This is a genomic window from Mesorhizobium sp. B2-7-2 (genome assembly GCF_006440775.1).
Taxonomy (GTDB): domain Bacteria; phylum Pseudomonadota; class Alphaproteobacteria; order Rhizobiales; family Rhizobiaceae; genus Mesorhizobium.
The window spans coordinates 170,388-264,841 of record NZ_VFTZ01000009.1 but is presented as its reverse complement, the minus strand read 5'-3'; the positions used below and the strand labels follow the sequence as shown (position 1 = coordinate 264,841).

Sequence of the window (94,454 nt, the reverse complement as noted above, 5' to 3'; positions counted from 1 at the left end):
ATCTCGCCGAGCAACCCGCCCCATGGCGGGTTGCTCGGCGAGATTGTCCGCACAGGAAACGATACGGGCAACCACTCGTGCCGCGGCCGTTGGATTGTCCTTTTCGATGAAAGCGCCAATCTGGTCGAGACGACGCACGGCGCGCTGGGTCCAGCGGATCCGCTTCATCGTTCGGACTTAACGTATTTCGCTATGACGCTGGCCAAGTCCTTCTCGCTTGCGAATTCTCCTCGATCGGCTTCGTCAAGGCCGGCCTCGATCTCGGCAAGCTGCCATTCTTCCCTGGCGACATAGTCTTCGATCGCTTGAGCCGCGACGTAGGAACGAGAGCGATCCACCTTTTCGGCCAGTTGGTCCAGCTTGGCCACAGTCTCATCCGGAAGCCGCACGGTGAAGGCGCTCATCATCCTGTCTCCATTCTGGTTCATTGTGAATGTGGTGGAACCAAAGTGGTTCGTCAATTCCGCGTGTCCTGAGGCAGAGCGCGATTCCGGACGCTGGAATTGCTCTAACCGGGCATGGAAGCCGCACGTTACCTATCTCGTCGAATGGCGGTGCCTCGCCTTACCTCCGGGCTTCCACAAGCGATGCTGCAATTGCCGCGATCGAGCGAAACAGGACGAGCGGATCGTCTCTCGTCGGGAGAAATCCCCGGCGCTGCCAGAATTGCGCCGCTTCCGCATCGACCGCGTTGACCATCAGCGCGCGCCCTCCGATCAGTTCGGCCGCCTGAACACAGCGCTGAAGTGCATGCTTCACCAAGGCCGTGCCGATGCCGTGCCCGGCCCATTCGACGTCGGTCGCAAGCTGACCGAGGAGAAGACACGGAACCGGATCGGGCGGTTGTCCCGTACGGATCGAACGAGGCAGGATCGACGGCAAGACGGCCGTCGGCGCCAGGCCGTAATATCCGACCACGCGGCCGGCTTCATGAACAACGAGAACGGCCGTGAAGCCCTTCCCCTGATTGGAAAGCGCGCGGGTTTTCAGCCAGTGATCAAGCGCAGGCTTCCCGCAGGAAAATTTGGACACGTCGTGAAATGCCGCAAGCGGTTCGGGAGCCGATAAGGCCACTGGTCAGCGTTTCGTCGTATAAGCAGCTTCCCAGGGCGCCGACCGCTTTGCCAATTCCACCATGTCGGGAACGGGCGCGGCCGGGGCCGACAAAACCTCCATGAACTCCGCGAACCCTTCCGGGCTCATGCGGACAAGACGGTTGTCCATCAGCACATCCTCGGCCGCGCGCACGGCGGCATCGCGGACGAAATCCGTGCGGGATCGGCCGCGCAGACTGGCGGCACGATCAATCATCGCCACGTCCGCTTCCGGCAGGCGCATAGAGATCGGATGTTCCTTACGTTCGACAGTGGCGGCCATAACGGTCTCCTTACCGGCAATGTAGCGATTTGTAGTGCTAAATGCAATACAAAGACAGGACGGCCTATTTTCGTATGAAGGTCAGGTAAGCAGGCCGCCGCCCTTCGCGGATGGCCTTGGCCTCGTAGCGGGTGCCGGGCCAGCCCTCATAGGGCCGGTGCCAGCCGGCAGCGTCCTCGGCCTGCCATGCGAAGGCGCCGTGATCCCGGCAGGCAAGCAATGTCCAGTTCACATAGCTGTCGATATCGGAGGCGAAGCGGAACCTGCCGCCGGATTTCAGCACCCGGGCAAAGCGGCCGAGATTGGCGGCGCCGACGAAACGCCGCTTCCAGTGCTTCTTCTTCGGCCACGGATCGGGATAAAGCAGGTCGATGCCGTCGAGCGAGCCAGACGGCAGCCAGTCGAGCAGGCGCGTGGCGTCGTCGTCATAGACCCTGAGATTGGCAAGCGGCGCCTTGCCGAGCGCCGTCATCATCTTGGCCATGCCGTTGACGAAGGGCTCGACGCCGATGAAACCGGTTCCCGGCGCTTCCGTCGCGCGATGCAGGAGATGCTCGCCGCCACCGAAACCGATTTCCAGCTGGAGCGCCGAGACCTGTGCCTTGAACAAGGTCCTGAGATCGGCCGGCGCTTGCGCCGTCAGGTCGACCCGGTATTGGCGCAGGCCGCCTTCGAGGGCGATCGCCTGCTGCGGGCGTATAGTCTTGCCGTGCCGGCGACCGAAAAAGCCTTCGGTCGCCCGTCTCGGCCTATCCTTTGCGTCCGCTGGCGTCAGGCGGCAACGGCGTCCTTGAGCGCCTTGGCAAGATCGGTCTTCTCCCAGGAGAAGGAGCCGTCGCGACCGGCCTTGCGGCCGAAATGGCCGTAGGACGAGGTCTTTGCATAGATCGGCTTGTTGAGGTCGAGATGACGGCGAATGCCCGACGGCGACAGGTCCATCACCTTGCGCAGCGCATCCTCGAGCTTCGATTCGTCTACCTTGCCGGTGCCGTGCAGGTCGACATAGACCGACAGCGGCTGGGCGACGCCGATGGCGTAGGAGAGCTGGATGGTGCAGCGGTCGGCAAGCTTGGCCGCAACCACGTTCTTGGCAAGGTAGCGCGCCGCATAGGCGGCCGAACGGTCGACCTTGGTGGTGTCCTTGCCCGAGAAGGCGCCGCCGCCGTGGGGGGCTGCGCCACCATAGGTGTCGACGATGATCTTGCGGCCGGTGAGGCCGGCATCGCCGTCAGGCCCGCCGATGACGAACTTGCCGGTCGGGTTGATGTACCAGTTGCAGTCCTCGGCGATCTTCAAGTCGCCAAGCGCCTCGCGGATATAGGGCTCGACCACCTTGCGGACCTTCTTGGAGTCCCAGTTCGCATCGAGATGCTGGGTGGAGAGCACGATCTGCGTGACTTCCGCCGCCTTGCCGTCGGCATAGCGCACGGTGACCTGGCTCTTGGCGTCCGGGCCGAGCTTGCCGGCGTCGCCATTGCCTTCATGACGCGCCGCTGCCAGCAGTTCGAGAATCTTGTGGCTGTAATAGATCGGCGCCGGCATCAAGTCGGGCGTCTCGCGGCAGGCGTAGCCGAACATGATGCCCTGGTCGCCGGCCCCTTCCTCGCCCTGGCGGTCGGCGGCATTGTCGACGCCCTGGCCGATGTCGGGCGACTGGCCATGCAGCAGCACGTCGATCTTGGCGGTCTTCCAGTGGAAGCCGGACTGCTCGTAACCGATCTCGCGGATCGCCTTGCGGGCAACCGACTTGAACTTGGCCGGGTTGACCACAGGGTGGCCGGACGCATCCTTGAGGACGTTGCCCGCCTTGTCTTTCTTCAAAAGCGTGTCGGGGACGCGGACCTCGCCGGCGATGACGACGCGGTTGGTGGTGGCCAGCGTCTCGCAGGCAACGCGCACCTTCCACGGATCCATGCCCGTCTTCTTGGCTTCGCGATAGACCAGATCGACGATCTCGTCGGAGATACGGTCACAGACTTTGTCGGGATGGCCCTCGGAGACGGATTCCGAGGTGAAGAGATAATTCTGCCGCGTCACGGGTGTCCCCTCTTGAAAAGATCGGCAAGCTGCCGATTTTGGCGCGCCACGTGTTAGCGGTGCCGGGCGCCGCTCGTCAAGCGGCGCGACGGATCTGGCATGAATGTAGGCAAGGTCGGCTATGCCACCGGCGATGCGACATCGCCGGCGGCATTTGACAAATCAATCGGCGTCCTCGGCGGAGAGCGCCTTCACCAGATCGATGATCCTGCGGCGCACCTTGACGTCGCCGATCTTGACGAAAGCCCGGTTGAGCTGGAGCCCTTCGGGACTGCCGCAGAATTCAATGGCGAACGCCATCGAGGAGTCTTCGGCAAATCCCCTGGTGCCGCCGGCGGGCTCCTCGCCCGGGGCATCCTCGAAGAAGAAGGCGACAGGAACGCTCAGGATGGAGGCGATCGCCTGCAGGCGGCTGGCGCCAACCCTGTTTGTGCCCTTCTCGTACTTCTGGATCTGCTGAAAGGTGATGCCGAGATTTTCACCCAGCTTTTCCTGGCTCATTCCAAGCATATTGCGACGCAGCCGGATGCGGCTCCCGACATGGATGTCGATCGGATTCGGCTTCTTCTTGTTCTCTTCTGTCATTTTTTCCTCGCCGAATTTTTCCGGCTTTTTCTATTTGTTCCGCCCATATGAAGCCGGAGCCACCTGCCCCAACAGAACCCTCCAACCGACTTCGAGAAAATTTTAGGCGTTACAGTATGAGTTTCTAATGTGCCGACTGTCAATTCACCCGTAGCCGCTGCCTTACATTCAATGTGAAGGCAATCAGCGCAAACAGCAACATGATCAGCAATCCGTTAATGCGTCGCTGTTCGGCGGACAGAAGGGAGCGCCCGGAAACCGGCACATGCGCGTCGATGGCGCCCCGCGCGTCGACGGCAAGCGCATCGACAATGCGCCCGCGCGAATCAACGACGGCCGATATGCCATTGTTAGCCGCGCGCAACAAAGGCATTCCATTCTCCGCTGCGCGAATCTGGGCCTGCCTGAAGTGCTGATACGGGCCTGGCGTGTCGCCAAACCATGCGTCGTTGGTGACGTTCACAATCAAGTCGGCGGACACAGCGTCAGCAGCAACGAGATCGGGAAAAATCACCTCGTAGCAGATGAACGGAGCGGCACGCAGGCCGCCCGGCACGCCGATCGGATGGCGTTCGTTGCCGGCGGCGAAATTCATCGGCCCGGCAACGAGCTGGCCTATGCCCAAGCGTTCGAACAGGTCGGCGAAGGGCAGATATTCGCCGAAGGGCACCAGATGCACCTTGTCGACGGCATCGACAATCTCGCCCTTGTTGTTGATTGCCACGACGGAATTGTAATAGCGGCTGCCGGCATTGGCCGATCCGCCCTCTTCCCGCACGACGCCGGCTATCAGCATCTGGCCGTCGGCCAGCATGTCGCCCAGCGCCGTCAGCGCGTCCGGACGCTCGGTGAAGAGGAACGGCACCGATGTCTCCGGCCACAGGATAAGCTGCGGCTTGGCATGGCCCTGTTCCGGCGCTTTCCCCGATATCCCCAGCAAAGTCGCGAAGATGCGATCACGCACCGAGGCATCCCACTTCTCGCTGAGATCGACAGCGGGCTGGACGATGCGGACATCGATCGCGCGGCTCGATTCGACCGGTGCCGCAAGCCTGACATAGCCGAAGCCGACATGGGCGGCGACGAGGATGACAAACAAGGCGAGGCCGAGCTTGAGATGGCGGCGCGCGGCGATGAGCGCCGGAAGCGAAAAGACAAAGACCGCGAGCGCATTCATGCCGATCATGCCGGTCACCGATACGCTCTGCATCAGGAGCGGCACCGGCATTGCGGCATAGCCGACGGCATTCCACGGGAAGCCGGTGAAGAGAAAATCGCGCAGCCATTCCGCGAGCCCGAAGCCGAAGGCTAACGCTGCGATACGACCAATGTCGCTGCTCCAGAACAGCCGCGCCACGACCGTGGCGAAACCATAGAAGAAGGCCAGCGCGAAGGGGATGCCGACAACGGCGAAGGGCAAGGCCCAGGCGAACGTATCGGCCTCGACCAGCAATGCCTGACCGATCCACCAGAGACCGGCCAGGAAATAGCCGAAGCCGAACCACCAGCCGGCGGCGAAGGCCGGCCTCAGGCGCCTCAACCAGCCATCCGATGCCTCGCCGGTGGCGCCGTCGAGCAGCCAGACAAGGACCGGGAACGAAACGAAGCAGACGGCAAAGAAATCGTAAGGCGCCTGGGCAAGCACCGCTAGCGCTCCGGCGGCAAACGCCACCAGCGCCCGCCGCCACCCCCACAGCAGAATTATCCGGCCGGCAAAGCGCTGCATCAAGCTTCCCAAGTCGCGCGAATCAGGGAGCTAGAGGTTTAACAGGCTGCGCCGCCCGATCCAAACCCAGATAAGCGCAGCCCGATAGACCGTCGCGCTATAGCGGGAACTAATATCCCGCCATAGCTCTTTGCCTTAGCCGCATTTCTGCCACGCCAAGCGATTCCTCTTGGCTGCAAAATGCTCAACTGTGCCAGCCCTCGATCCGCAGGCCGCTCAGCCGCTCGGCCTCGTCCTTCGGGACAACGCGCACGGTCTGGCTGAACGTCCAGACATGGCCCTCGGGATCGCGGGCGCGGTATTGGCGCTCGCCGTAGAAATGATCCGTCGGTTCCTGAAGAATTTCCGCGCCGGCCGCACGTGCCTTTTCGCAATGAGCGTCGATATCTTGCCGCAGCCGGATATAAACGGCCTGGGTGTTCTTGCCGCCGACCGAGGCCGGGCTGGCGACATGCTCGGCCCATTCGCAATCGACGATGATGTAGCCGTCGCCGAAACGCATTTCGGCATGGACAAGCCGGCCGTCGGCGTCGCTCACCACCATGCTCGGCTCGAAGCCGAAGGCCGCCTGCAGCCAGGTCAATGCCGCGCGCGGATCTTTATAGAAAACGCCTGAGCCGAGAACGGGATGCTTGAATGGATCGTCGACGGGCATGTCGCGACGGTGTCAGGCTTGCTCGGTGCGCGCGGCACGGCGGCGACGCTCGCCTTTCTGGCTCTGCACGATGCGAACGCGCTTGACGCGGCGCGGGTCGGCGTCGAGCACGTGGAACTCGAAACCTGGGATGGCCTGCACCACTTCGCCGCGAGCGGGGACGCGGCCGAGCGTGTTGAAGATCATGCCGCCGATGGTGTCGACATATTCGCCATGCTCGCCGGCGGCGAAATCCTCGCCGATCATCTTGGCGACCTCGTCGATCTCGGCCTTGCCGTCGACGACGAAGACGCCGTCGCCGGTCTGCGTGATCATCGGCTCGTCGTCGTCATGCTCGTCCTCGATGTCGCCGACCACCATCTCGACGATGTCCTCAAGCGAGGCGAGGCCGTCGGTGCCGCCATACTCGTCGATGACCAACGCCATCTGCGTGCGGTTCGTCTGCATGCGCCCCATCAGGTCGGAGGCAAGCATCGAAGGCGGCACGAACAGAACCGGGCGGATCAGGCTGAGATCGCCGATGGTGCGCGCAAGGTCGACCTGGGCAAGGTCGAGCGCGGTCGACACCGGCGTCTTCGCTCTGCTGCGGCCCTTCTTGACGCGGGCGAGCTTGGTGATGTGGGCGAGCACGTCGCGGATGTGAACCATGCCGCGCGGATCGTCCAATGTCTCGGAATAGACAGGCATGCGCGAATGGCCGGACTGCTCGAACAGCCCAAGCAGATCGCCAAGAGTCGTGTTGATCTCGACCGCCTCGATGTCGGCGCGCGGCACCATGACATCCTCGACCCGGACTTCGCGCAGGCGCAGGATGTTGTTGAGCATGGCGCGTTCGCCAGGCGAGAAGGCGCCGGCATCGGTGGCCGTTTCGGCAAGCGCGCCGGCGATTTCCTCGCGCAGGCTGGTGCCATTGCGGTGCCGGAACAGGCCAAGCACGCGGTCGACAAGGGAAGGACCGGCATGCGTCGGCTCAGCGGCCGCGCTGCCGGTCGGAATACTCGGACTTGAGCCCTCTTCCGTCTTTTCGGAAGACTTGGCAGCACTGCCGGCGTCCGGACGGGCGGCAGTTTCTGGTGTGTCGTTCATCGCCATCGGGTCAATTGAGCTTTTTTGTTACGCGTAGGGATCGGGAATGGCAAGTCTCGCAAGCGCCGCGCGCTCGATCGCTTCCATCTCCTCGGCCTCGGCGTCGGTCTCATGATCATGGCCCAAAAGATGCAGCAGGCCATGGATAACAAGATGGGTGATATGGTTCGCAACCGGCTTGTCTTCCAGTGCCGCCTCGCGAGACACCGTCTCGGAAGCCAGCACGATATCGCCCAGCATCGGCGGCAGCTTCCCGCCTTTCGAAAACGAAAAAGCCGGGAAAGACAAGACGTTGGTGGGCTTGTCCTTGCCGCGCCATTCGGCATTGAGCGCCTGGATATGGGCATCGTCGGAAAAAACGACGCTGAGCTCGGAAGCGCCGCCCGCGCCGGTCTCGGCAAAAGCGGCTGCAACGGCGCGCTCGACCAGACGCGTCAACTCGGCTTCCGCGGGCCAAGCGCCGGCCTCGACGAAAATATCGACGTCGACCGGGGTTCCGGCAGAGGATTTGTTGTCTGCAGCCATGCGGCCTTTGATCAGCTTTCGGCGCCGAGGCCTCGCGCCAGCTTGCCGTCGCGGTCATAAGCCTTGACGATCTCGGCGACCAGCGGGTGGCGCACCACGTCGCCTTCGTTGAAGCGGACCGTGACGATGCCCGGCACGCCGTCGAGGATGCGCAGCGCCTCGACCAATCCCGACTTGGTGTTGGGCGGCAGGTCGATCTGGGTTGGATCGCCGGTGACGATCATGCGCGAGTTCTCGCCGAGGCGGGTCAGGAACATCTTCATCTGCATCGGTGTGGTGTTCTGCGCCTCGTCGAGGATCACCGCCGCATGCGCCAGCGTGCGGCCGCGCATGAAGGCCAAGGGCGCGATCTCGATCACCTCGGCCGCGATCGCCCGCTCGACCTTGTCGGCCGGCATCATGTCGTAAAGCGCGTCATAGAGTGGTCTGAGATAGGGGTCGACCTTCTCCTTCATGTCGCCGGGTAGGAAGCCCAGCCGCTCGCCGGCCTCGACGGCGGGGCGTGACAGCACGATGCGCTCGACCATGCCGCGTTCGAGCAGCATGGCCGCATGCGCGACCGCCAGATAGGTCTTGCCGGTACCGGCTGGGCCGATGCCGAAGACCATTTCCGAGCGCTCCAGCGCCCGCATATAGGCGTCCTGGGTCAGCGATCGGGCATAGATCGTCTTCTTGCGCGTCGCGATCTGGGCGGCCGAAACCTTGCCCTTGCGCTCCAACGTGGGCAGCGTCAGCTGGTCGTCGGCGGCAATTGCCATGCGCACGGCGCCGTCGACATCCGACTGGCCGATGTCGACGCCCTTCTGCAGGATGCCGTAGAGCGTATCCAGCGCCCGGCGCGCCTGCTCGGCGGCCGGAGCCGAGCCTTTGATCGCAAGCTGATTGCCGCGCGAACGGATATCCACGCCGAGCTTCTGCTCGAGCCGGGCCAAATTCTCGTCGAACTGACCGTAAAGGGCGCTGGCAAGCTTGTTGTTGTCGAAGGTCAGTACGATGTGCGCCATGTCGGAAGCCCCGGACGCCTGGTTCGGGGGCGGATTCTTCAGTTCAGCAGCGCTCAACCGTCTCTCCTCATCTGCCGAGGCCCGTCAGGCCAGTTCGGCGAACAGGCTATTGTAGCCGGTCCTTGTGATTCGTACGTCGATAATGTCACCGATTCCGCCGGCCTTGTCGTCAACAATAACGGGCTGCAGCCAGGGCGAACGGCCAACTTTCTGCCCGGCCTGCCGGCCAGGCTTCTCGATCAGCGTGCCGATGGTCCTGCCGACCAGGCTCAAGCCGAAATCCTGCTGCTGCCTGAGAAGCAGAGCCTGCAGAGCCTGCAGACGCTCGTCCTTCACCGCTTCCGAGACATGGCCATCCATTTCGGCGCCCGGTGTGCCGGGGCGCGGCGAATATTTGAAAGAGAAGGCCGAGGCATAGTTCACCTCGCGCACCAATTTCAATGTCGCTTCGAAATCCTCATCCGTCTCGCCGGGGAAGCCGACGATGAAGTCGCCGGAGATGGCGATATCGGCGCGGGCGGCGCGAATGCGCTCGATGAGCGCCAGATAGTCGCGCGCCGTATGGCGCCGGTTCATCGCCTTCAAAATCCGGTCGGAGCCCGACTGTACCGGCAGATGCAGATAGGGCATCAGCGCCGGCAGGTCCCGATGCGCGGCGATCAATTCGTCGTCCATGTCGCGCGGATGGCTGGTGGTGTAGCGCAGCCGCGCCAGGCCGGGGATTTCCGCCAGACGAAACAGCAGCCGGCCAAGACCCCATTCCTCGCCATTTTCGCCGACACCGTGCCAGGCATTGACGTTCTGGCCGAGCAGGGTCACCTCGCGCACGCCGGCCTCGGCCAGGCGCTCGGCCTCGGCGACGATCTGCGCCACCGGGCGCGAAACCTCGGAGCCGCGCGTGTAAGGCACCACGCAGAAGGTGCAGAACTTGTCGCAACCTTCCTGCACCGTCAGGAAAGCGGTGACGCCGCGCCTGGCAAGCTCGGCGCGCTTCGGCTGCGGCAGATGCTCGAACTTGTCCTCGACGGCGTATTCGGTCTCGACGATCTTTTCGCCGCCACGGACCCTCGCCAGCACGTCGGGCAGCCGGTGATAGGTCTGCGGGCCGATGACCAGATCGACCGCTGGCGAGCGGCGGATAATCTCGGCGCCCTCGGCTTGCGCCACGCAGCCGGCGACGCCGATCAGCAATTCGCGGCCGGCCTCGGCGCGTTCAGCCTTCATGTCGCGAATGCGGCCAAGCTCGGAATAGACCTTTTCCGCCGCCTTTTCGCGGATATGGCAGGTGTTGAGCAGCACCAGATCCGCATCTTCGACGGCGTCGGTGGCGATATAGCCGTCCGCAGCCAGCGCATCGGTCATGCGCTGGGAATCGTAGACATTCATCTGGCAGCCATAGGTCTTGACGAAGACCTTTTTCGCCGTCCGGTCCGTGCCGGCCGAGTGCTCGGCGGCAGCGCCGATGTCCTGGCTTTCAATCGTGTTCAATTCCATCGGGCGGCTTCTAGCGCCTTTCCGTGACAAAAAACAGACGAATCTGCCTGAAGCAGGTCGTCCCGACAGGACGCGCTTCAGGTCTCTTTCTATCCATGTATGTCGTTATCCCAAAACCGCTACGCACTTTAGGCGAAATGCATCGGCTACCGGCTCTTGGCCGGGTCGGCGAGGACGGCCTGCATCATCTCGCGCACCCTGGCTTCCATCAGCCTTGCGGTTTCCTTGCGGTTCGAGCCCTTGGAGAACGGCACCGGCTCGCCGAAATGCACCTCGGCATCGATCGCGCCCTCGGCAAGCAGGGTTTTCAGGTGCGGCATCAAATCCTGGTCACCGATCCAGGCGGACATCGGCCGATGGCGGCGGCCCATCGGCATGCCATGCAGGCGCGTATAGGCGATCGCCACGGGCTGGATGAAGACCTGGTCCGCCGCACCTTCCGAAATCGCCATCGACGCGGCGCCGAAGAGGGTGCTCTTGAACGGCAGCACAAGGTTGCCGTCACCGGTCGAACCTTCGGCGAACAGCACCATGGCATCGCCCTTGGCCATGCGCCTGGCGATCTCGCTCGCCTGGTCGCCGGAGGTGCGCTTGCGCTCGCGCTCGATGTAGACGGTGCGCTGCAGCTTGGACAGCATGCCGATCATCGGCCAGCCTTCCACGTCGGCCCTGGCGATGAACTTCACATCGACAAAGGAGCCGAGCACCATGATGTCGGTCCAGGAAATGTGGTTGGCCGCCACCAGCACTGGACGTTCCCTGGCAAGCGCGCCTTTCACATGCACCCGCATGCCCAACGCCTTGAGGATCATGCCGTGCCAGATCTTCAGGATGAACGTTTCGGGCCACAGCCCCGTCTTCATCGACAGAATCTGCAGCGGCACCAGCACCAGCGAACAGACGACGATATAGAAGAGCGCCAGGAAAATCCGCAATTTCTTGATCATTCGCTCCGGCCCCAACATTACAGCGCCGCGCGCCTTAGGGCGCGCAAAGGACGCTGTAACACTCCCGCTTGGCGCATGATCCTTTCCGAAAATCAGAGCCGATTTTCGGGGTCATGCGCGACTGTGGCTAGCGAAGATCGCGGCGCATGACAAGCGCGCCGGTCGGGCCGTGCTCGGTCGAGCGATAGTAGTTGGGCCGATGACCGACCTGGATGAAGCCGAGCCTGCGATAAAGCGCGATCGCCGGCGCATTGGTCTCGTCGACCTCGAGGAAGAGCGCTTCGGCGCGCTGCGCATGAAGCTCGCGCAGCACCGCATCCATCAATTGCCAGCCAAGGCCCTGTCGGCGATGCGTGCGGGCGACGGCCACGGTCAGGATCTCGCCCTCGCCGGCCGCGAGCCGCGCCAGCACGAAACCGACAGGAGGTTTCGATCCCTGCCCTGTCTCGCGCGCGGCGTAGCCGAACACCGTATCCTGCTCGAGCAGTGCTGCGAACTCGCCGTCGGTCCAGGGCCGCACGAAATCCTCTCGATGCAGCTCCGAGACGGCGGCGCTGTCGGCAACCGTCAGCGGCTCCAGCGCATAGTCCCTGCGGCGCGGCTGAAAAAACGGGATGCGCATCAGGCGTCGCTTCCTTTTGGACCACGACCTTCCCCCAAAACCGCCTCCTGCTTCTTGGAATCACGGTCTCCCTTTGGACCATTGTCCTGTCTTGGAAGAATGAAGCCCGCCTGCGGCTTGGCGTCGGCGCCGCGCAGATAGAGCGGCTTGGGTTTTTCGCCCGGCCCTCTGGCCGAGGCCAGCCTGGCATAGGTTGCGATGTCGGCGGTGGCGGCAACCGGGCCGGTGTCGAAGGCCCGTCCCGCCGCCGCGGCAATCTGCGGCGCGGCGGTGCCGACAAGGACGGCATCGGCGCCGTTGGCCATGGTCGCCGCCCCGGAAAGCGTGATTACGGAAGGTCCGTAAGTTTCAGCTAACGCTTTATCATAGAGCGCCGCGTGGATTTCCTCGCGGCCGGCATCGAGCACGGCAAGCACCGCGCGCCCGGGAAAAGTCTTCGCACCCTCCGCCGCCAGGGCTTCCAGCGTCGTCACGCCGATGGCCGGGATTTTCAACGCCAGCGCCAGGCCGCGCGCGGTCGAGACGCCGACGCGCAGGCCGGTGAACGAGCCGGGTCCGATCGAGACGGCGACGGCGTTGAGGTCAGGGTAGCCGATGCCGCCCGCTTTCAAGGCAGTCTCGATGACGGCCATCAGATGCTCGGCATGCCCCTTGCCGAGGTCGCGCACTTCGCGGCCAAGCTCCTTCCCCGCGCCCGCGTCATAGACGCAGGCGGCGCAGAGATTGGCGGCGCAGTCGATGGCAAGCAGCTTCATAGGGGCAGCTTCATAGGCCGGTTAACGAACTGGATCGAAACACAATTCCCTCTGCCCGGCATAGGCCGCCGCCGCAAGGGCCAGGGCGGAGAAATGTTAAGCGGCTTCGGTTCGGCGCGCGGCGATCACGCCGTCGCGACAATGCGCAGCATGTGGTTGTCCCAGACATAGTCCGGCTCGGAACGCGTGGCGCCGGCGCCGACGACGATCTCGCCGGCGCCGGTCGTCGCCATGAAACCGGCGCCGTCGGGCGCGAGGCCGCAGACCTCGACCAGCGCTCTTGTCGTGACCACGCGTCCGCTGGCGGCATCGATGACCGCCAGCGAATTGCCCTCCGGCGAGGTGACGGCGACTGCGCCCGTCGCGGCATTGGCGGCGACCGAGCCGATATAATTGCGGAAGCCGGAGAGCACGTCCTGCGGCATCTCCAGGAGCTCGAGCTCCTTGCCGCGCGCGGCGCGGCCGACCAATGCCGGGCGGTCGGTCGCCGGCCCGCGATATTGGCAGCCGAACCAGACGGTGCCCGCTTGGTCGCGATCCATGTGGCGGATCGAAAGCTGATGCAGCGCCGGCGGCAGTTCGTGCTTTTCGATGAGGTCGCCGGTGACGCGATCGACCAGCGTGTAGGACGGTTTCATCGTCGCGATGTTGAGCTCGGCGCGGCCATAATCGGGATGGGTTTCGATGCCGCCATTGGCGATGGCTAAAGTGCGGCCATCGCCAAGCAGGAGCAGTTCATGCGGGCCCATGCCGTAGGTCGGGAACTCGCCGACGCGATTGAATTTCGCCCGCGCATCGTACACGCCCACGACACCTGCCGCGTTGTCGAAGTCGTTCTCTGTAGCATAGAGCAAGGCGCCGTCGGGCGAGAACACGCCATGGCCGAAGAAATGCCGGCCGGCGATGCTGGCGATGGTCAACGGCTTGTCGCGGCCGGCATGGTCGAAGACCACGGCAAAGGTGCCGGGCTGGCGGGCGAAGACCACCGAGCGCTTCGACACCGGATCGAAAGTGACGTCGTGGCCGCGGTCGGGCAGATCGACGGTGTGCAGGATTTTTCCCGACTCGGAGAGCACGGCGGCGCCGAAGCTGCCGTCGCGCTTGACGAAAGCCGTGGCGAACACCGCGTCCGCGGCAAGCGTGTCGGCCCAGGCGCGCGGGGCCATGGCGGCGGCGAAGCCGGCGCCCGCGGCGCGCAGGAAATCGCGGCGGTCGATGAGGGCGGCTCTCACGGCATCAATCCCCATCCAGCGAGGAGAAGCCAGCGGTCAGGCCGAACTCGGCGGTCAACCTGGTGCCGATCAAGGTCGACAGGCTGGAGGTGATCAGCGCGAAATGCTCGAGCTTGTCGCGCAGCGCTCGGTCGGCGAGCGCCTTGTCGATCGGACCGGCAACGGATTTCGCTGTTGTCACGCCGTTGCTGAGCTGGATGTGGATGGACTCTGCCATCCATTGCGCATCGGCGGGCAGCGCGTCGCCGAGCCTGGAGGCCTGGAACAGCTGGTCGATGCCGGACAGGTTTGCGGCCAGTGAGGCCGTCGTGTTCTGCGAGCGCCAGTAGATCGCCTGCTTCGGCTTGTCGGCATCGGGTTTCGCGCCGAGAAAGCCCTTGAGCCGCACGTCGCGGATCATGTCCAGCTCGTTGATGAAGACGCCGACCAGTTCCGTCACCGCTTCGTTGCCATCGCGGTAGAGCGGGTTCTTCGGCCCCGGATTGGCCCAGAGCGACGCGAAGCCGTCGGGCTTTTGCCAGCCATCACGCACCTCGCCTGCCATCGCTTCGATATTGCCGGCAATCCCCGCGCCATAGGCGCAGCGGTAGGGATCGTCTTTCCCGGCAAGGGTTTCGGCGCCGTCGCCGTAAAGCACATATTCGAGGGCGCCTAGGCCCTGCATGGCGACGCTCTTTTGCGCCAGTTGCGCCGGATCGGCGGCGGACGGGTCCTTGGATGCGAGCGTTGCCTGCACTTGCCTCAGGCCGATGCTCTTGCGGTCCGGCCAATAGAGCATGCGCTCCAGCCGGTTGTTCTCCTTGATCGGTCCGAAGGCGATGATCTCGGCCACCGACCAGGCCTCGACCGTGCCGGAAAACGCCGCGCGCGCCGCTTCGAGATTTTGCCCGGACGGCGCTTCGCAAAGCTGGTGCATCGCCGTGGTCAGGCCCCCCGCATGCTCGTCGAGGCTGGCATAGGCGGGGCGGACGAAGCCGTCGATCGCGCGGCCGATGACATCGGAAGCCTTGACCGCGGCCGATGCCGATGCCGATGCCGGAAGAACGGCGGCCAGAAAGAACGGAAGAGCAAGGGCCATGCGTTTCGACATCAGAGCGACGCGTTTCATCATCATAGGGACTCCAGGAATTTGATCAGCGCCTCGCGATCGACCGCGGCGGCGCCGGCGAAGCGGTCGCGCGCCTTCTGGCCCTCGCCGCCATGCCACAGGATCGCCTCGGCAAGTGTGCGAGCGCGGCCGTCATGCAGGTAAAAGGCATTGCCGTTGACCGTCGCGGTGAGCCCAATACCCCAGAGCGGCGGGGTGCGCCACTCGCTGCCGCTCGCTTGGCCGACGCGTTGCCCATCGGCGAGGCCCTCACCCATGTCGTGCAGCAGGAAGTCGGAATAGGGCCAGATCAGTTGGAAGGCCTGCGCCTTGTTGGGCGTGCCGCGCATGGTGACGAATTTCGGTGTGTGGCAGGCAATGCAGCCCATCTCGTAGAACTGCTTTTTGCCGGCAAGCACATCAGGCTTGCCGATATCGCGCCGCGCCGGCACGGCCAGATTTTGCGAATAGAAGGCGACGAGGTCCATCACCGGCGGCGGCGCCTCGGCCGTGCCGAGGCGTTGCTGCACCCCGTTTGGCATGGCAAGGCAATCCTGCTGCGCCGCGGTGCAATCGCCCCAGGGTTTCCGCACTTCGGGCGTCGAGATGCCGATGTCGCCGGCAAAGGCATCGGCCGCTTGCTGGCGGATCGACGCGGTCTGGGCCTTCCAGCCGAAGCGGCCCAGGATCACCTGGCCGTTCAGCTCGTTGCGCACGATGTTCGGCCGGCCCGAAATGCCGTCACTGTTGCGATCGTCCGGATCGGCGTTGACGAGGATATCGGCCGGCGCGATCTGCTCGATCAGGCCCAGCCCGATCATCGGCGGCGTCAGGCGCGGCGACAGCGTGGTGCGCGGATCGAGCGGACCGTAGCCGAGATTTTCGATCGTATAGCTCGGCTTGCGCAGTGAAACGACGGCGCCGTCGCCGAGCGTCACTTTTTGCTCTTGATAATCGACGCGCATCCGGCCCTCACCCCTGAGCCCGGGAACCGCCAGATCCTGTAGTTGCGCGCCATAGACGGGATCGGGAAAGTTCAGCAGCTTATGATCGGTGAGCGCCGTCTTTTCCTCGGCGTTGCCGGCGTCGCGCGCCAGCCTCAGAAACATCGATGTCGATCCGGCATCGCCTTCCGGCGGACGGCCGCGGCCATCCTTCAAATGGCAGTTCTGGCAGGCGCGTTCGTTGAAGAGCGGGCCAAGACCATCCGAAGCCTGGGTCGAGGACGGCGACGACACCCAGTTCTTGCGGAACAGCGCGTTGCCGAGCTTGAAGATCCCTTCTTCCTCGAAGGTGATATTGGCGGAGGATTGCGAGAAGGCATCGCGGTTGACGTCCTTGCGCGACGTGCCGGCGCCACCCTGCATCAGCTCGAACGGCTCGGGCCTGGTGAAATCGGTCGTCGGCCTGGTGACCGCCAGAACCCGTGCCTGGTCCTTCGGCGTCAGGTCGGTGCGGCTCGTCGGCAGAGCGGCGGGCTGATCGGCTAAGGCGGATGCGGAAAGCATGATCGCCAGCAAAAGCGACGCCCCGCGACCGATCCGATATCGCGGGGTCTTCCGAAGCGGCAGGGCGTCGACTGCGGCCCGCCACGCGCGGCACGAAAAGTCTACGGGGCGCCGCATTCCCGCATGTCCTTACCCCGCCTCGTTGGCCGAATCGGCATTGAGCTGGCCGTATTTTTCCTCACCGATCGAGGCAAGCAGGTCGAGCTGCGTTTCCAGGAAATCGATATGTCCTTCTTCGTCGGTCAAAAGATCCTCGAACAGCTTCATCGAAACGAAATCGCCTTCGTCCTGGCAGATCTCGCGCGAGCGCTTGTAGGCGGTGCGCGCGTCATATTCGCCGGCCAGATCGGATTCGAGCACCTCCTTGACGTTCTGGCCGATGCGCAACGGCGCGACGGACTGCAGGTTGGGATGGCCTTCGAGGAAGATGATGCGCGCGATCAGCCGGTCGGCGTGATGCATTTCCTCGATCGATTCCGCCCGCTCCTTCTTGGCCAGCTTGGTGTAGCCCCAATCCTCGAGCAGACGATAATGCACCCAGTACTGGTTGACGGCTCCAAGCTCGAGAAACAGAGCGTCATTAAGCCGCTCGATGACCTGCGGTTCGCCTTTCATGGCTTCTGCTCCCGTATTGGACGCGCAAGCCTCGCACGCGATCCAGGTGTGAAACGATGTCCGCGCCCTCCGTCTCCGAGCGGGCGTGGTAATTCTCGGTGACCCGAATGATCGTTTCCACCACATTTGGGAAACAGCCGCAACAGCGGCCCCGCTTGTGCATCGCATGATAGACCTTCGCGGGCACGATCAGCTGCCACGGATCCTCATCCAGCAGGCCGACGATCGTCTGCTCGATCTCCTTTTCGGTGATGATGTTGCAATGGCAGATCAGCATCTACTTGCTCTGGCTGACGACGCCTTCCGGCGCCGCTTGGCTGGTTTCTCAATTGGGCACGATCTTGTCCAAAGACCGGTTATTGGGACCATTCCCGATCTTACTTGAACACCTTGTCGGGCGCGTCGAGGCTGTCAGAGCCCTCGAAAGCAATCTCGTTCAGCTTGAGCGAGCCCACGGCGCGCTCGATCGACTTGGTCTGGTCGATCAGGGCGTCGATCGCCGCCTGCACCGTGGCGTTACCTTCCGTGTTGCCCTCGGCGATCTGCTGGTCATATGCCTCGCCGGCAAGGGCACGCGCCTGGATGGCCTCCATCTTGGCGACGGTGGTGTCGAGCTTGCTCGACAGCTCCTTGTCGATCGCCGGATCGGCGGCCTTCACCATGTCGGACACCGACGGACCCGAGACCACGGAGCCGTCGAGCCGCTTGTAGCTGGCATGGTAGGCGTCGCGGATGCCGACCGCGTCATAGAGATGCGAGATGGAGGTGTTGTCGGAGAAGCAGTCGTGCTCCTCTTCCGGGTCGTGCAGCAACAGGCCGAGCTTCATGCGCTCGCCGGCAAGCTCGCCATAGGAGAGCGAGCCCATGCCGGTGAAGATGGTGGAGATGGCGGTATTCGCATCGCCCTCGGTGAGGTTCTTGCGCGCGGCGCCGTCTTCCTTCCAGTTGCCGACCATTTCCTGCAGGTCTGACACCAGAAGATCGGTCGCCGATCTCAGATATTCGGCGCGACGATCGCAATTGCCATTGCTGCAATTCTTGAGGTCGTAGTCGGTAAAGGGCCGCTCGCCGGCGCCCGGCCCTGTGCCATGCAGGTCCTGGCCCCAGAGCAGGAATTCGATGGCGTGATAGCCGGTCGCGACATTGGCTTCGACGCCGCCGGCCTCCTGCAGCGTGCCGGACAGGAACTCGGGCGTCAGCTTCGAGGCATCGGCCTTCTTGCCGTTGATCTCGATTTCCTTGTTGGCGATAACGTTGGCCGTATAGAGCGCGTTTTCGTCCGATTCGGTGCCATAGCTCTTGGCGACATAGTCGATCAGGCCCTCATCCAGCGGCCAGGAATTCACCTTGCCTTCCCAGTCGTCGACGATCTTGTTGCCGAAGCGGTAGACTTCGGTCTGCTGGTAAGGAATGCGCGCCGCCCTCCAGGCCTCGCGCGCGGCGTTCAACGTGTCGGCCGAGGGGCTGGCAATGAGCGCATCCACCGCCTTGTCCAGCGCCTGAGCGGTTGTCAGCGAATCCTCGTATTTGGCTAAAGCGATGTCGGCATAGGTCTTGATCACCGCCTTGGCGTCCGTCTCGGCTTTCGCCGGCAACACGAACACCGCCGCCGTCAGCGCAGCCGTGGCGCAGATCGCAGCCAGCCTGCCGCCATTACGTGCCGTCATCATCCTTCTCCAGTTCTTTGGAAATTCAACAAAAGGCGCCCACCCGCGCCGAGGCATAAGCATGCCGGGAAAAATGGTGGCCGCGTCGATGCGCGGTTCGCGATAAAAAGACACCCACGTGCCTCCAATGGAAAGGGTTCAAGGCCCAGACATCAAAGGGATGCGCTTTGCGCGCAGCTCTCCATAAAGCGACGGAGAGGCTGGGAGTCAACTGGCGCGATAGAAAATATTCAATTGAAACAACAGTTTAGAATTATTCTAAACTACAAATGTCAACTTTAAGCCCGGTACTGCCTCGCTGGGCCCGATTGACAGACAGCCGTTCTGGGTGCGACCCGGTGCGCGGCTCTTGCGGCGGTGACGGACAATCGCCACCTGGCGCAAGAGCCTAAATTTGTTGACCAAAAGGATTGCGATGACGAACGGGGTTGTGATTGTCGGTGCGGGCCATGCCGGCGTGCAGGCAGCCGCCAGCCTGCGCGAAGAGGGCTATGAAGGACCCGTCGTCTTGGTCGGCGACGAGAAGGAACTGCCCTATCACAAGCCGCCGCTCTCCAAGACCTTCATCAAGGACGCCGAGGCCAAGCCGCAGCCGCTGCGGGGCGAAGCCTTCTACACCGGCAACAACATCGACTACCGGCCGGGCGTGCGCATCGACAGCATCGATGTCGGCGCGGGCCGGCTGAATGTCGCAGGCGGTGGTACGCTTGCCTTCGACCGGCTGGTGCTCGCGACCGGCTCGCGGCCGCGTCTGCTCAAGCTTGACGGCGCCAGCCTTGCCGGCGTGGTCTCCCTGCGCTCGCTGGCCGATGCGCGCCTGATCCGCGAGCTCAGCGCGCAAACCGAAGACGTGGTCATTCTCGGCGGCGGCTTCATCGGGCTGGAGATCGCGGCGACGCTGAGAGCGGCCGGCCGCAACGTCACCGTCGTCGAGGCGGTCGACCGGCTGCTCGGCCGCGCTGTGGCGCCGGTCATCGCCGCGCATGTGCGCCAGCGCCTGGAAGCGATCGGCGTGCGCATCCTGACCGGCACCACCATTGCCCGCCTCGAGGGCGAAGGCGGCCGCGTCTCGGCCGCGATCACGTCGGGCGGCGAACGCCTGCCGGCGCAGATGGTGATCATCGGCATCGGCGTGGTGCCCAATGTCGGACTGGCTGAAGCCGCCGGCTTAACTATCGGCAACGGCATCCGCGTCGACCAGCATATGCAGAGCTCTGTTCCCGAAATCCTCGCCATCGGCGACGCGGCCTCCTACCGGCACTGGTTCACCGGCGGCGACGTGCGGCTGGAATCGGTGCAGAACGCCACCGACCAGGCCAGGCTTGCCGCACGCACCGTCCTCGGCCATGGCGAGCCCTTCTCGGCCGTGCCGTGGTTCTGGTCGGATATCGGCGACATGAAGCTGCAGATGGTGGGCCTGACCCAAGGCGGCGATCACCATGTAGTGCTGGGCGATCTCGCCGAGAACAGGTTCTCGATCTACCACTATGCGGGCAACCGGCTGCTCGGTATCGAATCCGTCAACCGCCCGGCCGACCACATGCTTGGCCGCAAGATGTTCGGCGCCGGCTTCTCGCCGACGCCGCAAACGGTGGCAGGCGGGCCGGATGCGCTGAAAGCCGCGCTTGCGGCCTTCAGCGAGCCGGCAAGAGCCGCGGGTTAAGCGGCCCGCGACTCGCGGATCGAGGTTTCCAGGATATCCAGCGCCTCGGTCATGACGCCGTCCTGGATGGTGATCGGCGAAAGGAAGCGGATGACGTTGCCGTAGACGCCGCAGGTGAGCAGGATGAGGCCCTTGTCCAGCGCCTTCAGCCTGACCGCGTTGGCGAACTCCGCTGACGGAAGCCCCTTCTTAACGTCGTTGAACTCGACCGCGTTCATGAAGCCCGGACCGCGGATGTCGACGATCTCCGGCACGTCCTCGCGGATCGAAACCAGCCGCTGCTTCAGCCGCGCGCCCAGCGCATTGGCGCGGTCGCAGAGTTTTTCCTCCTCGATGACGTCGAGCACGGCGTGCGCGGCGGCAACGCCGATCGGGCTGCCGCCATAAGTGCCGCCGAGCCCGCCGGGGCCGGGCGCGTCCATGATCTCGGCGCGGCCGGTGACGGCCGACAGCGGGAAGCCGCCGGCGAGGCTCTTGGCCATGGTGGTGAGATCGGGCGCCACGTCGTGATGATCCATGGCGAACATCCTGCCGGTACGGGCAAAGCCGGTCTGCACTTCGTCGGCGACCAGCAGGATGCCATGCTGGTCGCAGATCTTGCGCAGTGCTGGCATGAAATCGCGCGGCGCCTGGTAGAAGCCGCCCTCGCCCTGAACCGGTTCGACGATGATGGCGGCAACGCGGCCCGGATCGACATCAGCTTTGAACAGCTTGTCGAGCGCGGCAAGCGAATCGGCGACCGAGACACCATGCAGCGCGACCGGGAACGGCGCGTGGAAGACATCGGCGGGCATGGCGCCGAAGCCGACCTTGTAGGGCACGACCTTGCCGGTCAGCGCCATGCCCATGAAGGTGCGGCCATGAAAGCCGCCTGAAAAGGCGATGACCGCCTGACGGCCGGTGGCGTTGCGGGCGATCTTGATGGCGTTCTCGACCGCCTCGGCGCCGGTGGTGACGAAGACGGTCTTCTTGTCGAACTTGCCCGGCAGCAAGCCGTTCAGCCGCTCGGCGAGATGCACGTAGCTCTCATAAGGCACGACCTGGTGGCAGGTGTGGGTGAAGCGGTCGAGCTGCGCCTTGACCGCCTCGATCACCTTCGGGTGGCGGTGGCCGGTGTTGACGACGGCGATGCCGGACGAGAAGTCGATGTAGCGGCGGCCCTCGACGTCCCAGATTTCCGAATTCTCGGCGCGATCGGCGTAGATCTGCGTCGTCATGCCGACGCCGCGCGAGATCGACTGGTTCTTGCGTTCGGAAATGGCTGAATTCTTCATATCGTCCCTCAATCGGGGCCATCCTTCATCGAGACTGGGCCCGTTCTCGTTTGATGCCGTTGAAATCCTTCTGACCTTATTTCACGTTTTGCTCAAGTCGGCACGTGATCCAGTCAATTGGGCCTGCCCCAGATAAAGTCATCCCTGGTACACCTGGGCAGGGACGCGGCTTGGCAATTGTGAGCTAAACCCTCACAAATCCTTCGCTGGCCCTCAACAGATTGCGCGTATAGTCCTCGCTGACGCGATGGCCGATCAGCTGGCTCGCGGTCAGCGTCTCCACCGCCTCGCCATTCTGCATCACCATGAGCCGCTCGCACATATGGGTGATGATGGCGAGGTCGTGGCTGACCATCAGGAAGGTGAGCTTGCGGCGGCGCCGCACCTCTTCGAGCAGGTTCAGCACTTCCGCCTGCACCGAGGCATCGAGCGCCGAAGTCGGCTCGTCAAGCAGCAGGATCGAAGGTTCAAGGATCAACGCACGAGCAATCGCGACGCGCTGGCGCTGGCCGCCGGAGAGCTGGTGCGCATAACGGAAGCGGAAGCCCTTGCCAAGCCCAACCTCGTCCAGCGCGCGCTCGATGCGCTTCTCGCCCTCGGCAATGCCATGGATCGCCAGGGGCTCCTGCAGCAGGCGGTCGACCGTCTGGCGCGGATGCAGCGAGCCGTAAGGATCCTGAAAGACCATCTGCACCTCGCGATAGAACGCCTTGTCGCGGGTTTTGCCGAGCGTCTTGCCGTTGACGGTGATGGTGCCGGAAGAAGCCGGCGCGAGGCCGGTGATGGCTCTCAGCAGCGTCGACTTGCCGGAACCGCTTTCGCCGACGAGGCCGTAGGATTCGCCTTCCCTGAGTTCGAGGCTGACGCCCTTCAGCGCGCGAAACCGGTCGAAGACCACTTCCAGCCCTTCGACGGTGATGGAAACCGTCATGCCGCCCACTCCGGCTTGCGGTCGAGAACCGGCAGCGGATGGCGCTCGAAGCCGATCTTCGGCATGCAATTGAGCAGGCCGCGCGTGTAAGGGTGCTGAGCATCGCGCAGTTCGGAAGCCTTGATCTGCTCGACGACTTTGCCGGCATACATGACGACGACGCGGTCGCAGAAGGACGACACCAGGCGCAGGTCGTGCGAGATGAAGATCAGCCCCATGCCGCGCTCGGCGACGAGCTTGTCGAGGATATTGAGCACGTCGAGCTGCACGGTGACGTCGAGCGCCGAAGTCGGCTCGTCGGCGATCATCAATTCGGGTCCGGTGACCAGCATCATGGCGATCATGGCGCGCTGGCCCATGCCGCCCGAGACCTCGTGCGGGTAAAGGTCGAAGACGCGGGCCGGGTCGCGGATCTGCACCGCCTGCAGCATCGCCAGCGCCCGTTCGCGCGCTTCGGTCTTTCCGACCTTCTCATGCGTGCGCAGCGTCTCGACGATCTGGCGGCCGATGGTCATCACCGGGTCGAGCGAGTATTTTGGATCCTGCAGGATCATGGCGATGCGGTTTCCCCGCAGCGCCCGGCGCTCACGCGGCGATATGGAAAGCAAGTCCATGCCGTCGAAGGCGAGCTTCTTCGCCGAGACCTCGGCCTGCGGCGGGGTCAGCCCCATGATGGCGCGACCGGTCTGCGACTTGCCGGAGCCGCTTTCGCCGACGATGCCCAGCCGCTCCCGGCCGAGCGAGAAGGAGACGCCGCGCACGGCCTGCACGAGGCCGGTGCGGGTCGGGAAGGTGATGCGCAAGTCGTCGACATCAAGAAGCGTGTCGCTCATTGGTCGCCGCTCATTGGTCGCCACTCCGGGGATCGAGCGCATCGCGCAGGCCGTCGCCGAGCAGGTTGAAGCCGAGGCTGACAATGAGGATGGCGGCACCAGGTGCCGCTGCCACCCACCACTGGTCGAGGATGAAGCGGCGACCGGACGCGATCATCGCGCCCCACTCGGGCAATGGCGGCTGCGCGCCGAGACCAAGGAAACCCAGGCCCGCGGCGGTCAGGATGATGCCGGCCATGTCGAGCGTGACGCGGATGATCAGCGATGAGATGCAGAGCGGCATGATGTGGCGCAGCACGATGCGGAATGGCGAGGCGCCCATCAGTTGCACCGCCTTGATGTAGTCGGAATTGCGCACCGTCAGCGTCTCGGCGCGGGCGATGCGCGCGTAAGGCGGCCATGAGGTGACGGCGATCGCCAGCACGGCGTTCTCGATGCCGGGGCCGAGCGCGGCAACGAAAGCCAGCGCCAGAACCAGCTTCGGAAAGGCGAGGAAGATGTCGGTGATGCGCATCAGGATTGTGTCGGTCCAGCCGCCGGCATAACCGGCGATCGTGCCGACCAGAAGGCCGATGGGCGCGGCGATGATGGCGACGAGGATCACCACATAAAGCGTCCAGCGCGAGCCATAGACGATGCGTGAATAGATGTCGCGGCCGAGATCGTCGGTGCCGAACCAGTGCGCGGCGCTTGGCGCCAGCAGTCGGGCATTTTTCAGATCGCCGATGGTCGGCGAATACGGCGCCAGCACATCGGCAAGGGCGGCGACCACCAGCAGCGCGATGATGATCAGCAGGCCGATCAACGCCAAACGGTTGGCGGAAAAGCGACGCCAGGCGACATAAGCGCGGCCGAGCCTCGCCTGCAGGCGCGAGGCAGGCCGGTCGCTCAGCAGCCATGCGCGCCGGGATTGGATCGTTGCCACGCTCATCCGGTCTTCGTCCTTGGATCAAGTAGCCGATAGAGCAGATCGGAGAAAAGGTTGATGGCGATGAAGACCGAGCCGATGGCGATGGTGCCGCCGAGCACGGCGTTCATGTCGGCGTTCTGCAGCGAGTTGGTGATGTAGAGGCCGATGCCCGGCCAGGAGAAGACGGTCTCGGTCAGCACCGAGCCTTCGAGGAGGTTGGCGTAGGAAAGCGCGATCACCGTCACCATCGGCACGGCGGCGTTGCGCAGTGCGTGGCCCCAGATTATGCGCGTCTCCGAGAGGCCTTTCGCACGGGCGGCGACGATATACTCCTGCGCCAGCTCGTTCAGCATGAAGGAACGCGTCATGCGGCTGATATAGGCGAGCGACAGGTAGCCGAGCAGCGCTGCCGGCAGGACGATGTGGCGCCAGGCGTCGTAGAAGACGTCCCACTGCCCCTGGATCGCGGCATCGAGCAGGTAGAAGCCGGTGATCGGCGTGAACGTGTATTCGTAGACGACATCGAGCCGCGCCGGAAATGCGATCCACTGCAGCTTGGCGTAGAACAGCACCAGCCCGAGCAGACCCAGCCAGAAGATCGGCACCGAATAGCCGATGAGGCCGACGATGCGGGCGATCTGGTCGATGAGGCTGCCGCGCTTGACGGCGGCCAGCACGCCGAGCGGCACGCCGATGACGGCGCCGGTGATCGTGCCCAGCGTCGCGAGCTCGATGGTCGCCGGGAAGACGCGGCGGATATCGGTCATCACCGGATTGGTGGTCAGCACCGACGTGCCGAAGTCGCCGCTCAGCGCACTTTTGACATAGAGATAGAACTGCTCGATCCAGGGCAGGTCGAGGCCCATCTCGCGGCGCGTGCGCTCGACGACGGCGATAGGGGCGCGGTCGCCGAGCACGGCCAGAACCGGATCGATCGGGATGACGCGGCCGATGAAGAAGGTCACCGCGAGCAGGCCGAGATAGGTTGTCACCGCTATGACCAGGAAGCGGCCGAGCGACGACAGGACGGCGACGGCGCGGACGCTGCCGCGCCCCGCCGCCGCCTGGTTTTCAGCTACGCTCACGCGGCGCGTCCGAGGACACTATTGCTTGGAGACCGCACCGACGAAGTTGGTGTCGAAGCTCGGGCCGAGCGCAAAGCCCTTGAGGTTCTTGCGCAAGCCGGCCACTTCGAGCTGCTGGTGGATGATGACGAAGGGGCTGGTGTCGAGGATCTTCTTCTGCAGATCCTTGTACATGTCGGCGCGCTTGGCGGCGTCCTTCTCCAGAAGCGCTGCTTCCGTTTCCTTGGTCAGATCCGGAATGTCCCACGAATTGCGCCAGGCGAGCGTGTGGGACTTGCCGGCATCCGAATTGTCGGGATTCGAGGCGAAGGTCTGGGCGTTGGAGTTCGGGTCGAAATAGTCCTGGCCCCAGTTGCCGATGTAGATGTCATGGTTGCGGGCGCGGTATTTGGTCAACGTCTGCTTACCGTCTCCCGGAATGATCTCCAGCTTGATGCCGGCCTGGCCAAGCGTCTGCTGGATCGATTCCGCCATGCCGGTGGTCGGCTGTCCAGTGCGCACGTCCATGGTGACGCTGAAGCCGTCCGGCAGGCCGGCCTTGGCGAGCAATTCCTTGGCCTTGGCGACGTCGAGCTTGAACGGGTTGTCGTCGATGGCGCCGAGATCGCCCTTGGGCAGGAAGGACTGGTGGATTTCGCCGATGCCCTTGAGGATGGTGGTGCTGAGCGCGTCGTAGTCGACCAGATATTTGAATGCCTGCCGAACCTCGGGTTTGGCGAGGGTCGGGTTCTTCTGGTTGAGGCTGATGTAATAGACCGTGCCCTTCGGCGCGCTGGTGGTGGTGAGATCGGCGTTCTTGGCGATGGCATCGAGGTCGTTCGGCTCGAGGTTGCGGGCGACGTCGATATCGCCGGCTTCGAGCGCCAGGCGTTGCGCCGAGCTTTCCTTCATGTTGCGGTAGATGACGCGGGCGAGCTTTGCCTTCTCGCCGTTATAGTTGTCGTTGCGTTCCAGGACGACGGCCTCGTTGGCGCGCCATTCGCGCAGCTTGAACTGACCGGAGCCGGCATAGCCGGTCTTCAGCCAGGCATTGCCGAAGTCATTGTCCCATTTGTAGTCGGCACTCGGTGTCGCCGCTGCAACATGTTCCTTGACCAGCTTGGCGTCCACGACCGAAGCGACGGTGGCCGACAGGCAGTTGAGCACGAAGCTTGGCGCATAGGCCTTGTCGACGACGAACTGGAAGGTGGTGTCGTCGACGGCCTTGGCCTTTTCGGTGACGTTGTCGCCGGTAATGCCGAACTGGTTGATGATGAAGGCCGGGCTCTTGTCGAGCTTGATGGCGCGTTCGAAGGAGTAGGCGACGTCGGCGGCGGTGATGGGATTGCCGGAGGCGAATTTCATGCCGGGCTTCAGCTTGAACGTATAAGTCAGGCCATCATCGGAAACGGTCCAGCTCTCGGCGAGGTCGGGCTTGACCTTGGAGGTGTCGCTGAGATCGAGGCGGACCAGGAGATCATAGGTGTTGCCGGTGACCTCGGCCGTCGACAGCTCGAACGCTTCGCCCGGATCCATCGAGATGATGTCGTCGATGGCAAAGCCCTCGACCAGCGTATCGGCGGGCGTGACCGCGAAAGCGGGCGCGACGAGCAGCGCGGACAGCGCGGCGCCCGCAAGCAAGGCGCGCGAGCGGAGAGCAAACTTTTCCAGCATCATGGTGATCGTTCCCTGTTTTGTTGACCTGAGTTCCCGGCTCAGGGCTGTATTGTTCTTTGCAAGGCCGGCTGCGGCTTTGACTGCTTACCGTCGTGTTTTTTGTCCAGTTGGTCAACACCCTATTCAGCGGTTCTCGAACCGGCAACGGACATTTTGCGAGACGCCATATCGGGGGACCGGACGAGCCGCATGAGTCAACCCATGCGCCGGCTAATTGAAGCCGCCAATCCGCAAAAAGTTATCAGCTTCGTCCCTTGGGAGGCAGCCGCTATTTCAGCTGCGCGACCAGGCCCGCATCGGGAAAGCAGGTGGCGGGCTTGCCGTTCTTTGCCTGCCAGATGCCGATGGAGCGGCGGGTCTTGAAGCCGGGCAGGCCGTCGGCGCTGCCGACATCGTAACCCTTGGCTTCAAGCGCCCGCTGCAGGGCGGCGATATCGGAGCGGTGGAGATCGCCGACCGCGCCCCAGCCGCCGACAAAGGCGGCGTCGCCCTTGGCGATGCGATCGGCGGCATGACCGATGAACAGGCCGTAGAGATCGCTGTTGTTGTATTGCTTCAGCACATAGAAATTCGGCGTCACGACGAATGCCGGGCCGCTGCGCCCGGCCGGCATCAGCAGCAAGCCCTCGGCCTTCAATTCGCTCGCCGCAAACGCCTTGCCGTCGACGCGCCTGATGCCCATCGCCACCCAATCGGAGATCCTCTTGCCCCGGTCGGGTCCTTCAAGCGAGCACGACACATTTGCCGGCACCGTCACCTCGGCCCCCCAGCCGCGCCCCCTCACCCAGCCATAGTGGACGAGGTAGTTGGCGATCGAGGCGAGCACATCGGGCGTCGAATTCCATATATCGGGCCGGCCGTCGCCGTCGAAATCGACGGCGTGCTTCAAGAACGAGGTCGGCATGAATTGCGGCTGGCCGAGCGCGCCGGCCCAGGACGACTTCATCGCATTGACCGGCGCCAGCCCGCGCTCGACGATTTCGAGCGCCGCCAGCACCTCGGTGCGGAAGAAGTCTTTCTTGGTCGACATGAACGCCTTGGTGCCCAGCACCTCGAAGGCATCGTAAGGCATCTTGGCGGCACCGAAGCCGGTTTCGCGGCCCCAGATCGCCAGCACGATCTCGCCCGGAACGCCATAGCGCTTCTCGATCAGCCCGAGCGTCCGGGCATTGGCGCTCTCGCGCGTCTTTCCGCCCGAGGTGACGGCCCGAACGACCTTCTCGGCGAAGTAGTTGGCCGGCGGGCCGAACTCGGCCTGATGCTGCTTCTCAGGCGTCGTCGGCTGCTCGCCGGGCAGGACGAGATCGGGCAGTTTCAGGTTCGGCTTCACGCCGAGGAATGCGGCGTCGAAGGTCTTCTTGGAGATGCCTTTGGACTTGGCTTCGGGCCAGAGGTCGGTCTGCAGCCAGGCCTGGAACTGGTCGTCGATGGGGGCGGCATGGGTGGGGGCGGTAATGAAGAGAGCGATCAACGCCGCCAGAAAGGAAAGGACGACCAATCTGGAAGGCTGGCGTTCTGTCGCGCCCCCCTCTGTCCTGCCGGACATCTCCCCCACAAGCGGGGAGATTGGCAGCTTCGGCGCCTTGCTCAATCCTGCGACGTTGGAGATTGGCGAAAGCCGGCGTGAAGCCTGATCTCCCCCCTCGTGGGGGAGATGTCCGGCAGGACAGAGGGGGGCGCGAAGGAATGCTGTCATTTCCAAAGCCCCGCCAACTTCAAAACGCCGTCCTCGATCGCAGCGCCGCGGCCAGCGTGCCTTCGTCCAGGTAATCGAGCTCGCCGCCGACCGGCACGCCATGCGCGAGCCGCGTCACCTTCACATCGAAGCCCGACAACTGATCGGTCAAATAATGCGCGGTCGTCTGCCCCTCGACGGTGGCATTGACGGCGAGGATGACTTCCTTCACCTCGCCGCCGGCAACGCGGTCGACCAGCGAGCGGATGTTGAGCTGATCCGGACCGATACCGTCGAGCGGCGACAGCGTGCCGCCGAGCACGTGGTAGCGCACGTTCATCGCCGCCGCGCGCTCCAGCGCCCAAAGGTCCGAGACGTCTTCGACGACGATCAGCGTGCCGGCGTCGCGGCGTGGGTCGGTGCAGATCATGCAAGGATCGGCAGTATCGACATTGCCGCAGGTCGAGCAGATGCGCACCTTCTCGACCGCTTCGCTCATGGCGGCAGCCAGGGGCTCGAGCAGCTGTTCCTTCTTCTTGATGAGATGAAGCGCTGCGCGCCTGGCCGAGCGCGGCCCTAGCCCCGGCACCTTGGCCAAGAGTTGGATCAGGCGTTCGATTTCCGGACCGGCGATTCTCTTCGACATCGCCTTGATCTAGAGCAATTCCAGGAAAAGTGCGAAGCGGTTTTCCGTCCGGAATTGCGCGCAAGCAAAAAGATGGATCGGTTCGCCGCTTCTTGAAACGGTGGACTGATCCAGGATTTTTCAGAGCGGTTTGGAACAGCCAGCAAGGGCACAGGGCCCGCCATGCTGCCATGGCGGGCCCTGTATTGGATGAAATCGGGCTTAGTTGGTTTCGAGCGGCCGATCCTGGCTGGCGATCATCGCGCCGATGGCGTCGGTATTCTCGGGCGTCGACTGGAAGCCCATCGACGCTTCCTGCGGCGCGCTGGGCACCGAAGAGACGTAGCGGCCCTTGAGCGTGCCGCCGAAACGCGAGGCGTCCGGCTCGGCCATCGGCTCCTGCATCGCCACGACCGTCGGCTTCTGCGCCAGACGGCCGGACTTGGCAGAAGGTGCAACGGAAGCCGTTACATAGGTCTGTTCGGCGGAAGCGTCTTCGGTCCGCGCGGCCGCAGCCAAGACGGCCTGCTTCGCCGGGTCCGGACGGACGATCGTCCTGACGATCGGCTCGGCGGAAGCCACGAGCACCGGAGCGGCGGCCGCGGGCTGCTGCCGGCCAGACTTCTGCTGGTCGCCCACGTTCATGGCGACCATCGGCTCGTCCGGCAGCGGCTGCCAGTTGCGGCCGCGCTTCTCATAGAAGGCGTTGCCGCCGGCAACCATGGTGTAATGCATGTTCTTGTAGGGGAAACGCAGGCCGGCGGTGTGGAAATACATCGTGTTCTTGAGCTTGGCCTTGCGTTCGCCCCTCAGCACCGCATCGGCCGCCTCCTCGACATCCGGCAGGGCCTTCGAGTTCATCGGCCGAGTCATGACGCCCGGAGCAAACTGGCCCGGCTCGCCGACAACCTGACAGATGGTGTTGCCGTGCTGGCCCGAGCGAAGCCGGTTCATGACGACCGTGCCGACCGCGATCATGCCGTCGCGGCTCGACCTGTTGGACTCGAAGAACATTGCCCTTTGCAAGCATTCCTTGTCCTTCAGCGAGTGGCCGGAGGAACGCGTGAGGAAGCTCGGCGTAAGGGCATCGGTCAGACCCGACACCGACATGCCATGGGAGGAAGTGGTCTGGCTGCAACCGGCCAGGAGCAAGGGGGAAGTGACGATGCCGATAAGCAGCAGCGGCGTCTTCCATCGCGTCGCGATCACCAAAAAAGCCTCATGTCCAGATGCCAGCCCGCCCCGAGATGTGGCAAGAATGAGACTCTTTCAGGCAAAAAGATGGCTAGAGGGTTAGCAACTTCTGGACTTGGGTAAAACTTTATGAATGCCGCGAAATGTGCCCGTGAGCATTGCCGGCAAAATAGTTAATATTGCAGCCAGGACTCAATTTCCATTCATAATCAATTAACTGGCGGACACCGCCTCAGAACGGCAATTTCATTCCGGGCGGAATCGGCAGACCCGCCGTCAACGCCTTGGTCTTCTCCTGCATGATCTGCTCGACCTTATTTTTGGCGTCATTGTGGGCGGCCAGAATGAGGTCCTCCAGGATCTCTGCTTCGTCCGCCTTGATCAAAGACGGATCGATCTTCAGCGTCTTCATTTCGAACTTGCCGGTCAGAGTGATGCTGACCAGACCGCCGCCGGCCTGGCCGGTGGCTTCAAGCGTGGCGATCTCGTCCTGCATGGCCTGGAACTTGGCCTGCATTTCCTTCGCCTTGCCCATCAGGCCGAGAAGATCTTTCATCGGTTGGTCCTCTAAAAATGTTTCAGGTCTCGTCGTCATCGGCCGCCGGCTCGACCGGCAGGTCGGCCTCGGCCTCTTCCACGTCCGGCACGTCCGGGATGCGCACGTCAATGATCTTGGCGCCAGGAAAACGGGCGAGAATGGCCGCGACGGTGGGATCGCTCTTGGCGTCGGAGAAGGCGTTCTCGCGCTTCGTCGTCTCCATCTCGGCCAATGTCTGGCCGCCCTCCTCCTTCGACAGCGACACAAGCCAGTTGCGGCCGGTCCAGGCGCGCAGCTTGGCGGTGAGGTCGTTGAGCAGCATCTTGGGCGCGTCGTCGGTCAAGGTGACGTCGAGCCGGCCGGGCTCGATGCGAACCGGCCGCACGCAGCGTTTGAGCAGCACCTTGAAGGCCATGTCGCGATTGGCGTCGGCCAGCGCAACGATGTCGGCCAGTGTCTTCACCGGAACGACAGGCGCCTCGGCGACCGGCTCCGGCGCAGGAACGAAGGTCTCCGGCACAGGCTGCGCCTCGACCAGCCGCATCGTCTGCGCGCCGCCGGGGGAAGCTGGCATCCGCGCCTGCGCCACGGCGCTTGCGCCGCCGCCATTGCCGGGCCCCGCGGGTGCTCCGTTGACGCGCGGCGCGGCATTCGACTGCGGGGCCGCGCCTTCCAGCGATTTCAGCGCCTCGTCCAGCGTCGGCAGGTCGGCGGCATGCGCCAGGCGGATCAACACCATCTCGCCGGCGCTGACCGGGCGGTTGGAGGACTGCACCTCGGGAATACCCTTGAGCAGCATCTGCCAGGCCCGCGACAGCACGCGCACCGAAAGCGTGCAGGCGAATTCGGCGCCGCGCCGGCGCTCGTCCTCGGAAAGCGAAGCATCGTCGGCTGCCGCCGGCACGAAGCGCAGCCGGGTGACGAGGTGGTTGAACTCGGCAAGATCGGTAAGCACGGCGGCCGGATCGGCGCCGGTGTCGTATTGCGCGCGGAATTCGGCCAAGGCCGCCGCGACATCGCCCTTCATGACGTGCTCGAACAGATCGATGATGCGGGCGCGGTCGGCAAGGCCGAGCATGGCTCGCACCGCCTCGGCGCTGACCGTGCCGCTGCCATGGGCGATCGCCTGGTCGAGGATGGAGAGCGAATCGCGCGCCGAGCCTTCGGCGGCCCGCGCGATCATTGCCAGGGCCTCGTCGTCGACGGTAATGCCTTCCTTGGCCGCGATCGAGGACAGATGCCCGACAAGCGCGCCGGCATCGATGCGACGGAGATCGAAGCGCTGGCAACGCGACAGGACCGTGATCGGAACCTTGCGTATCTCGGTGGTGGCGAAGATGAATTTGACGTGCGGCGGCGGCTCTTCCAGCGTCTTCAGCAGGCCGTTGAAGGCCTGGTTGGAGAGCATGTGCACTTCGTCGATGATGTAGACCTTGTAGCGCGCCGAGACCGGCGCGTAGCGCACGCGGTCGATGATGTCCCTGATGTCATCGATGCCGGTATGGGAGGCGGCGTCCATCTCGATGACGTCGACATGGCGGCCTTCCATGATCGCCTGGCAATGCTCGCCGAGGATCGAAAGGTCGACGGAGGGCTGGTCGACGGTCGCGGTTTTGTAGTTCAGGGCCCGCGCCAGGATGCGCGCGGTCGTCGTCTTGCCGACACCGCGCACGCCGGTCAGCATCCAGGCCTGGGCGATGCGGCCGGTGGCAAAGGCGTTGGTCAGCGTGCGAACCATCGGCTCCTGGCCGATCAGCTCGGAGAAATTCGAAGGGCGATATTTGCGCGCCAGGACGCGATAAGCAGCGGCCTTGCCAGTCTCCAGGCTTTGTGGCCCCAAATTTCCGGCTTCGCTCATTCGCCGTCAAAAGCTCCCAGGACCGCGACGGAAGGCGGCCGATTCCTGCGCATAGTCTCACCCGCACGGCTTGGCGCCGTCAATGTCGCGGGAGAAAGGCGAAGAGGTGGGAGGCTGGAACAATGACCCGTTCCGGGCTCGTTAGGGCTGCTTCCTTCCGGACCTGACCCGGTTGGCGAGTGGATCGTCCACCACCAACCTCCCGCGCTCCATATCGGCAATTCGGCAGCGAAATGCAAGGGCCGAGCCGGAACCCGCAACCGCATCGAAGGCGGAAAGTCCTTCAAATCGATAATGGGGGTCAATGAATCCCTTGCAGCCACCCTGCCGCCGCTCTAGCGTTCCTGGTTTGGAAAATGCTTACAACAAAGCGAAGGAAACGCTCATGCTGCCGGGCCTCGAGGCCGGATTCACGCTGGACGCCCGGCTGGAGGCGGACAGCGAGCAGCTTATGTGGCTTGGCCTTTGCGAGCTCAGGCTGATGAACGACCGCCGCTGGCCATGGCTGGTTCTGGTGCCGCAGCGGCCGGGCGTGGAGGAAATTCACGACCTGACGCCGCTCGACCAGGCGATGCTGACCTTCGAGACCAATATGGTGGCGCAGGCGCTGAAGCGGGTGACCGGATGCACCAAGATCAACACCGGCGCCTTAGGCAATATCGTGCGTCAGCTGCATGTCCACGTCGTCGCCCGCTCGGAGGGCGATCCCGGCTGGCCGGGGCCGGTCTGGGGCTATGGCATACGCGAGCCTTACCAGCGCTCCGACATCAGGCGGTTTGCTGAAACGATCAAGGCGGCGCTATAAGCTGACCAGTGTCCATTCCGCACATCGAGCCCACCCGAGTCTCCATGAGCTTTCGCCTGTTCGACGCGCCCTTGCGCGAGCCCAGCCAATTCGTCGGTTTCGCCGGCAACCGGATCGATCGGCAGTCCGAGAACCGCGCCGATGATGCGGTCGAAAAAGCGCTGGCCGACCAGGCCGCGCGACTGATGTTGATGCATGCCGGCCGGCTCTATCTCAAGCTCGAGGACGGCACGTTCGACCCCTGGTTCAGGACGGATGAGAGTGGAGCTTTCGAAGCCGCACTCGATCGCGGCGTGCTGCTCGGCTTCTCCGACAGCGGGCCGGTGCTGGCCGTGCCCGCCGGCATCGAGCCGGAAAAGCTGCCCGGGACGATCAAGGCGATCGACTATCGTTCCGTCTATATGCAAGGGCTGGTCGACGAGGCGGCGGCCGGCGCGCTGGCGCAAGGCGCGGCGCTGCTTGCCTGGCACGTAAGCCATGCCTTCTGCTCGAAATGCGGCAGCCGCTCGGAGATGCGCGCCGGCGGCTACCGGCGCCATTGCCCTGCCTGCGGCACCGACCATTTCCCGCGCACCGACCCGGTGGCAATCATGCTGACGGCGACGCGCGAAAAATGCATCCTGGGGCGAGGCAAGCATTTCGCGCCCGGCATGTATTCGGCACTTGCCGGCTTCATCGAGCCGGGCGAGACAATCGAGGCGGCGGTACGGCGCGAGACCCTCGAAGAGGCCGGCATCCGGCTCGGCCGCGTCGTCTACCATGCCAGCCAACCTTGGCCGTTCCCTTATTCGCTGATGATCGGCTGCTTCGGCGAGCCGCTCAACGAGGATATCCAGGCCGACCTCAACGAGCTTGAGGATTGCCGCTGGTTCTTCCGCGACGAGGTGCGCACCATGCTGGACAGGCAGCATGCCGACGGCCTGATTACACCGCCGAAAGGGGCAATCGCCCATCACCTCATCCGCGCCTGGGTCGACAGCGAATAGGAGACGAGACATGATCCGCCATACCGTCGTGTTCACGCTGAAACATCCGCCGCAATCGCTGGAGACAAAGCGCTTCCTGCACGATGCGAAGAAGATCCTGACCGGGATCAAGGGCGTCTCGCATTTCGAGCAGTTGCGGCAGGTGAGCCCGAAGAACGACTACCAGTTCGGCTTCTCGATGGAATTCGCCGACCAGGCGGCCTACACGCGCTACAACGAGCATCCCGACCATGTCGCGTTCGTGCGCGACCGCTGGGTGCCCGAGGTCGAGAAGTTCATGGAGATCGACTACGTGCCATTGAGTGCGGTAATCTAAGCGCAGCCGTGGTAAACAAGGTGAGCCGCCTGGCGCACTCCTCTAGCACGGGACACAACCAATCACGCACTTGCGATGGGTTTGCCATCCGTTCGTCCACCTTGCAATTTCTGCTCAAACGCATTAGATGTGGTTACGTAACCACATCTGGCGAAATTGATATGATCACCACCCTTTCGGGTCGCGAACTCAATCAGGATCTTGGCCGCGCAAAACGCGCTGCCAAGAACGGTCCGGTGATCATCACCGACAGAGGGCGGCCAGTGCATGTCCTCATGTCGTTCGATGAATATAAGCGGCTCACCGGCAAAACGCGGTCGCTCGGTGACATGCTGGCTGCCCCGGGGGCAGGTGACTTTGACCTGCCGCTGCCGCCTCGCACGGAACGCGCCCAGCCGGTAGACCTTTCCTAATGCTGTTGCTCGATACCAATGTCGTATCCGAATTGCGAAAAGTATCGAGCGGAAGGGCGCATCCCAATGTCGTGCTCTGGAACGAAACCGTCGATCCTGCCGAAACCTTCATTTCGGCCGTGGTTCTGCACGAGCTGGAGATTGGCGTAAGACTGGTGGAACGCCATGATGCCGTTGCTGGCAAAGCATTGCGCAATTGGTTGGAAAATGCGGTTCTCACAACATTCTCCGGTCGAATCCTGCCGCTGGACGAGGCAGCCGCCGTTCAGGCGGCACAATGGCATGTGCCCAATCCCAAACCGATCAATGACGCCTATATCGCGGCCACGGCCTTCACCCAGCGGATGACGCTGGTGACGCGCAACATTGGCGATTTCGAGGGAATGGGAGTAACGCTGGTAAATCCATGGGACGACCAAGCGTAGGCCTCAACTCATCGTTTCGTGCATGTCTTTGCCCCGACAGGGGGACACGCCTTAATCCGCTACCTTCCACTGCTCGCGCGAGGCGCTGGCCGGATAGACGCCGAGGATGCGCATCTCGCGCGAGAAGAAGCGCAGCTCGTCGAGCGCCAGCTTGACCAGCGGGTCGTCCGGATGGCCCTCGATGTCGGCGTAGAACAGCGTCGCGGTGAAGGCCCCTAGCTGGTAGCTCTCGAGCTTGGTCATGTTGATGCCGTTGGTGGCGAAGCCGCCCATAGCCTTATAGAGCGCGGCCGGGACGTTGCGGACACGGAAGATGAAGGTGGTCATCATCTTGGCGTCTGGCGCGGGGCGCTCCACCCATTGCTTGTTCTTGGTCAGCACGACGAAGCGGGTGACGTTGGAATCGGTGTCCTCGACATTCTTCTCGATGATGTCGAGCCCATAGAGCTCGGCCGCTAGAGCCGGCGCCAGCGAGGCCATGGTGCGGTCCTTCACCTCCGATATCATCTTGGCCGAACCCGCCGTGTCGCCCGCGATCACCGGCTTCCAGCCGTTCTTGCGGATATATTTGCGGCACTGGCCGAGCGCGTGGATATGGCTGTGGACGGTCTTGATCTCGTCGCGCTTCACGCCCGGCAGCACCATCAGCTGGAAGTGGATCGGCAGGAAATATTCGCCGACGATGTGTAGCTTCGATTCCGGCAAGAGGTGGTGGATGTCGGCGACGCGGCCGGCGATCGTGTTCTCGATCGGAATCATGGCGAGCTCGGCCTTGCCAGTCTCGACCGCGTTGAAGGCATCCTCGAAGGTCGGGCACGGCAACGGCTCCATCGACGGGAACATGTTGCGGCAGGCCGTGTCGGAATTGGCGCCGGGCTCGCCCTGAAAGGAAATTCTGTTGGTCTTGTCAGCCATGCCGATATCTCAATTTGAAAGGATCTGTCTTGCCCGCTCGAGATCATGCGGCGTATCGACGCCGAGCGGCACGGAATGGACGATCTCGACGTCGATGCGCATGCCGGCTTCCAGCGCACGCAGCTGCTCCAGCCGCTCGCGACGCTCCAGCGGCGACGGCTTCAGCGCGACGAAGCGTTCCAGCGCGGCGCGGCGATAGGCATAGAGGCCGATATGATGGTAGAGCGGCCCCTCGCCCCAGGGCGCGGTGGCGCGGGTGAAATAGAGCGCTTTCAGCCGTGTCGACGACAGCGGCGAGCCGACGATCTTGACGACATTGGGATTGGTCTTTTCCTCGTCGCGCACGATCTCGACGCCGAGCGTGGCGATATCGACCGATTTGTCCTCAAACGGCCGCAGCGACGCGCCGATGATCTCGGGGTCGATGGTCGGCAGGTCGCCCTGGACGTTGACGATCGTTTCCACCTGCTTTTCGGGGTCGAGGGCCGTCAGCGCCTCGAAGATGCGGTCGGAGCCCGATTCGTGATCCGTGCGGGTCATGACAGCCTCGAAACCATGCGCCCGGACGGCCTGCGCGACCGCTTCCGTGTCGGTCGCCACGACCACGCGGCCAAGCCCGGCCTCGGCTCCGCGCCGGGCGACATGGACGATCATCGGCACGCCCGCAATATCGGCCAGCGGCTTGCCCGGCAGGCGCGTCGAGGCCATGCGGGCGGGGATCAGGATCAAGGTTGACATCGGATTTCAGGGCGGCCGAAAAAAGCGGATGGAAAGTGGCAAAAGGTCTCACTGGAAGCGCCCTTATAGGTGTTGCAACGCCAGAGCAAAAGACCTAGTTTCCGCGCGGTTTGACTGGCCTTTCGGGGCAGTTCGCGATACCGACGGACGGAGTGGACGGGACGGTCCGCCGGAAAAGGGAGCAAGGGGCGCATGGATTCCAACGAAGTCAACAAGCTGCTCGGCGGATTTCTTGGAACCTGCTTCATCGTCTTTTCCATAGGCCTCGTCTCGGACGGGCTGTTCGCCTCGCCGACACCCGAAAAGCCCGGCTTCGCCATCGAAGCGCAGGAACCGACCGAAGGCGGTCCGGCTGCTCCCGCGGCGGAAGCCAAGCCGATCGCCGACCTGCTCGCCACCGCCAATGCAGAGGCGGGCGCCGCGATCTTCAAGAAATGCCAGGCCTGCCATTCCGGCGAGAAGGGCGGCCCGAACAAGGTCGGTCCGGATCTTTGGGACATCGTCGACCGTCCCGTCGCCGAGCATGAGGGCTTCGCCTATTCGGCCGGCATGAAGGATTTCTCCAAGGGCGGCCAGGAGCACTGGACGTACGACAATCTCAACCACTTCATCACGTCGCCGAAGAAGTTCGTGAAGGGCACGGCGATGGGCTTCGCCGGCCTGCCGAAGGATGAAGACCGCGCCAATGTGATCGCGTATCTGCGCACGCTGTCGGACAATCCGAAGCCGCTGCCGCAGCCGGGTGCTTCGGCAGAAGCTAAGCCCGCCGAAGGCGCCAACCCGGCGGAAGGTGCCGCACCCGCGAAGCCCGCGGAAGGTGCTGCGCCGGCCAAGCCGGCCGAGGGAACCGCTCCGGCCAAGCCCGCCGCGCCCGCTCAATAAACAATTTGTCATAGAGACTTCCTTGGAAAAGCCGGGTTCGTCCCGGCTTTTCTGTTAGGAAAGCTGCATGGACCGCGACAAAGGCGGCACTTGCGGTTTCCACCCGCGTCAAATGATCTAGATTGCGGGTGGGCAGCGCAATTCCAGGACAGCGGGAACCGGGTTTTCCGTGCGGAATTGCGTCGAAACAAAGCGATAGGGCGGTTGTCGTTTCCGGGAAACGATGAACCGCTCTGGAGTTCGCGACGAGGAGAACGCATGAAGGTTGGCCGCTTCCGCACGCTTTTCGCATCGGCGCTCGCTTTCGCCTTCGCCGCCAGCCTGCAGGCCGGCTTCGCCGATGAATGGCACACGACCTCCTCGCTGGTCGGACCTTCAAAATACGGCGACAATTTCCAGCGCTACGACTACGTCAATCCGGATGCACCAAAGGGCGGGACCTACAACTCCGTGGTTACCGGCACCTTCGACAGCTTCAATCCCTACATCGTGCAAGGATCGCCGGCCTCCGGCTTCGCGCAGTTCGGCGGCGGCCTGCTTTACGACACGCTGATGGAGCAGGCTACCGACGAGGGCGACACTTACCACGCGCTGATCGCGGAGGCCTATAAATACCCGTCGGACTATTCGTCGGTCACTTACCGGCTCAACCCTCACGCGAAATGGCATGACGGCCAGCCTATCACCGTCGACGACGTGGTCTGGTCGTTCCAGGTGCTCAAGACAAACAGCCCTATGTACAACCGCTATTTTGAGAACGTGACCGAGGCGGTCGCGGTCTCGAACCGTGAGGTTGAGTTCCATTTCAACCAGAAGGGCAACCGCGAATTGCCCAAGATCATCGGCGACCTCGTCGTGCTGCCGAAGCACTGGTGGGAAGGCACCGATGCCAGCGGCAAGAAGCGCGACATCACCAGACCGACGCTGGAGCCGCCGCTGGGCTCTGCCGCCTACAAGATCGCCAGCTTCAAGCCGGGAACCGAGATCGTCTGGCAGCGCGTGCCCGATTATTGGGGCGCCAAGCTGCCTGTGAAGATGGGCCGCGAGAATTTCGATACCCAACGCTTCACCTATATCCTCGACGACAACGCCTCCTGGCAGGCCTTCACCAAGGGCGGGCTCGACGACATCAAGCCGGAAAACAGCTCGCGGCGCTGGGCGACGGCCTACAACTTCCCGGCGGTCAGCGCCGGCGACGTGGTCAAGAAGGAATTCAAGACGACGTCACCCGAGCCGATGCAGGCTTTCGTGCTCAACCAACGACGGCCGCTGTTCCAGGACCGGCTGGTACGTGCCGCGCTGACCTATCCCTTCGACTTCGAAACGATGAACCGCACGCTGTTCTACAATTCGAACACGCGCACCCATAGCTATTTCCAGGGCACGGAGTTGGCGTCGAGCGGACTGCCGCAGGGCAAGGAGCTGGAAATCCTGGAAAAATACCGCGACAAGCTCCCGCCCGAGTTGTTCACGCAAGAGTTCAAGCTGCCGGTCTACGATTCGCCGCAGGCGGAACGGAAATATCTGAAGCAGGCGGTCGACCTGTTCGCCCAAGCTGGCTGGGTGATCAAGGGCGGCAAAATGGTGAACGCCAAGACCGGCGCGCCCTTCAAATTCGAGATCCTCGGCTGGAACGACACCGACCAGGTCATCGCTAGCCCCTGGATAGCCAATCTGCGCAAGATCGGCGTCGATGCGACGCTGCGGATCATCGACCAGACGCAGTACATCAACCGCGTCAACATTTTCGATTACGACGTCGTCACCAGCATACTCCAGCAATCCGGATCGCCTGGGAACGAGCAGCGCGACTTCTGGAGCTCGAAGGCGGCGGATACGCCGGGATCGCGCAACTATGCCGGCATCAAGAACCCGGTCATCGACGCGCTGGTTGACCGCATCATCTTCGCAACCGACCGCGATGATCTCGTCGCCACTACCCACGCGCTCGATCGGGTGCTGCTGTGGAATTACTATACCGTGCCGCAATACTACCGCGCGGTGGTTTGGCTCGCCTACTGGAACAAATTCGGCATGCCGGATAAGCAGCCCAGCTACCGGGGCGCCGATATCGATTCCTGGTGGATCGACACGGCAAAAGAAAAGGCGCTGGCTGCCAAGTACAAGGGCCTCAATTGATGGAGCGGCGGACTTTGCTTCCTCGCCGCGACTTCCTGGCGCTCAGTGCCGCAGCCACGGCCGCCGCGTTGCTGCCCGGCCGAGCCTTTGCCGACACCCCGACCGGCGTCAAGCTGCATGGCCTGTCGGCCTTCGGCGACCTGAAATACAAGCCCGACTTCACGCATTTTGACTATGTCAATGTCGATGCGCCGCAAGGCGGCACCTTCAACTTCTCGCCGCCCAACTGGGGCGCCAACCAGAGCCCGCAGACCTTCAACACACTGAATTCATTCGTCCCCAAGGGCGATTCCCCGCAGCGCATGGAAATGTGCTTCGATTCCTTGATGGTGCGGGCGCTCGACGAGCCGGACACGGTCTATGGACTGATCGCCGACGGTGTCACGATTTCCGACGACCGCAACACCTTCACCTTCTCGCTGCGCCCGCAGGCGCGCTTCCATGACGGCACGCCGCTCACCGCCGACGATGTTGCCTTCACCTTCAAGCTCCTGAAAGACAAAGGGCATCCGGATTACGCGTTGTCACTGACGCATCTGGAAGATGCCGTGGCGAGGGACACCCACACGGTCGAGCTCAAATTCTCCGGCAAGCAGTCGGCCCGCACCATCCTCAACGTCGTCGGATTCCCTATCCTTTCGAAGGCCTTCTTTACGGCCAACCCGTTCGATTCCTCGCAGCTCAATCCACCGCTCGGCTCAAGCGCCTACAAGGTCGGGCGTTGGTCGGCGGGCGCCTGGATTGAATATGAGCGGGTGACCGACTATTGGGGCAACGACCTGCCGGTCAACCGCGGCCTGAACAATTTCGGGCGCATCCGCATCGAATTCTACCAGGATCGCACGGCCGGGTTCGAGGCCTTCAAGAAGGGCGAGATCCTCTACCGCGAGGAATTCACGTCGCGCGTCTGGGCGACGGCCTACGATTTTCCGGCCTTCACCGCCGGCAAGGTGATCAAGCATGAGTTCCCGGCTGAAACCACGCCTTCCATGCAGGCCACCGCGGTCAACCAGCGGCGTGAGCAGTTCAAGGATCCACGCGTGCGGCAAGCGATCGCGCTCTGCTTCGATTTCGAATGGACACGGCGCAACTTCTTTTATGGTTCCTATGAGCGTTCGCAATCCTGCTTCGAGAAATCCGACTTCCGCGCCGCGGGCACGCCGACGCCGCAGGAACTGGCGCTGCTCGAGCCGCTGCGCGACCAGCTGCCGGCGGAGACATTCGGCGAAGCGGTGACGCAACCGCCGTCGGACGGGTCCGGGCGGGACCGCAAGCAACTGAGCGCGGCACTGAAATTGCTCGCTCAGGCCGGCTGGAAACGCTCCGGCGACTTCGTGGTCAACGACAAGGGCGGGCGGCTGGCCGCCGAATTCCTGGTCGACGACGAGACCTTCGTGCAGGTCTATTCGCCCTGGGTCGCCAACATGAAGGCCATCGGCATCGATGCCTCGATCCGCCTGGTGGATTCGGCGCAGTACCAGCTCAGGCAATCGACATTCGATTTCGACCTGCTCTCGGCCGCCTTCAATTTCAGCGCCACGCCGACCCGCGACGATCTGGAAATTTTCTTTCACTCGCGCAGCGCCGCCGTATCGGGCTCGCGCAACCTGTCGGGCGTTGCAAGCCCCGCAGTCGATGCGTTGATCGATGCCGTCGGCGCCGCCAAGGATCGTGAAAGCCTGACCACCGCCATGCGCGCGTTGGACCGGGCCTTGCGTGCGCGGCGCGATTGGATTCCAAGTTGGTATCTGGCGAATCACCGAAGCGCCTATTGGGACATGTTCGGTTTTCCGGAACAGAAACCCGATTTCGGCTTTCCGGTCGAGGCGCTGTGGTGGTTCGACAAGGGCAAGGCGGCAAAAATTGGCAAAGCCTGACATCACTGTTCGTGCGGGGCCCGTCGCCTGATGGGCGCCTATATCCTGCGCCGCATTCTTCTGATGATCCCGACGCTGTTCGGCATCATGGCGATCTCCTTCGCGGTCATCCAGTTCGCGCCGGGCGGCCCGGTCGAGCAGGTGATCGCCCGGCTGACCAACCAGGGCGGCAACGACCGCCTCGGCAGCGGTGGCGGCGACGCCGGCGGCGGCAATTTCGACGTGGCCGGCGATGTCGGCTCGAAATATCGCGGCGCGCAAGGGCTCGATCCCGAATTCATCAAGAAGCTGGAAAAGCAGTTCGGCTTTGACAAGCCGCCGCTCGAGCGCTTCGGCATGATGCTGTGGAACTATAGCCGCTTCGATTTCGGCGACAGCTATTTCCGCGATATCTCGGTGCTGAACCTGATCCTGGAGAAGATGCCAGTCTCCATCTCCATCGGCCTATGGATCACGCTTCTGTCGTACCTGATCTCGATCCCGCTCGGCATCCGCAAGGCGGTGAAGGACGGCTCGACGTTCGACGTGTGGACCAGCGGCGTCGTCATCGTCGGCTACGCCATTCCCGGCTTCCTGTTCGGCATCATGCTCATGGTGCTGTTCGCAGGCGGTTCGTTCTGGGACTGGTTTCCGCTGCGCGGCATCGTTTCGGACAATTGGGATCAGCTGTCCTGGCCGGGCAAGATCGCCGATTATTTCTGGCACATGACGCTACCGCTGACGGCGCTCGTGCTGTCGGCTTTCGCGACGACCACCCTGCTCACCAAGAACTCCTTCCTCGAAGAAATCCGCAAGCAATATGTGGTGACGGCGCGCGCCAAGGGGCTGTCGGAGCACAAGGTGCTCTACGGCCACGTCTTCCGCAATGCCATGCTGATCGTCATCGCCGGTTTTCCCGGCGCCTTCATCTCGGCCTTCTTCACCGGCTCGCTGCTGATCGAGAACATCTTCTCGCTCGACGGCCTCGGCCTGCTCGGCTTCAAGTCGGTGATCGACCGCGACTATCCGGTGGTGTTCGCCACGCTTTACATCTTCTCGCTGCTTGGCCTGTTTGTCGGTCTTCTGTCCGATCTGATCTACACCTGGGTCGATCCGCGCATCGACTTCGAGCGGAGAGACATCTGATGGCCGAGGCCGCGATCGAAAGCGCGCCGACGCGGCCTCGCAGGCCATTTCTGTCGCCGCTCAACCAGCGGCGGTTGCAGAATTTCAAGGCCAACCGGCGCGGCTACTGGTCGCTCTGGATCTTCCTGTTGCTGTTCGTGCTGTCGCTGTTTTCCGAGCTGATCGCCAACGACAAGCCGATCGTCGCCTCCTACAAGGGCGAGATCCTGTTTCCGGTTCTGGTCGCCTATCCGGAGGAGAAGTTCGGCGGTTTCTACGCCGTCACCGACTATCGCGATCCGGTGATCCAGGACGAGATCAATTCCAACGGCTGGATGATCTGGCCGCCGGTCCGCTACTCCTACCAGACGGTCAACAACGCCATTCCGGAACCGGCGCCGGCAAAGCCGTCCTGGCTTTACGACAAGAAGACGCGCTGCAGCCAGTATCCGCAAGGCGAGGCCGACGCCAACTGCACCGTCGGCAACTGGAACTGGCTGGGCACGGACGACCAGGCCCGCGACGTGCTGGCGCGCGTGCTCTACGGCTTCCGCATCTCGGTTCTGTTCGGCCTGATCCTGACGCTCGGGTCATCGCTGATCGGCGTCGCGGCCGGCGCGGTGCAAGGCTATTTCGGCGGTTGGACCGACCTTCTCTTCCAGCGTTTCATCGAGATCTGGTCGGCGATCCCGGTGCTCTATCTGCTGCTCATCATCTCGGCCATCCTGCCGCCCGGCTTCTTCATCCTGCTCGGCCTGATGCTGCTGTTTTCATGGGTGGCGCTGGTCGGCGTGGTGCGGGCCGAATTCCTACGCGCCCGCAACTTCGAATATGTCAACGCGGCGCGCGCGCTGGGCGTGCCAAACCTCACCATCATGTTCCGCCACCTGCTGCCGAACGCCATGGTGGCGACGCTGACCTTCCTGCCCTTCCTGCTCTCCGGTTCCATCTCGACGCTGACCTCGCTCGACTATCTCGGCTTCGGCCTGCCGCCGGGCTCGGCCTCGCTCGGCGAATTGCTGAAGCAGGCGCAGCGAAACCTCAACGCCCCCTGGCTCGGCATCTCCGGCTTCATCGTGATCTCGCTGATGCTGTCCCTGCTGGTCTTCATCGGCGAGGCGACGCGCGATGCCTTCGATCCGCGCAAGACGTTCAAATGAGCCAAGCCCTCCTTTCCGTCCAAGACCTGAGCGTCGCCTTCGCGCAAGGCGGCAACCAGTCCGTGGCCGTCGATCACATCTCATTCGACATCGCCAAGGGCGAGACGCTCGCCCTGGTGGGCGAATCCGGCTCGGGCAAATCGGTCTCGGCGCTGTCGGTGCTGAAGCTCCTGCCCTATCCGGCCGCCAGCCATCCGTCGGGCAGGATCCTGTTCAGCGGGGCCAACTTGCTCGCCATGGACGAGAAGGCGTTGCGCGGGGTGCGCGGCAACAAGATCACCATGATCTTCCAGGAGCCGATGACCTCGCTCAACCCGCTGCACACGATCGAGCAGCAGATCGTCGAGGTGCTGCAACTGCATCAGGGCCTGCGCGACGCCCCGGCGCGCGCCCGCACGCTGGAACTACTCACCGAGGTCGGCATCCGCGATCCGCAGAAACGCCTCGACGCCTATCCGCACCAGCTCTCCGGCGGCCAGCGCCAGCGCGTCATGATCGCCATGGCCTTGGCCAACGAGCCGGAGCTTTTGATCGCCGACGAGCCGACGACCGCGCTCGACGTCACAGTGCAGGCGCAGATTCTGGAACTGCTGGCGGAGCTCAAAGCCCGCAAGGGCATGTCGCTCCTGTTCATCACGCATGATCTGGGCATCGTGCGCAGGATCGCCGACCGCGTCTGCGTCATGACGAAGGGCAAGATCGTGGAGAGCGGCCCGACCAGGGAAATCTTCGCCAATCCGCGGCATGACTATACAAAGCATCTGCTCGCGGCCGAGCCGAAGGGAAAGCCGCCCACAACCGACCCGGGCGCCAAATCCGTCATGACCGGCAAGGACGTCAAGGTCTGGTTCCCGATCAAGAAAGGCTTCTTCCGGACCACGGTCGACCATGTGAAGGCCGTGGACGGCATCGACGTCACGGTGCGGGCCGGCCAGACCCTTGGCGTCGTCGGCGAATCCGGCTCGGGCAAGACGACGCTGGGCCTGGCGCTCGCCCGGATGATCTCCTCGACCGGCACGATCAATTTCAACGGACGCGACATCAACCAGCTCTCCTTCGGCGCCATGCGGCCGCTGCGGCGCGAATTGCAGATCGTCTTCCAGGATCCGTTCGGATCGCTCAGCCCGCGCCTGTCGGTCTCCGAAATCATCGAGGAAGGATTGAAGATCCACGAGCCGAAACTCTCGGCCGACCAGCGCGACGACAAGGTGGTCGCCGTGCTGAAGGAGGTCGGCCTTGATCCCGAAACGCGCCACCGCTATCCGCACGAGTTTTCCGGGGGCCAGCGCCAGCGCGTCGCCATCGCCCGCGCCATGGTGCTCAACCCGCGCTTCGTCATGCTCGACGAGCCGACCTCCGCGCTCGACATGAGCGTGCAGGCGCAGGTGGTCGACCTTTTGCGCAGCCTGCAGGCCAAGCACAATCTCGCTTATCTCTTCATCAGCCACGACCTTAAGGTCGTCCGCGCCCTTGCCAATGACGTCATCGTCATGCGCAATGGCCGGATCGTCGAGGCGGGACCTTCCGAGCAGATTTTCAGCAGCCCGCAAACCGACTATACGCGAGCGCTGATGGCAGCGGCCTTCAAGATCGAGACCGCACCGACCGGCGTGGTCAGCGAGTAGCCGGTTCCGCATCGGCGAAACAGGGAAGAAAAATCCGAGAATGGAAAAAGGCAAAATCCTGCTTGCCCTCACCGGCATCCACCCGCAGCGCTGGCATGAGCTGCTCTCGGCCGAGCGCGAGGTCGTGCTGGAGCCGAACGGCGCCGACGATCCGTCGATCACCTATGCGGTGGTGTGGAAGCAGAAGCCCAACCTTCTCAAATCGCTGCCCAATCTGCGCGCCATCTTTTCGATCGGCGCCGGTGTCGACCATGTCTTTGCCGATCCCGGCCTGCCCGACGTTCCGATCGTCAAGATCGTCGCCGACAATCTTACCCAGCACATGGTCGAATATGTTGTCTGGCGCGTGCTCGACCACCATCGCCAGGCCTCGCTTTACCGGGCCCAGCAGCACAAGAAGATCTGGCACGAGCCGCCGCAACGGGTGGCCGGCGATGTCTCCGTCGGCATCATGGGGCTTGGCAGTCTTGGCCGCGCCGCGGCTTCGGCGTTGTTGTCTCTCGGCTTCGCCGTCAACGGATGGTCGCGCAGCGAGCGGCCGATGACGGGCGTTTCGACCTATGCCGGCGAGGCGGGGCTGATCCCCTTCCTCAATGCCACTGACATCCTCGTCGTGCTCTTGCCGCTCACGCCGCAGACCCAGGGCATCGTCAATTACGGACTGCTCAAGGAATTGCGCCGGCGCAACGGGCTTGGCGGCGCGGTGCTGATCAATGCCGGGCGCGGACGGCTGCAGAAGGACGCCGACATTTTGCGCGCGCTGGACGACGGCACGCTGAAGGAAGCGAGCCTCGATGTATTCGAGGTCGAACCGCTGCCGAAGACCAGTCCATTATGGAGCCATCCGAAAGTGTTCGTCACGCCGCATGCGGCGGCGACGTCGGACCCGGCGCATCTGGTGCCGATCATGCTTCGCCAGATGGCCGCCTTCGAGCGCGGCGAGAGGCTCGAGAACCTCGTCGACCGCAAGGCCGGGTATTAGTCAATAGACAAACCCCAGTCGCGGAAGCGCTGCTTGATCGCCCGCAGCGAAGACAGCTGCAGCTTCGGCAGATCGAGCGCGTCGAACATCGCCCGGTATTTCCTGCGGTTTCGCGGCGTGGTGACCGCGATGTGGTGGATCATGTCCCATTTGATGCTGTCGCGCCCGCCTTCCAGAGCGCCGAGCCTGTCCTTTTCGAACAGTGTTCGCCTGAAATAGCGCAGAAGACTCGCGGCCGTGGAGATATCCAGCAGAATCAAGCCTGTCGCACGCCGAAGGCGCTGCGGCATGCAAACCGAATAGTTCCCGTCCATCACCCAGCCCTCGCCGGCTATCGCGGCATCATGCAAGGCAATGAATTCGGCCCTCGGACGCTGCTCCCAATCCGTATTGGGCAGATGAAAGAGCTGATCGAGGTGAACGGCTTCCAGGCCGCGCTTGCGCGCTATAGCGTCGGCAAGGGTGGACTTGCCGCTGTTGGACGGGCCCAGGATGCAGATGCGGTCGCCGAGGTCTGAGAGGTTCATCGGGCGGTCTCTCAAGCGCGATCAAACGCTCGTCGGTCCAGCCGAGCGTTAAACAGAATATTGGATACTCAGGAAGGCTTCGAGCCGGGCAGCCCGAGCGTCTCCTTCTTCTTCGGCTTGCCGCAGTCGCGACGTTCGATCGAGCGGTTCATGGCGTCGATCTCGCCGCTCGCCTTGTTGCTGGCGCGCTGCGCCTTGGAGCGCACATCCGGCATGAACGGGCCGAAGCCCATCGCCGGATTGGAGAAGCCCGGCTTGGCCGTGACGGGCAGATTGTTCTGCCGCGCCAGTTGATTGCGCTGCGCCAGCAACTGATCGCAAGGCACATCGTCATATTGCAATGAGGATTGGACATCCTCGTCCTGACGCTCGGCCATCGACGTGCCGCCGACACAGCCGGCGACCGTCAGGCAAGACGCCAACGCAACCATGGTCCAGCGCATGGATATCTCCCTAGGGCAATTCCAGGAAAAGTGCGTCGTGGTTTTCCGTCCGGAATTGCGCAAAACAAAAGACTCGGTATCCGCCCCGCGCAACCCGGACCATGCCATTCAGGCTTTTTCGCAGCAAGGTCGACCTCATGCCGTTGCCGGATTTCCCACCTCGGCGGCTGCAGCGAGAAACCCAGCCACGATGGCCAGGCCTTCGACGGGATCCCGCCGGTCGTGCCGGATAACCACGCTTTCCAGCGACAGGACCGCAAGCCCGTTGGCGCGAAGCACGCGCCACGCATAGGCCTCGGAATGGGCATAGCGCCGCGACGGCAAAAGGGCGAAATCGCCGCCACCGGCAAGCGTCTCGAGCGAAAAGGCGAACAGGCCGCCATCGGCAAGCATGTTCGCAACCGCGCCAACGATGCGTTCGAGCGCGCCCAGATAGATGAACACGTCGGCCGCGACCACGAGGTCGGCCTTGGCGCCTGTGCAAGAGAAATGCTGGAGGTCGACCTTGGCGAGCCGGTCGTAGATACCCTTGGCCTTCGCCTTGTTCAGCATGCCGGCCGAGATGTCGTAGCCCTCCAGCCGGTCGGCGAAAGGGCGCAGCCTCTCGCCCATCAGGCCGGTGCCGCAGCCGAGGTCGAGGGCCAGCCCAAACCGGCCGGGCCTTGCCTTGCCGATGGCGCGCCCGAGAAAATCCGGCAGCCCGTAGCCGAGCTTGCCGACAAGCGAGTCCTCGAAACTGTCGGCATAGTGATCGAACAACGTCTCGACAAAGGCGCTGGGTGGCGCCGCGGCGGCCGGCGCCTTGCCGATAAGCTCGAGCTTGAGCGCCGCGCCAAGGCGATCCGCGGGCTCCAGCTTCAGCGCCATCACCCAGGCTCGCGCGGCTTGGTCGAGCAGGCCGGCAGCTTCCTGCATCTCGCCGAGGCGAAACCAGCCGGCCGCCCATTGCGGCGCCAGCTCCAGCGCGCCAAGCAGAAGCTCGGCCGCCTGCGCCGGCTCGCCCGAGGCGAGCAGCATCTCGGCGAAATCGGCGCGACGGTCGGCGTTCAAATCGCCCGACGAGGCCTGGAACGGTTTCATCTTTTGAAGAATCCCACCGGCGAGGCGGAGCCGGCAAGGGGCTGTAGGACGAGTCAGCAGTCTCTTGCAACAGGCTTCCCGAGGCAAATTTAGCCACTATGTTCAAAGCCATGCGCGCCAGCGACCTGCTCAAGCCCCGGCCGGAGGGCCTCTACTGCCCGCCCGGCGATTTCTTCATCGATCCGGTGCGGCCCGTCGGGCGGGCGCTGATCACGCATGGCCATTCCGACCATGCGCGCTCCGGCCACCGCTCGGTGCTGGCCACGCAAGAGACGCTCGACATCATGGGGCTGCGTTATGGCGAGGATTTCGCCGGAACCACGCAGGCGGCTGCTTTCGGCCAGACAATCGACATCAACGGCGTCGCCGTCACCTTCCATCCGGCGGGGCATGTGCTGGGCTCGGCGCAGATCTGCGTCGAGCATGGGGGCAAGCGCATCGTCGCCTCCGGCGACTACAAGCGGCAGAAGGACGCCACCTGCCTGCCGTTCGAGCCTATCCGATGCGATGTCTTCATCACCGAGGCGACCTTCGGCCTGCCGGTGTTTCGCCATCCGCCGGACCAGGACGAGATCGCGCGCGTACTCAAATCGGCGGCGCAATTTCCCGAACGCTCGCATCTGATCGGCGCCTATGCGCTCGGCAAGGCGCAGCGCGTGATGCGGCTGTTGCGCGACGCCGGCTACGACAGGCCGATCTATATCCATGGCGCGCTGGCGAAGCTCAGCGAATATTATCAGAGCCAAGGCATCGATCTCGGCAAGCTCGAGCCGGGGACGGTGGAAAGCCGCGGCAAGGCCGATTTCGCCGGCGCGATCGTCGTCGGCCCGCCGTCGGCCTTCGCCGACCGCTGGGCGCGGCGTTTTCCCGACCCGATCTCCTGCTTCGCCTCGGGCTGGATGCGCATCCGCCAGCGCGCCAAGCAAGGCGGCGTCGAGCTGCCGCTGATCATCTCCGACCACGCCGATTGGGACGAGCTGATCATCACGATCAAGGAAACCGGCGCGGAGGAAATCTGGGTCACGCATGGTCGCGAGGAGGCGCTGGTGCGCTGGTGCGAGCTGGAGGGCATCGCAGCGCGGCCGCTGCATCTCGTGGGCTATGAGGACGAGGGCGATTGATGGAACATCGTTCGCTAATCGCCATGGCAGCGCTCTACGGCCCCCCTCTCTGTCCTGCCGGACATCTCCCCCTCAAGGGGGGAGATCAGACGTCAAGTCGACTTTCGCCAATCTCCGACGCTCCTGGGGAAGAGCCGGCCGCGCAACTGCTGATCTCCCCCCTAGAGGGGGAGATGGCCGGCAGGCCAGAGGGGCGCGCCTCGCGCCGGCTTTCGCTATTGGCATGGCGCCCATGAACCGCTTCGCCGAGCTTCTCGACCGTCTCGTGCTGACGCCGTCGCGCAACGGCAAGCTGACGCTGCTGACGGACTATTTCCGCAGCGTCGAGGATCCCGATCGCGGGCTGGCGCTCGCCGCCATCACAGGCGATCTCTCGATCGCGGCGGTGAAGCCGGCGATGCTGCGCGCGCTGGTGGTCGAGCGCATGGATCCGGTGCTGTTCGGCTATTCCTACGACTATGTCGGCGACCTCGCCGAGACCGTGTCGCTGGTCTGGCCGCAACCACAAGGGCACATCCCCAATCATGCGCCGACGCTTGCCGAGGTGGTCGGCAGACTGCAGGCGGCGAGCCGTTCCGACGGGCCGAAGGTTCTGTCACGGCTGCTCGACGACGCCAGCATCTCGGCGCGCTTCGCCATCATCAAGCTGGTCACCGGAGGCTTGCGCATCGGCGTGTCGGCGCGGCTTGCCAAGCAGGCGCTGGCCGACCTCGGCCAAGTCGACGTCGCCGAGATCGAGGAGCTCTGGCATGGGCTGGCGCCGCCTTACACCGAGCTGTTCGCTTGGCTCGAGGGCCGGGCAGAGAAACCGACCAGTGCCGCGCTCGCCCTGTTCCGGCCGGTGATGCTGTCCAATGCCGTCGACGACGGCGACCTCGAAAAGCTCGACCCGGCCGATTATGCGGCGGAATGGAAGTGGGACGGCATCCGCGTGCAGGCGGTGTGCGAAGGCGGTGTGCGCCGGCTCTATTCGCGCACCGGCGACGACGTGTCGGGCGCCTTCCCGGACCTTGCCGCGGCGATGAACTTCGAAGCGACGCTCGACGGCGAGCTTTTGGTCGGGGATCCGCGCGAGGCGACCGGAACCTTTTCCGACCTGCAGCAGCGGCTGAACCGCAAGAGCGTGTCGCCAAAGATCCAGCAGCAATATCCGGCCTTCATGCGCTGCTACGACGCGCTGCAGATCGACGGCGATGACCTGCGCGCGCTGCCCTTCGCCGAGCGCCGCAAGCGGCTCGAGGCTTTCGTCAAAACTCTCGACCCGAGCCGCTTCGATCTCTCGCCGCTGGTCGCGTTTTCCGACTGGGAGACGCTGGAGCGGCTGCGCCAGGCGCCGCCGCATCCGATCATCGAAGGGGTGATGCTGAAGCGCTGGGATTCGCCCTATCTTGCAGGCCGGCCGAAAGGCCCGTGGTTCAAGTGGAAGCGCGACCCGCACACCATCGACGCGGTGCTGATGTATGCGCAGCGCGGCCATGGCAAGCGTTCCAGCTTCTATTCCGACTATACGTTCGGCGTCTGGTCCGGGCCCGAGGGATCGGAAGAGCTGGTGCCGGTCGGCAAAGCCTATTTCGGCTTCACCGACGAGGAGCTGAGAGAAATCGACAAATATGTGCGCGACAACACGATCGAGCGTTTCGGGCCGGTGCGCTCGGTGCGCGCCGACCGCAGGAACGGCCTGGTGCTGGAGGTGGCGTTCGAAGGCCTCAACCGCTCGACCCGCCACAAATCGGGCGTCGCGATGCGCTTTCCCCGCATCTCACGGCTGCGTTGGGACAAGCCGGCGGCGGAAGCCGACCGAATCGAGACGCTGCAGGCATTGCTGGACGGCTAGTTCCCTGACATTTTGAACGATTGCCGTTTTGTCTTGGTGCAAGATGTCCGTGAAATCAGCGCAAACGCCGGAGATTTGGTTGAAGCCGCCCCAACGTCGTCATTCTATGGCGGAGCAAGGAGCGAAGCTACGCGGCGCAGACGATAGAATCCTGTGACTTCGATGCGTTGCTGCGGTGCAGAATTTTGCTCCGTTGCACGCCCTGGCGAAGGTAACGGCATGGATTCCAGGGTCTCCGCGACGGAGCTTCGCTCCTGCTTCGCCCTAGAATGACGATCGCGATGGGCGTTTCGGCCAATCTCCAAGGCATGCCCACCTGCCAACGCAAACAGAGCCGCCGGTCGAAATCCCTGTGCAGTGGCACTAGAGACCCCAGTCGGCCCAAAGCACCGGGTGGTGCCGCGTCTGCGTAGATAGAGCGACGCGATCACTGCGCAATCGAGACGCGGATCTCGTAAATATCCACCGACTTGCCCTTCTGGTCGAAATCGGAATTGACCGCGATGGTGCCGGCGGCGCCCGGATGCTTGTTCGGGAACTGCACGTCGAACAGATATTCGTTGCGCTCGTGGCCGACCGCGTAGCGCTTGCGGCCGCAATCGCCGAGATCGCCGAAATTGCAGTCGATCGAGATCTGCGTCTCCTTGCCTTCTTCCGAACGGGCGACGATGTCGAACATGGCATGCTTGCCGGCAAGCTTCTCCAGCACGCCCTGGCCGACATCGAAGGCAATGGCCGAACCCGACGCGCCCGAGCGGATGCGCAGGAACTGGCCGGTGTCGTCCTTCATCACCTCGGCGGCGGCGTCGGACGGCGCGCTGACATGGGTCGGGTCGGCGGGCGAGAAGACGTTGATCCAGTTCTTCGACTGGTCGGCCTCACCCGGTTTCTGCGGCGAGCCTGGCTCGGTCGGCTGCGAGGAGTCCTCGTCGTCCAGCGTCGGCGCCGGCTCCGGCGGGCCGGTGTTGAGCTCGGCCGCCGTCTTGAAGACACCGGTCTGCTTGGCGAAGTAGAGGCCGATGCCGGCGGCGGCGAGCAATGTCGCGACGACGAAGATCGCGGTGAGCGGCAAGCGCCGGCCCCTGATGCGCCGCTCGTCGCGGTCGGGCGCGACCTGCGCGCCGTTGCCGACGGGAGCACCCGGCGAATCATCGAGCGAAGGCGCATCGGGAAGCGCTGTCTCATCCGGCATGATGTCGGGCACGCGCGGCAGCACACGCGCACGCGGCCGGTCCGACGCATCGGGCTGGATCGGGCCGTCGACGGTGATCGAGGGCGAGGGCGCGGTTTGCGACGGCGGCAGCGGCGCGTCGACAGACGGCGCGGCCGATATTGCCGGTGCGTCGACGCGGGGATCCGGCGCGCCATTGCCGGCAGGCGCGACGTTTTCCGGCGGCAGTGTCACCTCCGGCACGGCCGGCAGGAACTCTGATTCGATCTCGGTGATCTTGGCCTGGACTGCCTTGCGGCGACCGATGGCGGCCTCCACCGTGACGTTCGGATTGGCCTGCAGGACGCGGTCGAGCGCGGCAAAGGCCGATCGATAGACCTTCTCGCGGAACGCCCGGTCCTCGGCATTGCCTTTCTCGAAGGCATTGCGGATCGCTTTCTCGATGGGGTCCAAGCGAGCTCCCTCTGCGCGTTCGCTCCCGGTTGTCTGGTCGTCGGCCGCAGACGACCAATCGATCAACGGCGAGCGGCTGCCTTGCCGGCCAAAGCCATTTCGGCATTTTTTGTTGAAGAATCAACATTTTTCGTCACCGCGGCTGCAGCCGCGCCGGCCAGCCGGATGCGAAGGACCGCTTACCCGCACGCCGCCTTGGGCCGCGCCGGCGCCCGTCGCGCGGTAACCGTAGATCGGAATTGCCGCCGGCGGGGCCGGAATTCACTGCTGCCCATCTTGAATTAGCGAGCGGTTGAGTCTATCACCCAGCCCATTCTGGAAGCTCAGCGCTTCCCGGGCCGCTTTAGCTCAGTTGGTAGAGCACATCATTCGTAATGATGGGGTCGCGTGTTCGAGTCACGCAAGCGGCACCAAAATTTCTCCACGAGAACCAAACAATTAGCGGAGGCCAGGCGGTGAGCGGTCTGCCGTGAACCATGGGCCATGGGCGGGTGACAAAGATCATCGGCGCGGGCAACCTGCCCCAACGGAATAAGGGGCTATATCTTTAGTCCTTTCGGACCAATGCGCTCGGCAGGATGGACCTCGGTCGATTGTGGGCTGGCGGGCAAATCAGACAGTCTCGCGATCGCACCGGCTGATAACCCCAAGCCCCCCGCCCTATCGGTCGGTGCATGCCCGGCTTGCGGACCTCAAAATCCTAACCACAAAAAGCGAGCCGGGCTTCCATCCGCGTGCCCATGCCGAGGCGTAATTTGTCGGAAATGCAATGAGGAGTTGGACGGTCTATCACGTCGATTTCAGAGCAGGGGGCAGCAGACCGCTTCTAACTGAAATCGGAAGCGTTGAAGCAGACAATCTTTTGGCAGCGGTGACGAAGGCACAAGCATTGTGGCCCGATGAAAGGTCCATGACCGTCCGCCCGGCCGCAGAAGACAGCCAATCGGCACAGCCGCCGCACCCACAGCGCGACACCGATTGAACCCAAGGAGTGATCGGGCCGCTCGCTTCGGCCCCAAAGCACCGACATGATCCGGCCACGCCTACCGAGCTGCCCGGCGTGTCCACAAGCGGCATCATTTTCACGCCTCCCCTGCACCACGTGATCGGCGCATCTCGGCCATTGTCGGGAGCAGTTGTTGGTGGGAAACTCCCTTTGTCAGCATGGGAGGTCGAAATGCCCAATAGTTTCAAGACCGGAGACGTCGTCAGGCTGAAATCCGGAGGCCCGGAAATGACCGTCAGCGACGGGGCGGCGTCCGGCACGTATCTGTGCCACTGGTTCAACCGCGAGGGCGACGTCTGGACGCCGCAGCATGCTGGTTTCAAGCAGGACCAGTTGGTGGCCGTCGACCAGCCGAGATAGCCGTCGCCCTCCTGCCCTTAGGAATGCTTCGGTCCGGCTGTGCCGGATCCGGTAGGTTTGTTGTCCGGTCGAAAAGGACCGACGGATTTTGCTCTGTCTCGCGTTCAACGGTTGAAGCGTGGCCGCCAATGGCCGCGCCCAACCGGAGACGAGAGCATGATCCGCCCCACCATATTCGTCGTTGCCCTTGGCTTGCAGACCGCGTTCGCGGTCGCCCAGACAAGGACGCCTGCCCCCGCGCCGGCCCAGACGGCGCCGAGCAGCTCGGCTCCGGCCGCCAAGTCTGACCAACCCAAATCCGGCCTGACGCTAGAAAAGTTCGAGGCGCGCCGGGAGAAGGCGTTCATCCGGGCCGACAACGACAATGACGGCAAGGTCAGCCTCGCCGAATGGACCGCTTTCCAGACCGAGCGCAAGGCCAAGGGCGATCCGGCCAAATCCTTCGCGCGCATGGACACCAGCAAGGACGGCTTCGTCGACAGGGGCGAGCTCGACGCCTTCCTCGCCAAGCGCTTCGCCAGGCTCGACGAGAATAGCGACGGCGTGCTCGGCGCCGACGAGAGGCCGGGCCATAAAACCGCTCCCAATCAGGAGCAATGACCAAGAGGCTATGCCGCACAATGACAGCCGCGAGCGTCCCGATTGATGGGCGCCGATCCGGACGAGGAACTGGTACGCCGCATCGGCGCCGGCGACCCCGCCGCGGTGCAGGCGATGGTGGCGCGCAAGCTGCCGCGCATTCTGGCCCTGGCCGCCAGGATGCTTGGCGACCCGGCGGAAGCAGAGGACGTCGCCCAGGAGACTTTCGTGCGCATCTGGCGCCACGCTTCGGGCTGGCGGCGGGGCCACGCACGCTTCGACACCTGGATCCACCGCGTCGCGCTCAACCTCTGCTACGACCGGCTGCGGCGCCGGCGCGAATGGACGACGGACGAGCTGCCGGAGGTGGCCGATGAAACGCCGCTTCCCGATGCCTTGCCGGGCGACGACGAGCGCAGGGTCAACCAAGCGCTGCAGCGCATCGCGCCGCGCCAGCGCGAGGCGATCGTGCTGGTGTATTATCAGGAGCTTTCCAACATCGAGGCCGCCGGCGCCATGCAGGTCAGCGTCGATGCGCTGGAAAGCCTGCTCGCGCGAGGCCGTCGCGCTTTGCAGGCCATGCTCGTTGGAGACGATGGCGATGACTGAGACAGCAAAGGCATTGCCGGCTTTGCGAGCAAGGACGTGGGGGGCCATGTCGGAACGGCGGAAGGGGGAACGAGATGGCTGAGAGGACCGCAGACGGGCCAATGGATGCCGGGCGCTTCGCTGCGCTGGCGGATGCCTATGGCAGCGCCTTGCACCGCTGGCCGCCGGGCGAACAGGCGGCCGCGATACTGTTTGCCGACACCAAGGAGGGTCGAGCCATCCTGGCGCGCGCCGGCAGGCTCGACGCCATCCTCGACCGGCATCGCGTCGAAATACCCAGCCCGGCACTGCATCGCATGATCGTCGCCCGCGCCGCGACCGAGATCAGGCAGGAGCGCCGCCGGCGGTTCTGGTGGCTGGGCTTCGGGCTTGCCGGCGCCGGGCTGGCCGGTGCCGTGGCGGGGCTGGCGCTGGTGACCGTCGTCAGCCCGGACATCCAGCCCGATCATTATGTGATGGACGCCAATGCGACGTCTTTCGGCGACGCCGGCCCCGATGCCGACCAAACCGAGGAGGATCTATGAACCCCCGTCTTGTCGCGGCCTCCCTGGTGCTCAACGTCTTTCTGATCGGCGCGCTCGCGGGCGGCGCCGGCTGGCTGATCGGCAGGTCCAATCCGGGCTATTCGCTGGAATCGGTCGGCGGCAGGCTGCCTGCCGCCGACCGCAAGATCTTCCGCCAGGCGTTGCGCGAGGTTCGCCGCGAGTCCCGCGATGTTATCCTCGACGGCCGGGCCGCAAGGCGCGAGGCGGCGAACCTTCTGCAACAGCCGATCCTCGACACCAACGCGCTTGCCGCCGCCCTGGAGCGTGCGCGCAATGCCGATGTCACTGTGCGCACCAGGCTCGAGCAACGCATCATCGAGTTCGCCGCATCGGGCTCGCCGGAAGACCGCCGGCTGCTGGCCGACGCCCTGCTTCGGCGTGCCGGCAGGCAGCCACCCGCAAAAAAATCGCCATAGGCAGCGACGGAAAGGGCGACCGCGCTCCGTTCAAGGAAAAGAGGGACAGGCCTGCGACCGCCTTGGCGGCAGGTTCTCTTCAACCTCGAAACTTTCGGGAGTATCCCATGAACAGTCTGACGAAATATTCGATCGCGGCCGCGCTCGCCATCGGCGGAACGGCGGCCGCAAGCGCCGCCTCGGCGATGCCGATCGCACCGGTTGCGCCCTCACCGGCGCTTGTCGAGCACGTCGCCTGGGGCTGCGGTCCGGGCTGGCATCCCAACCACTGGGGCCGCTGCGTGCCCAATCGCCGCGTGATCTATCCCGGCTATTACTATTGGGGCGGACCGCGCGTCTATATCGGCCCGGTCTGGCATCCCTACCATCGCTGGCACCACTGGCGCCGCTGGTAACAACCCTTCACGATGCCGGTGCTGCGGCCGGCATCGTGAGTATCCCCGATAATCCATGAAACCGACGCGATCTGCGCCGGCTTCAACGGAGGCTTTGTTGGCCGCACCATTTGCAAATTCCGTTTCGCCGGATCCCGCCCTAGTGGCGCTCAACCGCTTCGGCCTCGGCGCGAAACCCGGCGCCGAGTTTGGCAAGATCGCCGCCGATCCGCGCGGCTACCTCGAGGCCGAGCTCAAGCAGCAGGACATCGCGCTCATTTCCCCCGACGACCCGCGGAATGCCGGGCTGCTGGACAGCACCGCGGCGATCCAGGCCAGCATGGCGGCGGCCATGGAGCGCAAGGCGGCGCGGGATAAGAAGGCGGCGGCCGCCATGCAGCCGATGGCGGCGGATGATCCAGCCGGCCCGGCAGCGACACAAGCCAAACCCGCGGTGCCACGTGTCGAGGCCGATATCTATCGCGACGAGGCGCAGGCCCGGTTCGACAAGGCGCTCACTACGGCGCCCGGCTTCGTGGAGCGCCTGGTCGGCTTCTGGTCGAACCATTTCTGCGTCTCCGTCGCCAAGGCGCCGGTCGTGCGGGCATGCGCCGGCGCCTTCGAACGCGAGGCGATCCGCCCCTTCGTGCTCGGCCGCTTCGCCGACATGCTTTTGGCGGTCGAGCACCATCCGGCCATGCTGTTCTATCTCGACAACCGGCAGTCCATCGGCCCTGATTCCCGCGCCGGCAAGCGACGCGGACGCGGCCTCAACGAGAACCTCGCCCGCGAGATCCTGGAATTGCACACGATGGGCGTCGGCAGCGGCTATGCCCAGGCCGACGTCACCAGTTTCGCGAACATGCTGACCGGCTGGACGATGGCCGGACGGGAGGGGCGGCTGCGAGAGCCGGGAAGCTTCGTCTTCAACGCCAATGCGCATCAGCCGGGCCAGGCCGTGCTGCTCGGCAAGACCTATCCTGACGGAGGCATGGGCCAGGCGGAGGCGGCGCTCAACGACATTGCCCGTCACCCGGCCACCGCGCAGCACATCGCCACCAAGCTTGCTCGCCATTTCATCGCGGACGATCCGCCCGAAGCGGCGGTCGCCCGCCTGGTCACGGTCTTCACCAAGACCGACGGCGACCTGCGAGCGATCGCGTTGACGCTGATCGACATGCCCGAAGCCTGGTCGACGCCGCTCACGAAGCTGCGCTCGCCCTTGGACTTTGTCGTGGCGTTGCGCCGGGCGGCGGGCGCCACCGCCGGCAATGAACCGCAACGATCGCTTCGCTGGCTGAGCGTGCTCGGCGAACCCTTGTGGCGACCGCCGGGGCCGAACGGCTTTTCCGACCGGACGGACGCATGGGCTTCCGCCGAGGGCCTCAAGACGCGGCTGGACATTGCCTGGCAGGCGGCGAAGCAGGCGGACGATATCGGCGATCCCGAGGAGATGCTGGCGTCGCTGATCGGCACCTCCGTCTCGACCGAGACACGCCAGGCGATTTCGCGCGCGGAGTCCCGGCAGCAAGGCCTGGCGCTGCTGTTGATGGCGCCGGAATTCCAGCGCCGGTAATTCCAGCGGCGGTAACAATGATGGAGATGCGGCCATGAGCCTTCTTTGCGAAACCCCCAGCCTGTCCCGCCGCGCGGTGCTGATGACCGGCGGCGCGCTGTTTGCCTGGGCCTATCTGCCGCGCTTTGCCCGCGCAGCCGACAAGCGCGACCCACGCCTGATCGTCATCGTGCTGCGCGGCGCGCTGGACGGGCTGTCGACCGTCGGGCCGGTGGGCGATCCGGACTATGCCGGCCTGCACGGCGATATCGCGCTTTCGCTCTCGGGCGCCAACCCGGCATTGCCGCTTGACGGTTTCTTCGCCGTCAACCCGGCGATGCCGGTGTTCGCGCGCCTGTTCAAGGCAGGCCGGGCGGCGGTCGTGCACGCGGCCGCGACCGGCTACCGCGAGCGCTCGCATTTCGATGGCCAGGACGTGCTGGAAAGCGGCCTGCCGGGCCCCGGCAACGCGACCACCGGCTGGCTCAACCGAGCGTTGGCCAGCCTGCCGGCGGGCGAGCGCGTGGCGAGGCTCGGCGGGCTGGCGGTCGGGCCGTCGACGCCGCTGGTGATCCGCGGTGGCGCCCCGGTACTCGGTTGGGCGCCGCAGGCGCTGCCGACGCCCGGCGATGCGCTGGCGGAGCGTGTGCTCGATCTCTACAACCATCGCGATCCGGTGCTGGCGGCCGTGCTTCAAAAAGGGCTCGACGCCGATCGCATGGCGCTGAGCGACCAACTCGACGGCAAGACGATGAAGCCTAGGAGCGGCCTCGACAATGCCGCCGGCATGCGGCAGTCGGCGCAAGGCGCGGCGAGGCTGATGGCGGCCGATGATGGGCCGCGCATCGCAGCACTCGCCTTCGACGGCTGGGACACGCATGTCAACGAAGGCGGCGCCACAGGGCGGCTCGCCAATCTGCTCGGCGGCCTCGACGGGGCATTCGAGGAGCTCGAGAAGGGGCTTGGCGAGCGTTGGCGCGACACCGCGGTCGTCGCCATCACCGAGTTCGGCCGCACGGCCCGCATCAACGGCACTGTCGGCACCGACCACGGCACCGGCACCGTGGTGCTGCTCGCCGGCGGCGCGATCAAGGGCGGCCGCGTCATCGCTGATTGGCCGGGGCTGAAGGCGGCGCAGCTCTACGAACAGCGCGACCTCGCGCCGACCAGCGATGTGCGCGCGGTGCTGAAGGGGCTGCTGGCCGATCAGTTCGGACTGTCGCCGGCGGTGCTTGGCGACAAGGTGTTTCCGGAGTCGGCGGCGGTGAAGCCGATGCGGGACCTGGTGGCTTGAGTCGTGGGGTTTGCGTTCAGCGATAGGCTGGCGGCGCCAGTCAGTTCGTCATCCACGGGCGGAGCGGGAGCGAAGCGGACGCGGAGACCCGAGGATCCTGTGTGAGTGACTTTGATCGTAGCGTGCTGCGGAGCAGAATTCTGAACCGTGGCAACGCCTCAACGTCACGGAATGGATCCTCGGGTCTGCGCTGCGTCGCTTCGCTCCTTGCTCCGCCCGTGGATGACGAGGCTGAGGGGCTCGGCCAATCACGATTGCTGGCGCGGAGGCCCACCGAATGAACCCCTGCATGGCGAAGCTCGACAAAAGCCCGCTCCGTTTCCGGAGCGGGCGTCTGTCCCAAAAGGCGATCATCAGCTCCAATAGCCGGGGTGCCAGCGGCCGTGATACCAGAAGCCGGGATGCCAATGGCGCACCGGCCGGATGAACCGGCGGCCGTTGGGCACGCATCTGCCCCAACGGTTCACGTGCCAGCCGGGACCGCAGCGCCAGCCGACGGCTTCGATGGGCAGCGGCGAAGCAGCTGGCTTGGCCATCGGCATAGCCTCAGAGCCGGCGCCGGAAAGCATCAAGGTGCCGACGGCCAAGGCGATGGGCAGAACGTATTTTGCGAGCATGCGTTGTCTCCGTAATTATCCCTACCGCCGTGAAACGGAGGACAGGGCCGAATTCCGTCGGAGCGGTTTGGATCACATCTTCGTTAGACCAATTCGCCACGCAGTTTCGGTCGGTGCGGCTCTGCAGGGCATGGTTGGCCTCAGCCTTTGCCCATAACGAATTGATTCATATCAACGCGCCAGGACGTGTCCTGCGCTAGCGTTGGAAGCACCGACCGACAAAAATTCTCGAGGCCGAAGGCCGGCTGAAAACGGGAGATCATGCCGATGATGATCCGCACACTCTCCGCCCTGGAATGCACGAAAATGCTGATGGCCAACCGCACCGGACATCTGGCCTGCGCGAAGGATGGGCAGCCCTATCTGGTGCCCTTCAACTACGCCTATGCCGACAGCCACCTCTATGCCTTCTCCCTGCTGGGCAAGAAGATCGACTGGATGCGGGAGAACCCCCTGGTGTGCGCGCAGGTTCAAGAGCACACGCAAGGGCGCGGCTGGCGAAGCGTGATCGTCGAAGGCCGCTATGAGGAACTGCCGGACCGGGTCGGCCACAAGGTCCAGCGCGATCATGCTTGGGCGGTGCTGAGCAAGCACACCGCTTGGTGGGAGCCCGGCGCACTCAAGCCCGTCGCGCCTCCAGTCTCGGACAGCCTGCCGCACGTCTTCTTCAGGATCCTTGTCGAACAGGTCTCTGGACGGGAAGCGAGCGAATAGGCTCGCTCGACGGTTATTAAGCCGGCTATCCGCCAAGCGTCGCCACGGTCTTAAGCGCGCCGTCCAGCATGTCGCCCTTCTCGTCCTTCAGCGCTGCTTCGCGCAGGCGGCGGATCCAGTCGGCGGCGTCTTCGCGGCCCTCGAGCATGGGAAGCGCCGAGAGCACGCGGTCGAATTTCGACCGGGCGCGGGCATGGGTGTCGCTGTAGCCCTTGATCAGCCGGCGGCAGTTCAGGATTTCGGTGGCAAGCGCATAATCCTGCCGCACATAGCCGAGCGCCAGGTCGTACCAGCGCTCCAGATGCGCGACCTCTATCCGATGGCGCAGCAGGCGGCGGCGCCAGCGGCGCAGGCCGCCGATGAACCACAGCATGGCGAAGCCGGTGAAGCTGTCGGTGCGGATGTGGCGGCCGCGATTGATGCGGCGGTCGAGGAAAGCGGCGAGCTTGGGCCGGTTCTCGATGTAACTGCCGAGCCCCGCCGGCAGCGTGCCGCAGAATTCCTCGATGCGCGGATGGAAATATTCGGTGACCTGCAGGACCGAGCCTTCCCTGACGCCAACCTCCTTGCGCACCCGCCTGTCGCGGGTCGAGCGCGTCTTCAGATCGGCGACGCGGATCATGTCGTCATAGCACATCGCGTTGGCCAGATGCTTTGCCGCGGCGATCGACAGCGCGTAGCCGCGCTCCGCATTGTCCTGCGCCACCGCCTTGTCCAGCCGGTCCAGATACTCGCCGCTATAGGCGATGTCCTGGTAATCGACGACCTTCTTCAGGCCGCGCTCGGCCATGTCACGCAGCGGTTCCGGCAGCAGCACGACGCGAGCGACAAGCTCCTGCCAGCCCTTGAGCAGGGTTTCCGGTCCGCTGACCTTCGCCGTCGACTTCGGTTCGGCAGCAGCAGGCTTTGCTGTCGTATCGTTTGCCGGCGCTGCCGCGATCCCGCGCGCGCGATCGTAAGCCGCGCCGAAGGCGGCGAGGCTTGGCTTGACGCCACGGCCGCCGGCGCCGATCGCCTGCTCATAGCTTTCGCGGGTGAAGGGCAGCGCGTCGGAGCCGGCCAGCGCGCCGAGCAAGCTGGCCGAGATCATGGTGCCGTTGTCGGCGGCGATCTTTTCCATGTCGAAGGCGATGAAGCGCCTGGCCGCCGCTTGCGCCGTCGCGTGGACCTTTTCCGACGAAGCGCGGCCGTCGCCCGGCTCGATCTTTTCCGAGACGGCGGCGATGCGGTGCGAAGAGGTGATCAGCGTAGTGCGTTCGGGCGTGACGAAACCGCGGATGATGGCACGGCCGGCTTCCATCAGCTCGGCCGCGATCAATATGTCGACATCGCCCTGCGACGGCGACAGCGCGAAGACCGGCAGCCGGCCGGTGTCGCGGGCCATCTCGATGTAATAGATCGTGGCGCCGGTGCGCTGGGCGACGCCGGCCACGGAGGTCGATTGGGCGATATAGCCGTTGCGCTCGGCGACGTCGGTGATCCAGTCGGCGAGCACGCCGCCGCCCTGGCCGCCGACCGCAAGCACGGCGAGTTTTATCACCCGCTCGTCGTTTGAGGCGCCCGTCTTCGGGCGCAGCGCTGCGCTGGGATCAAGCATCGGCGAACATCAGGCGGCGGCTCTCCCGGCGGCGCTGCAACAGGCCGATCGCGGCGCGGCGCACGCCTTCCAGGAAACGGTCCCAGCGGCCGGGGTTATGCACGACATCGGCACGGTAGAAGGACGGGCAAAGCACGGCGGCGTCCGCCACCTCGCCGCAATTGCCGCAGCCGACGCAATTCTGGTCGATAGAGGCGACCGGATCGTCGCGCAGCGGATCGTCGAGCGATTTCACCGACAATGACGGGCAGCCGGACAGCCGCATGCAGGCGTGGTCGCCGGTGCAGATGTCCTCGTCTACGCCGAATTTCGGTTTGACCACGCGCTCGCCGCCCTTGATCGCCTTGTCGACCAGCGGCTTCTCGCGGCGCTGGCGGTTGAGCATGCATTCCGACGAGGCGACGATGACCTTCGGCCCCTTCTCCTCGGTGGTCAGCGCATCGCGCAACGCGGCTTGCATCTTGCCGACATCATAGGTGCGGTCGATATGGCGCAGCCATTTGACGCCCATGCCCTTCACCGCTTCATCGATCGGATGCTTGGTCGACTTGGTGCGGTTGTTGGCGCGCGAGGACAGGATGTCCTGGCCGCCGGTGGCAGCCGAGTAGAAATTGTCGACGATGACGATGACGCCGTCATTCTTGTTGAACACCGCATTGCCGATCGAGGAGGTCAGGCCGTTGTGCCAGAAGCCGCCATCGCCGACGAAGGAGATCGAGCGGCGTTTGGCGTCGGGCGAGTTGAAGGCGGAGGCCGAGGCCGGTCCCAGCCCATAGCCCATGGTGGTGGCGCCGAGCTCGAATGGCGGCATGATCGAGAACAGATGGCAGCCGATATCGGAGGCGATGTGATGCTTGCCGAACTCATGCTCGACCAGCTTCGTCGCCGCGAAGATCGGCCGTTCGGGACAGCCGATGCAGAAGCCCGGCGGACGGCCGGGAACGACATTGATGAGATCGGCCGTGTCGACGCCCTCGCCCAGCTTGTTCGGCGCGCGCACCTCGCCCGGCAGTAGATGCGGCGCGTGCGCCCGCAGAAAGGAGCCGAGGCCGTCGAGCATCACCTGCCCGGTATATTCGCCGGCCATCGGCAGATGCTCCTTGCCGACCAGCTTGGTGCCGCGCCCGGCCTTGTGCAGCATCGCGGCAAAGGCCTGCTCGATATAGTTGGGCTGGCCCTCCTCGACGACCAGCACCGCCTGCTTACCCTCGCAGAAGGCGAGGAACTCATCGTCGACCAGCGGGTAGACGGCGTTGAGCACATAAAGCGGCACGTCGGTCTCGCCGTAAGTGTCGGCAAGGCCGAGCCGCTGCAGCGCGCGGATGACGGAATTATACATGCCACCCTGCATGACGATGCCGACCGAGCCGTGATCCGAGCCGAAGATCTCGTTGATCTTGCGGTTCTTGATGAAATCGACCGCCGCCGGCCAGCGCTTGGCGACCTTTTCCTTCTCATGCAGGAAAGAGGCGGGCGGCAGCACGATGCGGCCGGTGTCGCGGCGCGGCGCCGACAGCGCATCCGCGACCGACATCGGCGGCCGCTTGTTGTCCTTGGCGATGAAGTGGCCGTGCACATGGCAGCAGCGGATTCGCACCTGCAGCATCACCGGCGTGTTCGACACCTCCGACAGCTCGAAGCCGTCCTCGACCGCCTTGACGATCGACGGCAGGTTCGGGCGCGGGTCGAGCAGCCAGACCTGGCTCTTCATGGCGAAGGCATGGCTGCGCTCCTGCATGATCGAGGAGCCCTCGCCATAGTCCTCGCCGACGATGATCAGCGCGCCGCCGGTGACGCCGCCGGACGCCAGATTGGCGAGCGCGTCGGAAGCGACGTTGGTGCCGACCGTCGACTTGAAGGTGGCGGCGCCGCGGATCGGATAATGCACGGAGGCGGCGAGCATGGCGGTGGCGGTCGCTTCGGAAGCGCTCGCCTCGAAATGCACGCCGAGTTCGCCCAGAATATCCTGCGCGTCGGCCAGCACGTCCATCAGATGGCTGATCGGCGCGCCCTGATAGCCGCCGACATAGCCGACGCCGCATTGCAAGAGCGCCTTGGTGATCGCGAGGATGCCCTCGCCGGCGAATTCCTCGCCTGCGCCAAGCCTCAGCTTTTCGACTTCCTTGGCAAAAGACCGTTCGGCCATCTCCGCCTCCTTCCGTTGCCGCCTCCCATGGGGCGGCGCGTGCATCTAGATCTCGTGCTTGCGGATGTTCTTCAGCATTTTTTGCAGCGTCGCGATCAGCGCGGCGTATTCGGCATCGTCGATACCGTCGAACATGGCTTCGAAAGCGTCATGCATTGCGGGCCAGGCGCGGGTGAACAGCGCTCGCCCGTCATCGGTCAAGAAAACATGGCGGATGCGGCTGTCGGTGACGCCCTGCTCGCGCCGCACCAGGCCCTGGCCTTCCAGCGTATCGAGCGTGCGGCTCAAGGTCGACTGCTCGATGACCGTGTAGACCGAGAGATCGTTGACGGTGACGCCGTCGGCGACCGACAGCACGGCGAGCGTGCGCACCTGCGGGATGGTGAGGCCCTGCTTGCGGAAGTCGTCGCGCAAAGTGGCGTTGTAGCGGCCCATGATGCGGTTCATCAGATAGGGCGCGAATTGCTGCAGGCCGATCTGGCCGAGGGTCGAGATGCGCTGGCGCTTTTCGGCGAGCTTCTGTTCCATCACAGCCTCCCCGCCAGCAGAAAACCGGAGCCGCCGCCGAGGCCGGCGCCTGGATGCGTGGACGCGCCGATATGATAGAGACCCTTGATGCCGGTCTCGTGGTTGCGGCTGGCCTTGAACGGCCGCCATAGGAAGGACTGGTCGATGGTCGACGAGCCGCCATAGGGATCGCCGCCGACAAGGTTGACGTTCATGGCTTCGAGATCGGCCGGCGAATAGGCGCGGCGGGCAATGACCGTCTCGCGGAAACCGTCGATGTGGTTGGCGAGGATCGCCTCGACGCGATCAGCATAGGCTTCGCGCAGCGCGTCGGTCCAGCGGCCGTCTACCGGCGCTTCAAGCTTGCCGGCGGCATCGCCCTTGAGGTGGCGCGGCGCCTCCGGCAGTTGCAGCCACAGGATTGCCTTGCCCTGAGGGCAACGCGACGGGTCGAGCGCGTGCGGCTGGCCGACGCAGATGGTCGGCACCTCCGGCAGCAGGCCGCGCACCGCCTCGTTGCAGGCTTTCGAGACGCCATCCAAACCCGGCGTCAGATGCAGTAGCGCGACCTTGTCGAGGCCCTCGCCGCGCCAGGCCGGCGGCTTGTCCAGCGCATAGTGGATCTGGAAGTTGCCTTTGCCGTAGCGATAAACGCGCGTCGCTTCGACGTCGCGCTTTGGAGCCGTGTCGCCGAGCAGGCGGCTATAGAGCTGCGTCGGCGTGACCGAGCAGATGACGCTTTTCGCCGCTGTCAGCATCTCGCCGGAGGCGAGCCGGACGCCGCTGGCGCGTCCGCCGGTCTGGACGATCGAGGCGACGTCGGCGTTGACGCGGATCTCGCCGCCGCGTTCCCTGATCAGCGCCTCGAAGGCGGCGAGCAGGTTTTTCGCGCCGCCCTTGACGATCGGCGCGCCGGCCGCCTCCAGCGCGAAGGCGATGACCTTGGCGATCTGACCTGAGAAGGCGTCTTCCGGCCCAAGCCCGGCATGCAACACCCAGGGCGCCCAGAGCGCGCGGATAAGGTCGGAAGTGTAGGTCGTTTCCAGCCAGCCGCGCGCAGGCACCAGCGCCTCGCCCATGAAGGCGGCAAGGTTGCGCGGGCCGCGCCGCCAGGCCTCGCCGGCGATGAGCTTGGTCGTCGGATAGGACCAGAGCGCGCCGCCGAGCAGGCCGAACAGCAGCCCGGCATTGCGCTCGATGCCGCCTACATCGGTGCCGTGGCGGTCGCCATCGCCGGAGGCGATCCGGTTCAGCGCCGCGATGTTGGCGGCACGGTCGGTGGTGAGCACAGCATGGCTGCCGTCGGGCGTGAGCACGCCTGTCGGCGTGCTGGTGTGGCAGAACTCCAGCCCATGCCGCGCGAGGTCCTTGCCGAGCGCGGCAAAGGCCGGCGAGGTGATGAACAGCACGAAGGTCGTGGCCATCACGTCATGGACGAAGCCCGGGGCCGTCGCCTCCTCGGTGCGCATGCAGCCGCCGATGCGGTCGTTGCGCTCGAGCACGAGCACGCTCGCGCCCTTGGCACCAAGCATCGCCGCGCAGACCAGGGCATTGATACCGCTGCCGACGATGATGTGATCGGGGGCGGTCATTGGAGGCTCGCAGGTGTTGGGAAGCCAATTGGGCTAAGCCGCGTTCCTTCGCGCCCCCCTCTGTCCTGCCGGACATCTCCCCCACGAGGGGGGAGATCAGCCGTCATCGCGGCTTTCGCCAATTGTCCACGTCGCAGGATCGAGCTAGGCGCCGAAACTGCCAATCTCCCCCCTTGTGGGGGAGATGTCCGGCAGGACAGAGGGGGGCGCCGTGGAGCGCTAGCGCTACAAGGCCACCCTCCCCGCCTCATCATCACTCCATCACCCGCAAGCATGATCTTCTCCCGAAGACCGTCGCCTCGCCTATTTGCCCGGCACCAGCGCCAAGGCGCGAATCGGGCTGCCGGTGCCGTGCTCGATCTTGAGCGGCGCAGCGATCAGGATCGCGCCCTTCGGCGGCAGCTGGTCGAGATTGCAGAGGCTGGCGAGCCCGTAACGGTTGGCCTTGTGCATCAGCGTGTGGGCCGGGAATGGCGGCTCCATGCCGCCGGCCTTGCCGGCATCGGTGCCGATCGTCTCCGAGCCCCAGCCCTTGATGTCCTTGCCGATCAGGAACTGGATCGCTTCGGCCGTCGGGCCGGGCGTGTGCGGACCGGTCTCGTTGGCGTTGAGGAACTCGGCCTCGGAGCCGTTGCGCTTGTACCAGTCGGTGCGCATCACCACCCACTCGCCGGGGTTGATGGCGCCGTGCCTGGCTTCCCAGGCCTTGATGTGGTCGACGGTGAGCAGGAAATCGTGGTCGGCGGCGGATTCTTTCGAGCAGTCGATGACATTGACCGGGCCGATGAAGTTCTGCGCCGGAATGGTGTCGGTGGCGCCGTCCGGATAGTCCTTGCCGGTGATCCAGTGCTGCGGCGCGTCGAAATGCGTGCCCGAATGCTCGCCGAGCTTCAGCCAGTTCCAGGCCCACCACGGGCCGTTCTTGTCGTATTTGGAGATCTCGTGGATCTCGACCTTCGGCGTGTCGACGGCGAGTTCCGGCGGCAGCTTGATCAGCGGCGTGTTCGGCCCGAGCGGCGCGGTCAGGTCGACCACCTTGATGGCGCCCGAAAGCAGCTGGCCGGCGACCTCGCCGAGGAGTTTCTGCGTGTCCATGGTCTTTTGTTCCCTCTTGTTCGTGACCTTCAAGGCTCGTTGCGGCCCTTAATATACCTACTAGACGAAAACATATGCATCTGCAATTATCTTTAAGCATAAAGCATTTTTGGGGCGGGGCGTGAGCGAGTTCGACGCCATCTTTGTCGGGGCAGGCCACAATAGTCTGGCATGCGCCGCGCATCTGGCGCTCAAAGGCTGGAAAATAGCGGTTTTCGAACGCAGCGAGGCGATCGGCGGCGCGATACGGACCGCCGAATACACGCTTCCCGGCTTCCGGCACGATTTCGGCGCGATGAATTTGAGCCTCTTCGCCGGCTCGGCCTTCCACCGGAAATATGCAAATGAATTGAAAAGCCACAGACTGGAATTCGCGCCCGTGGCCGATTGCTTCGCCAGCGCCTTCCCGGACAGGACATGGTTCGGCGTCAGCAGTGATCTCGAAAAGACGGCGTCGCGACTGGCCGCTTTCTCGGCCGCGGACGCGGCCACATGGCGCCGGCTGGTCGGCGCCTTTCCGGGTGAAGCCGAGCATCTGTTCCGCCTACTGGGCTCGCCGATGAGCGCAAGAGCGCTGGCCGGCAGCGCGTGGAGTATCTGGCGCAAAAAGGGCCTGGCCGGCGCGCTCGATACGGCTCGATTGCTGTTGTCATCGCCGCGCGCGTGGCTGGAGGAGAATTTCGAAACGCCGTATGTGCGCACGACACTCGCGGCCTGGGGCATGCATCTCGATTTCGCTCCCGACATCGCCGGCGGCGCCGTGTTCCCTTATCTGGAATCGATGGCCAACCAGAGTTTCGGCATGGTGCTCGGCAAAGGCGGCGCCGATACGATCATCCGCGCGCTGGCCGGCATGGTGACCGCCGCCGGAGGCAGGATCGTCACTGGAGCGGAGGTCGCCGAGATCACGGTGGCCGGCGGCGAGGCGACCGGCGTGCGGCTGGTATCCGGCGAAACCCATATCGCGACCAAGGCCGTCATTGCCGGTGTCGCTCCGAACGCGCTGCCGGGCAAGCTACTACCCAATGGTTCGGGCGATGCCGGCTTCGACGCGGCGATGAGGAAATTCCGCCACGCGCCGGGAACGATGATGATCCATCTGGCGCTGGACGACCTGCCCGACTGGAGCGCCGGCGCCGAGCTTCGCCAGTTCGCCTATGTGCACCTGGCGCCGTCGCTCGACGCCATGTCGCACGTCTACCAGCAGGCGATCGCCGGCCTGCTGCCTGAGCAGCCGGTGCTGGTCGTCGGCCAGCCGACGGCCGTCGATCCGTCGCGCGCGCCGCCAGGCAAGCATGTGCTGTGGGTGCAGGTGCGCATGCTGCCGGCGGAGATCCTTGGCGATGCGGCCGGCAAGATTGCGCCCGCGCACTGGGACGCGGTCAAGGACGCCTATGCCGAGCGCGTGCTCGACATCCTAGAGAGCTATGCGCCGGGATTGCGCAAAAAGATCCTTGGCCGCGCGATCTTCTCGCCGCTCGACCTCGAGCGCGAAAACCCGAACCTCGTCGGCGGCGACCAGATCTGCGGCAGCCATCACCTGGCGCAGAATTTCCTCTTCCGCCCGGCGCGCGGCTTCGCGCGCTGGAACACGCCGGTCTCGAACCTCTACCTCACCGGCGCGGCGACATGGCCCGGTGCCGGCACGGGCGCAGGCTCCGGCTTCATGCTCGCCCAACAGCTGGGAGGGAACTAGACTTACAGGGACTGCACGTTCGAAGATGGGCAAAGCGCGGTTGTCCGGAAGCCGATCTACCGATCGAAGAATAAAACCGCGCAGACAAAGACAATCAACAAGGGGAACGACCATGACCATCAACAGACGCGACCTTCTCGGATATAGCGCCGCAGCGATCGGCGCCGCCACGCTCGGCCTGCCGAAGGCGGCAAAGGCGGCGGACGAGCTCACCATCGCCTACAACGTCAACCTGCCTTCATGGGACCCGACGACCGGACCCTCGGCCGTCAACCCGACCATCCAGGGACTCTATCAGTCGGTGTTCGACCAGATCATCGGGCAGAAGCCGGACCTTTCCTTCACGCCCGGGCTGCTCACCGAATGGGGCTGGAACGACGACCGCACCAAGGTGATGATGACGGTGCGCGACGGCGTGAAATGGCATGACGGCTCGCCCTTCACGGCCGAAGACGTGGTGTGGTCGCTGCAGCGGGCCGGCGAGGAGAAGACCGGCAATCCGATCCAGTTCGTCTGGAAGAACGTCAACAACTTCAAGATCGACGGCAACAAGATCACCGGCGACGTCGTGCAATTCGACCCGGTCTATTTCAAGTGGATGTCGTTCCTGACCGGCTACTTCCTGCCCAAAGCCTATTACGAGAGGGTCGGCGCGGAAGGCTTCGAGAAGGCGCCGATCGGCACCGGTCCCTATATGGTCGACAAGTTCGAGCGCAATGCGTTCCTGCGGCTGAAGGCCAATCCGCATTATTGGGGCACCAAGCCCGCTTTCGAGAACGTGACGATCAAATTCGTCACCGACGCGGCGAGCCGCGTCGCCGAGATCGAATCCGGCTCCTCGCAGGTGACGCTCGAAATCCCCTATGAGGAATATGACCGGCTGATCGCCAAGGACGGACTTGCCGGCTCGGTCAAGAACGTTTCCGACATCGGCATGATCTTCTTCAACGACATCGAGGCGATGCTGGACAAGAACGTCCGCCAGGCGGCCGTCATGGCAGTCGACAAGGAGCTTCTGGTCAAGCGGCTGCTGCGCGGCTACGGCCAGCCGATCGCGACGCTGGAGACACCGGAATACACGGCCTTCGATCCATCGATCAAGGTTGAGCACAATCCGGAAAAGGCCAAGGAGCTGCTCGCCGCCTCCGGCTATTCGCCCAAGAAGCCGGTCAAGTTCACCATCCAGACGACCAAGGGCTTCAAGCCCAAGGACTACGAGATGATCCAGGCGATCGTCGGCATGTGGCGCAAGGTCGGCATCGAGGCCAATATCGAGGTCTACGAGATCGCCAAGCATTACGAGCTGCGCGCCGCCGACAAGCTGGCGCCGGCTGCTTTCTACAACTGGGGCAATTCGATCGGCGATCCGACCACCTCGACCGGCTTTGCCATGTATGGCCCGAGCCCGCATTCGGTGTGGGACAGCCAGGACCTGATCGACATGATCAACCCGCTATGGGGCGAGAAGGACGAGGCCAAGCGCATCGCCGGCTGGAAGGCTGTCGACAAATACATCGCCGAGCAGGCCTATGTGCTGCCGCTGATCCAATATGCGCAGCCGATCGTGCATTCGAAGAAGGTCAATGTCGTGCAGCACGTGTCCGGCGCTCTGCTGCCGGCGCTGATGACCCCGGCCTGATTATCGGCCTTATGCCTGCCGGGTCTTCGCCCGGCAGGCCCCTCATCCGGCCCTTCGGGCCACCTTCTCCCCGGAGGGGAGAAGAGGTCGCCGGCGGCTGAGCCAGCCTCTTCTCCCCACCGGGGAGAAGGTGGCCGCGAAGCGGCCGGATGAGGGGGAGTCCGTTCAGAGTGATTAGGCTCGCATGCTGCTGCAAAGATTCCTCGTTCGTCTGCTGACGATGCTGGTGACGCTTTTCGGCGTCGCCATCGTCGTCTTCGTCGTCATCCGCGTCGCGCCCGGTGACCCTATCGCCATGATGCTGCCGCCCGGCGCCAGCGATGACGACATTGCGCGGCTGCGCGCGCTCTATGGGCTGGATAAGTCGATCGTGCAGCAATTCTTCATCTGGCTCGGCGGCGTGCTGCATGGGAATTTCGGCACGTCGATATCATTGCGCCAGGACGTGCTAGGGCTGGTGTTCAACCGGCTGCCGGCGACGCTGGAGCTTGCGACGGTCGCGCTGCTGATGGCGATCGCGATCGGCACTACCGCCGCGATCCTCGGCGCGCGCTCACGCGGCACGGCGATAGAGGCCGGCATCGACGTCGCCAGCGGCGCGACGCTTTCCATTCCCGATTTCCTGTGGGGCCTGGTGCTGATCCTGCTGTTCGGCGTGCTGGTGCCGGTGTTCGACATTTCGGGCCGGGTGTCGCCGCAGCTCGATCTGCCCTTCGCCACCCAGTTCTATCTGGTCGAGAGCATTCTAAGGCTTCGTTTCGACCTGACCTGGGACCTGTTGAAACACATGCTGATGCCGGCCGTGGCATTGGCGCTGCCGCTGGCGGCGATCATCGCTCAATTGCTCAAACAGTCGCTGAAGGAAGTGCTCGACCTCGACTATGTGGTGCTGGCGCGCGTGAAGGGGTTTTCCGAGACGCAGGTGATCCTGCGCGAGGCGCTGAAGAACGCGGCGTTGCCGACGCTGACGCTGGTCGGCGTGCAGTTCACCTTCCTCATCGGCGGCACCGTCATCGTCGAGCGGCTGTTTTCCTATGAAGGCCTCGGCAACATGGCGATCGACGCCGTCATCAACCGCGACCTGCCGCTGATCCAGGGCATCGTGCTGGTCTTCGCGCTGCTTTTCGTGCTGATCAACCTCGCCGTCGACATGATGTATGCGCTGCTCAACCCGAGGCTGCGCCATGGATGAGGCAAGTGTCGCCAGGGGCGGTTTGGCTCCGAGGCTGTGGCTGGCCGGCGGCTGGCTTCTGCTGGCGCTGGTGGCGGCGATCTTCGCGCCATTGATCGCGCCGCAGGACCCGCTGGCGCAGGATTTGATGCTGGAACGCCTGCCGCCCTTCTGGCTTGACGGCGCCGAGCCCGGCTATTGGCTAGGCACCGACAGCCTGGGACGCGATCTGTTGTCGCGGCTGATCTTCGGCGGCCGCATCGCCTTCATCGTCGCCTTCGCGGCGGCGACGTCCGCCTGCCTGCTCGGCTCCGCGCTAGGGTTGATCGCCGGCTATTTCGGCGGCTGGCCCGACCGCATCATCTCGCGCATCGTCGATGTCTGGATGGCCTTCCCGCCGGTGCTGTTCGCCATCCTGCTGGTGGCGGTGCTGGGCACCGGCCTGAGCTCCGTCATCCTCGCCATCGCGATCATCGACTGGACGCGCTTCTGCCGGGTGATCCGGGCCGAGGCGATGAGCCAGGCACGCATGGATTATGTCGAGAGCGCGCGCATCGCCGGCTATGGCCGCATGGGCATCATGCTGCGCGAAGTGTTGCCCAACGTGCTGCCGTCGGTGGTGGCGCTGCTGTCGCTCGAAATGGGCATCGCCGTGATCGTCGAGGCGATCCTGTCCTTCGTCAATCTGTCGATCTCGACCGACGACCCGACTTGGGGCAGCATCATCGCCGAAGGGCGGCTGTCGATCCACCAGGCCTGGTGGGTGCTGGTGTTCCCGCTGATCACGCTGATCCTGACCGTGCTTTCCTTCAGCCAGTTCGGCGAAGCGCTGAAAGCGCGTTTTGATCCGGTGCTGCGATGAGCGCCAATAGGGAACCTTGTCTCGACATCCGCGGCTTGAGCGCCGTGCTGGCCAACGGCCAGCGTGTGTTGCGCTCGGTGTCGCTTGCCGTGCAGCCGGGCGAGGTGCGCGCGCTGGTCGGCGAGAGCGGCGCCGGCAAGACGATGATCGGCAAGGCGGTGCTCGGCGTGCTGCCGAAAAGCGTGCGCATCGTCGAAGGCGAGATGCTGATCGAGGGCGAGGACCTCGGCCGCCTCGATCCGAAGGCGCGGCGGACCCTGATAGGCGCGCGCACGGCGCTGATCCCGCAGGATCCGCTCACCGCGCTCAACCCGTCGCGCCGCATCGGCCCGCAAATGACCGACCGGCTGGTGCGCATCCTTGGCTGGAACACAGAGAGAGCCGATAAGCGCATACGGCAGTTGCTCGACGAGGTGCAGATCCGCGATCCCGAGCGCGTGCTGAAGAGCTATCCGCATGAACTCTCCGGCGGCATGCGTCAGCGCGTGCTGATCGCGGCCGCCTTCGCGGCGGAGCCCAGGCTGATCGTCGCCGACGAGCCGACGACGGCGCTGGACGTGACGGTGCAGAAGCAGATCCTGCGGCTGATCGCGCAGCTGCAGCGCGACCACGGCACGGCGATCCTGTTCGTGACCCACGACCTCGGCGTCGTCGCCAAGATCAGCCAGAAAGTGTCGGTGCTCTATGCCGGCAAGGTGGTCGAGGAAGCCGACACCGAGGCGCTGTTTGCGGCACCGCAACACCCCTATACGCGGGCGCTGATGACGGCGACGCCGCGTTACACCGATCCATACGCCTCGCTGAAGCCGGTGGACGAGAGCGTGCTTGCCGGGCTCACGGCCGAGATCGCCGCCGCCGACCAGGCCTGGAGGCCCGGCCATGGCTGAGCCGCTGTTTTCCGTGCGCGGGCTGAAGGTGGCGCTGCCCGACATGACGCGCAAGCCGCTGATCGGCCGCGCGCCGCTGGCCGAGATCCTGAAAGGGCTCGACTTCGACCTGCCGAAGGGATCTGTCACCGGGATCGTCGGCGAATCCGGCTCCGGCAAGTCGACGCTCGGCCGCGCGCTGGTCAGGCTGATCGAGCCGAGCGCCGGCTCGATCAGCTTCGAGGGGCGCGACATCAGCCGTCTTTCGGAAGCAGAGCTGCGACCGCTGCGCCGCGACCTGCAGATGATCTTCCAGGATCCAATGTCATCGCTCAATCCGCGGCATACGATCTTCAACATCATCGCCGCACCCTTGAGGCAGAACGGCCTTGGCGACAGGCTGAAGGAACGCGTCGCGGAAGCCCTGCAGCGCGTCGGCCTGCCGCAGAGTTTTGCCAGCCGCTACCGCCACGAATTGTCAGGCGGCCAGCGGCAGCGTGTCGGTATCGCACGGGCGCTGGCGCTGTCGCCGAAATTCGTGCTGGCCGACGAGATCGTCTCCGGCCTCGACGTCTCGACGCAGGCGCAGATCCTGACGCTGCTGGAGAAGCTCGCCGCCGAGATGGGGCTGACGGTCGCCTTCATCAGCCATGACCTATCGGTGATCCGGCGGCTCTGCCAGCAGGTCATCGTCATGCGCGAAGGCAGAATCGTCGAGGCCAGCGCCACCGACGCGCTGTTCGAGAACCCGAAGGAGACCTACACGCGCGACCTGCTCGCCGCCATTCCGCTCCCGGAAATCGATCCGGACTGGCTGCGGCCGACGCCACGCCAGGCCGGCGTCGATCATTCAATTATAAAACTTTAAGCTTGAAATAATCGCCGGCCAGCGCGATACTGATAATTGGGTCGCCGGCTTGCCGGCATTCCCGATGCCTTAGAGCGTTTCATGCAATTCCGGACGGAAAACCGCTACGCATTTTTCCACGGAATTGCTCTAGAGGAGATCGCAAGACATGAAGGTTGCGGTTCTCGGCGGCGGACCAGCCGGCCTCTACTTTGCCATCTCGCTCAAGCTGCGCGACGCCGCGCATGAGGTGACGGTCTATGAGCGCAACCGCGCCGACGACACGTTCGGATGGGGCGTGGTTTTGTCGGCGGAGACGCTGGAGAACCTGACTAGGAACGACCCTGTCAGCGCCGTCTGGATCAAGAAGCATTTCGCCTATTGGGACGACATCGCCGTCATTCATGACGGCGTGCGCACGGTGTCTTCCGGCCATGGCTTTTGCGGCATCGGCCGCAAGCGGCTCCTGATCCTCTTGCAGCGGCGCGCCCGCGAGCTCGGCATCAAGATGATGTTTGAGACCGATATTTCCGACCCGAAACCCTTTATGGAAACGCATGACCTGGTAGTCGCGGCCGACGGGTTGAATTCTAGATCCCGCGCCACCTTCGCCGACGTCTTCAAGCCCGACATCGACACCCGCAAATGCAAGTTCGTGTGGCTGGGCACCACGCAGAAATTCGACGACGCCTTCACCTTCATCTTCGAAAAGACCGAGCATGGCTGGGTGTGGGCGCATGCCTACCAGTTCGACAGCGAGACCGCGACCTTCATCGTCGAATGCAGCGAAGAGACCTGGGCTGCGTTCGGCTTCGGCCAGATGACGCAGCAGGAATCGATCGCGGTCTGCGAACGCATTTTTGCAAAGCATCTCGGCGGCCATCCGCTGATGACCAACGCCAACCACATTCGCGGGTCCGCCTGGATCAACTTCCCGCGGGTGCTGTGCGAGCGCTGGTCGTACAAGAACCTGGCGCTTATGGGGGATGCGGCGGCTTCAGCGCATTTCTCCATCGGCTCCGGCACCAAGCTCGCGCTGGAGAGCGCGGTGGCGCTCGCCGACTATGTCGAGTCCGAGCCGGACCTCGATGCGGCCTTCCGCAAATATGAAGATGCGCGGCGCACCGAGGTGCTGAAGCTGCAATCGGCGGCGCGCAATTCGCTGGAATGGTTCGAAGAAGTCGAACGATATCTCGGTTTAGATCCAGTTCAATTCAACTATTCGCTGCTCACCCGCTCGCAGCGCATCAGCCACGAGAACCTTCGGCTGCGCGATGCCGAATGGCTGGCGGGCGCCGAGGAATGGTTCCAGCGCAAGGCCGGCGCCGGCGGCAACAGCTTACGCCGCGCGCCGATGTTCGCGCCATTCAAGCTGCGCGACATGACGCTCAGCAACCGCATCGTCGTCTCGCCGATGGCGCAGTACAAGGCCGTCGACGGCTGCCCGACCGACTGGCATTTTTCGCATTATGCCGAGCGCGCCAAGGGCGGCGCCGGCCTGCTCTACATCGAGATGACTTGCGTCAGCCCGGAAGGGCGCATCACGCCCGGATGCCCAGGTTTCTACAGACCGGAGCATGAGGTCGCCTGGAAGCGGCTGGTCGATTTCGTCCATGCCGAGACCGAAGCAAAGATCTGCGCCCAGATCGGCCATTCCGGCGCCAAAGGCTCGACCCGGGTGGGCTGGGAAGGAACCGACGTGCCGCTGCCGGACGGCAACTGGCCGGTGATGGCGCCTTCGGCCGTGCCATGGTCGCCGAAGAACCAGGTGCCGAAGGCGATGGACCGCGCCGACATGGATCTGGTCCGCGATCAGTTCGTCGCCTCGGCGCAAATGGCCGAGCGCTGCGGCTTCGACATGCTGGAGATCCATGCCGCGCATGGCTACCTGCTCTCCGCCTTCATCACGCCGCTGACCAACCGCCGCACCGACGACTATGGCGGCTCGCTGGAAAACCGCATGCGCTATCCGCTGGAAATCTTCCATGCGGTGCGCGCAGTGTGGCCGGCCGAGAAGCCGATCTCGATGCGCATCTCGGCCAATGACTGGGTGGGCATCGAAGGCGTTACGCCTTCGGATGCGGTCGAGATCGCGAAGATGCTGCACGAAGCCGGAGTCGACCTTTGCGACGTATCGGCCGGCCAGACCTCGATCGCCGCCAAGCCGGTCTATGGCCGCATGTTCCAGACGCCGTTCTCCGACCGCATCCGCAACGAGGTCGGCATGGCGACGATGGCGGTCGGCAACATCTATGAGCCGGACCACGCCAACTCGATCCTGATGGCCGGTCGCGCCGACCTGGTGGCGCTGGCAAGGCCGCATCTTGCCGATCCCTACTGGACGCTGCACGCGGCGGTGACGCTCGGCGACCGCGGCGTCAAATGGCCCGATCCCTATCTGCCGGGACGCGACCAGATCTACCGCCTGGCGGAGCGCGAAGCGTCTGCGGGGCTGAAGGTATGAGCGCCGTGCGCGAAATTGCCGGCAAGCACGCACTGGTCACCGGCGGCGGTTCCGGCGTCGGCAAAGCCATTGCGCAAGCGCTGGCGGCAGAAGGTGTGGCCGTCACCATATGCGGGCGGCGCGAAGCGGCGCTGGCCGAGGTTGCAAAGGAAAACGACCGCATCTTTGCCGTCACCGCCGACGTCACGAACGAGGCCGACATGGCGGACGTGTACCAGAAGGCGGAAGCCGCGCGCGGACCCTTCGACATCGTCGTGGCCAATGCCGGCATGGCGAGCAGCGCGGCGGCGCACAAGACCGCGCTGGCCGACTGGCAGCGCACGCTCGACGTCAATCTCACCGGCGCCTTCCTGACCGTGAGGCCGGCGCTCGCCGGAATGCTCGCGCGAAAGACAGGCCGGATCATTTTCATTGCCTCGACCGCGGGCCTCAAGGGTTATGCCTATGTCGCACCTTACGTCGCGGCCAAGCACGGCGTTGTCGGGCTGATGCGGGCCTTGGCTGCCGAGACCGCCAAATCCGGTGTCACCGTCAACGCCGTCTGTCCGGGCTTCGTCGAAACCGAGATGATCGAGGAGTCCGTCCAGCGCATCGTCGAGAAGACCGGACGTTCCACCGACGAGGCGCGCGCGAGCCTTGCGGCGACGAACCCGCAAGGGCGTTTCATCCAGCCAGAAGAGGTTGCGGCGGCGGTGCTTTGGCTGTGCAGCGACGCCGCGCGGTCGATCACCGGGCAGGCCATTTCGATCTCGGGAGGCGAGACATGGTAGCGGGGCCGACTTCCGCCGGACCGGGCAAGGACAGGCTGCGGCTGTGGATACGCCTGCTGCGCGCCTCGCGCACCATCGAGGCGGAGCTGCGCGAGCGCCTGAAGAAGGAGTTCGACACCACGCTGCCGCGCTTCGACGTGATGGCGGCGCTCTACCGCTCGCCGGAAGGCATGCTGATGAGCGACCTGTCGCGCTTCCTGCTGGTGTCGAACGGCAATGTGACGGGCATCGTCGACCGGCTGGTTTCCGAAGGGCTGGTGACGCGGGCGCGCCGCAACGGCGACCGCCGCACCTCGATGGTGCGGCTGACCGAGGAAGGCTCGAAATCTTTCGCCGCGATCGCCGCCGCGCATGAGAATTGGGTCGGCGAGCTTCTCGGCAATGTCAGCGAGGACGAGGCGCGGCAGCTGACCGGCATGCTGAAATCGTTCCGCAGCAATTGGGAGGGACGCGAATGAGCGCCATGGCCAAGCTCAAGCCGAAGCATTTCCTCTGGCAGGTCGAGGGCCGGGTCGCAAGAATCCGGCTGGACCGGCCGGAGCGCAAGAACCCGCTGACCTTCGACAGCTATGCCGAGCTGCGCGACACGTTTCGCGAGCTCGTCTTTGCGGAGGACGTCGACGCCGTGGCGTTCCTGCCCAATGGCGGCAATTTCTGCTCGGGCGGCGATGTCCACGACATCATCGGGCCGCTGGTCAAGATGGACATGAAGGCGCTGCTCGCCTTCACGCGCATGACCGGCGATTTCGTCAAGGCGATGCTCAACTGCGGCAAGCCGATCATCGCGGCCGTCGACGGCGTCGCGGTCGGCGCCGGCGCGATCATCGCCATGGCTTCCGATATCCGCATCGCCACGCCGGAGGCAAAGACCGCCTTCCTGTTTACGCGCGTCGGCCTCGCCGGCTGCGACATGGGCGCCTGCGCGATCCTGCCGCGCATCATCGGCCAGGGCCGCGCCGCCGAATTGCTCTACACCGGCCGCACCATGAGCGCCACTGAGGGTGAGCGCTGGGGTTTCTATAACCGGCTGGTCGAACCGGCGGCGCTGGAGGCCGACGCGCTCGACATGGCCGCGCGCATCGTCTCCGGCCCTACCTTCGCGCATGGCATCACCAAGACGCAGCTCAACCAGGAATGGTCGATGGGCCTCGAGCAAGCGATCGAAGCGGAAGCGCAGGCGCAGGCGATCTGCATGCAGACCGGCGATTTCGAGCGGGCCTACAAGGCGTTCGCCGCGAAGGAAAAGCCGGTGTTCGAGGGGAGTTGAGGATGGGTGTGTTGTTGGCAACGCTGGCGGGACAGCGCCCCCCTCTGGCCCGCCGGCCATCTCCCCCTCTAGGGGGGAGATCGGATGTCGCCCCCGCTTTCGCCAACCACCAACGCCACAGGATTGAGCGGGGCACCAAAACTGCCAATCTCCCCCCCAGAGGGGGAGATGTCCGGCAGGACAGAGGGGGGCGCCGTAGAGCGGAAACTTTTGAGAATAGCGGAGGCAAGCATGCCTGACCGCACCTTCCTCTCGTGGCCCTTTTTCGAAGATCGCCACCGCCAACTCGCCGAGCAGCTCGACGCCTGGTGCGCAAAGAATCTCCCCGTCGACCATCACGATATCGATGCCGCCTGCCGCGCGCTCGTGGCGATGCTTGGCCGCGACGGATGGCTGAAGCCGACGGCGCTCGACCCGGCCAAACCCGCGCCGCTCGATGTGCGCACGCTCTGCATCACGCGCGAGACGCTCGCCCGCCACGATGGGCTCGCCGATTTCGCCTTCGCCATGCAGGGGCTGGGCACCGGCGCGATCACGCTGTTCGGCACGCCGGACCAGCAGCGCTGGCTGGACAAGACGCGGGCCGGCCAAGCGATCTCCGCCTTTGCGCTCTCCGAACCACGCTCAGGGTCGGATGTCGCCAATATGGAAATGACCGCCGACCGCGACGGCGGCGACTATGTGCTTTGCGGCGAAAAGACCTGGATCTCCAATGGCGGCATCGCCGACCTCTATGTCGTTTTCGCTCGCACCGGCGAGGCGCCGGGCGCGAAAGGCATTTCAGCCTTCATCGTGCCGGCGGAGACGACGGGGCTCAGCGTCGCCGAGCGGCTCGAGGTCATCGCCCCTCACCCTCTGGCGCGGCTGTCCTTCGACAATGTGCGCGTTCCGGCTTCCGGCCTGATCGGCAAGCCCGGCGACGGTTTTCGGATCGCCATGTCGGTGCTCGACGTCTTCCGCTCGACGGTCGGCGCGGCCGCCCTCGGCTTTGCGCGGCGCGCGCTGGACGAAAGCATCAAACGCGCGGCCGAGCGAAAACTGTTCGGCGCGCCGATGGCGGAGCTGCAGATGGTGCAGGGTCACCTCGCCGACATGGCGCTCGATGTCGACGCCGCTGCGCTCCTCATCTACCGCGCCGCCTGGACCAAGGACATGGGAGCCGCGCGGGTGACGCGGGAGGCGGCGATGGCGAAGCTCTTCGCCACCGACAAGGCGCAGGAGGTGATCGACAAGGCGGTGCAGCTGCATGGCGGCGACGGCGTGCGCAAGGGCCATATCGTCGAGAGCCTCTATCGCGAGATCCGGGCGCTGCGCATCTATGAGGGCGCCTCGGACGTGCAGAAGGTGGTCATCGCCAGGCAGGTGATGGGCGGGGCGTGACAACGAGTTTGAACCAGGGGGAACTGGACATGCACACCATCCTGCAGCCGGAAGGCTGGGTCAAACCGATCGGCTACGCCAATGGTGTGGCCGCGCGTGGCCGGCTTGTCTTTATCGGCGGCCAGGTCGGATGGAATGCCGAATGCCGGTTCGAGACCGACGACTTCGTCGGCCAGGTGCGCCAGACGCTCGCCAATGTCGTTGCCGTGCTCGCCGAAGCCGGCGGCGAGCCGCGACACATCACCTCGATGACCTGGTACTTTACCGACAAGGCGGAATATGTCGGCAACCTCAAAGGCATCGGCGAGGCCTATCGCGACGTGATCGGCCGGCATTTTCCGGCGATGGCGGCGATGCAAGTGGTGGCGCTGGTCGAGGACCGTGCGAAGGTTGAGATTCAGGCGACGGCTGTTATCCCGGAATAAGCGCCCCATCGCTTCGTCATCCACGGGCGGAGCAAGGAGCGATAGCGACGCAGCGCAGACCCGAGGATCCATTCCGTGACTTCGACGCGCCGCATCGGTGCAGAATTCTGCTCCGCTGCGCCCTGCGTCCGAGGTAACGGAATGGATTCCAGGGTCTCCGCGACGGAGCTTCGCTCCTGCTCCGCCCTGGAATGACGAAGTTGCGAAAGCCCCCGCCAGCAGGTACCGACCGGACCTTATCCTCGCAGTCCTGCCTGTCTCAAAATCGGCAGAACATGGTCGCAGAAATAGGGCAGTTCCTGGGTGTAATTGACGAAGGACAACGCGATGCCCTGGTAGCCATGCCCGGCAATGGCGACCATATCGGCGGCAATCTTTTCAGGGGTTCCGATCAACGGATAAGTGCCGGCGCCGCCGGCAAAGCGCTGCCGGTAGCGGTCATAGGCGTGCGGGTCATGCGACTGGGAGAATTCCTTCTTGCCCGCCATATGGGCATCGACGGCTTCGTGATCGGCCATCGCGACGGCGTAGCGCGTGTAGTAGGCCTGCGCCTCTTCCATCGTCGGGCGGCAGACGACATGCGCTACCGTATAGACGCCGACATCGCGGCCCGCCTTGTCGGCGCGCTCACCGATGTCGGCGACATGCTTGCCGGCATCGTTCATCTCGGAAAAGGTCGTGAACAGATAGTCGCATCTGGCGGCGGCGAAATCCCGGCCCGGGCCGCCGAAAGCGGCATTCATCGTCACCGGCCGCGGAACCTGAAGACTGGCCGGCCGGCTCACCGCTTCCTTGAGCCGATAATAAGCGCCTTCATAGTCGAGAGGCTCGCTCGATGCATAAAGCCGCTGGAGGATCTCGATCCATTCCGCCGCCTGATCATAGCCTTTCTCGACCAGCGGCGTGCCGAACATGCCGAATTCCTTCGGGTTCCAGCCGCAAACGATGTTGAGCCCGGCGCGGCCCTGGCTGATGTGGTCGACCGTCGCCAGCGCCTTGGCGGCGTAGAGCGGATGCACCAGCGGCACATGCACCGTCATGAACAGGCCGATCTGCTCGGTAACGGCCGCGAGCGCCGCCGCCCAGGTAAAGGTCTCGAAGGAGAATTCGCGGACCTTGTTGCGGCCGCCGAAACCGCGCCAGCGCGCTATCGGCAGCATGAATTCGAGCCCGGCGCGGTCGGCTATCTGCGCCGCCGTCAGATTATCCCGCCAGCTTGCGGTCCAGCGTTCCGGCACGTCGGTGATGGCAAGCCCGCCATCGGCATTGGTCGAGAAGACGCCGAGCTTCAGTCTGTTCGGGCCGTGCAGGGGATGGGCTTTGATCATCTCGGAAACTCGCGGCGGGACGCCACACGCTAGGCCGGCGTGAAAATATTTCAAGCCTGAAATAGCTTCGCCTCGCCGTCATTTGCGGGTATGCATTGGACAACTCAGAAGGGGACGGCATGAGCGAGTTCCGCCAGAAGTGCATCGGCAAGACGAACCTCATCGGATCATTCGCCGCCATTCCCCATCCGGTCGCCGTCGAGGTGATGGCACTGTCCGGCCTCGATTTCCTCTGCATCGACTGGGAGCACGCGCAGATCTCACGCGACATGATCGAGGCCATGGTGCGAGCAGCCGACGTGCATCGCGTGCCGGCTATGGTCCGGGTTCCCGGCCATGCGCCGGAAGCCATTCAGGCGGCGCTGGACAGCGGCGCGCAAGGCGTGCTCGTGCCGCGCGTCTCGACGGCGGAGCAGGCCGCAATGGCGGTGAAGGCCTCGCGCTATCCGCCGCAAGGCGAGCGCGGTGTCGGTCCCGGCCGGGCCGCGGGCTATGGCTATCGCATTCCCGAATATCTTGCCTCCGCCAACGACCGAACAATCGTCGCGGTCCAGGTCGAGACATCGGAGGGACTGGCCAACATCGAAGCGATCGCAGCGGTCGACGGCGTCGACGTGGTCTTCGTCGGCCCTGGCGATCTTTCGGTGTCGATCGACGCGGTCGGCCCGGCAGGCGCGGACAAGCTCTCCGAGGCGATCGGAACAATCATTCGCGCGACGATTGCACATGGCAGGACTGCCGGCATATTTTGCGCCAGCCCACAGAGTGTCGCCCGATGGGCAGACAGCGGCGCGAGCTTTTTCGTGCTGGCCAGCGACACGATGTTTCTCGGCGCCGGCGCCGCGGCCAACGGCACCGCCGCCCGCGCCGAACTGGCGCAAGCAGCCGGCTAGGCGAAAGAGGGCACCAAACTTTAAGCTTAAAACTTTCGCCTTGAAAAGCGCCGTACTTTGGATAGCATCAAGATCGCGACTGTCCGGCTGGAGGGGCTTTTCCGGTCCATCGCAGTGTCCGGGTAAGAGGGGTTCGGTCCTTGTCGTTCATACTGCCCCATTCATCGTCCAGCGCGCGCTATGCCTTCGATGGCGTGCGTGCCCAGATTCGCGATCTGCACACCGAAAACATCGCCAACCTCGCGGTTCGCGCGCGGGAACTCGGCGATGTCATCGCGCTCTGGTACGGCGAAGGCGATATGGTGACGCCAGCCTTCATCCGCGACGCGGCGAAGGCCGCCTTCGACGAAGGCCTGACCTTCTACGTTCCCGACATGCGCGGACACGGCCCGCTGAACGAGGCGCTTTCAGAGTACCAGACGCGCATCCACGGCCGCTCGATCCCGATCGCACGGACCACGGTGACGCCGGGCGGCATGCAGGCGCTCTATCTGGCGCTGGAACTGCTGGTCGATGCCGGCACCAATGTCGTTTATGTCGCGCCGCAATGGCCCAACATCCACAACGCCATCCATCTGATCGGCGGCGAGCCGCGCCCGTTCTCGCTCGACTTCAAGGGCGACTGGCAGCTCGATCTCGACCGATTGTTTGCAAGCTGCGACGCGCGCACCCGCGCGATCTTCCTGTCGACGCCGTCCAATCCGACCGGCTGGACCGCGACGCGCGAGGAGATGCAGGCGCTGCTCGACTTCAGCCGGCGCACCGGCATCTGGATCATCTCCGACGAGGTCTACGGCCGGCTCTATTTCGAGGGCGACGTCGCCCCTTCCATCCTGCAGATTGCCGAGGACGGCGACAGGGTGCTTTCGGTCAACAGTTTCTCGAAAGCCTGGGCGATGACCGGCTGGCGCATCGGCTGGCTGACCCATCCGTCGGGCGTTGCCGACCAGCTCGGCGCCATGACGCAATATGTCAACAGCGGCACTGCCGCGCCGATCCAGGCCGGCGCCGTCGCTGCCATCCGCCAGGGCGAGCCGCTGGTCGAGGAAATCAGGCAGCGGATCAGGATAGGCCTCGACCTCGCCTATGACCGGCTGGCGCAAATCCCGGGCACCATCCTGCCGACCAAGCCGCGCGGCGGCATGTATGCGTTCTTCGCGCTGGAGGGCGAGAACGACGCGCGCCGCGCCTGCGCCCGCATTCTGGAGACGGCGCGGGTCGGGCTTGCGCCCGGTCACCTATTCGGAAATTCGGCAGCGGCGTTCCTGCGCATGTGCGTGTGCCGCGACAGCAGCCAGATAGAAACGGCGCTTCAACGCATGACCGCCGCAATGAATTGACGCCCTGCCGGAAGCGGGGCGGCAAAAAGCCGTGCGGGTCGAACCCGCCCGTTCAACAACAGAGGGAACAGAAATGAGCTTTACTCGTCGCAACCTGCTTCTCATGGCCGCCGCCATCGGCATCGCCGCCGGCCCCGCTACCGCTAACGCCGCGGATGCGCTCAATGTCGGCGCTTACCCGACCAATCCACCTTTCGAATACAAGAACGAGAGCGGCACCTTCGAAGGTTTCGAGGTCGACATCGTCAATGAGGCGGCCAAGCGCATCGGCATGACCACCGACATTGCCGATCTCGGTTTCCAGGCGCTGTTCGCCGCCACCACCTCCAAGCGCATCGACGTCGCCATCTCCTCGATCACCATCACGCAGGAGCGGCTGAAGTCGCAGTCCTTCACGCAGCCCTATTATGACTCCGACATGGGCATAGCCACCAAGGCCGACAGCCCGATCAGCACTGAGGCGGACCTCAAGGGCAAGGTCGTCGGCGTGCTTTCCGGTTCCACTGGCGAAACCTGGGTCAAGGACCATCAGCAGGCCGACGGCTTCAGCGACGTGAAGGGCTACGACACGCAGCAGAACCTGTTGCTCGACCTCAGCGCCGGGCGTGTCGATGCCGCCGTCAGCGACATTCCCGGCATGCAATACTCCTTCAAGAAAATGAAGGACCTCGTCGTCAAGCAACGCATCAAGACCGGCGAGCAATACGGCCTGATGATGACCAAGGACCACCCGCTGCTCGGCAAGCTGAACGACGCGCTGACGGCGATGAAGAAGGACGGGACGCTGGCCGCGATCCACAAGAAGTGGTTCGACAGCGATGCTCCGGCGGACTCCTCCACGGTCAAGGAAATGCCGCTGCCCAAGGCCTGAGCGGCGACGAACGCAATAGGGACGTGCCGGCGCGAGATGCCGGCACGTCCGTTTCTTTCACGCATGAGCCCTGCCATCGCCGAAGCCGGCTCGGCAAATCGGTGTCGGTGCCTGGCTCTGGCGTCTGTCTCCTTGATTTGACGCAATTCCAGACGAAAAGCCGTTTCGCATTTTTCGTCGAGTTGCTCTGGACGCAAAACGGTTCGGGAACCCTCGCATGTCGCTGATCGACACCTTCTTCAATCCCGACGTCATTGCATCCAGCCTGCCGGCGCTGCTGCGCGGTTTCCTCAACACGCTGCTGCTTGGGGTGATGAGCATCGTCATCGGCATCGCGGCGGGGCTGGCGATCAGCCTCGTGCGGCTCTATGCGCCGAAGCCGCTGCGGCTGCTCGCAGTCGGCTACACCGACATCTTTCGCGCTTTGCCGGTGCTGGTGGTTTTGATCCTGATCTACTACGCGCTGCCCTTTCTCGGCATACGCCTGTCGTCCTGGGCGTCCGCCGTGACGGCTTTCGCCATCATCATGTCGGCCTATTCGGCCGAGGTGTTCCGCTCCGGCATCGAAAGCATTCCGCGCGGCCAGTTCGAGGCGGCGCAGGCGCTTGGCCTGCCGTTCATGCTGACCCTGCGCAAGGTCGTGCTGCCGCAAGCGATCCGCGTGGTCATCCCGCCGATGACCAGCAACTGCGTCTCGATGTTCAAGGACACCTCGCTTGCCTCGACCGTGGCGCTGCCGGAACTGCTCAAGGAAGCGACCAATGCGCAGTCGCTCTATGCCAACCCCTCGCCGCTGATCGGCGCGGCGCTTGTCTACCTCATCTTCCTCTGGCCGATGGTGCGCCTCGTCAGCCTGCTCGAGCGCCGCGTCCAGACCGAGAAGACGCGCTGAACCCGCCAACCGTCCAAGTCCCCCGCAGGAGCGTACCCCCGTGAAAAAGTCCGACAATACCGACGCCGCCGCGTTTCCGGTCGAGAAGATCCGCGGCATGTTTCCGGCGCTTCAACAGGCCGGCGACTTCATCTTCCTGGACAATGCCGCCGGCGCGCAAATCCCGCAAAGCGTGCTCGACGCGGTAACCAACCATCTGGTGTCGCACAATGTGCAGCGCGGCGGCCGCTATGGGCGCAGCGTCACCGTCGACCAGTCGGTCGCCGACGCACGGACAAGCGTCGCACTGCTGATCAATGCCTACAGCCCCTCCGAAATCTGCTTCGGCATGAACGCCACCTCGTTCATCCGCCTGGTCAGCCTCGGCATCGGCCAGATGCTTGCCAAAGATGGAGATAGCGGGCGCGATGAGATCATCGTCACCGACATGGACCATGACGCCAACATCGCCACCTGGCTGGCGCTGGAATCCGCCGGCGCCAAGTTCAAATGGTGGCGCATGCGCGAAGACGGCAATCTGCATGTCGACGACCTCAAGCCGCTGGTGTCGGAGCGCACGCGCCTCGTCGCCTGCACGGTGACGGCGCATTCGATCGGCTCGATCGTCGACGTCGCCGCGGTGGCCAAGATCGCGCATGCCGCCGGCGCCGAAGTGTTCCTCGACTGCGTGCATTACGGGCCGCATGGGCTGATCGACGTGCAGGCCTGGCAGTGCGACTACCTCGTCTGCTCCGGCTACAAGAATTTCTCGCCGCATATGGGCTTCCTGTGGGGCCGCTTCGACACGCTGAAGCGGCTGCCGACCTTCCGCGAGGACTTCATTCCCGACGAGCCGCCCTACAAGGTCGAGGCCGGCACCTTCATCTATGAGAACGTCTCCGGCATGGACGCGGCGGTGCGCTACCTGGAATCGATCGGCCGCAACTTCCTTCCCGAAAACAACCGCTCGCGCCGCGACAACATCGTCGCCGGCATGAACGCCATCCGCAACTATGAGCTGATGCTGGCGCGCGCAATGCTGAAGGTGCTGAAGGACTGCAATGCCACGATCTACGGCGTCGCCGACGAGGCGCGCATCACCGAGCGCGTGCCGACCTTCTGCTTCAACATCGGCAAGCTGTCGCCGCAGCGGATCGTCGAGGAGATGGCCGCCATGCAGATCGGCATCCGCGACGGCCACATGTATGCGCCGCGGCTGATGAAGCGGCTGAACCTGTCGATGGACAGCGGCGCGATCCGTGCCTCGCTGGTGCATTACAACACGGTGGAAGAGGTGCACCGGTTTGGGGAAGCGCTGCGGGCGATTATTGCGAAGCTGTCTTGAAACAACCGAGCCTTCTTAGGGGGTGCGTAGCAAGTTCCGCTTCGTCATCCACGGGCGAAGCAAGGAGCGAAGCGACGCGGCGCAGACCCGAGGATCCATTCCGTGACATAGGAGCGTCGCAACGGTGCAGAATTCTGCTCCGCTGCACCATTCGGCTGAGGTAACGGAATGGATCCTAGGGTCTGCGCGACGCTTCGCGTCGCTCCGCCCTAGGATGACGAATTCCGGGCTTAAGCAGCCTTCTTCGCAAGCCTCGCCTTGATGCTGGCGATGTCGGCGCGCGGCGTCGCGGCGAAGAGCGTCTTGGTGTAGGCGTGCTTGGGATCGGAGAAGACCTCGTCGCGCGAGCCGTATTCGACGGCTTCGCCGAAATACATGACCATCACGTCGTCGGCGATATAGCGCACCACCGAGAGGTCGTGGCTGATGAAGACATAGGTCAGCTGGAATTCGTCCTGCAGGTCGGCAAGCAGGTTGAGCACCTGCGCCTGCACCGAGAGGTCGAGCGCCGAGACCGGCTCGTCCAGCACCAGCAGGCTCGGGTTCAACATCAGCGCTCGGGCAATGGCGATGCGCTGGCGCTGGCCGCCCGAGAACATGTGCGGATAGCGGTTGTAGTGCTCCGGTCCCAGCCCGACCTTCTTCAGCATCTTCATCGCGAGGTCGCGGCGCTCTTCGGCCGGCCTGTCGGTATTGATCATGAGCGGCTCGCCGAGCACGTCGCCGATCTTCTGGCGCGGGTTGAGCGAGCCATAGGGGTTCTGGAAGACGATCTGCACCTTGCGGCGCATCTCCTTGGTGAGCCCGTCCCTGGCGATGTCGACCTTGTTGCCGTCGATGAAGAGCTCGCCGGAGGTGGCCGGATCGATCAGCGTGATGATGCGGGCAAGCGTGGACTTGCCGCAGCCGCTCTCGCCGACGATGGCAAGCGTCTTGCCCTTCTCGACGCTGAAGGACACGCCCTTCACCGCATGCACGGTGCGCGCGCCGCGGAACAGGCCGCCGCCGACATGGTAGTCGCGCTTGATGTCCTTGCCTTCGACGACCTTGGTCATGCGCCGGCTCCCGAAGGTGCGGGCTCGAACAGCATGTCGGAGACGGTCGGCAGCCGGTCGCCGACGGCGTTCTCCGGCAGCGCCGAGAGCAGCGCGCGCGTATAGTTGCTCTTCGGCGATTCAAAGAGCGACAGCACGTCGGCCTCCTCCATCTTGCGGCCCTTGTACTGGACGATAACGCGGTCGGCGGTCTCGGCCACCACGCCCATATTGTGGGTGATCATGATCAGGCCCATGCCGTATTTGGCCTGCAGCGAGACCAGCAGGTCGAGGATCTGCTTCTGGATGGTGACGTCGAGCGCGGTGGTCGGCTCGTCGGCGATCAACAGCTTCGGATTGCAGGCGATCGCCATGGCGATCATGACGCGCTGGCACTGGCCGCCCGACATCTGGTGCGGGAAGGAATTCAGCCGCTCCTCCGGTTCCGGAATGCCGACCTGCTTGAAAAGCTCGATGGCGCGCGCCCGGCGCTGGGCCTTGTCCATGCCCATGTGGAAGCGCAGCACTTCCTCGATCTGGAAGCCGACGGTGAAGCAGGGATTGAGGCTGGCGACCGGCTCCTGGAAGATCATGGCAATGTCCTTGCCGATGATCTTGCGGCGGTCGGCCGGGTCGATCTTCAACAGATCGCGGCCGTTGAAGGCCATACGGTCGGCGGTGACGGTCGCCGTCCATGGAAGCAGGCCCATCACGGCCAGCATCGACACCGACTTGCCGGAGCCGGATTCGCCGACGATGGCGAGCACCTCGCGTTCGTCGACATGGAGCGAGACGCCGTCGACGGCGCGGAACGGACCGGACGCGGTCTGGAATTCGACGACGAGATTCTGGATGTCGAGCAGCGCCATCACGACCTCCTGAGCTTGGGATCGAGCGCATCGCGCAGGCCGTCGCCGACAAGGTTGATGGCAAGCACGGTAATGAGGATGGCGAGACCCGGGAAGGTCACCACCCACCAGGCGCGCAGGATGAATTCGCGCGCCGTGGCGAGCATGGTGCCCCACTCCGGTGTCGGCGGCTGGGCGCCGAGGCCAAGGAAGCCGAGCGCGGCGGCTTCCAGGATAGCGTTGGAGAAGGACAGGGTGCCCTGGACGATCAAGGGCGCCAGGCAGTTGGGCAGGATAGTGGCAAGCATCAGCCTGACATGGCCGGCGCCGGCGACCTTCGCCGCCACGACATATTCGCGGCTCTTCTCGGCCATCACGGCGGCACGCACCAGGCGGGCGAAATGCGGCTGCAGGACCAATGCGATCGCCAGCATGGCGTTGAACAGGCCTGGGCCGAGGATGGTGACAAGCACCAGCGCCAGGAGCAGTGACGGAAAGGCCAGGATCAGGTCCATGACGCGCATGATCGCGACGTCGACCCAGCCGCGGAAATAGCCCGCCAGCAGGCCGAGCGTGATGCCGCCGGTGAGCGCCAGCGTGACCACCACCGCGCCTATCAGCAGCGAAAAGCGCGCGCCGTAGAGCAGGCGCGAGAGGATGTCGCGGCCGACCGGGTCGGTGCCGAGCAGATATTGTGTCGAGCCGCCAGCCTGCCAGGCGGGAGGCCGCAGAAACGCGGTCTTGTCCTGCACGTCGGGCGCATAGGGCGCGAGCAGCGGCGCGAACAGCGCGGCGAGCACCAAAAGGAGGAAGACGAACAGGCCGATGACGGCGCCGCGGTTGACGGAGAAATAGTGCCAGAAGGTCTTGATGCCGGTGAGCCGATCCGGGCTGCCGGCGGCCATCGGGGCGATTTCTGTCTGGGTCATTTATGCCGCCCTGATGCGTGGGTTGATGACGGCATAGAGCACATCGACGATGAGGTTCACCGCCATGACGATCAGCGCGATCAAAAGCAGGCCCGACTGCACGACGACATAGTCGCGCTTGAAGATGGAATCGACCATCCATTTGCCGATGCCCGGCCAGGCGAAGATGGTCTCGGTGAGGATGGCGCCCGCAAGCAGCGTGCCGATCTGCAGGCCGATGGTGGTGACGACCGGGATAAGCGCGTTGCGAAGGGCATGTACGCCGATGACGCGCGCCGCCGAAAGGCCCTTGGCGCGCGCGGTGCGGACATAGTCCTCGCCCAGCACCTCCAGCATGGCCGAGCGCGTCTGGCGCGCGATCACCGCCAGCGGAATGGTGCCGAGCACGATCGCCGGCAGGACGAGATGGCTAAGCGCGGAGCGGAATGCGTCCCACTTGCCATAGAGGAGGCTGTCGACGGTCATGAAGCCGGTGATCGGCTTGAAAAAGAACTGCAGGCCGATGCGGCCCGAGACCGGCGTCCAGCCGAGATAGCCCGAGAAGAAGATGATGAGCAGCAGGCCCCACCAGAAGATCGGCATGGAGTAGCCGACAAGGGCCGTGCCCATCAGCGACTGGTCGAACCATGAGCCGCGCTTGACGGCGGCAAAAATGCCGGCGGGAATGCCGATCACCATGGCGAAGACCATGGCGAAGAAGGACAGTTCCAGCGTCGCCGGGAAGAGCGTCTTGAATTCCTCGAGGACCGGCCGCTTGGACGAGATGGAAACGCCGAAATCGCCGGTGGCGACCTCACCCACATAGCGCGCATACTGCTCCCAGATCGGCAGATTGTAGCCGAACTGTTGCTTGAGCTCTTCGTAGCGGGCGGGGGCGACGCCATGCTCGCCGGCCATGGCGAGGATCGGATCGCCCGGCAGCAGCCGGACAAAGGCGAAGGCACAGATGGTGATGCCGACCAAGGTCGGAATCAGGAGGGCGATTTTGTTGAGAAGGTATCGGAGCATCATCAAATGGAACGGGGCGGCGCTGGACGTTGCGCCGCCCCGTTCGCAATATTACTCGGACTTGTCAACGCCGTCGAAACGGTGAATGCCGAGCGGGTCCATCTTGAAGCCGGTGACATTATTGCGAACGACCGCGTAAACCTGGCTGTGAGCCAGCAGGAAAGCGGGCGCTTGCTTGGCGAAGATCACCTGCGCCTGCTCATAGAGCTTGGTGCGCTCGGCCTGGTCGCTGGTCTTCTTGGCCTTCTGGATCAGGTCCTCGAAGTCCTTGTCGCACCAGCTGGAGTAGTTCGAGACGCCGATGGCGGAGCAGGCGAAGAGGGTGGCGAAGAAGTTGTCCGGATCGCCGTTGTCGCCGGTCCAGCCGATCTGGAAGGCGCCGGGACGGTCCTTCTTCTTGCCTTCCTCGCGATACTTCGTCCACTCGTAGTTGACGATGTTCGCCTTGACGCCGACCTTGGCCCAGTCGGCCTGGATCAGCTCCGCCGCGCGCTGGAAGTTCGGATTGTAGGGACGAACGCGGTCGGCAGCCCAGAGCTGGATTTCCTTCAGACCGGCATCGGCCAGAACCTTCTTGGCCGCTTCCGGATTGTAGGTGTCGGTCTTCACGTCCTTGTCCCACGACCACATGGTCGGCGGGATGAGGTTCTCGGCGGGCGTCGCGCCGGCATCCTGGAACAGCGACTTGATCAGGGCTTCCCGGTCGATCGCCTGATTGAGCGCATGGCGCACTTCCGGCTTGTCGAGCGGCGGGATGGTGGTGTTGTAGCTCATATAGCCGATGTTCAGGCCGGCCTGATCCATCAGGGTCACGTCCTTGTTGGCCTTGATGGTGGCGATGTCGGCCGGGTTCGGATAGGGCGCGACGTCGCATTCGCCGGCGAGCACCTTCTGGATGCGGGCGGTCGCGTCAGGCGTGATGGCGAAGACGAGATCGTCGATCTTTTCCTTGCCCTTGAAGTAGTCGGGGTTGGCCGCATAGCGGATGACCGAATCCAGCTGGTAGTCGACGAACTGGAACGGACCGGTGCCGACCGGCTTGGTCGAGAAGTCGGCCATCTTGCCGTCCTTCTGGAGTTGGTCGGCATATTCCTTCGACACGATTGAGGCGAAATCCATGCCGAGATTGGCCAGCATCGGCGCGTTCGGCTCGGTCAGCGTCAGCTTGACGGTGAGGTCATCGACCTTCTCCCACTTGGCGACATATTTCGGCATGTCCATGCCGGTGTAATAGTCCCAGGTGAGGTTCGGCAGATACTTGTCGCCGTTCCACGGATTCTCCTTGTTGAACTGGCGATCGAAGGAGAAGACGACGTCGTCGGCGTTGAGGTCGCGCGTCGGCTTGAAATAGTCGGTGGTCTGGAACTTCACACCCGGATGCAGATGGAAAGTATAGACCAGGCCATCGTCGGAAATTTCCCACTTGTCAGCCAG

The 94,454-nt window shown here is 64.3% G+C and carries 93 protein-coding genes, 1 tRNA gene and 1 other RNA gene (1 of these 95 only partly in view); 43 read left to right on the top strand and 52 right to left on the bottom strand.

Translation table 11 applies throughout. From position 1 onward, the window contains the following. From FJ425_RS15345 to FJ425_RS15240, 22 genes are all read right to left on the bottom strand, one after another. Positions 1–168: type II toxin-antitoxin system RelE/ParE family toxin (locus FJ425_RS15345; protein ID WP_140724619.1), on the bottom strand; the 168-nt coding region annotated here is incomplete at its 3' end. Beyond that, entirely contained in the window at positions 165–407 is a 243-nt protein-coding gene (locus FJ425_RS15340) for a CopG family ribbon-helix-helix protein (protein ID WP_181164859.1), read from the bottom strand. The genes FJ425_RS15340 and FJ425_RS15345, both read right to left, overlap by 4 nt. Positions 408–564: 157 nt before the next feature. Continuing rightward, positions 565–1,074, bottom strand: coding sequence for a GNAT family N-acetyltransferase (locus FJ425_RS15335; RefSeq protein WP_140629414.1), 510 nt, complete (start codon positions 1,072–1,074; stop codon positions 565–567). 3 nt (positions 1,075–1,077) lie between these two features. After that, positions 1,078–1,377: a DUF1778 domain-containing protein gene (locus FJ425_RS15330; RefSeq protein ID WP_140629411.1), complete on the bottom strand. Its 300-nt coding sequence runs from the start codon at positions 1,375–1,377 to the stop codon at positions 1,078–1,080. A 64-nt stretch (positions 1,378–1,441) separates the two neighbouring features. Then, positions 1,442–2,152 carry a tRNA (guanosine(46)-N(7))-methyltransferase TrmB gene (locus FJ425_RS15325; RefSeq protein WP_140629409.1) on the bottom strand — a complete coding sequence of 237 codons (711 nt, stop codon included), beginning with the start codon at positions 2,150–2,152 and terminating at the stop codon, positions 1,442–1,444. Then, the gene (gene metK / locus FJ425_RS15320) at positions 2,149–3,414 is read right to left on the bottom strand and encodes a methionine adenosyltransferase (protein WP_140545194.1); all 1,266 of its coding nucleotides are present in this window, start codon (positions 3,412–3,414) and stop codon (positions 2,149–2,151) included. The genes FJ425_RS15325 and metK overlap by 4 nt, the downstream gene beginning before the upstream one ends. 162 nt (positions 3,415–3,576) lie before the next feature. Continuing rightward, positions 3,577–3,999: a helix-turn-helix transcriptional regulator gene (locus FJ425_RS15315; protein WP_140545192.1), complete on the bottom strand. Its 423-nt coding sequence runs from the start codon at positions 3,997–3,999 to the stop codon at positions 3,577–3,579. Positions 4,000–4,138: 139 nt separating this feature from the next. Further along, positions 4,139–5,725, bottom strand: a complete 1,587-nt coding sequence (gene lnt, locus FJ425_RS15310; RefSeq protein ID WP_140629405.1) for an apolipoprotein N-acyltransferase — start codon at positions 5,723–5,725, stop codon at positions 4,139–4,141. 184 nt (positions 5,726–5,909) lie between these two features. After that, entirely contained in the window at positions 5,910–6,380 is a 471-nt protein-coding gene (locus FJ425_RS15305; RefSeq protein ID WP_140724616.1) for a VOC family protein, read from the bottom strand. Between the two features lie 12 nt (positions 6,381–6,392). Next, complete coding sequence (locus FJ425_RS15300) at positions 6,393–7,466, bottom strand: hemolysin family protein (RefSeq protein WP_140724613.1); 1,074 nt, start codon at positions 7,464–7,466, stop codon at positions 6,393–6,395. A gap of 27 nt (positions 7,467–7,493) precedes the next feature. Further along, positions 7,494–7,991 carry an rRNA maturation RNase YbeY gene (gene ybeY / locus FJ425_RS15295; protein ID WP_140724609.1) on the bottom strand — a complete coding sequence of 166 codons (498 nt, stop codon included), beginning with the start codon at positions 7,989–7,991 and terminating at the stop codon, positions 7,494–7,496. Between the two features lie 11 nt (positions 7,992–8,002). Then, entirely contained in the window at positions 8,003–9,052 is a 1,050-nt protein-coding gene (locus tag FJ425_RS15290; RefSeq protein WP_095765973.1) for a PhoH family protein, read from the bottom strand. A 27-nt stretch (positions 9,053–9,079) separates the two neighbouring features. Beyond that, positions 9,080–10,489 carry a tRNA (N6-isopentenyl adenosine(37)-C2)-methylthiotransferase MiaB gene (gene miaB, locus FJ425_RS15285; protein WP_140724606.1) on the bottom strand — a complete coding sequence of 470 codons (1,410 nt, stop codon included), beginning with the start codon at positions 10,487–10,489 and terminating at the stop codon, positions 9,080–9,082. A 146-nt stretch (positions 10,490–10,635) separates the two neighbouring features. Next, complete coding sequence (locus FJ425_RS15280; RefSeq protein ID WP_140724603.1) at positions 10,636–11,436, bottom strand: lysophospholipid acyltransferase family protein; 801 nt, start codon at positions 11,434–11,436, stop codon at positions 10,636–10,638. A 127-nt stretch (positions 11,437–11,563) separates the two neighbouring features. Then, positions 11,564–12,058, bottom strand: coding sequence for a ribosomal protein S18-alanine N-acetyltransferase (rimI, locus tag FJ425_RS15275; protein ID WP_095765976.1), 495 nt, complete (start codon positions 12,056–12,058; stop codon positions 11,564–11,566). After that, positions 12,058–12,813, bottom strand: coding sequence for a tRNA (adenosine(37)-N6)-threonylcarbamoyltransferase complex dimerization subunit type 1 TsaB (tsaB, locus tag FJ425_RS15270; RefSeq protein WP_140724600.1), 756 nt, complete (start codon positions 12,811–12,813; stop codon positions 12,058–12,060). The genes rimI and tsaB overlap by 1 nt, the downstream gene beginning before the upstream one ends. Before the next feature lie 125 nt (positions 12,814–12,938). Continuing rightward, on the bottom strand, positions 12,939–14,045 hold the full coding sequence (locus FJ425_RS15265) for a DUF1513 domain-containing protein (RefSeq protein WP_140724597.1): 1,107 nt from the start codon (positions 14,043–14,045) through the stop codon (positions 12,939–12,941). Positions 14,046–14,049: 4 nt separating this feature from the next. Beyond that, positions 14,050–15,123, bottom strand: coding sequence for an imelysin family protein (locus FJ425_RS15260; RefSeq protein WP_246677945.1), 1,074 nt, complete (start codon positions 15,121–15,123; stop codon positions 14,050–14,052). 32 nt (positions 15,124–15,155) lie between these two features. Further along, positions 15,156–16,757, bottom strand: coding sequence for a di-heme oxidoredictase family protein (locus FJ425_RS15255; protein ID WP_140724594.1), 1,602 nt, complete (start codon positions 16,755–16,757; stop codon positions 15,156–15,158). Between the two features lie 12 nt (positions 16,758–16,769). Beyond that, entirely contained in the window at positions 16,770–17,255 is a 486-nt protein-coding gene (gene bfr, locus FJ425_RS15250) for a bacterioferritin (protein WP_140724591.1), read from the bottom strand. Further along, entirely contained in the window at positions 17,221–17,532 is a 312-nt protein-coding gene (locus FJ425_RS15245; protein ID WP_140545165.1) for a (2Fe-2S)-binding protein, read from the bottom strand. Before FJ425_RS15245 ends, bfr begins: the two co-directional genes overlap by 35 nt. A gap of 100 nt (positions 17,533–17,632) precedes the next feature. Next, entirely contained in the window at positions 17,633–18,922 is a 1,290-nt protein-coding gene (locus tag FJ425_RS15240; RefSeq protein WP_140724588.1) for an imelysin family protein, read from the bottom strand. A 415-nt stretch (positions 18,923–19,337) separates the two neighbouring features. Here FJ425_RS15240 and FJ425_RS15235 point away from each other — a divergent pair, with 415 nt between their 5' ends. Further along, on the top strand, positions 19,338–20,585 hold the full coding sequence (locus tag FJ425_RS15235; protein WP_140724585.1) for an FAD-dependent oxidoreductase: 1,248 nt from the start codon (positions 19,338–19,340) through the stop codon (positions 20,583–20,585). On the opposite strand, the gene FJ425_RS15230 is transcribed toward FJ425_RS15235, so the two are convergent. The 7 genes from FJ425_RS15230 to FJ425_RS15200 all read right to left on the bottom strand — a co-directional run bounded on the left by FJ425_RS15230 (position 20,582) and on the right by FJ425_RS15200 (position 28,745). Then, positions 20,582–21,859 carry a 4-aminobutyrate--2-oxoglutarate transaminase gene (locus FJ425_RS15230; RefSeq protein ID WP_140724583.1) on the bottom strand — a complete coding sequence of 426 codons (1,278 nt, stop codon included), beginning with the start codon at positions 21,857–21,859 and terminating at the stop codon, positions 20,582–20,584. The two genes, FJ425_RS15235 and FJ425_RS15230, sit on opposite strands and share 4 nt — an antisense overlap. A gap of 184 nt (positions 21,860–22,043) precedes the next feature. Next, positions 22,044–22,790, bottom strand: a complete 747-nt coding sequence (locus FJ425_RS15225; RefSeq protein ID WP_140724580.1) for an ABC transporter ATP-binding protein — start codon at positions 22,788–22,790, stop codon at positions 22,044–22,046. After that, entirely contained in the window at positions 22,787–23,623 is an 837-nt protein-coding gene (locus FJ425_RS15220; RefSeq protein WP_140724577.1) for an ABC transporter ATP-binding protein, read from the bottom strand. Before FJ425_RS15220 ends, FJ425_RS15225 begins: the two co-directional genes overlap by 4 nt. 10 nt (positions 23,624–23,633) lie before the next feature. After that, positions 23,634–24,554: a nickel transporter permease gene (nikC, locus tag FJ425_RS15215; protein WP_140724574.1), complete on the bottom strand. Its 921-nt coding sequence runs from the start codon at positions 24,552–24,554 to the stop codon at positions 23,634–23,636. Continuing rightward, positions 24,551–25,618, bottom strand: coding sequence for an ABC transporter permease (locus FJ425_RS15210; RefSeq protein ID WP_140724571.1), 1,068 nt, complete (start codon positions 25,616–25,618; stop codon positions 24,551–24,553). Before FJ425_RS15210 ends, nikC begins: the two co-directional genes overlap by 4 nt. Before the next feature lie 18 nt (positions 25,619–25,636). Next, positions 25,637–27,274, bottom strand: a complete 1,638-nt coding sequence (locus tag FJ425_RS15205) for an ABC transporter substrate-binding protein (RefSeq protein WP_140629359.1) — start codon at positions 27,272–27,274, stop codon at positions 25,637–25,639. Positions 27,275–27,542: 268 nt separating this feature from the next. Then, positions 27,543–28,745: a lytic murein transglycosylase gene (locus FJ425_RS15200; protein WP_246673237.1), complete on the bottom strand. Its 1,203-nt coding sequence runs from the start codon at positions 28,743–28,745 to the stop codon at positions 27,543–27,545. Here FJ425_RS15200 and FJ425_RS32015 point away from each other — a divergent pair. Next, the gene (locus FJ425_RS32015; protein WP_246673235.1) at positions 28,729–28,908 is read left to right on the top strand and encodes a hypothetical protein; all 180 of its coding nucleotides are present in this window, start codon (positions 28,729–28,731) and stop codon (positions 28,906–28,908) included. The two genes, FJ425_RS15200 and FJ425_RS32015, sit on opposite strands and share 17 nt — an antisense overlap. Positions 28,909–28,989: 81 nt before the next feature. Here FJ425_RS32015 and recR read toward each other — a convergent pair whose 3' ends face one another. The 5 genes from recR to ffs all read right to left on the bottom strand — a co-directional run bounded on the left by recR (position 28,990) and on the right by ffs (position 33,367). Then, positions 28,990–29,595 (bottom strand): recombination mediator RecR, encoded by a 606-nt coding sequence (gene recR / locus FJ425_RS15195; protein ID WP_140545598.1) that lies wholly within the window; start codon positions 29,593–29,595, stop codon positions 28,990–28,992. Positions 29,596–29,796: 201 nt separating this feature from the next. Next, positions 29,797–30,783 (bottom strand): cell wall hydrolase, encoded by a 987-nt coding sequence (locus FJ425_RS15190; RefSeq protein ID WP_140629357.1) that lies wholly within the window; start codon positions 30,781–30,783, stop codon positions 29,797–29,799. Positions 30,784–31,000: 217 nt separating this feature from the next. Then, positions 31,001–31,324, bottom strand: a complete 324-nt coding sequence (locus tag FJ425_RS15185) for a YbaB/EbfC family nucleoid-associated protein (protein WP_095765991.1) — start codon at positions 31,322–31,324, stop codon at positions 31,001–31,003. A gap of 22 nt (positions 31,325–31,346) precedes the next feature. Then, positions 31,347–33,164: a DNA polymerase III subunit gamma/tau gene (locus FJ425_RS15180; RefSeq protein WP_140629355.1), complete on the bottom strand. Its 1,818-nt coding sequence runs from the start codon at positions 33,162–33,164 to the stop codon at positions 31,347–31,349. A 106-nt stretch (positions 33,165–33,270) separates the two neighbouring features. Continuing rightward, an RNA gene (ffs, locus tag FJ425_RS15175) (signal recognition particle sRNA small type) lies at positions 33,271–33,367 on the bottom strand. A gap of 182 nt (positions 33,368–33,549) precedes the next feature. On the opposite strand from ffs, the gene FJ425_RS15170 reads away from it, so the two are divergent. From FJ425_RS15170 to FJ425_RS15150, 5 genes are all read left to right on the top strand, one after another. Continuing rightward, a complete protein-coding gene (locus FJ425_RS15170; RefSeq protein ID WP_140629353.1) occupies positions 33,550–33,969 on the top strand; it encodes an HIT family protein in 420 nt (139 codons plus the stop codon). 44 nt (positions 33,970–34,013) lie between these two features. Continuing rightward, a complete protein-coding gene (gene nudC, locus FJ425_RS15165; RefSeq protein WP_140629350.1) occupies positions 34,014–34,955 on the top strand; it encodes an NAD(+) diphosphatase in 942 nt (313 codons plus the stop codon). A 10-nt stretch (positions 34,956–34,965) separates the two neighbouring features. Then, positions 34,966–35,271 (top strand): Dabb family protein, encoded by a 306-nt coding sequence (locus FJ425_RS15160; RefSeq protein ID WP_140545603.1) that lies wholly within the window; start codon positions 34,966–34,968, stop codon positions 35,269–35,271. A 161-nt stretch (positions 35,272–35,432) separates the two neighbouring features. Then, positions 35,433–35,684, top strand: a complete 252-nt coding sequence (locus FJ425_RS15155) for a type II toxin-antitoxin system Phd/YefM family antitoxin (protein ID WP_140629348.1) — start codon at positions 35,433–35,435, stop codon at positions 35,682–35,684. Next, complete coding sequence (locus FJ425_RS15150; RefSeq protein ID WP_140545605.1) at positions 35,684–36,109, top strand: type II toxin-antitoxin system VapC family toxin; 426 nt, start codon at positions 35,684–35,686, stop codon at positions 36,107–36,109. The genes FJ425_RS15155 and FJ425_RS15150 overlap by 1 nt, the downstream gene beginning before the upstream one ends. 51 nt (positions 36,110–36,160) lie before the next feature. Here the strand turns inward: FJ425_RS15150 and FJ425_RS15145 are convergent, their stop codons facing one another. Beyond that, the gene (locus FJ425_RS15145; RefSeq protein ID WP_140629346.1) at positions 36,161–37,024 is read right to left on the bottom strand and encodes a prephenate dehydratase; all 864 of its coding nucleotides are present in this window, start codon (positions 37,022–37,024) and stop codon (positions 36,161–36,163) included. Positions 37,025–37,033: 9 nt separating this feature from the next. Continuing rightward, positions 37,034–37,762 carry a 3-deoxy-manno-octulosonate cytidylyltransferase gene (locus FJ425_RS15140; RefSeq protein WP_140629344.1) on the bottom strand — a complete coding sequence of 243 codons (729 nt, stop codon included), beginning with the start codon at positions 37,760–37,762 and terminating at the stop codon, positions 37,034–37,036. Between the two features lie 192 nt (positions 37,763–37,954). On the opposite strand from FJ425_RS15140, the gene FJ425_RS15135 reads away from it, so the two are divergent. The 7 genes from FJ425_RS15135 (at position 37,955) to FJ425_RS15105 (ending at position 47,531) form a co-directional block, all read left to right on the top strand. Beyond that, positions 37,955–38,644, top strand: a complete 690-nt coding sequence (locus tag FJ425_RS15135) for a cytochrome c family protein (RefSeq protein ID WP_140629341.1) — start codon at positions 37,955–37,957, stop codon at positions 38,642–38,644. Positions 38,645–38,902: 258 nt separating this feature from the next. Then, positions 38,903–40,783 (top strand): extracellular solute-binding protein, encoded by a 1,881-nt coding sequence (locus FJ425_RS15130; RefSeq protein WP_140629338.1) that lies wholly within the window; start codon positions 38,903–38,905, stop codon positions 40,781–40,783. Continuing rightward, entirely contained in the window at positions 40,783–42,660 is a 1,878-nt protein-coding gene (locus tag FJ425_RS15125) for an extracellular solute-binding protein (protein WP_140724568.1), read from the top strand. Before FJ425_RS15130 ends, FJ425_RS15125 begins: the two co-directional genes overlap by 1 nt. Positions 42,661–42,690: 30 nt before the next feature. Beyond that, positions 42,691–43,785: a microcin C ABC transporter permease YejB gene (locus FJ425_RS15120; protein WP_140645383.1), complete on the top strand. Its 1,095-nt coding sequence runs from the start codon at positions 42,691–42,693 to the stop codon at positions 43,783–43,785. Beyond that, positions 43,785–44,924: an ABC transporter permease gene (locus tag FJ425_RS15115; RefSeq protein ID WP_140545612.1), complete on the top strand. Its 1,140-nt coding sequence runs from the start codon at positions 43,785–43,787 to the stop codon at positions 44,922–44,924. The genes FJ425_RS15120 and FJ425_RS15115 overlap by 1 nt, the downstream gene beginning before the upstream one ends. Continuing rightward, positions 44,921–46,549: an ABC transporter ATP-binding protein gene (locus FJ425_RS15110; RefSeq protein ID WP_140724565.1), complete on the top strand. Its 1,629-nt coding sequence runs from the start codon at positions 44,921–44,923 to the stop codon at positions 46,547–46,549. The genes FJ425_RS15115 and FJ425_RS15110 overlap by 4 nt, the downstream gene beginning before the upstream one ends. 40 nt (positions 46,550–46,589) lie before the next feature. Beyond that, on the top strand, positions 46,590–47,531 hold the full coding sequence (locus FJ425_RS15105) for a glyoxylate/hydroxypyruvate reductase A (RefSeq protein WP_140724561.1): 942 nt from the start codon (positions 46,590–46,592) through the stop codon (positions 47,529–47,531). Here FJ425_RS15105 and FJ425_RS15100 read toward each other — a convergent pair. From FJ425_RS15100 to FJ425_RS15090, 3 genes are all read right to left on the bottom strand, one after another. Next, positions 47,528–48,058 (bottom strand): AAA family ATPase, encoded by a 531-nt coding sequence (locus FJ425_RS15100; protein WP_140724558.1) that lies wholly within the window; start codon positions 48,056–48,058, stop codon positions 47,528–47,530. The two genes, FJ425_RS15105 and FJ425_RS15100, sit on opposite strands and share 4 nt — an antisense overlap. A 68-nt stretch (positions 48,059–48,126) precedes the next feature. After that, positions 48,127–48,501 carry a hypothetical protein gene (locus FJ425_RS15095; RefSeq protein ID WP_140724555.1) on the bottom strand — a complete coding sequence of 125 codons (375 nt, stop codon included), beginning with the start codon at positions 48,499–48,501 and terminating at the stop codon, positions 48,127–48,129. A 135-nt stretch (positions 48,502–48,636) separates the two neighbouring features. After that, positions 48,637–49,581, bottom strand: coding sequence for a methyltransferase domain-containing protein (locus FJ425_RS15090; protein WP_140724552.1), 945 nt, complete (start codon positions 49,579–49,581; stop codon positions 48,637–48,639). A 110-nt stretch (positions 49,582–49,691) separates the two neighbouring features. Here FJ425_RS15090 and FJ425_RS15085 point away from each other — a divergent pair, with 110 nt between their 5' ends. Together FJ425_RS15085 and FJ425_RS15075 are read left to right on the top strand one after the other, a co-directional pair. Beyond that, positions 49,692–50,702 (top strand): ligase-associated DNA damage response exonuclease, encoded by a 1,011-nt coding sequence (locus FJ425_RS15085; protein ID WP_140724644.1) that lies wholly within the window; start codon positions 49,692–49,694, stop codon positions 50,700–50,702. Positions 50,703–50,934: 232 nt separating this feature from the next. Continuing rightward, complete coding sequence (locus FJ425_RS15075) at positions 50,935–52,536, top strand: cisplatin damage response ATP-dependent DNA ligase (protein ID WP_140724549.1); 1,602 nt, start codon at positions 50,935–50,937, stop codon at positions 52,534–52,536. Positions 52,537–52,963: 427 nt separating this feature from the next. On the opposite strand, the gene FJ425_RS15070 is transcribed toward FJ425_RS15075, so the two are convergent. Then, a complete protein-coding gene (locus FJ425_RS15070; protein ID WP_140724546.1) occupies positions 52,964–54,160 on the bottom strand; it encodes a hypothetical protein in 1,197 nt (398 codons plus the stop codon). Positions 54,161–54,497: 337 nt separating this feature from the next. Between FJ425_RS15070 and FJ425_RS15065 the strand changes: the two genes are divergently transcribed. From FJ425_RS15065 to FJ425_RS15025, 9 genes are all read left to right on the top strand, one after another. Further along, positions 54,498–54,573: transfer RNA gene (locus FJ425_RS15065), tRNA-Thr, on the top strand. Between the two features lie 764 nt (positions 54,574–55,337). Beyond that, positions 55,338–55,526 carry a DUF2158 domain-containing protein gene (locus FJ425_RS15060; RefSeq protein WP_095766010.1) on the top strand — a complete coding sequence of 63 codons (189 nt, stop codon included), beginning with the start codon at positions 55,338–55,340 and terminating at the stop codon, positions 55,524–55,526. A 156-nt stretch (positions 55,527–55,682) separates the two neighbouring features. Next, positions 55,683–56,126 carry an acid-shock protein gene (locus tag FJ425_RS15055; protein WP_140724543.1) on the top strand — a complete coding sequence of 148 codons (444 nt, stop codon included), beginning with the start codon at positions 55,683–55,685 and terminating at the stop codon, positions 56,124–56,126. Positions 56,127–56,171: 45 nt separating this feature from the next. Continuing rightward, positions 56,172–56,714 (top strand): RNA polymerase sigma factor, encoded by a 543-nt coding sequence (locus tag FJ425_RS15050; RefSeq protein ID WP_140724540.1) that lies wholly within the window; start codon positions 56,172–56,174, stop codon positions 56,712–56,714. A 74-nt stretch (positions 56,715–56,788) separates the two neighbouring features. Next, complete coding sequence (locus FJ425_RS15045; RefSeq protein ID WP_140724538.1) at positions 56,789–57,238, top strand: hypothetical protein; 450 nt, start codon at positions 56,789–56,791, stop codon at positions 57,236–57,238. Next, positions 57,235–57,675, top strand: a complete 441-nt coding sequence (locus tag FJ425_RS15040) for a periplasmic heavy metal sensor (protein ID WP_140724535.1) — start codon at positions 57,235–57,237, stop codon at positions 57,673–57,675. Before FJ425_RS15045 ends, FJ425_RS15040 begins: the two co-directional genes overlap by 4 nt. 107 nt (positions 57,676–57,782) lie before the next feature. Next, positions 57,783–58,070 carry a hypothetical protein gene (locus tag FJ425_RS15035; protein ID WP_140687550.1) on the top strand — a complete coding sequence of 96 codons (288 nt, stop codon included), beginning with the start codon at positions 57,783–57,785 and terminating at the stop codon, positions 58,068–58,070. A 97-nt stretch (positions 58,071–58,167) separates the two neighbouring features. Then, entirely contained in the window at positions 58,168–59,625 is a 1,458-nt protein-coding gene (locus tag FJ425_RS15030) for a DUF1800 family protein (RefSeq protein WP_246677943.1), read from the top strand. A 34-nt stretch (positions 59,626–59,659) separates the two neighbouring features. Next, a complete protein-coding gene (locus FJ425_RS15025; RefSeq protein ID WP_140724529.1) occupies positions 59,660–60,898 on the top strand; it encodes a DUF1501 domain-containing protein in 1,239 nt (412 codons plus the stop codon). Positions 60,899–61,251: 353 nt separating this feature from the next. On the opposite strand, the gene FJ425_RS15020 is transcribed toward FJ425_RS15025, so the two are convergent. Next, the gene (locus FJ425_RS15020) at positions 61,252–61,515 is read right to left on the bottom strand and encodes a hypothetical protein (RefSeq protein ID WP_140724526.1); all 264 of its coding nucleotides are present in this window, start codon (positions 61,513–61,515) and stop codon (positions 61,252–61,254) included. A 267-nt stretch (positions 61,516–61,782) separates the two neighbouring features. Here FJ425_RS15020 and FJ425_RS15015 point away from each other — a divergent pair, with 267 nt between their 5' ends. Next, positions 61,783–62,229 (top strand): pyridoxamine 5'-phosphate oxidase family protein, encoded by a 447-nt coding sequence (locus FJ425_RS15015; protein WP_140724638.1) that lies wholly within the window; start codon positions 61,783–61,785, stop codon positions 62,227–62,229. 25 nt (positions 62,230–62,254) lie between these two features. Here FJ425_RS15015 and FJ425_RS15010 read toward each other — a convergent pair whose 3' ends face one another. From FJ425_RS15010 to FJ425_RS14990, 5 genes are all read right to left on the bottom strand, one after another. After that, entirely contained in the window at positions 62,255–63,826 is a 1,572-nt protein-coding gene (locus FJ425_RS15010) for an indolepyruvate oxidoreductase subunit beta family protein (RefSeq protein ID WP_140724523.1), read from the bottom strand. Next, positions 63,819–65,972 carry an indolepyruvate ferredoxin oxidoreductase subunit alpha gene (locus FJ425_RS15005; RefSeq protein ID WP_140724520.1) on the bottom strand — a complete coding sequence of 718 codons (2,154 nt, stop codon included), beginning with the start codon at positions 65,970–65,972 and terminating at the stop codon, positions 63,819–63,821. Before FJ425_RS15005 ends, FJ425_RS15010 begins: the two co-directional genes overlap by 8 nt. A gap of 45 nt (positions 65,973–66,017) precedes the next feature. Further along, positions 66,018–66,500, bottom strand: a complete 483-nt coding sequence (locus tag FJ425_RS15000; RefSeq protein ID WP_140724517.1) for a MarR family transcriptional regulator — start codon at positions 66,498–66,500, stop codon at positions 66,018–66,020. After that, positions 66,500–68,071, bottom strand: a complete 1,572-nt coding sequence (locus FJ425_RS14995) for an NAD(P)/FAD-dependent oxidoreductase (RefSeq protein ID WP_140724514.1) — start codon at positions 68,069–68,071, stop codon at positions 66,500–66,502. Before FJ425_RS14995 ends, FJ425_RS15000 begins: the two co-directional genes overlap by 1 nt. Before the next feature lie 303 nt (positions 68,072–68,374). Continuing rightward, positions 68,375–69,166: a cyclase family protein gene (locus FJ425_RS14990; protein WP_140724511.1), complete on the bottom strand. Its 792-nt coding sequence runs from the start codon at positions 69,164–69,166 to the stop codon at positions 68,375–68,377. Between the two features lie 121 nt (positions 69,167–69,287). Here FJ425_RS14990 and FJ425_RS14985 point away from each other — a divergent pair, with 121 nt between their 5' ends. From FJ425_RS14985 to FJ425_RS14930, 12 genes are all read left to right on the top strand, one after another. Beyond that, positions 69,288–70,862, top strand: coding sequence for an NAD(P)/FAD-dependent oxidoreductase (locus FJ425_RS14985; protein WP_140724508.1), 1,575 nt, complete (start codon positions 69,288–69,290; stop codon positions 70,860–70,862). Between the two features lie 112 nt (positions 70,863–70,974). Next, the gene (locus tag FJ425_RS14980; protein WP_140724505.1) at positions 70,975–72,501 is read left to right on the top strand and encodes an ABC transporter substrate-binding protein; all 1,527 of its coding nucleotides are present in this window, start codon (positions 70,975–70,977) and stop codon (positions 72,499–72,501) included. 184 nt (positions 72,502–72,685) lie between these two features. Beyond that, entirely contained in the window at positions 72,686–73,693 is a 1,008-nt protein-coding gene (locus FJ425_RS14975) for an ABC transporter permease (protein ID WP_140724502.1), read from the top strand. Continuing rightward, a complete protein-coding gene (locus tag FJ425_RS14970) occupies positions 73,686–74,534 on the top strand; it encodes an ABC transporter permease (protein ID WP_140724500.1) in 849 nt (282 codons plus the stop codon). The genes FJ425_RS14975 and FJ425_RS14970 overlap by 8 nt, the downstream gene beginning before the upstream one ends. Next, positions 74,531–75,421 carry an ABC transporter ATP-binding protein gene (locus FJ425_RS14965; protein WP_140724497.1) on the top strand — a complete coding sequence of 297 codons (891 nt, stop codon included), beginning with the start codon at positions 74,531–74,533 and terminating at the stop codon, positions 75,419–75,421. Before FJ425_RS14970 ends, FJ425_RS14965 begins: the two co-directional genes overlap by 4 nt. Next, on the top strand, positions 75,414–76,268 hold the full coding sequence (locus tag FJ425_RS14960; protein WP_140724494.1) for an ATP-binding cassette domain-containing protein: 855 nt from the start codon (positions 75,414–75,416) through the stop codon (positions 76,266–76,268). The genes FJ425_RS14965 and FJ425_RS14960 overlap by 8 nt, the downstream gene beginning before the upstream one ends. A 148-nt stretch (positions 76,269–76,416) precedes the next feature. After that, complete coding sequence (locus FJ425_RS14955; RefSeq protein WP_140724491.1) at positions 76,417–78,711, top strand: bifunctional salicylyl-CoA 5-hydroxylase/oxidoreductase; 2,295 nt, start codon at positions 76,417–76,419, stop codon at positions 78,709–78,711. Further along, complete coding sequence (locus tag FJ425_RS14950) at positions 78,708–79,481, top strand: SDR family NAD(P)-dependent oxidoreductase (protein ID WP_140724488.1); 774 nt, start codon at positions 78,708–78,710, stop codon at positions 79,479–79,481. Before FJ425_RS14955 ends, FJ425_RS14950 begins: the two co-directional genes overlap by 4 nt. Then, entirely contained in the window at positions 79,475–79,939 is a 465-nt protein-coding gene (locus tag FJ425_RS14945) for a MarR family transcriptional regulator (RefSeq protein WP_140543119.1), read from the top strand. The genes FJ425_RS14950 and FJ425_RS14945 overlap by 7 nt, the downstream gene beginning before the upstream one ends. Next, a complete protein-coding gene (locus tag FJ425_RS14940; RefSeq protein WP_140724485.1) occupies positions 79,936–80,748 on the top strand; it encodes an enoyl-CoA hydratase family protein in 813 nt (270 codons plus the stop codon). The genes FJ425_RS14945 and FJ425_RS14940 overlap by 4 nt, the downstream gene beginning before the upstream one ends. 231 nt (positions 80,749–80,979) lie before the next feature. Next, entirely contained in the window at positions 80,980–82,128 is a 1,149-nt protein-coding gene (locus FJ425_RS14935; RefSeq protein ID WP_140724482.1) for an acyl-CoA dehydrogenase family protein, read from the top strand. Between the two features lie 29 nt (positions 82,129–82,157). Then, positions 82,158–82,553, top strand: coding sequence for a RidA family protein (locus FJ425_RS14930; protein ID WP_140724479.1), 396 nt, complete (start codon positions 82,158–82,160; stop codon positions 82,551–82,553). A 236-nt stretch (positions 82,554–82,789) separates the two neighbouring features. Here FJ425_RS14930 and FJ425_RS14925 read toward each other — a convergent pair whose 3' ends face one another. Beyond that, a complete protein-coding gene (locus FJ425_RS14925) occupies positions 82,790–83,881 on the bottom strand; it encodes an LLM class flavin-dependent oxidoreductase (protein ID WP_140724476.1) in 1,092 nt (363 codons plus the stop codon). 119 nt (positions 83,882–84,000) lie between these two features. Here FJ425_RS14925 and FJ425_RS14920 point away from each other — a divergent pair, with 119 nt between their 5' ends. The 5 genes from FJ425_RS14920 to FJ425_RS14900 all read left to right on the top strand — a co-directional run bounded on the left by FJ425_RS14920 (position 84,001) and on the right by FJ425_RS14900 (position 89,201). Further along, positions 84,001–84,774 (top strand): HpcH/HpaI aldolase/citrate lyase family protein, encoded by a 774-nt coding sequence (locus FJ425_RS14920; protein WP_140724473.1) that lies wholly within the window; start codon positions 84,001–84,003, stop codon positions 84,772–84,774. Between the two features lie 140 nt (positions 84,775–84,914). Then, positions 84,915–86,114, top strand: coding sequence for a pyridoxal phosphate-dependent aminotransferase (locus tag FJ425_RS14915; protein ID WP_140724470.1), 1,200 nt, complete (start codon positions 84,915–84,917; stop codon positions 86,112–86,114). Between the two features lie 73 nt (positions 86,115–86,187). Further along, complete coding sequence (locus FJ425_RS14910) at positions 86,188–86,985, top strand: ABC transporter substrate-binding protein (RefSeq protein ID WP_140724467.1); 798 nt, start codon at positions 86,188–86,190, stop codon at positions 86,983–86,985. Between the two features lie 217 nt (positions 86,986–87,202). Further along, positions 87,203–87,877, top strand: a complete 675-nt coding sequence (locus FJ425_RS14905) for an amino acid ABC transporter permease (RefSeq protein WP_140724464.1) — start codon at positions 87,203–87,205, stop codon at positions 87,875–87,877. Between the two features lie 40 nt (positions 87,878–87,917). Beyond that, on the top strand, positions 87,918–89,201 hold the full coding sequence (locus tag FJ425_RS14900; RefSeq protein ID WP_140724461.1) for a cysteine desulfurase-like protein: 1,284 nt from the start codon (positions 87,918–87,920) through the stop codon (positions 89,199–89,201). A gap of 230 nt (positions 89,202–89,431) precedes the next feature. Here FJ425_RS14900 and FJ425_RS14895 read toward each other — a convergent pair whose 3' ends face one another. The 5 genes in view from FJ425_RS14895 to FJ425_RS14875 are tightly spaced (at most 51 nt apart) and all read right to left on the bottom strand, a layout consistent with a single transcriptional unit that may run on beyond the window. Then, the gene (locus FJ425_RS14895) at positions 89,432–90,256 is read right to left on the bottom strand and encodes a dipeptide ABC transporter ATP-binding protein (protein ID WP_140724458.1); all 825 of its coding nucleotides are present in this window, start codon (positions 90,254–90,256) and stop codon (positions 89,432–89,434) included. Then, entirely contained in the window at positions 90,253–91,104 is an 852-nt protein-coding gene (locus tag FJ425_RS14890) for an ABC transporter ATP-binding protein (RefSeq protein WP_140543108.1), read from the bottom strand. Before FJ425_RS14890 ends, FJ425_RS14895 begins: the two co-directional genes overlap by 4 nt. Continuing rightward, positions 91,104–92,012, bottom strand: a complete 909-nt coding sequence (locus FJ425_RS14885; RefSeq protein ID WP_140543107.1) for an ABC transporter permease subunit — start codon at positions 92,010–92,012, stop codon at positions 91,104–91,106. The genes FJ425_RS14890 and FJ425_RS14885 overlap by 1 nt, the downstream gene beginning before the upstream one ends. Further along, a complete protein-coding gene (locus FJ425_RS14880; RefSeq protein WP_140724635.1) occupies positions 92,013–93,020 on the bottom strand; it encodes an ABC transporter permease subunit in 1,008 nt (335 codons plus the stop codon). Between the two features lie 51 nt (positions 93,021–93,071). Further along, positions 93,072–94,454, bottom strand: partial view of an ABC transporter substrate-binding protein gene (locus tag FJ425_RS14875; RefSeq protein WP_140629213.1) — the 3' portion only. Its footprint extends 216 nt past the window's final position; only the last 1,383 of its 1,599 coding nucleotides appear in the window; its start codon lies off the right edge, out of view — the gene reads right to left on this strand; the stop codon is at positions 93,072–93,074.

Bases quoted from the DNA above. Each gene is read 5' to 3' on its own strand.
- FJ425_RS15160 (WP_140545603.1), top strand. From the start codon at position 34,966: ATGATCCGCCATACCGTCGTGTTCACGCTGAAACATCCGCCGCAATCG.
- FJ425_RS14980 (WP_140724505.1), top strand. From the start codon at position 70,975: ATGACCATCAACAGACGCGACCTTCTCGGATATAGCGCCGCAGCGATC.
- FJ425_RS15010 (WP_140724523.1), bottom strand. From the start codon at position 63,826: ATGCTTGATCCCAGCGCAGCGCTGCGCCCGAAGACGGGCGCCTCAAAC.
- rimI (WP_095765976.1), bottom strand. From the start codon at position 12,058: ATGCGCATCCCGTTTTTTCAGCCGCGCCGCAGGGACTATGCGCTGGAG.
- FJ425_RS14950 (WP_140724488.1), top strand. From the start codon at position 78,708: ATGAGCGCCGTGCGCGAAATTGCCGGCAAGCACGCACTGGTCACCGGC.
- FJ425_RS15045 (WP_140724538.1), top strand. From the start codon at position 56,789: ATGGCTGAGAGGACCGCAGACGGGCCAATGGATGCCGGGCGCTTCGCT.
- ybeY (WP_140724609.1), bottom strand. From the start codon at position 7,991: ATGGCTGCAGACAACAAATCCTCTGCCGGAACCCCGGTCGACGTCGAT.
- FJ425_RS15245 (WP_140545165.1), bottom strand. From the start codon at position 17,532: ATGCTGATCTGCCATTGCAACATCATCACCGAAAAGGAGATCGAGCAG.
- FJ425_RS15135 (WP_140629341.1), top strand. From the start codon at position 37,955: ATGGATTCCAACGAAGTCAACAAGCTGCTCGGCGGATTTCTTGGAACC.
- FJ425_RS14905 (WP_140724464.1), top strand. From the start codon at position 87,203: ATGTCGCTGATCGACACCTTCTTCAATCCCGACGTCATTGCATCCAGC.
- FJ425_RS15020 (WP_140724526.1), bottom strand. From the start codon at position 61,515: ATGCTCGCAAAATACGTTCTGCCCATCGCCTTGGCCGTCGGCACCTTG.
- FJ425_RS14995 (WP_140724514.1), bottom strand. From the start codon at position 68,071: ATGACCGCCCCCGATCACATCATCGTCGGCAGCGGTATCAATGCCCTG.
- tsaB (WP_140724600.1), bottom strand. From the start codon at position 12,813: ATGAAGCTGCTTGCCATCGACTGCGCCGCCAATCTCTGCGCCGCCTGC.
- FJ425_RS15040 (WP_140724535.1), top strand. From the start codon at position 57,235: ATGAACCCCCGTCTTGTCGCGGCCTCCCTGGTGCTCAACGTCTTTCTG.
- FJ425_RS14975 (WP_140724502.1), top strand. From the start codon at position 72,686: ATGCTGCTGCAAAGATTCCTCGTTCGTCTGCTGACGATGCTGGTGACG.
- FJ425_RS14885 (WP_140543107.1), bottom strand. From the start codon at position 92,012: ATGACCCAGACAGAAATCGCCCCGATGGCCGCCGGCAGCCCGGATCGG.
- FJ425_RS15100 (WP_140724558.1), bottom strand. From the start codon at position 48,058: ATGAACCTCTCAGACCTCGGCGACCGCATCTGCATCCTGGGCCCGTCC.
- FJ425_RS15145 (WP_140629346.1), bottom strand. From the start codon at position 37,024: ATGGCTGACAAGACCAACAGAATTTCCTTTCAGGGCGAGCCCGGCGCC.
- FJ425_RS14965 (WP_140724497.1), top strand. From the start codon at position 74,531: ATGAGCGCCAATAGGGAACCTTGTCTCGACATCCGCGGCTTGAGCGCC.
- FJ425_RS15230 (WP_140724583.1), bottom strand. From the start codon at position 21,859: ATGAAGAATTCAGCCATTTCCGAACGCAAGAACCAGTCGATCTCGCGC.
- FJ425_RS15240 (WP_140724588.1), bottom strand. From the start codon at position 18,922: ATGACGGCACGTAATGGCGGCAGGCTGGCTGCGATCTGCGCCACGGCT.
- FJ425_RS14910 (WP_140724467.1), top strand. From the start codon at position 86,188: ATGAGCTTTACTCGTCGCAACCTGCTTCTCATGGCCGCCGCCATCGGC.
- FJ425_RS15185 (WP_095765991.1), bottom strand. From the start codon at position 31,324: ATGAAAGATCTTCTCGGCCTGATGGGCAAGGCGAAGGAAATGCAGGCC.
- FJ425_RS15050 (WP_140724540.1), top strand. From the start codon at position 56,172: ATGGGCGCCGATCCGGACGAGGAACTGGTACGCCGCATCGGCGCCGGC.
- FJ425_RS15255 (WP_140724594.1), bottom strand. From the start codon at position 16,757: ATGCGGCGCCCCGTAGACTTTTCGTGCCGCGCGTGGCGGGCCGCAGTC.
- bfr (WP_140724591.1), bottom strand. From the start codon at position 17,255: ATGAAAGGCGAACCGCAGGTCATCGAGCGGCTTAATGACGCTCTGTTT.
- FJ425_RS15000 (WP_140724517.1), bottom strand. From the start codon at position 66,500: ATGGAACAGAAGCTCGCCGAAAAGCGCCAGCGCATCTCGACCCTCGGC.
- FJ425_RS14935 (WP_140724482.1), top strand. From the start codon at position 80,980: ATGCCTGACCGCACCTTCCTCTCGTGGCCCTTTTTCGAAGATCGCCAC.
- FJ425_RS14925 (WP_140724476.1), bottom strand. From the start codon at position 83,881: ATGATCAAAGCCCATCCCCTGCACGGCCCGAACAGACTGAAGCTCGGC.
- FJ425_RS15225 (WP_140724580.1), bottom strand. From the start codon at position 22,790: ATGACGGTTTCCATCACCGTCGAAGGGCTGGAAGTGGTCTTCGACCGG.
- FJ425_RS15015 (WP_140724638.1), top strand. From the start codon at position 61,783: ATGATGATCCGCACACTCTCCGCCCTGGAATGCACGAAAATGCTGATG.
- FJ425_RS15340 (WP_181164859.1), bottom strand. From the start codon at position 407: ATGATGAGCGCCTTCACCGTGCGGCTTCCGGATGAGACTGTGGCCAAG.
- nudC (WP_140629350.1), top strand. From the start codon at position 34,014: ATGAGCTTTCGCCTGTTCGACGCGCCCTTGCGCGAGCCCAGCCAATTC.
- FJ425_RS14940 (WP_140724485.1), top strand. From the start codon at position 79,936: ATGAGCGCCATGGCCAAGCTCAAGCCGAAGCATTTCCTCTGGCAGGTC.
- FJ425_RS14970 (WP_140724500.1), top strand. From the start codon at position 73,686: ATGGATGAGGCAAGTGTCGCCAGGGGCGGTTTGGCTCCGAGGCTGTGG.
- FJ425_RS15025 (WP_140724529.1), top strand. From the start codon at position 59,660: ATGAGCCTTCTTTGCGAAACCCCCAGCCTGTCCCGCCGCGCGGTGCTG.
- FJ425_RS14890 (WP_140543108.1), bottom strand. From the start codon at position 91,104: ATGGCGCTGCTCGACATCCAGAATCTCGTCGTCGAATTCCAGACCGCG.
- FJ425_RS15315 (WP_140545192.1), bottom strand. From the start codon at position 3,999: ATGACAGAAGAGAACAAGAAGAAGCCGAATCCGATCGACATCCATGTC.
- FJ425_RS15085 (WP_140724644.1), top strand. From the start codon at position 49,692: ATGCGCGCCAGCGACCTGCTCAAGCCCCGGCCGGAGGGCCTCTACTGC.
- FJ425_RS15005 (WP_140724520.1), bottom strand. From the start codon at position 65,972: ATGGCCGAACGGTCTTTTGCCAAGGAAGTCGAAAAGCTGAGGCTTGGC.
- FJ425_RS15060 (WP_095766010.1), top strand. From the start codon at position 55,338: ATGCCCAATAGTTTCAAGACCGGAGACGTCGTCAGGCTGAAATCCGGA.
- FJ425_RS14945 (WP_140543119.1), top strand. From the start codon at position 79,475: ATGGTAGCGGGGCCGACTTCCGCCGGACCGGGCAAGGACAGGCTGCGG.
- FJ425_RS15105 (WP_140724561.1), top strand. From the start codon at position 46,590: ATGGAAAAAGGCAAAATCCTGCTTGCCCTCACCGGCATCCACCCGCAG.
- FJ425_RS14960 (WP_140724494.1), top strand. From the start codon at position 75,414: ATGGCTGAGCCGCTGTTTTCCGTGCGCGGGCTGAAGGTGGCGCTGCCC.
- FJ425_RS15150 (WP_140545605.1), top strand. From the start codon at position 35,684: ATGCTGTTGCTCGATACCAATGTCGTATCCGAATTGCGAAAAGTATCG.
- FJ425_RS15130 (WP_140629338.1), top strand. From the start codon at position 38,903: ATGAAGGTTGGCCGCTTCCGCACGCTTTTCGCATCGGCGCTCGCTTTC.
- FJ425_RS15155 (WP_140629348.1), top strand. From the start codon at position 35,433: ATGATCACCACCCTTTCGGGTCGCGAACTCAATCAGGATCTTGGCCGC.
- FJ425_RS15035 (WP_140687550.1), top strand. From the start codon at position 57,783: ATGAACAGTCTGACGAAATATTCGATCGCGGCCGCGCTCGCCATCGGC.
- FJ425_RS15055 (WP_140724543.1), top strand. From the start codon at position 55,683: ATGATCCGCCCCACCATATTCGTCGTTGCCCTTGGCTTGCAGACCGCG.
- FJ425_RS15115 (WP_140545612.1), top strand. From the start codon at position 43,785: ATGGCCGAGGCCGCGATCGAAAGCGCGCCGACGCGGCCTCGCAGGCCA.
- FJ425_RS15280 (WP_140724603.1), bottom strand. From the start codon at position 11,436: ATGATCAAGAAATTGCGGATTTTCCTGGCGCTCTTCTATATCGTCGTC.
- FJ425_RS14880 (WP_140724635.1), bottom strand. From the start codon at position 93,020: ATGCTCCGATACCTTCTCAACAAAATCGCCCTCCTGATTCCGACCTTG.
- recR (WP_140545598.1), bottom strand. From the start codon at position 29,595: ATGTCGAAGAGAATCGCCGGTCCGGAAATCGAACGCCTGATCCAACTC.
- FJ425_RS15300 (WP_140724613.1), bottom strand. From the start codon at position 7,466: ATGAACGACACACCAGAAACTGCCGCCCGTCCGGACGCCGGCAGTGCT.
- FJ425_RS14990 (WP_140724511.1), bottom strand. From the start codon at position 69,166: ATGGACACGCAGAAACTCCTCGGCGAGGTCGCCGGCCAGCTGCTTTCG.
- FJ425_RS15235 (WP_140724585.1), top strand. From the start codon at position 19,338: ATGACGAACGGGGTTGTGATTGTCGGTGCGGGCCATGCCGGCGTGCAG.
- FJ425_RS15125 (WP_140724568.1), top strand. From the start codon at position 40,783: ATGGAGCGGCGGACTTTGCTTCCTCGCCGCGACTTCCTGGCGCTCAGT.
- FJ425_RS14930 (WP_140724479.1), top strand. From the start codon at position 82,158: ATGCACACCATCCTGCAGCCGGAAGGCTGGGTCAAACCGATCGGCTAC.
- FJ425_RS15120 (WP_140645383.1), top strand. From the start codon at position 42,691: ATGGGCGCCTATATCCTGCGCCGCATTCTTCTGATGATCCCGACGCTG.
- FJ425_RS15205 (WP_140629359.1), bottom strand. From the start codon at position 27,274: ATGATGCTGGAAAAGTTTGCTCTCCGCTCGCGCGCCTTGCTTGCGGGC.
- FJ425_RS15075 (WP_140724549.1), top strand. From the start codon at position 50,935: ATGAACCGCTTCGCCGAGCTTCTCGACCGTCTCGTGCTGACGCCGTCG.
- FJ425_RS15260 (WP_246677945.1), bottom strand. From the start codon at position 15,123: ATGGCCCTTGCTCTTCCGTTCTTTCTGGCCGCCGTTCTTCCGGCATCG.
- FJ425_RS15170 (WP_140629353.1), top strand. From the start codon at position 33,550: ATGCTGCCGGGCCTCGAGGCCGGATTCACGCTGGACGCCCGGCTGGAG.
- FJ425_RS15090 (WP_140724552.1), bottom strand. From the start codon at position 49,581: ATGAAACCGTTCCAGGCCTCGTCGGGCGATTTGAACGCCGACCGTCGC.
- FJ425_RS14920 (WP_140724473.1), top strand. From the start codon at position 84,001: ATGAGCGAGTTCCGCCAGAAGTGCATCGGCAAGACGAACCTCATCGGA.
- FJ425_RS32015 (WP_246673235.1), top strand. From the start codon at position 28,729: ATGAAGAGAGCGATCAACGCCGCCAGAAAGGAAAGGACGACCAATCTG.
- nikC (WP_140724574.1), bottom strand. From the start codon at position 24,554: ATGAGCGTGGCAACGATCCAATCCCGGCGCGCATGGCTGCTGAGCGAC.
- miaB (WP_140724606.1), bottom strand. From the start codon at position 10,489: ATGGAATTGAACACGATTGAAAGCCAGGACATCGGCGCTGCCGCCGAG.
- FJ425_RS15095 (WP_140724555.1), bottom strand. From the start codon at position 48,501: ATGCGCTGGACCATGGTTGCGTTGGCGTCTTGCCTGACGGTCGCCGGC.
- FJ425_RS15110 (WP_140724565.1), top strand. From the start codon at position 44,921: ATGAGCCAAGCCCTCCTTTCCGTCCAAGACCTGAGCGTCGCCTTCGCG.
- FJ425_RS14895 (WP_140724458.1), bottom strand. From the start codon at position 90,256: ATGACCAAGGTCGTCGAAGGCAAGGACATCAAGCGCGACTACCATGTC.
- lnt (WP_140629405.1), bottom strand. From the start codon at position 5,725: ATGCAGCGCTTTGCCGGCCGGATAATTCTGCTGTGGGGGTGGCGGCGG.
- FJ425_RS15140 (WP_140629344.1), bottom strand. From the start codon at position 37,762: ATGTCAACCTTGATCCTGATCCCCGCCCGCATGGCCTCGACGCGCCTG.
- FJ425_RS15180 (WP_140629355.1), bottom strand. From the start codon at position 33,164: ATGAGCGAAGCCGGAAATTTGGGGCCACAAAGCCTGGAGACTGGCAAG.
- FJ425_RS15330 (WP_140629411.1), bottom strand. From the start codon at position 1,377: ATGGCCGCCACTGTCGAACGTAAGGAACATCCGATCTCTATGCGCCTG.
- FJ425_RS15220 (WP_140724577.1), bottom strand. From the start codon at position 23,623: ATGAGCGACACGCTTCTTGATGTCGACGACTTGCGCATCACCTTCCCG.
- FJ425_RS14955 (WP_140724491.1), top strand. From the start codon at position 76,417: ATGAAGGTTGCGGTTCTCGGCGGCGGACCAGCCGGCCTCTACTTTGCC.
- FJ425_RS15305 (WP_140724616.1), bottom strand. From the start codon at position 6,380: ATGCCCGTCGACGATCCATTCAAGCATCCCGTTCTCGGCTCAGGCGTT.